This is a genomic window from Micromonospora sp. NPDC048947, from assembly GCF_040649495.1.
Taxonomy (GTDB): domain Bacteria; phylum Actinomycetota; class Actinomycetes; order Mycobacteriales; family Micromonosporaceae; genus Micromonospora; species Micromonospora alfalfae.
The window spans coordinates 1-113,089 of record NZ_JBEZFO010000017.1; the positions used below are offsets into that span (position 1 = coordinate 1).

Below are 113,089 nucleotides of genomic sequence, written 5' to 3' on the forward strand. Positions count from 1 at the left end.
TCAACCCCATCCGGCGGGCTGGGGCCCGGGCCGCAGCGCCGGCCCCACCCGCTTTTCCACCGGGCCGGCGCCCCCCCCCGCCGGGGGGGCGCCCCCGGACGGGGATCAACTGGTCGTCGTACAGGAGACCAGCGGAACCGGGTTGCTGCCGTTCCACGAGCCGAGGAAACCGAACGTGGTGCTCGCTCCGGCGGCAAGGGTGCCGTTGTGGTTCGCGTTACGTGCGGTGACCAGCGTGCCGTTGGCGCCGACCGTCGCGTTCCACGACGAGGTGACCTGCTGGCCGTTGTTGTAGTTCCAGCTCACCGACCAGCCCCGGGTCGGTGAACCGCCGGCGGTCACCTTCACCTCGGCCTGGAAGCCACCGGACCACTGACCGGTCACCTGGTACGTCGCGGTGCAGGCACCGGCCGGCGGCGGGGTGCTCGGCGGGGGCGTGGTCGGCGGCGGGGTGGTGGGCGGCGGGGTCGTCGGCGGGGGAGTGGTGGGCGGCGGCGTCGTCGATCCGCCACCGAAGTCGACGTCGCTGCACAGGTAGTACGACTGGTCGAAGTGGCTGGCCTGCCAGACGGTGTAGACGATGTGCCGTCCGGTGCGTCCCGGCGCGCTGACCGGGATCTGGATCGAGACACCACCGGTGTCCTGGTCCCACTGCGAGGCCGGGGTGTTGCCGATCTGGCCCGCCAGCTCCAGGTTCCCCCAGCCGAGCGGTTGGGTGGCGGAGTTGAAGCCCTGCTTGGTCACGTACACCCGGATGTAGTCGGCGCCGTGACTGGCCTGGTCGAAGAAGCGCAGCCGGAAGTTGTTCGACACCGCTGTGGTCTTCCAGGCGCCGACGGTGTCCAGTGCGTTGTAACGAGGGCTCTGGGTGCGTCCGCCGCTGCACAGTTGGCCGTCGGGGACGGCGGCCTGGTGGTTGCCCCCGACACCCTCGCGGAACAGGCCGTTCCAGTTCCACATGGCGGCCGGGTCGGCCTGCCAGGCCTGCCAGCACATCGGGTCCTCGGTGGCCATCCGAGGGTTCTGGAAGTCACCGCCCCAGCGTTGCCAGCAGCTGTAGTTGCGTGAGGCCGGATCGACGACCGAACCATGCGCGGAGGCGGGCTTGGCCAGGATGGTGGTCAGTGCGGTCGCCGACAGGAGCGTGGCGGTCGCCGCGATGGCGAACAGCCAGAGCGCACGTCGTGATCGGGTGAGAGTGAACATGGAGCCCCCGGGGGGATGAGGTCGGACGTCGACACCCGGATCGTCGGGAGTTGCCCACTCCCGTGCCTGATCGCTGGCTCCCGCGACGGCGCTACCCGGCACCATGCCAGTTCGATCGTCAGCCGTCAATGGCCTCGCGTCGCATGGGCGTGTGCGGGATGCCGTCCTCGACGTACTCGGGGCCGCTGACCGCGAAGCCGTGCCGGGAGTAGAACGCGACCAGGTGCGACTGGGCCTCCAGCACGCACTGCCGGTTGCCCACCACCTCCAGCGCCGCCGTCATCAGCCGGCCGGCGTGTCCGCCGCCGCGCGCCGCCGGGGCCACCACGACCCGGCCGATCCGGGCGACACCGTCCGGGTCGGCCAGAATCCGCAGGTACGCCAGCGGCGCGCCGCCGTCGGTGAGCCAGATGTGCCGGGTGCCCGGCTCGACGTCCCGCCCGTCCAGCTCCGGGTACGGGCAGTTCTGCTCCACCACGAACACGTCGATGCGCAGTTTGAGCAGGTCGTGGAGGGTGCGGGCGGTCAGGTCGGCGAAGGAGGCCGTCCGGAGTTCGGTGGTCTGCTGGGGCACCCACCGATGGTAGGTCGGGCGTGTTCGCCTGGGTCCGCCCGGTCGGGGTACGAGGTAGGTGGCCGCGCGGGCGCGGTCAGGCCGGGCGGGCGCCGACGGCGTCGCGGATCTCGGCGCCCACCGCGCCCTCGACGGCGCGGGCGCAGTGCGCGCAGCAGAAGAAGCGGCCGTTGACCTCGACGCCGTGCCCGACGATCTTGACCTGGCAGTGCTCGCAGATCGGTGCCATGCGCTGGATCGCGCACTCGAACGAGTCGAAGGTGTGCACGTCGCCGCTGACCGTGTGCACCTCGAACGCCATCCAGTAGTCGTTGCCGCAGACCTCGCAGGTTGCCACCGAAAACCTCCGTTAAGTGGACAAGTGCCTACATAATCCCCCAGGCGGCTCCGCCCTGAGGGTGGAACGTCGATGCCTGGCCACTGCGGCGGCGTGTCGGCGTCGGCGTGTTGCCCGTTGTGCCAGGTGAACCGCCGCAACCCCCCGGGAGGATCACCGTGATCAAGCGCAACAGGCTCTTCGGCAACCAGACCCGGGTCACCTTCTGTCTGCCCCGCGATGTCCCGCCCGGCCCGGTGAGCGTCGTCGGCTCCTTCAACGGCTGGCAGCCTGGTCGACACGAGCTGGTGGCCCGCCGCGACGGCACCAGGACGGTGACGGTGAAGCTGCCGCCGGGGGAGCACCGATTCCGCTACCTCGGCACCGGCGGCGTCTGGTTGGACGACGAGTCGGCCGACCAGGTCGACGACCGGGGCAGCCTGCTCCGGCTCGGTTAGAAAAACTGCCGCCATCGATGTATTTATCGATGAGAGTCTTTACTGTTAACAATGTTTAAATTACTTTGAGGGGCACCTCACCGCACCTGGAGAAGGAGCTGCCCCGATGCGTCGAAGAATCACCATCCCGCTGGTGGCGGCGGGCGCCGTCGCTGCCACCCTCACCGTCGCCGCCCCCGCGCAGGCGCACGGCTACGTCTCCGCCCCACCGAGCCGGCAGGCGCTCTGCGCGCAGGGCCGGGTGCCCGACTGCGGGCAGATCAAGTACGAGCCGCAGAGCGTCGAAGGGCCCAAGGGCCTGCGCAGCTGCAACGCCGGAATCGCCCAGTTCGCCGTCCTCAACGACGACAGTCGGGGCTGGCCGGCCACCTCGGTGGGCAGCTCACTGACCTTCACCTGGGTGAACACCGCCCGGCACGCCACCAGCAACTGGGAGTACTGGATCGGCAACACCCGGGTCGGCGTGGTGAATGGCAACGGCCAGCAGCCGGGCGCCACTGTGTCGCACAACGTCAATCTCGGCGGCTTCTCCGGCCGGCAGAAGATCCTCGCGGTGTGGAACATCTCCGACACGGCGAACGCCTTCTACTCCTGCATCGACGTGCAGATCGGCGGCGGAGGGTCGAACCCGACACCCACCCCCACCACCTCACCCACCCCACGGCCCACCCCGACCGCGACGCCGACCACTCCGCCAGCGCCGGGCGGCAGTTGGACGACGGGCCGGGCCTACCAGGTCGGTGACCAGGTCACCTACGGCGGAGCGACGTACCGCTGCCGGCAGGCGCACACCGCGATCCCGGGCTGGGAGCCGCCGAACGTACCGGCGCTCTGGCTCCAGGTCTGACCGCACGGGTGCGGCCCCTGGTCGCACCCGTGTCGCCGCTCTCGCGTGAACGGAGCAACCGGCATGCCCCGCCGTACCCCGCTGGTGTCCCTCGTCGCGGCTCTGCTGCTCACCGGAGCCTGCGCCGGACCGCCCACGTCGAGCCCGCCGGCCCCGCCGCAGCCGGCCCCCGCGTCCCCGGCCGGATCGACCGCGGCCGGGGACGCGGGCGTCGGGTCCCCGGGTGCCGGGGCCTCGATCGAGGCGGACGCGATGAGCGGGATCGACGTGGTGTTCCTGAGCACCATGGTCGGGCACAGCGAACGCACCCTCCAGATCGTCCGGCTGGCCCGGGACCGGGTGCGCGACGACGCGCTGCGCACCCTGGCCGCCGCCGTCGAGGCGACCGAGGCCGACGAACTGGCCGCCATGCGCGGCTGGTTGCCCACGAGCGGGCCGGGCGCCAGCGCGGCAGCACACCACCACGACGGGCACGGCGACGACGCCGCGCTCGACCGGCTGCGGACCGCGCCGGACGCCGACGTCGACCGCGTGCTGCGCGACGTGCTCGCCGACCACCAGCGATCGGCCGCCGACCTGGCCCGATCCCACGTCGGCGTCGGCCGCAACGAGCGGGTCCGCGACCTGGCCCGGCGGATCGAGCAGTCCCGGACCGCCGAGGTCGAACTGCTCAGGGGTACGCAGTGAGCGCAGTCACGCCCTGACCAGCGCTTTGGTCAGCGGGGTTCCAGCTTGATGGAGACCGAGTTGACGCAGTGCCGGGTGTCCTTCGGGGTGAAGCCCTCGCCGTGGAAGACGTGCCCGAGGTGACTGTCGCAGCGGGCGCAGCGGATCTCCGTACGGGCCATGCCGAGGCTGCGGTCCTCGATCTCCTTGACCCGGCCCGGGATGGCGTCGTCGAAGCTCGGCCAGCCGCAGTGCGAGTCGAACTTCGTGTCGCTGGAGAACAGCTCCAACCCGCAGGCGCGACAGTGGTAGACCCCCTGGGTCTTCGTGTCCACGTACTCGCCCGTCCACGGGCGTTCGGTGCCGGCCTCCCGTAGAACGTGGAACTCCTCGGGGGTCAGTCGGACCCGCCACTCTTCGTCGGTACGGGGCAGCTCGTTGTCGTCAAGACTCACCACTCAACGGTACGTCGAACGTCGGGGGCGTGGCATATGGTCGCGAGATGGCGGGCACCAAGGCAGCGGTCACCGAGGTCGAGGTGGCCGGGCACAGCGTACGGCTGAGCAGTCCGGATCGGGTGATCTTCCCGCAGCGGGGGTTCACCAAGGCGGACGTCTTCCACTACTACCTCGCGGTCGGCGACGGGATCATGCGCGCCCTGCGGGACCGGCCGACCACCCTCCAACGCTTCCCCGAGGGCGTCGAAGGCGAGGCGTTCTTCCAGAAGCGGGTGCCCACCCGGGGGGTGCCACAGTGGGTGACGACCGCGCAGATCACCTTCCCGAGCGGGCGGACCGCGGCGGAGCTCTGCCCGGCCGATCTGGCGCACGTGGCCTGGGCGGCGCAGATGGGCACCATCGTCTTCCACCCGTGGCCCGTGCGGGCCGCCGACGTCGACCGCCCCGACGAGCTGCGAATCGACCTGGACCCGCAACCCGGCACCGACTTCGCCGACGCCGCGCGGGCCGCCGGCGAGGTCCGCGCGCTCCTCGACGAGCTGGGCGCGACCGGCTGGCCGAAAACCTCCGGCGGCCGGGGCGTGCACGTCTACCTGCGCATCCAACCCCGCTGGACGTTCACCGAGGTGCGCCGGGCCACCATCGCGTTGGCCCGGGAGGTGGAGCGCCGCAACCCCGACCTGGTCACCACAGCCTGGTGGAAGGAGGAGCGCGGCACCCGGGTCTTCGTCGACTTCAACCAGATGGCGCGCGACCGCACCATCGCCTGCGCGTACTCGCTGCGGGCCAACGCGCGGGCCACCGTCTCGACCCCGGTCACCTGGGACGAGCTACCCGACGTCGACCCGGACGACTTCGACCTGCGCACCGTGCCGGCCCGGCTCGCCGAACGAGGTGATCCGCACGCCGGCATCGACGACGCGCCGTGGGACATCACCCCGCTGCTGGAGTGGGCCGAGCGGGACGCCGCGGCCGGCCAGGGCGACCTGCCGTACCCGCCGGACCACCCGAAGATGCCCGGCGAACCCAAGCGCGTGCAGCCGAGCCGTGCCAAACGCACCCCGGACGACGACAGCGCCTGACTGACCGACCGCTGCCTCACAGGCGCTGCCGACCCGTCCACGCCAGGAACCTGTCGAACAGCTCCCGTGGGTCGGGTCCCGGGTCGGGGTTGAGCTTGAGCAGGTCGGCTGTCACGTCGAACAGTTGGCTGGCCATGTAGATCGACAGCGCCACCCGGTCCCGCCGGTACTCCATGGTGAGCAGCAGCCGGGCCGGTGGGCACGGCTAGGCAGCCGCACAGACGCGGCACAACCACAGTGGGCGCATCGGAGTATGGGGGCGGATCGCCCTCCGCTGGCGGTGATGGGCCAGCGACTCGTTCGGCGAAGGCATCCCTCGATGGTGCGCCGCCTTGTTGCTGCTGTCAATAGACTCCGTAGTTGTCGGAGTCGGAGGACAGTGCCGCTGTCATTGTCAACGTGTGGACTTGGTTGGCGTGGCGGAGATCCGGGCGATGCTCGGGAACGTGTCGCGGCAGCGCGCCTCGGTGATCGCCAATCAGCGCAACTTCCCGGAGCCTGTAGCCGTGTTGGCGATGGGCAAGGTCTGGCGGAAGTCGGACGTCGAGGCGTGGCTGGAGAAGCACCGGCCGGAGACCTCGACCAGCTGATTGATCAGCGGTTCGTGTGACCCGTGCGTGGTTGCGCGGCGGGCGGAAGTTGTCGTACACCTGTTCTAGAATCTGTCTGTGATCGATGAGTTGGCGCGGGCGGAGAGTGCGGTGGCGGCCTGCGTCGACGCCCCGGCCTGGGCCCTCTCCGAGCGCGATCTGATCGCGGCGCTCGACACCACCCACCGGCTACAGCAACGGCTGGCGGCAGCGCAGTTGGCGGTGGTCCGTGAACTGGACGGTCGAGGCACCGCGCTCGCGCAGGGTGCCTCCTCGACGACGGTGTGGTTGCGTCACCGCCTGCGACTCGACGTCTCCGCCGCCCGTCGGCTGGTCGGTCTCGCCGCCTCGCTCGACGTGGCCCCGCCCGGCTTACGCGACGCCCTGGCGGGCGGGGTGGTCAGCCTGGAGCAGGCCCGGGTCGTCGCCGACACAGCCGCCACGGTGTCGGCCTCGGCGGGCGCCGAGGCGGCCGACAAAGCCGTCGGTGTGCTGGTCGAGTGGGCCGGGCAGTTCGACCCCACCCTGCTGCGCAAACTCGGCACCCGCATCCTCGACCACGTCGCTCCCGACCTTGCTGACGCCGCTGCTGCGGCGGCCCTGGCTGCGGAGGCCGCCCGGGCTGCCCGCGACCGGCACGTCACCATCTCCGAGCAGGCCGGCGGACGGCTCCGGCTCAGCGGCACCCTCGACGCGGAGGCCGCAGCACTGTTGCGTGCCGTCATCGACCCGCTGAGCGCACTCTCCGGGCCGGACGACACCCGCTGCGCCGGGCAGCGCCGCCACGATGCCCTCGCGGACGTGTGTCGGCTTGCGCTGCGCACCGGCGAGCTGCCCGAGAACGGCGGCGATCCCGCCCAACTCGTCGTCACCATTGACTACGACGGGCTGGCGCGGCAGTTGGGTGGCGGCACCCTTGATGTCGGCCTGCGGCTCACCCCCGACGCGGTGCGCCGGCTGGCCTGCGATGCCGCCGTCCTGCCGGCCGTGCTCGGCGGCGCGGGCCAGGTCCTCGACGTGGGCCGGCAACGCCGCTTGATCACCGGGCCGCTGCGACGAGCCCTGGTGCTTCGCGACGGCGGCTGCGCCTTCCCCGGCTGCGACCGGCCGCCGCGCTGGTGCGCCGCCCACCACATCCGGCACTGGGCCGACGGCGGCCCGACCAGCCTCGACAACGCGGTGCTGCTCTGCGGCCACCACCACCGGCACATCCACCAGGCCGAGTGGGTGGTCCGGCTCGGCGACGACGACCATCCAGAGTTCGTTCCGCCGGCCTGGCTCGACCCCGAGCAGATTCCGCGCCGCAACCACTACCACCGACGAACGTAGGGCGCGTTTCACCGCCGCCGCTGCAGCCGCAGCCGTCGATCAGTCGATCAGTCGATCAGGTGGATCTTGTCGTGCCGGTCTCTGCCGCATGGCGGTGCGACCAGACGAGTTCTACGACCGCGCGGTCGCTGCCGCCGACGGCGTTGATCGAGTCCCACGGTGGTCACCGGCTGTCGGACCCGGCGGATAGCTTGCGTGCATGACGAGCGCCGAGCTGGATGAGTTGGTCGTCGCGGACGCCGACGCCCTACGCGCGTGGTTGTCGGCAAACCACGCCACGTCGCCCGGCGTGTGGCTCGCCCTGACCAGGAAGGGCGGCACCGTCACCACGGTGACCTGGCAACAGGCGGTCGACGAGGCCCTGTGCGTCGGGTGGATCGACGGGCAGGCCCGGAAGCGGGATGAGGAGTCCTCCTGGATCCGGTTCACCCCACGCCGGTCCCGCAGTTCGTGGTCCCAACGCAACGTCGCCAACGTGGCTCGGCTGGAGGAGCAGGGGCGCATGCTCCCGGCGGGCCGCGCCGCTGTGGATGCCGCGAAGGCGGACGGGCGGTGGGCGGCCGCCTACGCCCCGCCGTCGGAGGCGGAGGTGCCGGCCGACCTGCTCGCCGCCATCGCCGCCGAGCCCGCCGCCCAGGCCATGCTCGACGTGCTCACCAAGGCCAACCGGTTCGCTCTCATCCATCGCCTCAACGCCGTCAAGCGGGCGGAGACCCGCGAGCGCAAGATCGGCGAATTCGTCGCCATGCTGGCCCGGCACGAGACGTTCTATCCCCAGAAGGCGAAGCCGACGTCGTCGTGAGAGGCGGGCGTCGACCCTGAAGCAGCCGATTGACTTTCGATAGGTAACGAGCGAAACTCGATGCATGGTTACAGAGCATCGAGCGGTTGCCGCTCTCAGAGTTTTCCTCGTGGTGCTGTTCGGGGTCCTGGTCCTGTTTCAGACCTTCTCCCTGCCCGGGCAGTTCGCCCACATGGCCCAGGAATCGCCGCAGGACGCCTACCTCAGGTGGCCGGCAACGGTCGTGGCGGTGTTCTGGGTGCTGTGCGTCCAGATCGTCATCGTCGCGACCTGGAAGTTGCTCAGCCTGGTCAAGAGCGACCGCATCTTCACCGAAGCGTCCCTGAAGTGGGTGGACGCGATCGTCTGGGCCATCGCCGCCGCGTGGTTGGTGCTCGTGGGTGTCTTCCTCTACGTGGGGTTCAACGCCGACGACCCGGGGCTGCCGCTGCTGCTGTTCCTGCTGACGGTGGGTGTCAGCGTGCTGGGGCTTCTCATGGTGGTGATGCGGGCGCTGTTGCGGCAGGCCACCACCCTGCGGACCGACATGGAAGCGGTGATCTGATGCCCATCGTCGTCCGCATCGACGTGGAGTTGGCCAAGCGCAAGATGAGCGTCGGCGAGTTCGCCGAGCGCGTCGGGCTCACCCCCGCCAACGTGGCGGTGCTGAAGAACGGCCGCGCCAAGGCGGTCCGCTTCAGCACCCTCGAAGCGATGTGCCGAGTGCTCGACTGCCAACCCGGAGACCTGCTGGAGTGGGTCGAGGAGGAAACCGGATGAAGTACGTCCTGACCGTCGCCGCCGTTCTCGTGGTCGCCCTCGGCGTCGCCGGAATCGTGCACGGCGAGGCCGACGACTCGCCGGGTCTCCAACTCCTCGGCGTCGTGCTCGTACTCGGCGCGGTGGTGTTCGGCATCCGCAACATCCGAGGCGGCAGTTAGCCGCTCAGGCGCGCTGGCCGGCCTGAGCTGACCCCTCCCGCAATAACGATCATGTAACGGGCGCGAACCTTTCCCGGTAGGTGGCCTGTCTTGATGGTCGTCGGCCCGCCAGGGCCAGGGGAGGCGTCGGATGAAGCTGGTGTGGAGGCGGGCCCGCGAGGCGCGAGGGTTGCTGGTCGCAGCGGTGATCGCTGCCCTCGTCGCCGTCGCGTTGGTCACTGGGCTGTCCGACTACAACCGTCGGGCGGTGGACGCCGGGCAGCGGGCACTGGTCGCGGCCTCGCCCGCCGAGGAGCGCGGCCTTCTGGTCACCGGCTCGGGCGGGCGGGACGCGGCCGAGTTCGCCACCCGGGACAAGGCGGTCCGGGCCGAGTACGCCACCGGGCTCGGCGGCGTCCCGGTCAGTGTCACCGCCGCCCGTTACGGCACCGGCCGGGAACTGACCGGCGACCTCGGGCAGATCCCGCGTACGGCCGACGAACCGGTCTTCGCGAACCTGGCCACCCTCGCCGACCTCGCCAGCCACGCGGAGCTGACCAGCGGAGCCTGGCCCAGCCCCGGAGCGAATCCCGTCCAGGTGAGCCTGCCCGAGCGGGTCGCCGGCGCCCTCGGCCTGACCGTCGGCGAACGCGTCCCGGTGCGTGACCGGGCCACCGAACGACGCGGGGAACTGGTGCTCGCCGGCACCTGGCGGCCCCGCGACCCGGCGGACGCGTACTGGCTGCTGGCCCCCGGCGTGGGGGCGGGCAGCGTCGGTTCCGGCACCTCGTACGGGCCGTTCACGCTCGACCCGGCCGACTTCGCGGCCACCTTCCCGGGCTCGGTGTCGGCGTCCTGGCTGGCCCAACCGGACCTCGGTGGCGTCGACACCGCCGACCTGCCCGCCGTTCGGAAAGCCCTCACCGAGGCGGTCTCGGCCGTGCCCGAGGCCGCCCAACTGGGCAGCTCCGGGCAGACGGTGACCAAGATGCCGCAGTTGCTGGACCGGATCGGCCGCGCCGACCTGGTGGGTCGCTCGTCGCTGGCCACCCCGCTGCTGCTCATCCTGGTGCTCGCCGGTTACGCGCTGGTGCTGGTCGCCGCGCTGCTGCACGAGGACCGCCGCCCACAGACCGCGCTGCTGCGCGCCCGCGGGGCCGCCCGTCGGCAGTTGGCCGGCCTGGCCGCCCGTGAGGCGACCCTGGTGGTCGCCCCCGCCGCCGTGCTCGGTCCGCTGATCGCCGGTGAGGCGTTGCGGTACATCCGACCCGGCGGGTCGGGTGACGTCTACACCGCCGGCGGCAACACCACACTGGTCTGGGCGGCGGCAGCGGCCACCGCGGCCGGTTGCCTCGTCGCCATGGTCCTTCCGACGCTGCGTGGCGCCGGTACGTACGTCGCCGACATGGCGGCCCGATCCCGGCCGAACCGGTCCGCGAGCGTCCAACGCGCCAGCGTCGACCTGGTGCTCGTTGCGCTCGCCGTGCTCGCCTGGGTGCAGCTGCGCCGGTACGCCTCCCCGCTGGCCGGCTCGGGTGGACAGCTCGGGCTCGACCCGCTGCTGGTCGCAGCCCCGACGCTCGGCGTGCTGGCCGGTGCCGTACTGGCGTTGCGGGTGCTCCCGCCGCTCACCCGGTTCGCGGAGCGGTTCGTCGACCGACGTCCCTGGACCGCCACCATGTTCGGCATGTGGCAGGCCGGCCGGCGTCCCCACGCCGGCCCGGTGCTGCTGCTCGCCCTCGCCGTCGGCGGCAGCACACTGGCCTGGTCGCTGATCAGCACCGGCGAGCGGTCCCAGGTCGAGCAGGCCGGCCACACGGTCGGCGCGGACCTGCGGGTGACCGAACGGACCGGGGGCGCACCACCGAACCGGGCCGCTGAACTTGCCGCGCTACCGGGCGTAAACCGGGTGCTGCCGGCGTGGCGCGACGAGATCCGGGTCGGGCGGGAGAACCTGCCGGCGACGGTGATCGGTGTCGACCCGGCCAGCGCCCCGGGCGTCGTCCGGCTCGCCGACCGGCTCGGCGACGGGTCGGCGTCGGAGCAGTACCAGCGCATGATCGATGAGCGCGGAGCCCGCGCCGGTGTCGAACTGCCCGCCGGGGCGCGGGCGATCACCGGCACGGTCCGTACCCCGGTGAGCAGCGCCGCCCGGTCGCTGAAGGTCGCGGTGACGCTGCTGGTCACCAGCTCCGACGGGCTCGCCCTGCGGCTGCCGGCGGCCGACGCCGACGGTGACGACCGGGCCACCCGGTTCTCCGTACAACTGCCCGACGTGGGCGGGGCGCGGCTGCGGCTGGCCGGGTTCGAAGCCGACGGCGGACTGGCGGCCGGCAACGCCTACCGACTCCAGGTGGACGGGTTGGCGGTGGTCAACGCCGACGGCACGACCCGACCCGCCGAGCTGAGCGGCGACTGGGTGCTGGCGGCCCCCGGCGTGGCGTCCACGCCGGTGCAGACCGCCGGGGCCGGTTTCGCGGCGGTCCACGCCGTTGAAGTGATTCCCGGCGGGCAGTTCGCGTACCAACCGCCCACCCGGTTCTCCGTCGTGGCGGGCGGGGTGAGCAAGCCCGCACCGGTGCTGATGACCCCCCAGGTACGCGAGGCACTCAGCCTGAACGTCGGCGACACCGTCGACCTCACGCTCTCCGGGGTGACGGTGCCGGTGCACCTGGTCGGCGAGTTGAGCGCCGTGCCGACGACCACCACCGCGGCCGGTGTGCTGCTGGACCTGCCGGCCGCTGTCGACGCGATGATCCGGAGCAGCGGCGCGGTGCGACAGGTACCCGAATGGTGGGTCGGCGCCGCCGACGCGAACGCCGCCGCCCAAGCGGTCAGCGCACTCCCGGGCGTCACGGTGCTCAACCGGGAGGCGGCCATCGAGGCGGCCGCCGACGACCCGTACTGGCGCGGCTCGCGTACCGGGATGCTCGCCGCCGCGCTCGGCGCGGTGCTGCTCGCCCTCGTCGGCCTGATGGTGGACGTGTGGGCCACCGCCCGGCGTCGGCTCGGCGAGTTCGCGGTCCTGCACACCCTCGGCGCCACGCCCCGGCTGATGGCCCGGGCGCTGCTCGCCGAACAGACGTTCCTCGCCGGCATCGGCGTGGGCGTCGGGCTGTTACTCGGCACCGCGGTCGGCGCGACGATGGCCCCACTGGTCATCCTCACCCCGGCCGCCGGCCGGCCGATCCCCCCGGCGGCGTTCGTGCTGCCCTGGGTGCCGATCGGCCTGACCGCTGCCGGTCTGCTGCTGGCGGCCCTCGCCTTCAGCGCGTTCATCGCCACCGGCATCCGTCAGCGGGTGGCGGCGGTGCAGCTGCGAATCGGGGGAGAACGATGAGCGTCGGGGCGGCCGTCCGGCGGGTCCGGGCGTACGGGGGTCAGTTCCTGCTGCTGGCGGTGCTGACACTGGTGGTCACGCTGCTGATCAGTGGAGTGCCCCGGCTGGTCAACCGGCTCGCCGAACAGGGGCTGCGAGCGCAGCTCAACAGCGAGCCGGCCGCCCGCCGGGACCTTTCGTACACCACCAGCATTGAGCCCGCGACCTCGCGGCGGACGGCGATGGGCGACGCCGCCGAACGGTTCGACGCCCTGGCCGCCGAGATGCCGCCGCCGGTGCGTTCGGCAGTGACCGAGCGGTGGTACAGCGTCGAGACCGCCGCGGCCCGGGTGGCCGGACCGGACCTGGCGGCCCGCAACCTGCTGGTCGACATGAGCCTGCGGGCCATGCCCGACATTCAGGACGCGAGCACCCTGGTCGAGGGGGCGTGGCCGAGCGAGACGTACGTTCCCGACCGGCCGATCGAGGTGGCGCTCGACGTCGACGTGGCCCGCAAGCTCAACCTGCGCGCCGGCAGCCAACTGCGCATCGGCAACGCCGACGACAAGGGCAGACTCATCAGCGGTGCCCCGCTGGCGGTGACCGGGCTGTTCCGCCCGGTCGATCGCGCCAACGGCATCTGGGACGGGCTCCCGCAGCTGCTGCGGATCATCGAACCGCAGGGTGATGGCCAGCCGTTCGTCATCGTCGGCGTCGTCGCGCAGTCGCCCCTCAACAAGCGTGCCGCCGAGGGCTGGCCGATCCAGTCCAACTGGCGGTACCGACTGGGCGTCGACCGGATCGACGCCCGCGAGCTGGACCAGATAATCGACGGCCTTCAGGTGATGCAGCGCAACCGGCCGGCGGGGATCACCCTGACCCAGGGCGCCGACGTTCCGTTGCGCGCGTTCGCCGCCCAGATCGACGCCGTCCGGACCCTGCTCGCGGTGATCGCGGCCGGCGTCCTGGCCACCCTGGCGGGGCTCATAGTGCTCGCGGCCAGTCTCGCCACCAGGCGGCGTCGCTCGGAGTTCGCGCTGCTGCGTGCCCGTGGGGGCGGGGTCACCGCCGGCGCCCGGCGCAGCCTCGCCGAGTCGGTGCTGGTGGTGCCGATCGCCGCCGTGCTGGGCTGGTGGCTGGGCACGCTGTTCCCCGGTGCCCCGGATCCCACCACGCCGTACGTCATCGGCGTGGCAGTGCTCGTCACGCTGGCACTGCCGTTGGCGACGCTGGCCGTACCGGCCGGGGGAGCGGGGCGCCGGGACCTGATCCGGGTGCGCCCGTCGGCACGTCGGCTCACCGTCGAGGTCTCCCTGTTGCTCCTGGCCGGGCTCGCGGCGGTGCTGCTGCGTCGGCGGGGCCTGACCCTCGGCGAGGTGGACCCGCTACTCGTGTCGGTGCCGGTGCTCCTCGCGGTCGCGGCGGCGGTGCTGGCGCTGCGCGCGTACCCGTGGCCGTTGTTGCTGGTCAGCCGGCTGGCCGCGCGGACCCGGGGTAGCGTGGCGTTCCTCGGCACGGCCCGCGCCGGCCGCGCGGCGGTCGCCGCCCCGCTGGTGGTGGTGGTGCTGGCGATCGGCACCGCGGCGTTCTGCGCGGTAGTGGCCGCCGGCGTCGACGCGAGCAGGGAACGGGCCGCCGCGCAGATCGTGCCCGCCGACGCGGTGATCCGTGGCGAACGCTTCGCACCCGACACCATCGACGAACTGGGCCGCCTGCCCGGGGTCCGGGCCGTCACCCGGGTGCTGTTCGAGGACGACGAGCGGTTCGCCTCCGACGAGGCCGGCACCGACGCCTTCATCGAGCAGACGGACGTGCTGCTTGTCGACGGCTCGGGGTTGGACACCGTCGCCCGCCAGTCCCAGGTGGACGTGTCGGTTCCGGCCGCGCTGCGCACCGCCGGACCCGGCCCGGGTCCGCTGCCGGCGATCGTCTCACCGGCGGTCGCCGCCGACCTGGCGAAGGCCGGTCTGGACGACTCCGCCTTCATCGTGGTGCAGGGCCAGCGGTACGAGTTCCGGGTGGCCGGCACCGCTGACGGGTTCCCGATGTTGGCGACGAACACCAGCCGGTTCGTGATCCTGCCCTGGCAGGCCCTGCCGACGCGTACCACCACACCCGTGCCGACCAGCCTGCTGATCGCCGGGGACTCGCTGGACGCCGAGGCGCTGCGCGTCGCCGGCGACCAGGGGCAGGAGCGCTACCAGCGGGACGGCACGGTCACCGGTCGGGAACGGCCGATCGGCGTCACCGTCGACACCAGGGCGGACGTCCGCCGGGACCTTGGCCAGGGCGGGGCGAACGGAGTGCTGGCCTTCGGGTTCGTGGCCGGCGCCGCTGGCGGCACGGTGCTCGGGCTGTTGGCCATCGCGTTCACGGTGTTGGCCGGCGCGCGCGCCCGGGGCCAGGTGCTGTCCCGGCTGCGTACCCTCGGCCTGTCCCGCCGGCAGTGGCGCGGGCTGCTGCTGGTCGAGTTGACCCCGCTGGTAGCGGTGTCGGTGCTGACCGGCGCGCTCGTCGGCGCGGTGCTGCCCCTGCTACTCAACCCGGTGCTCGGCCTGTCCGCGTTCACCAGTGGTGTGCCGGTTCGGGTGGCCTTCGAGCCCAGCCTGGTCGCCGCGGTGCTCGCGCTCGGGGCCGTCGCCCTCGGCTTCGCGGTCGCCGTCGAGGCCCTGAACAACCGCCGGTTGCGCCTCGGAGAGGTGCTTCGGCTCGGAGAGGAGAGCTGAGATGACCGCTACCGCCCAGACTCCACTGGTGCCTGACCTGGCCGCCCTGCAACAGCGGGCCGCACAACGCGCCGCCGAGCGGGCCGGCGGGCAGGACCGCCTACGCGGGCACATCGTCTGCGACGGCCTGGTGCGCATCTTCAAGACCGAGGGGGTGGAGGTGGTCGCCCTGCAGGGGCTCGACCTGGTCATCGACCGGGGTGAGCTGGTGGCGATCGTCGGTGCCTCCGGTTCGGGCAAGTCGACACTGCTCAACATCCTCTCCGGCCTGGACACCCCGACCGCCGGTATCGCCCGGGTGGCCGACTACGACCTGCTCTCGCTCTCCGCGAAGCGGCGGCTGAGCTACCGCCGGCAGTTGGTCGGGTTCGTCTGGCAGCAGACCGGCCGCAACCTGCTGCCGTACCTCAACGCGCTGGAGAACGTCGAGCTGCCGATGCAGTTGGCCGGCAAGCGCAGCGCCAAGGCCCGCCGGGCGCGGGCCCGGGAACTGCTCGACCTGGTCGGCGTGGGCTACTGCGCCGACCGGCGGCCGGGCCAGCTCAGCGGTGGCGAACAGCAGCGGGTCGCGGTGGCGGTGGCGGTGGCCAACGACCCGGAGGTCCTCTTCGCCGACGAGCCGACCGGTGAGCTGGACGAGGCGACCGGCGCGGACGTCTTCGCGGCGCTGCGCACCATCAACGCGGAACTGGGCGTCACCATCGTGGTCGTCACCCACGACCACGCCGTGGCCACGCAGGTCCGCCGGACCGTCGCGATCCGCGACGGCCGGACCGCCTCCGAGGTACGCCGGACCGCGCGGATCGACGCCGACGGCAACACCGAGCTGGTCAGCGAGGAGTACGCGGTGCTGGACCGCAACGGTCGGATGCAGCTACCCGCCGCGTTCGTCGACGCGCTCTCGCTGAAGGAGCGGGTCCGGCTCGACCTGGAGCCGGACCACGTGCAGGTACGGCCCGGCAACCGGGCCTCGGACGATCGGGGGGCGCGGGCATGAGTCAGCAGGACATGGTGGTGACCGGAGCGGCAGGTTTCGGCGGTGCGCCAGCGGCGCACCCCGACGAGGTGGTCCGGGTCAGTGGGGTCAGCCGGACCTTCGGTCGTGGTGAGCACGCCGTGCACGCGGTGCGGGACGTGTCGTTCACCGCCAACCGGGGCGAGTTGGTCGCCATCCGGGGTCGGTCCGGGGCCGGCAAGACCACGCTGCTGAACCTGATCGGCGGGCTGGACCGGCCGGACAGCGGCCAGGTGGTGGTGGCCGGGCACGAGGTCACCTCGGCCGGGGAGGCGGAGCTGCTGCGGCTGCGCCGGGGCACCGTCGGGTTCGTGTTCCAGACCTTCGGGCTGGTGCCGATCCTCTCCGCCGCCGAGAACGTGGGCGTGCCGTTGCGGCTGGCGCAGGTGCCGGCCGCGGAGCGGGAGGAGCGCGTCGCTGTGCTGCTGGAACTGGTCGGCCTGGGCGGGCACGCCGCGCAGCGCCCGTACGAACTCTCCGGTGGCCAGCAGCAGCGGGTCGCGGTGGCGCGTGCGTTGGCCAACGAGCCGGACCTGCTCATCGCCGACGAGCCCACCGGTCAGCTCGACTCGGAGACCGGCCGGTCCATCATGGACCTGCTGCGCGCGGTGGTGCACGCCCGCGGCATGACGGCGCTGGTGGCCACCCACGACCCGGCCCTCATCGATCTCGCCGACCGGGTGCTCGTCCTGCGCGACGGCCGCCTGGTCGACGGCTGACCGCCATCGAACTGCTGCCCGACGCTGTCCCACGCCCGCCGTGTGCGGCGGTTGGGCGGCGGGTGGTGGTCGGCGGGTGGCTGGGCGGCGGGTGGTGGTCCGCGCTCGCTGTGGAGCTGATGTCGTCAACGAATCGCCGGACGGTGACTCGTCTACGACATCAGCTCCACAGCCTACGTACGGCGGTAGGGCGAGGGAGTTCCCCTACTGCGTCTGATCGGGCCGGTCGTGTCCGGGCCGGTCGATCCTGGGTTGGTCGGTGCGCTTCTGGCCGTCGGGAAGAGACCCGGCGAGCGGGATCAGCAGGCAGCCCAGCAGGGCGAGGAGAAGACCGGCACCCGGCCCCGTCGAGATCAACTCGTGTGCGACGTAGGGGTCCTCGGCCTCGAAATACCAGTACGCCCCGGTGAGGCTGCCGCAGGCGAGCACGTTGGAGATGAGCATTCCCAGGCTGGCCTGCCGCCAGACCCAGCGGGCCGGGCCGGTGTTGGCGAGCGACAGCACCGCGAACACGGCGGCGGTCACCGCGAACGGCAGCGCCCAGCCGAGCACTCTCGAACCCGGAGTGGTTTCCGTCCGGTCCAGGTAGACACCGCGCCAGGCGGGCAGCCAGAACGCGACGATGACCAGGAGGACGCCGACCGCCAGGAGCGCCGAGCCGGTCTGCCGCCATGGCGAGCGCGAGGCTGCGGCGCCGGGCATCGTCCGCCTGTTCATGGCAGCGAACGTAACCCGGTCCGGGTGACTCCCGCCGCCCCGCCGGGTGGACGTGACGGCGGGTCAGAGCGCGAGTTTCATGCCCTCGTGGCTGGCCACGAAGCCGAGGCCCAGGTAGAAGCGGTGCGCGTCCGCGCGGGTCTTGTCGGTGGTGAGCTGCACCAGTGCGCAGCCACGCTCACGGGCCTGGTCGACGGCCCAGGTCATCAGCTGTCGGCCCAGCCCCTGACCACGCCGGTCGGAGCGGACCCGCACCGACTCGATCAGGGACCGTTCGCTGCCGTGCCGACCCAGACCCGGGATGTAGGTGATCTGCAGGCAGCCGACCGTCTCGCCATTCTGCTCGGCCACGATGAGCTGGTTGCGCGGATCGGCGCTGATGTCCGCGAACGCCTTCTCGTACGCCTCGTCGACCTCGGTGAAGTCGCGGGCCTTGCCCAGGACGTCGTCGGCGAGAAGGGCGATGACGGCGGGCAGGTCGGCCCGGACCGCCTCCCGGTAGGTCACGTCGCTCATGCTGGTGATCCTGGCACAGCGAAACCCAACCCAACCAGTCAGCGGGCCGGGCAGCGCTGCCCTTCCGGCGGCACGGTCAGGTCGATCAGGTAGGCGTCGACAGCGTTGGTGATGCAGGAGGTCTGCGGATACGCGGTGTGCCCCTCGCCCTCCCAGGTGAGCACCCGGCCGACGCCCAGCATCGAGGCGAGCCGTGGGGTCTGCTCGTACGGGGTCGCCGGGTCGCCGGTGGTGCCGACCACCACGATCGGCGGCGCGCCGTTCGCCTTGCCCGTCGGGTACGGGTCGCGCCCGCCCGGCCACTCCACGCAGCTCAGCATGCCGACCGCCAACGCCGGCCCGAACAGCGGGTATTTCCCGCGCCACTCGGACTGCAACCGGCGGATCTGCTCCCGGCTCGGCTTCTCCGTCTCGTCGGCGCAGTTGATGGCCAGGTTGGCGTCGAACAGGTTCGAGTAGTGCCCGTCGTTCTCCCGGCCGGCGTACGCGTCGGCGAGCCGGAACACGTCCTTCGGGTCGCCCTCGGCGAGCTTGTCGATCGCCTGGGCCAGCTCCTGCCAGCCGGATTCGGTGTAGAGCGAGGAGATGACGGCGTAGAAGACCCAGCCGCTGGTGGCCTCCCGCCCGTCGGCGCCGCGTACCGGGGAGACCTTGGCCTTGTCGATGGCCGAGGTGACAGCGGCGCGGGCGTCCGGTGCGATCGGGCAGCGGCCGGCGTTCGCCGCGCACCAGCGGGTGAAGTTGGTGAAGGCCCGTTCGAAGCCGCGGGCCTGGCTCTCCGAGCCCTCGACCAGTCGCTGCTGCGGGTCGACAGCGCCGTCGAGCACCAGCGCCCGCACCCGTTGCGGGTAGAGCTGGGCGTACGTGGCACCGAGCAGGGTGCCGTACGAGTAGCCCAGGTAGGTGAGCTTGTCGTCGCCCACTGCGGCGCGTACCGCGTCCATGTCGCGGGCGGCCTGCTCGGTGCCGTACAGCGGCAACTGGTCGCCGTAGCGGTCGCCGCAGCCGCGCCCGATCCGCTGGCTCAGGCCGACGAAGCCGTCGAATGCCGACTGGCTCGTCGGATCCGGATCGAAACCGAAGCTGGCGTCCAGGTCGGCGTCGGAGATGCACTTCACCGGGCTGGACCGGGCGACCCCGCGCGGGTCGAAGCCGACGATGTCGAAGCGCTCGGTGATCGAGGCGGGCAGCCCGCCGAACTGGGGGCCGAAGGAGAGGTAGACGGCAGTGTCGACACCGGAACCACCCGGACCACCCGGGTTGATCACCAACGAGCCCACCCGGTCGCGCTGCTTGGTGGAGCGGGCGCGCAGCAGGGCGATCTCGAAGGTCTGCCCGGCGCCTGGGCCGGCGCTCGCCCCGCCGCCGGTGCCCCAGTCACGGGGCACCGCGATCCGGGTGCACTCGTAGCGCATGTTCGGTGCGCTCCGCCCGACCAGTTCGTCGGGCACCTCCGGGCAGGGCCGCCAGTTCGGCGCGCTGCCGGTCGGGGCGGCCGCGCCCTCCACCTCGGTGCGCGGCGCGAACGCCGGCAGCGTGCAACCCGCTGTGAGCAGCGCGGCGACGACGAAGGCGGCCAGAGTGCGACGGACCCGGCGGCGGGACGCCATCCGAGGCTGGTCGGCGGTGCGGGTCACGTGGTCCTCCGGAATCGGGTCGACGGCCAGGCTACGCCGAGCCGGTGGCGGCTCGGTCCACGGTGGCCGTCGGGTCGCCGCGCAGCACCTGATCCACGTCGAAGCGGATCGGCCGGTCGAGCTGGTCGTAGCGGCAGGACCGGGGGTCGCGGTCCGGGCGCCACCGGACGAACTGCGCGGTGTGCCGGAACCGTTCACCCTCCATGGCGTCGTAGCCCACCTCGACCACCAGCTCGGGGCGCACCGGCTCCCACTCCAGGTTCTTCGTGCCGGTCCACCGGCTGACCCCACCCGGGATGCGTTGGCCACGCTCGTGGTCGCCGTGCACCCAGGGGTGCACACCGCCGGTGTCCCGATAGGGCGCCAGCTCGTCGAGCAGCTCGGCGCGGCGGGCCATGCTGAACGACGCGCTCACGCCCACGTGGTGCAGCACCCCGGCGTCGTCGTACAGGCCGAGCAGCAGCGAGCCCACCACCGGGCCGGACTTGTGCCAGCGGAAGCCGGCCACCACAGCGTCAGCGGTGCGGGCGTGCTTGACCTTGAACATCAGTCGCTTGCCCGGCTCGTACGGCAGATCGGCGGGCTTGACGATCAGACCGTCCAGCCCGGCGCCCTCGAAGACGTCGAACCAGCGCCGCGCCGTGTCCGGGTCGGTGGTGACCTGGGTGACGTGCACCGGCGGGCGCACCCCGGCCAGCGCTTCGACCAGCCGCTCCCGGCGGCGCGGGTAGGGCTGGTCGAGCAGTGCCTCGTCACCGATCGCCAGCAGGTCGAACGCGACAAAGTCGGCCGGGGTGGTCTCGGCCAGCATCTTCACCCGGGACGCGGCCGGGTGGACGCGCTGGGCCAGCAGCTCGAAGTCGAGCCGGGGCTGGCCGCTCGGCCCGTCGCGCCGAATCACGATCAGCTCCCCGTCGACAGCGCACCGCTCCGGAAGCTGCCGGCGGGCCTGCTCGACCACCTCGGGGAAGTAGCGGGTCATCGACTTGCCGCCCCGGCTGGCCAACTCGACCTCGTCGCCGTCGCGGAACACGATGCACCGGAACCCGTCCCACTTGGGCTCGTAGGTCACCCCGGGCGTGGTGGGCAGCTTGGGAACGCTCTTGGCCAGCATCGGCTCGACCGGCGGGTTGATCGGCAGGTCCACGCCGACCAGTCAATCAGACGGTGCCGACAGTCGTGAGGCAGATCACCGTGGACGACGGGGCGGCGTGTCCGCCTACGCGTCGCTCGTCCCCACCGGGCGAATCGAATAACCCCAGCTCAGAGCTACTTTCGCGAGGTGTCCGAGTGGGTCTGTGACTGCTGCGGGCGGTGGCGGGTGAGCGTCGAGCTGATCCGGGGCCGCTACCGCTTCCGGCTGACCCGCCGCTACCCGCAACGGTTCGGCGGCGGCCGGAACGTGCTCGGCGAGGTCGGTTCGGTGCCCGAGTTGGAGGAGCTGTTGCGTCGGCGTACCCCGCTCACACTGGCCGACCTGCGCGAGGCCGCCTGACCCGGGCGGCGGCGTGTGGCCGGGAACCACCGGGTGCCGGGCCCGGGTGCCTCCACTGAGGAGGGACGGACGGCGTTGAACGTCGGTGTCACACTGCTCCCGGCGGCCTCGTCTGCACCCGTGGTGGTGCCGAGCGGCGCCGCCGGGGAGGGGACGCCATGCGGTTCGAGGCCGATACCGAAATCGCCGCGGAGGCCGAGCAGATCTGGGCGGTGCTGGTCGACGTGCCCCGCTGGCCCGAATGGACGGACTCGGTGACCCGGGCCGAGCGGGGGGAGCCGGGTCCGCTGACCGTTGGCGCGACAGCACGACTGACCCAGCCGAAGCTGCGGCCGGCGCTCTGGCGGGTCACCGAGCTGACCGAGGAGCGGGAGTTCGTCTGGGTCTCCGCCGCGCCGGGTGTGCGGACCACTGGGGAGCACCGGCTGCTGCCGCTGCCCGACGGTCGTACCCGCGTCGAGCTGGTCATCGACCAGTCCGGCCCGCTGGCCGGCCTGATCGGCTGGCTCTACGGCGGGCTGTTCCGCCGCTACGTGCGGATGGAGGCCGCCGGGCTCAGGCGTCGCTGCGAGCGGAGCTGACGGCCGGCTTCTCCAGCACTGCCAACGAGATGCCGTTCGGGTCCGGGCGGTGCGCCACGATCCGGTAGCCGTGCCGCTGGTACAACCGCAGGTTGCGCCCGCTGTCCGCCCCGGTGAACAGGGTGAAGCGGGCCGCCCGGCCGGCGCAGACCCGCTCGATGGCGGTGAGCAGTTGCGCCCCGACACCCCGCCCCTGCTGGTCCGGGGCGACCGACAGACGGCCGACGTGCGCGGTGTCCCCGTCCAGGTGGGCCCGCACCGAGCCGACCAGCCGGTGACCCAACCGGGCGGCGAGCACGATGCCAGGACCGGTCAGCACCGTCACGACCTCGTCCAACGTCTCGGTCAGCGGAGGCAGGAACGGATCGTTGTAGTGCTGCGCCTCGCTCAGGTACGCGGCACGCTGCACCGTGAGGATCTCGCCGGCGTCCACGACACCGGCCGCAACGATGCTCGCCTCGGCGTTCATCCGGGCAGCACACCACAGCGGCCGTTGTCATCGACGGGCGGCCCGACCGCGCCGGCCGTACCCTGACCCGTGTCCGGTCGAGGTCGAGGGGGCAACGGTGGCCGAGCTGACGTACCCGGAGGTGGGGTCGACCCGGCACGGGCCGCTGCCCGGCGGGTACCACCACCTGCGCCACCGGTATCCGTTGCCCGGCGGCTGCTTCGAGACCGCCGCCGACGCGGTGCTGAGCTGGCGGCTGCACCGCGCCGCTGGCGTCCAGATTCGCACCGACGCGCCGCGGGCCACCACCGGTGTGCTGGTGACCTCCGGCCTCGGCGTCGGCCCGGCCCGCCTCTGGGGGCCCTGCCAGGTGGTCTGGAGCGCGGACTCGCCCACGCTCGCCGGTTTCGGCTACGGCACCCTGCCCGGGCACCCGGAACGGGGCGAGGAGGCGTTCGAGGTCGTCCGCGACGACAGCGGCGCGGTCTGGTTCGAGGTCCGCGCGTTCAGCCTGCCGGACCGCTGGTTCACCCGCGCCGGAGGCCCGGCGGTTCGGGCCGTGCAGCACGCGTACGCCTGGTGGCTCGGCCGTACCCTGCGTCGGCTCTGCGCGGGTCGCTGAAACACCTGGCGCTGGAGCGACTCAGAACCTGGCGAACGAGCGGATCGGGGCGCGCGGGCCGTACTTCGGCGCCCGGATGCCGGCCGCCTCCAGTAGCAGACAGACCCGGCCCCGGTGACCTCGGAACGGCTCCAGCAGGGCCATCATCCGGGCATCGTCGCCCCTCGGTTCGCCAGCGAGCGCCCAGGCCACCGTGTTCGGGATGTGGTAGTCGCCGACGCTGACCGCGTCCGGGTCGCCGTACGCGATCCGGACCACCTCGGCGGCCGTCCACGGCCCGATGCCGGGGATCGCGGTCAGCCGGCGGGTGGCGTCGGTGGCGTCGGTGCTGCGCTCCAGGCGGTCGGCGAGCGCGGCGGCGCGGCGGAGCGTGTCGGCGCGCCGCTGCTCCACCCCGAACGGGTGGAACACCCAGTACGGGGCCGCGGCCACGGTGGCTGCCTCGGGCGGCAGGAGCAGAGGCTGCAACGGGCCGGGAGCCGGCTCCCGGAAGTGCCGCACCATCGCCGCGTACGCCCGGTAGGCCTCCTTGCCGGTGACCTTCTGCTCGAAGACCGCGCGTAGCAGTCGGGGGAAGACCTCCCCGGTCGCGGGCATCCGCAGGCCCCGGTGCTCCCGGGCCAGCCTGGCGACCAGGGGGTGCGCCGCTGCCAGTTCGGTGAAGCCGGTCAGGTCGTCGCGCAGCCCCGCGATCGCGTCGGCGCGGGCGAGGACGTGCTCGGCGCCCGGCCCGTACCCCTCCGCGAGCAACTCTCCGCCAGCCGGTCGCAGCGCGAGCGTGGCCGGACCGTCCGGGGTGCGGGTGGCCCACCAGAAGGTGCCGGCCGCCACCCGGGCGCACGGATCGTACGGGCTGAAGGTGAGCGCGCGGACCGAGGCGGCCAGCCGGTAGCCGACCGGTGGGCGCAGCACCCTGGTCGCGGCGGGTTCGGTCTCGGTCACCCCGCTACTCTGCCAGGTCACGGTGGGGGTTGACGACCGCCGTACCGGTCCGGCCCGGGAATCGCCCCGGACACGACGGTGGCCGGCCGCGCCCTCCCCGGCGACGACCGACCACCGTGCCCTCGTGGGCGACCAGGCTCAGTACGAGTAGCCCGCGCCGCCGGCGTCGTTCGAGCCGCTGTCCGCCGGCGGTGCGACCGCCTTGGGCGTGCCCTTGGGCAGGCAGCTCAGGTTCTTCTTGCCGTCCGGCTGGACTACGAACCAGGTGCCACCGACAGCCTGGCCCTTCCACTGGCCGGGCTTCTTGTCACCGATGTAGCGGTAGACCGGCCAGCCGCCGACGGTGAGCTGCCGGGTGCCGTCCTGCCGGGTCACGCTGCTGACCTTGTCGTCCGAGACGCCGGTGAGCTCCGGGTTGCCGTCGGTCAGTGCCGGGGGCCACACCTCGGCGCACTTGTCGACGCAGTTCGACGACGGCGGGTCGGCGGTGTCCTTGTCGAAGCGGTACAGGATCCAGCCGTCCTGGTCGGTGACCACCTTGCCCATCCGGGCGACACTCTTACCGACCAACTTCTCGGTCAGGTCGACGTCCGCGGGCGGGGCGTCGGCGGCGGGCGCCTCCGCGGAAGCCGAGGCCTCAGGTTCAACCGTCGCGGTGGGCTCGGCCGCGGCGACGGCGACCGGCTCGGCCGCGCTCGAGTTCGCCCCGTCGTAACCCGCGGGAGCGCAGGCCGTTAGTGCGACCATCGCGCTCGCGACGATGACGGTCCGCTTCATCTGTGCCACGTGCCCTCCTCATTCTTGACAGTTCACCCATAGGTACGGCGGGCAGGCTGTCAAGGTTGAAGTAGTAACAGTGGTCAATTTCACGTAAACCGATTGAACCGTTTCCGGCCACCATACGTACGCCCCCGCGAGGGACCCTTCGCGCAACGACAGATCGGCGCCGGTCATTGTGACAATGACCGGCGCCGATGCGGTAGGCACGCTTACATGGGTACGGTGACCAGCGGACTCGCCACGCCGTTGGCATCCACCGACTGCACCTGGAGCTGCTTGATGTCAGGCGGCAGAGCCGACGTCGTGGCGCTCAGTTCGAGACCCTGCGGCCGGGTGTTGGTGCCATACCCGCCCTCCGGCACCGACCAGGTCGAGATGACCTCGGTGGTGGCGTTCTTGCGTACCACCACCAGTCGGCAGATACGTGGGCCGGGCAGCTTCCGCAGGCTGAAATTGATCCGGGTGCCGTAGTCCTTGGTCACCAGGAACATCGTGGTCTGCACACCGGTGGTCGGGTCGGTCGCCTCGACCTGATCGCCCTCCACCTCGGTGCCGCCCACACCCGGGCCGCTCGGCGCGGCCGTCGGCACGCTCGTCGTCGGGTCGTTCGGCGCGCTCGGCGTCGACTCGGCGAGCACCCCCGGCGGTTGCTCGTTGCCGGTCACGCTGACGAAGCCGTACCCGGTCAGACCGCCGAAGACCACGATCGCGGCGGCCGTAGCGAGCATGTGACGAAACCGGGTACGCCGCCGGTCGGCCCGGACCGCGCCGAGCGTCCGGTCCAGCAGAGCCGGGTCGGTCGCCGTCTGCTCCAGCGCCATCATCGTCTCGCCGTCGATGTCGGAGAGCAGCCCGACCACCGGCACCATCGTCTCCAACTCGGCCGCGCACGCCCAGCAGGTGGCGAGATGCTCCTCGAACCGCTCAGTGTCCTGCTCGTCGAGCACACCGAGCGCGTACGCCGCGACGTCCATATGCTCCGGCCGGCTCATTCTGTCACCCCCCGCTCCTGCAGAGCCGTGCGCAGCGCGCGCAGCGCGTAGTAGACCCTCGACTTGGCGGTGCCGAGCGGCAGACCCAACTCCTCGGCGGCCTCCGGCACCGTCCGCCCCCGGAAGTACGTCGAGATCAGGATCTCCCGGTGCGACTGACTGAGCGTACGCAGCGCGTCCGCCACAGTCATGGTCCGCAGCACCCGGTCGGTGCTGTCCGCCTCGGCGAACGCGGTGAGGTCCCGGTCGTACGTCTCCGGCGGCCGGGCCTCCTGGCTGCGGTGCTCGTCGATGGCGATGCGGCGGGCCACAGTGACCAACCACGGCCGAAGCGAACCCTGCCCCTGGGTGCCCAGGCGGTGCGCGTTGCGCCAGGCCCGCAGCAGCGTCTCCTGGACGATGTCCTCCGCGCGCTGCCGGTCCCCCCCGGTCAGGCGCATGACGAACATCAGCAACGGGCCGGCATGCTCGGCATAGAGCTGACGGATCAACTGGTCGGAGTGGCTGGCCTCGGTTGTCGTCGCCTGATGGCGTCCGGGCGCCGGTCGCGGCGTCACCGGACCATTCTGGCGAGGCGTCGCCCGCGCGTCGACCCCCCGGGCAGACGAGGTTGACCGTGACGAGGGTCGCGCCGACAACCAGTCAGCGCGTACCGCGTCGCCATGCCAACCGGCCGCCACCGCGTGCATGCAGACCTCCGGGATGTCCGTGACCAACGCCGGCCCACGAGGTGGGCCGCCCGGTGGTACGCAGCGCCGGCCCCAGCGGATCAACAAACGACGGAAAAACTTCCCCACCGATATGGAGTGGACGGTCAGCGGCGCACCGAGAACAGCCCCGGCGGTGGCGGATCGGAGCCGGTCCCGTCGGCGTCCCGCACCACCTGCGCGCCACCGACGAAGCGGTCCAGGTCGTCGCCGGCCACCACCCGACCGGGGAACCAGTCACCGGCGGCGCGTCTGGTCAGCTCCGGCACCGGCGGTGCGGACCGCCCGGCGGCCAGCACCAGATTGCCGTACCGGCGCCCCCGCAGCACCGCCGCGTCCCCGACCAGACAGGCCTGCGGCAGCACCGAACGGACCGTGGCGACCTGCCCACGGGCGTGCCGCAGCGGCGGACCGTCGGCCAGGTTCGCCAGGTACCAACCGGCGGGGCGAAGCACCCGGGCCACCTCGGCCGCGTACTCCACAGACGTGAGGTGGGCCGGCGTACGCGCACCGGCGAACACGTCGGCGACCACCACGTCGTAGCTGGCCTCCCGGGTGGACGCCAGCACCGCGCGGGCATCCTCCACCCGGACCCGCAAGCGGGCGTCGGACGGCCACGGCAACGCCCGACGGACCAGCTCCACCAGCGCACCATCCACCTCGGACACCCGCTGGGTCGATCCGGGTCGGGTGGCGGAGACGTACCGGGGCAGGGTCAACGCACCACCACCCAGATGCAACACCCGCAGCGGCGCACCGGCAGGTGCGATCAGATCCACTGCCGCGGCCAACCGCCGCACGTACTCGAACTCCAGGTGGGTGGGATCGGTCAGGTCGACGTGCGACTGCGGCGCGCCGTCGAGCAGCAGCGTCCACGAGCCGGCCCGGTCCGGATCCGGCACCAACTCCGCCAGCCCGGTGTCCACCTGCTCGACCACCCGGTCACCAGCCCGTTTACGCCCCACCGTAACCAGTCTCCGCGCTCATCGGGCGGCGCGGGCCGCGGCGGTCAACGCGCGGTGCAGCAGCCGGGAATCGCCGAGCAGGGCCCGCAGTCGACGCTCCAGACCGGCGATCGGAATCAGGTTCTGCGGGGCCCGCGGATCCTTGTACGGGGTGGAAGCGAAGCGCGGCAGGGTCGCCAGCGACAGGTCGGCCAGCTCGATCGCCGCCTCGACGGGCAGGTCGGCGGAGCACTCCACCCGGACGATGCCCGCCCACGGCGCACCGATCGCCACCGGCAGCCGCAAATACCACGACCAACCGCCCCAGGCGGTGCCGAGCCGGAACACCGGGGAGCGCTCACCCGACGCCATGCCCGTCACCACCGCGGTCAGCCGGGCATCCAGGTACTGACTGTGCTGCGTCTTGATGTAGCCCAGGGTGCGCGGCAACTGCCGGCGACTACGCAACGGGCCGTCCACCACCAACAGGTCACCGTCGACCCGGGCGGCGTCGGACACCGCCACCTCCAACGCGGTCAGCGGGCCCTGCACGGCCGCCGGCAGCTTCGCCAGCTCACCGGCGCCACCCACCCGGTGCACCGGGTAACGGATCGCACCCGCCACCACGTCCTGCGCCGAAGGGCTCGCGGTGAACAGGCCCCGACCAACCCGGGTGCCCGCCAACTGCGCCGCACCCCGACCCAGGTCGCACCGGACCACCCCGGCCGCGTACGAGGCGGCCAACCCGGGGAACGACACGCCGTCGGTCTCCGCCGTCCAGATGCTCGCGTCGATGCGGCGAACCCCGTCGACGAGCAACACCACGTCGGGCGCCCGCACCCCGGGGCGTACCCCGATCGCCCGCCAGTCCACGGCGGGCAGCTCCACGTCCGCGTCGACCTGGGCGCTGCTCGGCGCGGCCGGCCCGGCGGCGGACGCCTCGAACGACGCCCCGTACGCCGGATCCCACGAATCGACGAAGAACGCGGCGTCGCTCACCGGCCCGTCCGCTCCACGCGCGCTGACCGGGCATCCTTGCGCACCTCGAAGCGGACCGGGATCCGCTCGGCCAACGCCGGCACGTGGGTGACCACCCCGACCATCCGATCGCCCCGGGCCGCCAGGTTCTCCAGGGTCGCCGCCACCGTGTCCAGGGTGGCGGCGTCGAGCGTGCCGAAACCCTCGTCCAGGACGATCGACTCCAGGCTGGCCGCAGTGGTGGACATCCCGGCCAACTGCTCGGAGAGCGCCAACGCCAGCGCCAGCGACGCCTGGAACGTCTCACCCCCGGAGAGGGTGCGCACGCCGCGACGCAGCCCCGCGTCATGGTGGTCCACCACCACGAACTCACCCTTGTCGTGCACCAGCTCGTACTGCCCGGAGGACAGCTCGCGCAGGATCCCCGACGCGCCGTCGACCAGCAGGTCCAACGCCTCCGCCAGCAACCACCGCTCGAAGTTGTTGGCCCGCAGGTGCCCGGCGAGCGCGCGCGCCACCTGCGCCTCCCGCTCGTGCCCCGCCCGCTGCTCGCGCAACGTCCCGGCCTGCTCGCGACGCTCGTGCAGCCGCCGTCGGTCGGCGTCGGCCCGCTCCACCGCCACCGTCGCCGCGTGCACCGGGTCGTCCCCGACCGGCACGTCGGCGGCGGCGAAGATGCCAGCGATGGCCCGCTGCACCCCGTCGGCCACCGACTCGGCCTCCGCCACCGCGGCGGCCCGACCGGCCCGCTCGACGCGGCGGCGGTCCGCCTCGGTGGTCGCCCACTCGGTCAGCGTCGCCCACGCGGCAGCCACGTCGTCCCGATCGGTCGCCCGTGGGCCGAACCGGGCCAACCCGTCACGGGCGGTGTCAAAGGCCCGCCACGCCGAGCGCAGCCGCTCCTCGGCGGCGTCCACAGCGGCCCGGGCCTGCCGAGCGGTCTCGCGACCGGCCCGAACCGCGGTCGCCGCCTCCTCCAGCGCGCGCCGCAACCGGGCGTGCTCGGCCAACTCCCGGCGCAGCACGGCCGGCTCAGCCGCACCGGAGAGCTGCCCGTCCAGCTCGGCCAGCCGGGCCTCCGTCTGCTCCTGCCGGGCTCGCGCCTGCACCAGCAGCCGCTCCAGCTCCCGCGCCGCCGTGTCCCGCTCCTGCACCGTCGCCTGCGCGGCCTTGGTAGCGGCCCGCGCGGCCTTGCCCGCCGCCGTCGCGGCCGCCACCGCCGAATCGGCCGGCACCGCCGGCACCTCGGCCACCGGCTGCTCGCACACCGGGCACGCCGCGCCGGCATGCAGGTGGACCCGCAGGCTCACCGCCAGGTCGGTGGCCTTCGCCTCCTCGTGCGCCCGGAAGGCCGCCTCCAGCTCGGCGTCGGCCCGCTCGGCGACCACCCGTGCGGCGGCCAGCGCCGCCACCGAGGCGGCGTGCTCGTCATTCGCCGCGCGCACCGTCGCCCGGACCGTGTCCGCCTCGCCGGACAGCCGATCCCGATCGTCGTACGCCCGCAGTTGCAGTCGCAGCGCGCTCTCGTCACCGGCGGCGGCCAGCTCGCCGCGCAGCTTGTCCTCCCGCTCCTCGGCCAGCGACACCCCGGTCGCCGCCGCCTCGGCGTCGGCCCGTGCCGCGGCGACCGCGCGAGCGACGGCGGCCACCCCGGCCGGCGCGCGCACCCCGGTCAGCACTGTCAACTCGTCGTCCAGCGCGGTCAGCGCCGCCGCGGCCTCCCGGGCGGTGACCCGGGCCGCCGCCAGCTCCGGCACCGCCTCGGCCACCGCGGCCGCCAGCTCGGCCATCCGCTCCACCCGGGCGTCGGCCTCGGCCAACGCCTCGTCGTCCACGCCGGTCAACCCGGCGAGCACCTGGTCGACCGCCTCCAGCCGGGCCTCCGCCTGCGCGGCGCGCGCCGTCGCCTTCTTCTGCACGTCCTCGTAGACGCCCAGGCCCAGCAGGTTGACCAGGATCTGTTGCCGGGTCGCCGGCTTGGCGTGCAGGAAGTCGGCGAACTGCCCCTGCGGCAGCACCACACAGCTGGTGAACTGCTCGTACGGCAGCCCGACCGCCTCCAGCACCGCCTGCTCCATCTCGGCGGGGGTGCCGGCCACCACCTCACCGAGGTCGTCCGGACTCAACCCGGTGTCGAGTTTGGTCACGTCGAAGCCGGCCGGCATCAGCTGCAACCCGGCGTTGGCGGTCTTCACGTTGCCCCGGCCGTCCCGGCGGACCACCCGGGTCGCCACGTACCGGGCGCCGCCGGACTCGAAGACCAGGCGGACCCGCGCCTCGGTCGCCGACGGCGCGAGCGCGTTCGCCAACCCTCGGGCACCACCCCAGCGGGGCACCATGCCGTAGAGGGCGAAGCAGATCGCGTCCAGCACTGTCGACTTGCCCGAACCGGTAGGGCCGATCAGCGCGAAGAAGTCGGCGTCGGTGAAGTCGACTGTGGTCTCGTCCCGGAAGACAGTGAACCCGGCCATGTCCAACCGCATCGGACGCATCAGTGCTCGACCTCCTCGAAAAGCTCGTCGAAGAGCTCCCGGACACCCTCGTCGGCGTGGCCCCGGCTGTCCAGGTAGTCGGCGAACAACTCCCGGGGCGAACGCCCCGACCGCTGGGCGATGCGCGCGCCGCTGCCCGGCGCGGCCAACAGCTCCGGGTCGATCCGGATCTCCAGGGCCCGGGGGAGCAGCTCCTGGACCTCCTCGCGCAGACCGGCGCGGGGCTGCTCCCGCACGTACACCCGCAGCCACGCGTCCGGTGCCTCGATCTCGGCGAGCTGGGCCAGGGTGCCCCGCACCGTCCGCAGCGCGCTCGCCGCCGTCACCGGCACCTCCCGCACCCGGGCTGCGGTGCTGGCCGTCACCTCGACAATCGTCACCGAGGGGATGTTCTCCTGCTCACCGAAGTCCACAGCGAGCGGACTACCGCTGTACCGCACCGGGCAGGGGCCCGCGACCCGCTGCGCCCGGTGCAGGTGACCCAGCGCCACGTAGTGCGCGGTGGCCGGAAAGACGGTGGCCGGAACGGCGTAGCCCAACACCGTATGCGCGTCGCGCTCACCACCACCGGTGGCCGCGCCGGTCACCGTCAGATGCGCGGTGACCAGGTGCACCCGGTCCGGTTCGGTGAAACCCTCGGTCAGTCGCCCCAGCACCCGGCCCAGGTGGTCGGCGTACGTCTGATTGGTCTCCGCGGCGGTCAGCTCGTACATCTCCAACGCGCGCACCGCGTACCGCTGGGACAGGAACGGCAACGCGGCCAGCCGCCACCGCTCGCCACCTGCTGTGGTGCCGTCGATGACGTGCTCGTCCGGGTTTTCCCGCACCCCGCCGCGCAGCGTGATGCCGGCGGCATCGGCCCAGGGGCGTAGCGCGTCCAGCGCCGGGCCGTTGTCGTGGTTGCCGCCGATCGCCACCACGTCCGCGCCGGTCCGCCGCAACGCCGTCAACGCCCTGGTGACCAGGCGGGTCGCCTCCGAGCTGGGCGCTGCGGTGTCGTAGAGGTCACCGGCGACGATCACCAGATCCGGCTGTTCGGCACGGGCGATCTCGATCACCCCGGCCAGCACGGCCTTGTGCTCGTCGGCCCGGGACTGCCCCTTGAGCACCTTTCCCACGTGCCAGTCGGAGGTGTGCAGGATCTTCATGGCTGTGCCGGCCCCTAGCTAGAACGGGATGTCGTCGTCGGTGCCGCCGCCGGAGCCCACCACGGCGAACGGGTCGGCGGACTGGGTGATCGAGCGCAGCGTCTCCGATGGTGCCCGGCCCGCCTCGGAGACCCGGGTGGCCCAGGCCGGGAACGGGAACTCCAGGCAGAGCGGCACCGGGATGTCCGGCTGGTTGACGAACATGGTCCCCGGCTTGGCCAGCAACGCCCGCTGGCGCTGCGCGGGCGGCAGGAAGCCGTACTCCGGGCGGGACGCCTCCGCCGGGTCGAGCCGGCCGACCACCCGGATCGCCGAGTTGGTGACGATCCGCCGCTCCACCTCACTCGCCGTCTGCTGCGCGCCGATCAGGATCACCCCGAGCGAGCGGCCCCGCTCGGCGATGTCCAGCAGGACCTCCTTGATCGGCGAGGAGCCCTCCCGGGGGGCGTACTTGTTGAGCTCGTCGAGCACGACGAAGAGCAACGGCTTGGCGGTGCCGGACTTCTCCTTGCGCTCGAACTCGCTCTTCAGCGTCACACCCACCACGAACCGCTGGGCGCGGTCCGGAAGGTTGTGCAGGTCGACGACGGTGACCTGCGCGGACTCGCTGGTGTTGATCGAGTGCGGGCGACGGGTGGCGAGGTCGCCACGGATCAGCCGGGCCAGGTCCTTCTTGCTGCCGATCAACCGTCGGGCGAACGCGTTGACGGTGCCCAGACCGACCGCGCTGCCCGCCCAGTCCGAGCGGGTCTCGTCGTCGTTGAGCTGGTCGACGATGTGGTCGACCAGGTCGCCGTAGGAGCCGAGCCGGACCCCGTCGATGCTCACCCCGCCGTCGGCCGGCTGGGCGTAGCGGGCCAGGTGCGCGGCCACCGAGTGGACCACCATCGTGTACTGCTGGCGCTCGTCGTCGGCGTCGGCGAAGACGTACGGCAGGAGACGGTCGGCGCAGAACTCGTCCAGCGTCCAGTAGAACGAGTCCACCCCGGTGAGCCGGCTGCTCACATCCGGCGTGCCGGCCGGGTCACCGACCCGGGGCGGGGCGTAGACCCGCACGTCGGGGAAGGCGCCGGCACTCAGCCCGAGCTTCGCGTACGCCGCGCGGGTGGGCTCGTCGAGGCGGGTGTTGGGGTGGTCCAGGAAGAGCAGGTCCTCACCCTTGACGTTGAAGATCAGCGCCTTGGCGTTGACCGCGTCGCCGCCCAGCACCCCGGAGCGGAACACCGAGTAGAGCAGGAAGGTGGCGAAGCTGGTCTTGGTGGCCACCCCGGAGATGCCGGAGATCGAGACGTGTGCGCCCCGGCTGCCGTCGAGGAAGTCGGCGTTGAGATAGACCGGGACGCCGTCCCGACCCATTCCCATCGGGATGCGCCGCTCCATCCGGTCGAAGTGCAGCGCGCGCGCCCGGGCGTCGCCCTCGGCCCGGTGCACCACCGCGCCCGGGGTCGGCGGCACGTACAGCTCCGGATCGACCCGGGTGGTGGTGACCTCGGCGGCCTCCTGCACCTGCGCGGGCAGCGTGCCGTCGGCGATGGCGAACACGTCGGACTCGAACTGGGCGCCCTCGTGCCGAGCGCGGACCTGGGTGACCACCCCGGCGATCGTCACCGGCTCCCGGTCCGGCAGCTCCCGCCGGGTGACCACCACGTCGTCGAGCTGGAGGTAGCTGCCGGGCGCGACCGCCGTCCAGAACTGCAACGGGGTGGCGTCGGCGGTGCCCAGCACCCGCCCGACGACTTCGCCCGGGCTGTCGAGCTCGGCGTCGGTCATCGGGCGGCTCGGGTCGCTCGGGCATCACTGTCGGCGCGCATGCAGTGCATCCTGCCCGAGGAGTACGACAGGTCGCCACGCGACGCGGCGGACGACACCATGCGCCGTCACACTCATGACGCTGGGTGCTCGACCGAGCGCACCAGGTGGGCGGGAGTCGTGTACGTGTACACCGCGCGAGGTCCGGACTCAACTCGCGGAGCGCCGGTCGCGTTACCTAGGCATGGAGCACGCATGAATGACGACTTCGGCGCTTTCGTCGCGACGAGCGGCCCGCGACTGCTCCGCTTCGCCGTACTGATCACCGGGCAGCGGGCGGACGCCGAGGACCTGCTGCAGGAGGTGCTGGAGCAGGCGTACCCGCGCTGGCACGTGGTCCGGCAACGGCAGCCGGAGGCCTACCTGCGTCGCGCGATGACCAACCGGCTGGTCAGCCGGTGGCGCTCGCCGTGGAACCGACGTCGGGTCGCCGGTCTTCCGGACGCGACGCCGCAGCAGGATGAGATGACCCGTGTCGACGACCGGGAGCTGCTGCTGGAGGCACTGCGGGAGCTTCCACCGCGGATGCGGGCGGTGGTGGTGCTCCGGTACTGGCTTGGCTTCTCCGAGGCGGAGGCAGCCGCCGAACTGGACTGTTCGGTGGGCTCGGTGAAGAGCCAGGCTTCCCGTGGTCTGCACCGTCTGCGGACCCGACTGGAAGCCGCCGGTGTCTCTCCACTCGATCTCGACCTCGCGGAGGAGAACCATGCGTGACCACGAGGTGGCCGGCCTGCTCGACCATGCTGTCGCAACCGTGGAACTGCCGCCCGACTTCGCCCGCCGGGTCATCACGGGTGGCCGGGCGCGGCGTCGCCGACGTCTGCTGCTGTCGGGCGGCACGGCCGCGGTAGCGGTCGCCGTGGGGGTGCTGCTGGGTTCGCAGCTGGGGCCGGTCGGTCGCGGTGACGGCGAGGCCGGCGGCATCGGGCCGAGCGCGGTTGTCGACGTCCCGGCCGGGATCGTCGATCCTGACGGTCGGCCCGTGACGCAGGCGCAGGTGGTCGCCGTCGGCCGTGCCGGGACGGAGACGCTCGTGCTTGTCGGACGGGAGCCACACGGCGCGGAGCGGGCCGCCGGGGGTCGGGCGGCGGAGGTCTGGACCGCCCCGGACGGGGGAGATCCGCGGCGGCTGAGTGACTACCTCTCGTACGACCTGGCCTGCGTCGACGGTGACGCGGCCTGTACGGCGGTCCGAGCCACCGGCAGCGGGCTGGGTGTGGCAGTGGCGCGGCGCTCCGGTGGTCGGCTCTACGTGCTGGTCCAGGCGCCGCCGGGCCGTACCGTCGAGGTCGTCGCCGCAGGCGTGTCGCACCCGGTCGGCCCGGCGCCGCGCGGCGCGGTGGCGGAGGTGGTCGCCGCCGAGCCGTACGACGAGGTGCAGGTCTGGGCGAGTACCGCGGACGGCCAGCGCTACCGGATCCCGTGGGCTCCGGGGGCGGTGCTCACGGACTGATCTCATCCGCGCCTCGCTGCGCGCCAACCGACCTACCGACGGGCGTGGCGGAGCAGGAGGACGCCGTCCTCGGCGGCGAGCACGTGCCGCAACGGCAGATGCCGGGGTGGCGCGGTGTCGCCGGCGGTGATCCGGCCGGGGCCGGGCCCGGCCAGCAGCGGCGAGACGGTGAGGCACAGCTCGTCCACCAGGTCGGCGGCGGTCAACGCGCCGAACAGGTGCGGGCCGCCCTCACAGAGCAGTTGGGTCAGCCCGCGTCCGTGCAGCTCGGCGAGGCCGGCGGCCAGGTCGACCCGCCCGGTGCCGCAGCGCAGCACGTCGGCGACGTCGGTGAGCCCGGGCGGTGGGTCGGTGTCGGTGTGGGTGAGCACGATCGGGCGGGTCGGCGCGTCGGCGAAGGCGGCCTGCGCCGGGTCCAGGTCGAGGGAGCCGGAGACGACCACCAGCGTCGGGTACTCGGCGAGCCCGTTGGCCCGACGCCAGGCGCGGCGGGTCTCGTTCAGGCGGACCGCCCGGTACCCCTCGTGGCGGAACGTGCCGGCGGCCACCACCAGGGCGTCGCAGGTCATCCGCAGCAGGCCGAACACCCGTTTGTCAGGCTCGCCGGAGAGCCCCGCGGAGTAGCCGTCCACGCTGACCGCGCCGTCCACGCTGGTCACGAAGTTCACCCGAAGCCGGGGTTGGTCGGCGCGACCGTAGAGGGCGGTCAGTTCGGTGTCGTCGAGGGGCTGCGTCGACGGCTCGGGCCAGAGCCGTCGGATCGGAATTCCGACGGTCATTCGCCGGCCGGACCGGTGACCGGAGGGGTGGGTTCGGCGGTACGGTGCTGGCAGTCGCACCAGTTCCGGCCCGGGCAGTCGTCGTGTCGCCGGGCCCGGCACGCTCGGCAGATCATGCTCGCAGCCTAAGCCGCGGGAGGACAGGACAGCATGTCGCGTCAGATCTTCCAGCTGAAGATGTCCCTCGGCGGGACCCGGCCGCCGGTGTGGCGCCGTGTGCTCGTGCCGGCCGGCTACACGCTGGACCGGCTGCACCGGGTGGTGCAGCACGCGATGGGTTGGCGGGACTGCCACCTGCACTCGTTCGAGATCGATGCCGTGCAGTACGGCGAGCCAGACCCGGACGGGGAGTTGGCGTCGCACGACGAGCTGGACGTGCGGCTCGACGCGGTGCTCGGCAAGGGCAGCCGGTTCTCCTACACGTACGACTTCGGTGACTGGTGGGAGCACGACCTGGTCGTGGAGGACGCGTTGACAGCCGACCCCGACGAGCGGTACCCGGTCTGCCTGGCCGGTGAGCGGGCCTGCCCGCCGGAGGGTGTCGGCGGGCCGTTGGGCTACCAGGCGCTCCTGGAAGCCCTGGACGACCAGAGTCCCACTGCCGACCTCGTCAGCTCCCGCCACGCGGTGCTGCGCGACTGGGCGGGTCCGGCCTTCGACCCGTCCGGCTTCGACCCGGAACGGGCGACCACCCTCCTGCGCCGCTTCTGCTGAACCGATCCAGCTTCTGCTGAGACCCGCTCCGGGTGGTGCCGCTGGGGTGGCTGTTGCGGGAGTGATCAGCGGTAACGATCTGGGAACGCTCCCATCGCCCTATTGACACTCCCGTTACCCGCCGGCAATCTCATGGGAGCGCTCCCGGAGGTGGCATGGGTCACTCACGCATCCCCGGCCTGGCGCGATGAGACACCCCCCACCACACACATCAGCCTCACCACCGGAAAGAGGGGTCAGCGCATGAGTGTCACCACGCGGCGTACCCGCCTGGCGGTCGCTGCCCTGGCTGCGGTCACCGCAATCAGCGGTCTCGCGGCCTGCGGCAAGGACGACGACAAGCCGGCGGCCGGCGAGAAGCCGGCCAAGCTGGTCGTCGACACGTTCGGCGAGATGGGCTACGACGAGCTCGTCAAGCAGTACGAGAAGGACACCGGCATCAAGGTCGAGCTGCGCAAGACCGCACAGCTCGGTGAGTACCGGCCGAAGCTGGTCCGCTACCTGGCCACCGGCAAGGGCGCGGCGGACGTCACCGCGCTGGAAGAGGGCATCCTCAACGAGTTCAAGCCCAACGCGCGCAACTGGGCCGACCTCAGCCCGCTGGTCCCCGACCACTCGAAGGAGTACCTGCCCTGGAAGTGGGAGCTGGGCAAGGCGCCGGACGGTCGGCTGATCGGCCTGCCGACCGACGTCGGCAGCCTCGCCGTCTGCTACCGCAAGGACCTGTTCCAGGCTGCCGGTCTGCCCGCCGAGCGCGACCAGGTGTCGGCGCTCTGGCCGGACTGGAAGGGCTTCCACGACGCCGGCCTGAAGTACAAGCAGGGCAGCGGCGGCAAGGCGTTCATCGACTCGATCACCGCCGTCTCCAACGGCGTGCTCTTCCAGGGCAACGGTGACCTGTTCTACGACAAGGAAGACAACGTCATCGCGGACACCAGCCCCGCGGTGAAGAACGCCTGGGACACCGCCACCTCGATGGCGGACATCTCCGCCAAGGCGTCCACCTGGTCGCCGGAGTGGTCGGGTGGCTTCAAGCAGGGCACGTTCGCGGCCACCTTCTGCCCGTCCTGGATGCTCGGCATCGTGTCGGACAACTCCGGTCCGGCCAACAAGGGCAAGTGGGACGTCGCGTCCGTGCCTGGTGGCGGCGGTAACTGGGGCGGCTCGTGGCTCGCCGTTCCGGCGCAGAGCAAGTACCCGAAGGAGGCGGCGAAGCTCGCCGAGTACCTGACCAACGCCAAGAGCCAGGTGGAGGCCTTCAAGCTCAAGGGCCCGCTGCCCACCAACCTGGAGGCGCTGAAGAACGAGGCGTTCCTCAGCTACACCAACGAGTACTTCAGCAACGCGCCGACCGGCAAGATCTTCGGGGAGAGCGTCGCCAAGATCCAGCCGATCCACCTGGGCCCGAAGCACCAGGCGGTGAAGGAGAACGCGCTCGAGCCTGCCCTGCGGGCGTTCGAGAACGGGCAGGCCGACAAGGCCAAGGCCTGGGAGCAGTTCACGAAGGACGCAAAGACTCAGGGTGCCTTCTGAGTGATTCCCTGCCGGTGGCGTTCGGGGCTTCCCGGACGCCACCGGCCGGTCCCCTCCGCGTAGCGCCCTGCGCGAGGGCCCCCGGGCCTCGCCGGAAAAGGAAATTCGCATGAGCCTGTCGGCCACGACGGCACGGCCGTCGCCAGCAGCACCGCCTTCTCCCGACGTCTCTCGCCGACGTCGACGGGGAAGGTTACTCAACCGCCTCGATGTCAAGTACTCGCCGTACCTCTACATCGCCCCGTTCTTCGTGCTCTTCGGTGTATTCGGGCTGTACCCGATGCTGCGCACCGCTTGGATGTCGCTGCACGACTGGGACATGATCGGCGAGCACACGTTCATCGGCTTCGACAACTACACCCGGCTGGTGTCCGACGAGTACTTCTGGAACGCGCTGGTCAACACGTTCGGCATCTTCGCCCTGTCGACCATCCCCCAGTTGTTGCTCGCCCTCTTCCTGGCGAACCTGCTCAACCGGTCCCTACTGCGCGCCAAGACGTTCTTCCGGATGGCCATCTTCATGCCGAACGTGGTGTCGGTGGCCGCTGTCGCGATCGTCTTCGGAATGTTGTTCCAGCGGGAGTTCGGCCTGTTCAACTGGCTGCTCAGCTTCGTCGGTGTCGACCCTGTCGACTGGGACGGGCACCGGTGGAGTTCCTGGACGGCCATCTCCTCCATGGTCAACTGGCGGTGGACCGGGTACAACACCCTGATCCTGCTCGCCGGCATGCAGGCGATCCCGAAGGACCTCTACGAGGCTGCGGAGATCGACGGCGCCGGTCCGTGGCGGCAGTTCTGGCAGATCACCCTGCCCATGCTCAAGCCCACCTTCATCTTCGTGGTCATCCTGTCCACGATCGGCGGCATGCAGCTCTTCACCGAGCCCCTGCTGTTCGGCAACGGCAACATCATCGGCGGCAACCAGCGGGAGTTCCAGACGCTGGCCATGTACATGTACGAGATGGGCATCGTGAACCTGAACACCGCCGGCTACGGAGCCGCGGTCGCCTGGGCGATCTTCATGATCATCATCGTGGTGTCGCTGTTCAACTTCCTACTCGTCCGCCGCTCGGCGAAGTGAGGAGAGATCGATGATCTCGGCTTCCCAGCGCCTGTGGCGCACCAGCCCGTTGACCTACCTGGCGCTCGTCCTGGCGGCGCTGCTGTCGATCTACCCGTTCTACTACATGCTGGTGATCGGCACCCGCAGCCTGGACAACATCAACGACGTGCCGCCGCCGCTGACCCCCGGTGGCGCGTTCGGTGACAACTTCGGGCGGGTGCTCGACAACGACGCCGCCAACTTCCTCACCGGCATGATGAACTCGATCATCGTCTCCTCGGTGGTCACCGTCTCGGTGGTGCTCACCGGTTCGCTGGCCGGGTTCGCCTTCGCCAAGCTGAAGTTCCGCGGCAGCAACGCCCTCCTGCTGGCGATCATCGTCACCATGATGATCCCGACCCAGATGGGGCTCATCCCGCTCTGGGGCATGATGCAGGACCTGGGGTGGTACGACACCCTCTACGCGGTCACCGTGCCGTTCCTCGTCACCGCCTTCGGCGTGTTCATGATGCGGCAGTACGCCAGCCAGGCGATCTCCGACGAGCTGATCGAGGCCGGCCGCGTCGACGGCGCGAGCACGTTCCGGATCTACTGGAGCATCGTGCTGCCCGCGCTGCGCCCGGCCGCCGGCGTCCTCGGTCTGCTGACCTTCATGGAAACCTGGAACTCGTTCCTCTGGCCGTACGCCATCCTCACCCCGGAGAACCCGACCCTCCAGGTCTCGCTCTCCTTCCTCTCGTACGCCTACTACACCGACTACTCCCAGGTGTTCGCCGCCACGGCGATCGGCACCATCCCCCTGGTAATCGTCTTTCTCGTGTTTGGCCGCCAGATCATCGGCGGGATCATGGAAGGTGCCGTCAAGTCGTGAGCAACCCCGCCAGCCCACCCGCCGTCGACGTCCTCGACGAGCGTCCCGGGCTGACCTTTCCACCCGGATTCCTCTGGGGGGCCGCGACGGCGGCGTACCAGATCGAGGGAGCGGCGGCCGTGGACGGCCGTGCCCCGTCGATCTGGGACACCTTCAGCCACACCGAGGGTCGTGTCGTCTCCGGGCACACCGGGGACGTGGCGTGCGACCACTACCACCGCCTCGGCGACGACGTCGCGCTGATGGCCGAGCTGGGCCTGAAGTCGTACCGTTTCTCGGTCTCCTGGTCCCGGGTGCAGCCCACCGGCACCGGTGCGGCCAACCCGGCCGGCCTGGACTTCTACCGGCGACTGGTGGACGAGCTGTTGGCCAACGGCATCGAGCCGTGGCTCACCCTCTACCACTGGGACCTGCCGCAGCCGTTGGAAGACGCCGGCGGCTGGCCGGCGCGGGACACCGCGGCCCGCTTCGCCGACTACACCACACTGATGGCCGACGCGCTCGGTGACCGGGTGCGCTACTGGACCACGCTGAACGAGCCGTGGTGCTCAGCGTTCCTCGGCTACGGCTCCGGCGTGCACGCCCCCGGCCGCACCAACGGAGCGGACGCGGTGCGTGCCGGTCACCACCTGATGCTCGGTCACGGCCTGGCCGTGCAGGCAATGCGGGCCGCCCGGCCGGCCGCCGAGGTGGGCGTGACAGTCAACCTCTACCCGGTCGACCCGGCCACTGACAGTCCCGCCGACGCCGACGCCGCCCGGCGTATCGACGGCTTGGCCAACCGGTTCTTCCTGGATCCGCTGTTGCGCGGGTCGTACCCGGAGGACCTGGTGGCCGACCTCAGCACTGTGACCGACTTCGAGCACGTGCGCGACGGCGACCTGGCGACCATCTCCACTCCACTGGACCTGGTCGGGGTCAACTACTACAGCAGGCACGTGGTCGCCGCGCCGGTCGAGGGCGAGGCGGCCGACCCGGCCCCCTCGTGCTGGCCGGGCAGCGAGGACGTCCGGTTCGTCACCCGTGGCGTTCCGGTCACCGACATGGGCTGGGAGATCGACGCCCCGGGTCTCACCGAGACGCTGCGCCGGGTGCACGGTTACACCGACCTGCCCCTGTACGTCACCGAAAACGGCTCCGCGTTCGTCGACTCGGTGGTCGACGGGCAGGTCGACGACGTCGATCGGCTGGCCTACTTCGACGCCCACCTGCGTGCCGCCCACGAGGCGATCGACGCCGGAGTGCCTCTGCGGGGATACTTTGCCTGGTCGCTGATGGATAATTTCGAATGGGCCTGGGGTTACACCAAGCGGTTCGGCATGATCCACGTCGACTATGACAGCCAGGTCCGCACCCCCAAGTCCAGCGCCAAGTGGTACGCCTCGGTGATCCGGCGCAACGGTCTGGCCGCACAATAGGCTCGGGCCAGCCATCAGGACGGCCCCGGCGTCCACCTCTCGCAGGTGGCGCCGGGTCCGCCCGCCGTCGGAGGAGCAGACGATGACAACGCAGCGCACCCGGTCGCTCGGGCGCCCGACCCTCGATGCGGTCGCGGCGCGTGCCGGCGTCGGTCGGGGCACGGTCTCCCGCGTGGTCAACGGCTCGCCCCAGGTCAGCCCGGAGGCCCGGGCCGCGGTCCAACAGGCCATCGCCGAGCTGGGGTACGTGCCGAACCGGGCCGCCCGTGCGCTCGTCACCCAGCGGACCGACTCCGTCGCGCTGGTGGTGTCCGAATCCGGCGAGCGGGTCTTCACCGAGCCGTTCTTCGCCGCGATCGTGCGGGGGATCAGCTCCGGGCTGCTGGAGACACCGATGCAGCTCTGGCTGGCCATGGCCCAGTCGCCGGTGGAACGGGAACGGGTCGAGCACCACCTCACCAACCAGCACGTCGACGGCGTACTGCTGTTGTCGTTGCACGACTCCGACCCGCTGCCGACGCTGCTGGAGGAGCGCGGCCTGCCCGCCGTGCTCGGCGGTCGGCCCGCCCGGATGCTGCAACCCGGCGCCCAACCGGCCTGGTTTGTCGACGTGGACAACGTTGGCGGGGCCCGGCAGGCGGTGGAGTACCTGGCGCGGCAGGGGCGGCGACGCATCGCCACCATCGCCGGCACGCAGGACATGGGCGTCGGCCTGGCCCGGTTGACCGGCTACACCGAGGCGGTCAAGGCCACCGGGGCCGGCGTCAACCCCGACCTGATCGCGTACGGCGACTTCAGTGAAGGCAGCGGCGCGGCCGCCATGCGTCGCCTGCTGGACGCCTGCCCGGACCTGGACGCGGTCTTCGTCGCCTCCGACCTCATGGCGTTCGGTGCGCTGCGTACCCTGCGCGAGGCCGGTCGCCGCGTGCCGCAGGACGTCGCGGTGATCGGCTTCGACGACGCGACGATCGCCCTACGGGCGGAGCCGCCGTTGACCACTGTCTTCCAGCCGGTGGAGGAGATGGGCCGGCAGATGGCCCGCCTGCTGGTGGCCCGGATCCGTGGCGAGGAGCTACCCGCCTCCCACATCCTGCTGGACACCCAACTGGTCCACCGAGCCTCCGCCTGACCCACACCCACCCCGCTCCGGCGCGCGTCCGCGTCACCCCGCGTCCGCTCGCGCCCGCGTCACCCCGCGCCCGCTCGCGCCCGCGTCACCCCGTGTCCGCGCCCGCTCGCGCCCGCGCCCGCGCCACCCCGTGTCCGCGCCCACCGCGCGCCCGCGCATCGCGCAAGATCGCGCTCGATCCTTGATGTAGTGGTCATCGTGCGTGAGGAAGCCACTACATCCAGGAAGCTGCGCGATCTTGTGCGGCCTGCGGCCTGCGGCCTGCGGCCTGCGGCCTGCGGCGTGCGGCGTGCGGCCTGGGGCGTGCGGCCTGGGGCGTGCGGCCTGGGACGTGCGGCCTGGGACGTGCGGCCTGGGACGTGCGGCCTGGGACGTGCGGCCTGGGGCGTGCGACGTGCGGCGTGCGGGGTGGGCGCGGGCGGCGGGGAAGTGGGGCGGCCAGGTGGGGTTACTGGGCCCAGCGGCGGAGTTCGCGCTTGGCCAGGGAGTTGCGGTGCACCTCGTCGGGACCGTCGGCCAGGCGCAGGGTGCGGGTTTGTGCCCAGAGGGCGGCCAGTGGGGTGTCCTGGCTGACACCGGCGCCGCCGTAGGCCTGGATGGCCTTGTCGATCACCCATTCCGCCATCGCCGGCGTGCCGATCTTGATGGCCTGGATTTCGGTGTGCGCGCCCTTGTTGCCGACGGTGTCCATCAGCCAGGCCGTCTTGAGTACCAGCAGCCGGGCCTGCTCGATGCGGACCCGGGACTCGGCGATCCACTCCCGGACGACGCCCTGTTCGGCCAGCGGTCGGCCGAACGCGATCCGCCCGAGCGCCCGCTTGCAGAGCAGCTCCAATGCCCGCTCGGCCATTCCGATCAATCGCATGCAGTGGTGGATCCGGCCCGGGCCCAGCCGGGCCTGGGCGATGGCGAAGCCGGTGCCCTCGGCGCCGATCAGGTTCTCCGCGGGCACCCGGACGTCTGTGAAGTCGATCTCGGCGTGCCCGCCGTGCGAACCGTCGGTGTAGCCGAAGACGGTCATGCCCCGGCGCACGTTCACCCCGGGGGTGTCCCGGGGGACCAGCACCATGCTCTGCTGGCGGTGCCGGTCGGCGGTGGGGTCGGTCTTGCCCATCACGATGAAGATCTCGCAGCGAGGATCCATGGCCCCGGACGACCACCACTTCCGTCCGTTGATCACGTACTCGTCGCCGTCGCGGGTGATCCGGGTGGCGATGTTCGTGGCGTCGGAGGACGCGACATCCGGCTCGGTCATGCAGAACGCCGAGCGGATCTCACCCTCCAGCAGCGGCATCAGCCAGCGCTTCTGCTGCGCCTCCGAACCGAACTCGGCCAGCAGCTCCATGTTGCCGGTGTCCGGTGCCGCGCAGTTGACCGCCTCCGGAGCGAGGTGCGGGCTGCGCCCGGTCAGCTCGGCCAGGGGGGCGTACTGGAGGTTGGTCAGGCCGGCGCCGTAACGCGGGTCGGGCAGGAAGAGGTTCCACAGGCCGCGCTTGCGGGCCTCCGCCTTCAGCTCGGCCAACACCGGGGTACGCGACCACGGGTCCCCGGTGGCCACCTGCTCGGCGTGCACGGCCTCGGCCGGATAGACGTGCTCGGTCAGGAACCGGGTCAGCTCGGCGCGCAGCTCCTCGGTCCGGCTGTCGTATGAGAAGTCCATCACCGCTCCCTGGCGGCGGTCAGCCCGTGCGCGACCAGCGGTGCCACCATCTCGCCGATCCGGTCGAAGCCCTCGCCGAGCGTCTGCCCGAGCGTGTGGCGGTAGTGGATGCCCTCGCAGATGACAGCGAGCTTGAAACAGCCCAGCGCCACGTGCCAGTGCAGCGGCCCGACGTCGACATCGCTGCGGCCGGCGTACCTGTCGATCAGCTCGCTGCCGGTGGGGAAGCCGGCGCGCGGGCCGAGCCCGTCGGCGACGGGGTTGCCGGCGGCGGTGTCGCTGCCGCCGAGCACGTCCCAGTAGGTGAGCAGCAGCCCCAGGTCGGCGAGGGGGTCGCCGAGGGTGGCCATCTCCCAGTCGAGCACCGCGTGCACGGCGACCGGGTCGGCCGAGGCGAGGAGGTTGTCCAGCCGGTAGTCGCCGTGCACGATCCGGCCGGCGTTCGCGCCCTCCGGGGCGGTCGCGGCGAGCAGGTCACGCAGTTCGTCGATGCCGGGCAGTGGGCGGCTGCGGGAGCGGTCGAGCTGCCCGGCCCAGCGGCGGACCTGCCGGGCGAGGTAGCCCTCGGGACGGCCGAAGTCAGCCAACCCGACGCTGGACGGGTCGACGCTGTGCAACGCGGCGAGCGTGTCCATCATTGCCATGGCCAGGGCCCGGCGGCGCTCGTCGCCCAGCGGGTCGGTCTGCGCGCGGGTGCGGAACACCTCGCCGGGCATCCGCTCCATCAGGTAGAAGGGCGCGCCGATCACCTCGGGGTCGGTGCAGAGCAGCAGCGCGCCCGGGACCGGCACCTCGGTCGGCGCCAGCGCCGAGATGACCCGGAACTCGCGCGCCATGTCGTGAGCGGTCGCCAGCACGTGCCCCAGCGGGGGACGGCGCAGCACCACCTCGCGGTCGCCGAGGCGCAGCAGGTAGGTGAGGTTGGACTTGCCGCCCGCTATCAGCTGGGCACGCAGCGGTCCGACGGCCAGCTCGGGTCGGTGCGTTGCCAGATGGTCGGCGAGTCGGTCCAGGTCCAGCCCTGCTGGGGAGGTCGGGACGGCAGCCGGCCGTGACGCATCGACGGCCGGATCACTCATCCGACTAGTTGATGGCAGCCCGTTCACGTTGTCAAGGTCAGATTCGTCGGATGCGTCGTCGGGAGGGCTTCGGCCGCTCGGACGTGGCGCCGCCGCCGGTTGAGCCGGCATGACGGACAATCTCCACTTTTCCGACAACTGCCTGGATATCGTCTTGAGGGCGGATCGCGGCGGCGGTCTTCGGAGCGACGGGGGTCAATCGTGGTGAAGGCGAGCAAGGGTACGACAACGGTCGGCGAGCTGTTGCTCAGCCGGCTCCACGACCTCGGAGTGCGCCATGTCTTCGGGTTGCCGGGGGACTACAACATGGATTTCCTCGATCAGATCGAGGCGTTCGACGGGATCGAGTGGGTCGGTAGCTGCAACGAGCTCAACGCCGGCTACAGCGCCGACGGATACGCCCGCCTCGCGGGTGTGGCCGCGATCCTCACCACGTTCGGTCCCGGCGAGCTGTCGGCGGTCAACGCGCTGGCCGGGGCCATGGCGGAGTCGGTACCCATCGTCTCGATCGTCGGCGGTCCGACCGAAGAGATCATGCGGCAGCACACCTCCATGCACCACTCGCTCGCCGACGGCGACTTCGACCACTGGATACGGGTGGCGCGCGAGGTGACAGTCGCCCAGACCTCGCTGACCGCGCAGAACGCTGCGGGGGAGGTCGACCGGGTGCTCACCGAGTGCTGGTCGCAGCAGCGCCCGGTCTACATCCGGATTCCCGGCGACGTGGCCCACGCCGAGGTCGCCGACCCCGGGAAACGGTTCACCAGGCCCGAGCCGGTGGTGGCGCCCGGGCAGCTCGACGCCTTCGCCGCGGCCGCCCGGCGACTGCTCGCCGGTGCCAAGCGGCCGGCCATGCTGGTGGGAAACCTGCCGATCCGCTTCAACCTCGGCGCTGCCGTCACCGCCATGGCCGCCGACCGAAACTGGCCGGTCGCCGCGCAGTCGCTGGGACGGGGACTACTCGACGAGTCCGACCCCCACTACGTGGGCATCTACAACGGCGGCGACAGCCCCGATGAGGTTGCGGAGGTGGTGGAGGGCGCGGACGCCCTGGTCTGCGTGGGCACCACGTTCTTCGACTGGGACGGCCTGTTCACCGCCGACCTGAAGGTGGACCGGGTGATCAGTCTGCACCGGGACGCCGCCGTCGTCGCCGGCACCCGCTTCGCCCCGGTCGCGTTGCCGGCGGCGCTGCGGTGCCTGCACGAGATCGCCCCGAACCGTACGACGGAATGGTCACGCGCGCCGCTGCTGGCGGGCGACCCGCCCGTACTCGACCCGTCGAACAACGAACCGATCCGGCAGGCACGGCTCTGGCCGGCGATCCAGAGCATGCTGCGCGAGGGAGACATCTTCGTCCCGGAAACCGGCACCCCGTCCTTCGGTGCGGCGACGATGCGGCTGCCCGCCGGGGTAACCGTTGTGGAACCGCCCATCTGGGGCTCGATCGGCTACGCCACACCGGCCGCCTTCGGCGCCGCGGTGGCGGCACCGGATCGACGGACGGTGCTGATCACCGGCGACGGATCACTGCAACTGACAGTGCAGGAGATCAGCCGGATGCTCGCCACGAACCAACGCCCGATCATCGTCGTCGTCAACAACGGCGGCTACACCGTCGAACGGGCAGTCGACGGACGGCACCAGCCGTACAACGACATCGACAACTGGCGGTACACGGAACTCCCCGCAGTGTTCGCCCGGGACAGGACCTTCACCGCCCACGTCGCCCGCACCGAAGGCGAGCTGGCCGCCATCCTGGCCGGCATCGACGGACCACCGGCCCAGCTGACCCTCATCGAGGTGGAGACCGACCGGCTGGACCTGCCCGCCGGAATGCCCCAGTGGGGTCGGGAGACGTCCGCGGCGGACTACCACGCTCAGCTCGCCACCAAACCGGTCCTGCCCCTGGGCGGGCTGCCCTGAGCGTCGGCGTCCGCTTCATCACCTGCCGAAACCGCTCGGTCACCGACCGGTAAGTTTCCGCTCGGGACATGCCCCTGCAACAGGGACGAAATGGTCAACGACCAGGCTGGGGTCAGCCTGCCGGCCGCTCCTTCGCCGGCCCGCCGAGCGGAGGGACAGACATGTTGCTGCGAGTTCGGGTCACCCTGCCGGACCGTCCGGGCACCCTGGGTCAGGTTGCCCGTACCTTGGGCGTCTCCGGGGCGGACATCGTCCAGGTGGTGGTCCTCGAACGGCTCGGCGGGCGCGCGGTGGACGACTTCACTGTCGTCTGGCCGGGCGCGGCGCGGGTGGAGCGGCTGCTGGCCGGCCTCGCGGCGATACCGGGGGTGCGGGTGGACGGTGTGTGGCGGGCGATCGGCGCGCCCACCACCACCGGCCAGGACGCGGAGCTGTTGGCCCAGGTCGCGGCCAACCCGGCGGACGGGTTGGCCACCCTTGTCGACGCGGTGCCGGGGCTACTGGCCGCCGATTGGGCCGTGGGCGCTGTGGTGCCTGTCGACTGGGCCTCGCGGAGCGGGGGCGGCGGGGCGACGGTGGGGCACGCGAGCTGGCGTGCTCCCGTACCCCCGCGGTTGCCGGAGGTGACCCCGCTGCGCGGGCGGTCGATGACCACGCCCGACGGCACCCACCACGCGATCGCGCCGTTCGGCCGGGCGGGCCTGGTGCTGGTGGTGGCCCGTGAGCGTAGCGAGACCCTCTCCGCCGCGGCGTTCCACAGCACCGAGGTTGATCGGCTCACCCAGCTCGTCCGGGCCTGCGCGGTGATCCTCGGCGACCGACTCGATCTCGTCGGCGCGCCGCCGGTGGTCGCCGGCCCCTGATCGGTCCGAGGAGTTCCCTTGCCGACACCGCCGGGCAACCGGGCGGCAACAGGCGGGGGTGAGGCTCTTATCGGGGAAGGGAGCCAACCATGACGTTGTGGCGGATCCGAGCGACGGTGGACGACCGGCCGGGTTACCTGTCGGTGCTCACGGCGAGTCTCGCGCTGCGCGGGGTCAACATCCTCACCGTGCAGGTGCAGCCCACCGAGCAGGGCGCGGTGGACGATTTCCTGGTCGACGCGCCGGACGCGCTCGACGAGGCCGAGCTGATCGCCGCGGTCGAGCGTGGTCGGGGCCGGGACTGCTGGGTGGCGCGCAGCGAGGCGCGTGGTCTGGTCGACCAGCCCACCCGGGTGCTCGGGCTGGCCAACCGGCTGGTGCGTGACCCGGACGCGACGGGTGAGGCGTTACGGACCCTGCTCGCCGCCGACGTCGTGAGCTGGCGACCGGCGTCGGTCGGCGTCGAACGGGGGATCACCGGGGCCGGCATGCTGTTGGCGGACCCGGCGGGCGGTTCGTTCGCGCTGCGCCGGGCCGCGCCCGACTTCACCCCGGCGGAGTACGCGCGGGCGCAGGCCCTGGTCGAGCTGGCCGCCACAGTGGCGCGTCGGGCCGCCGAACAGGTCACGCTGGTGCTGCCAGACGGCGCGGAGGTGGCCGTCCGGCCGGCCGGCGCCCAGGATCTGTCCGGCGTGGTGGAGCTGCACGAGGCGTGCTCCCCGGGTAGCCGGCAGCGGCGTTACCTGGGCGGCGCGCCGCTGCCGCAGACGGCCCGCCTGCGTCGACTGCTGGAGCCGAGCCGAGGGTTGACGCTGATCGCCAGCACCAGCGGCCCCGACGGCGGTGCCGAGTCGGTGGTCGCCATGGCGAACCTGCTCGGTGAGGGCGACGAGGCCGAGGTGGCGCTGCTGGTGCGCGACGACTGGCAGCGGCGGGGGCTCGGCTCGGCGTTGCTGCGCCGGGTGGTCCAGCACGCCGACCGGTCCGGGTACGCGGCGCTGGTGCTGCACGTGCAGGCCACCAACGACCCGATGCTGCGTACGCTGCACCGACTGGGTCGGCCGACGGTGGTGGAACGCGACGGCGCTCTGCTCACCCTCACCGTCCCGCTCGCCGTCGCCTCCTCGGCGGAGCGCACTGGCGCGTTCGCCTAGGGCCCTGGTTGCGGTGCTCAGGTGGTGGGGTAGCTGGTGTAGTCGGGGAAGTTGCCGTAGAGCCGGCTGTCTCCGCCGACGGTGACGGCCTGCACCAGCAGGTCGCCGCCGACGAACGCGCCCTTCCAGGAGGCGCCCCGGCCGCCGAACGGTTCGTCCCGGTCACCGCGTGAGCGCGGTTTGTTGATGCCCACCTTGAACGCCTGAAGGTCGACGGCGAGCTTGCCGGCCTCGTCGGTGTCGTCGCAGGCCAGCGAGGCCACCAGCGCGCCGTTGGAGGCGTTCATGGCGGCCAGCAGCTCGTCGGTGGTGTCCACCACGACGATCGTGTCGACGGGACCGAACGGCTCGGCGTGCATCAGTCGGGACCGTCCGGGCGGGGCGAGCAGCACCGACGGCGCCACGTACGCCGAGGTGTCCTGCCCGGAGAGGAACGGCGCGCCGGTGAGCTTGCCGCGGTGCAGCGGGATCGCGCCGCCGCGGACCGCCTCGTCGACGGTGCGGCGTAGCTCGTCGGCCTTGGCGGCGCTGATCAGCGGCCCGAAGTCCAGCTCGGGCAGCGGGTCACCGGCGGCCCAGTCGTCGCCGACGGCGAGCGGGTGACCGAAGCGGACCGAGCGGACGACCGGCAGGTACATGTCGAGGAACTCGTCGACCAGGTCTCGCTGCACCACGAAGCGGGGGTACGCGGTGCAGCGTTGCTTGCCGTACTCGAAACCCTTTCTGAGGTGAGTGGCGAGCAGGTCCCACTGGGTGAAGTTCCAGATGCCCCAGGCGTTGAGACCCTCCTGTTCGATGAAGTGCCGCTTGTCGCTGTCGAGCAGCGCGGCGGCCACCTTGCCGCCGTTGGACCGGCCGCCGACGAAAGCCACAGCGCCGATCTCGGGTGCCCGGACCAGCACCTCGGACAGTTCCCCGCCGCTGCCGGAGACGAGCGTGGCGGGCAGCCCGGCCCGGCGCATCAGCGCGTGCGCGACGGTCAGGCACACCGCGCCGCCCTGGGACGGGGTCTTGGCGATGACCGCGTTGCCGGCCAGGAGCTGCACCAGTTCGGCGTGCACCAGCACGCTCATCGGGTAGTTCCAGGACGCGATGTTGCTGACCGGGCCGGGCAGCGGCTCGCGGCCGTCGGCGAGCATCCGGTCGATCTCGTCGGCGTACCAGCGGACGCCGTCGAGCGCCCGGTCGACGTCGGCGCAGGCCAGCCGCCACGGCTTGCCGATCTCCCAGACCAGCAGCAGGGCGAGCAGGTCGCGGTGGGCGGTGAGCGAGTCCAGGGCTTCGGCGACCCGGGCCTTGCGGTCGGCCAGCGGGGTCCGGGCCCAGGCCCGGTGCGCGGCGGCGGCGTGGGTCACCGCGGCACGTGCGGTGGTCGCGTCGACCCGGGGCAGGTTGATGAGGACTGTGTTGTCCACCGGGGTGCGGACCGGTGCGGGTTGGCCGACCGCGCGCCATTCGCCCTCGATCAGGTTGTGCAGTGTGGTGACGCCGTCGACCTCGGTGCCGAACGCCTCCGGGGCGGCGGCCACCGCGCGGGCCAGGATATCGGTCCAGGCGGTGCCGTCGGCGAGTCGTAGTGCCATCGCTTCTCCTCACTGTTGACCAGGGAGCGGCGGCGTCGACGGCACCGCTGGTGAGCGGTACTGTCTCGCGCTTGGTAGTGGGTCAGCAACAGTACGTTTGTCTGGCTGGCCGACGAAGCGCTCGAACGGCGCGAAAACCGTCGCGGAAGCTCCCGTCGTGAGCTGCGCAAACTCGATTCATAGATCGAAGAATGTCGATGGTGTGAGATGGTCCGCAATGGTTACTCGCGAGTACGGAGGCGGTGCCGCGCACATAGGTCCTGGTTGGCAGGCTTCCCAACCAGCGACCCGCCCATTACATTGTCGGTTATCCATGGGAGCGCTTCCATGGCCCATGGTCACACCGCCACCCCGCTGTCGCCGGTGGCCGTGCCGCCCGTACGCCGTCCCGCGTCGGTGCGACCGCCGGCGGCGCCTCCGACAGGAGTCCGCCATGCGCCACCTGACCCGGCCGTTCAGCGGCCAGCCCGGCCGGTCGCCGGCCGCCGACCAGCCCTGGCCGCGGCGGCTGCTGACCCTCGGCGTCGCGCTGCTCACCGGCGCGTCCCTCGCGGTGACCGCCCCACCGTCCGAGCCCGCCTCCGCCGCGCCGGCCGCGACCTACAACTACGCCGAGGCGTTGCAGAAGTCGCTGCTCTTCTACGAGGCGCAGCAGTCCGGTCGACTGCCCGACTGGAACCGGGTCTCCTGGCGCGGAGACAGCGCGCTCACCGACGGCGCCAGCGCGGGCGTGGACCTCACCGGCGGCTGGTACGACGCCGGCGACCACGTCAAGTTCGGTTTCCCGATGGCGTTCAGCGCCACCATGCTCGCCTGGGGCGCTGTCGAATACCGCAGCGGCTACACCGCCTCCGGGCAACTGCCGCACCTGCTCAACAACCTGCGCTTCGTCAACGACTACTTCATCAAGGCGCACCCGTCGGCAAACGTCCTCTACGGACAGGTCGGCAAGGGCGACGACGACCACAAGTGGTGGGGTCCGGCCGAGGTGATGCAGATGGCGCGGCCCGCGTACAAGATCGATGCCAGCTGTGGCGGCGCGGACCTGGCGGGGGAGACGGCGGCAGCGATGGCCGCCTCCTCGATGGTGTTCCGGCCCACCGACGCGGCCTACGCGGACAAGCTGCTCGGGCACGCCCGGCAGCTCTACACCTTCGCCGACACGGTGCGGAAGGCCTACCACGAGTGCATCACCGACGCCACCAGCTTCTACCGCTCGTGGAGCGGCTGGCAGGACGAACTCGTCTGGGCCGCGATCTGGCTGCACCGCGCCACCGGCGAGGCCAGCTACCTGACAAAGGCCGAGAGTGAGTACGACAAGCTCGGCACCGAGAACCAGTCCACCACCCGCTCCTACAAGTGGACCATCGCCTGGGACAACAAGCAGTTCGGCGCGTACGTGCTGCTGGCCAACCTGACCGGCAAGCAGAAGTACGTCGACGACGCCAACAGGTGGCTGGACTACTGGACCGTCGGGGTGAACGGGCAGCGGGTGCCGTACTCGCCGGGCGGGATGGCGGTGCTCGACTCCTGGGGCGCGCTGCGCTACGCCGCGAACACCTCCTTCGCCGCGCTGGTCTACAGCGACAAGACCACCGACACCACCCGCAAGGCGCGCTACCACGACTTCGCCGTCCGGCAGATCAACTACGCGCTCGGCGACAACCCCCGTAACTCCAGCTACGTCATCGGCTTCGGCGCCAACTCGCCGAAGAACCCGCACCACCGCACCGCGCACGGCTCCTGGTGGGACAGCCAGACCGTGCCGGTGGAGACCCGGCACACCCTCTACGGCGCGCTGGTCGGCGGCCCGTCCTCGGCCAACGACGCGTACAGCGACAGCCGCTCGGACTACGTGATGAACGAGGTGGCCACCGACTACAACGCCGGCTTCACGTCCGCGCTGGTCCGGCTGACCTCCGAGTACGGCGGCACGCCGCTGGCGAACTTCCCGGTCGCCGAGACGCCGGACATCGACGAGCTGACAGTGGAGACCACTGTGACGCAGGCCGAACCTCGGGCCACCGGGCTCAAGGTGATGGTCTACAACAAGTCCGCGTTCCCGGCCCGCGCGCTGACCGACGGCCGGTTCCGGTACTACTTCCGGCCCGACGGCACCGGCCCGGTGCAGGTCACCGCCGGCTACACCCAGGGCTGCCCGTCCCCGACCACAGCCAAGCAGTACAGCGGTGACATCTGGTACGTCGAGGTGGACTGCGCCGGGTACACCATCGCCCCGGCGGGTCAGTCACAGCACCGGATGGAGGTCCAGTTCAAGGTCGGAGTGCCGGAGGGCGGCACCTGGGACCCGACGAACGACCCGTCGTACCAGGCCACCGCCGGGCCCAACCGGAAGGTGCCGCTCTACTCCGGCGCCACCCGGGTCTGGGGCGAGGAGCCGGGCCCGGTCGTGCCGGACACCACCAAACCGACAGTCCCCGGCACCCCGGTGGCGTCCAACCTCGGCCCCCGCACCGTCACCCTGACCTGGGCGCCGTCCACCGACAGCGGCGGCAGCGGACTCGCCGGGTACGACGTCCGCGAGTTCATGGTCGGTAACGACGTGGTGGCGACCCGACGGGTCACCGAGAACTCGATCACCATCACCACGCTGCTGCCGGAGCGGACGTTCGAGTACACCATCGTGGCGCGCGACGGCGCTGGCAACGAGTCGGCCGCCTCGGCGAAGCTCAGCGTGACAACGCCACCGGCCGGCACCGTCGACACCACAGCGCCGAGCACCCCCGGCACGCCGGTCGCCTCGGCCGTCACCGCCACCGGGCTCACACTGGCCTGGACCCCGTCGACCGACAACGTGGGCGTCACCGGCTACCGGGTCTATCGCGAGGCCGGCGCCACCGACGTGCTTGTCGGCTCGCCGACCGGCACCACCCAGGCGGTGTCCGGGCTGACCGCCTCGACGGCGTACCAGTTCTACGTGGTGGCAGTGGACGCGGCGGGCAACACCTCCGCGGCGTCCACGCCGGTCGCGGTGACCACCGCGGCGCCGCCGGTCGGTGGCACCTGCACTGTGGGGTACGCCACCACCGACTGGGGCGGCGGCTTCACCGCCAACGTGTCGATCACCAACACCGGCACCACAGCGATCAACGGTTGGACGGTGCGGTTCAGCTTCCCCGGTGGGCAGAGCGTCAGCCAGGGCTGGTCGGCGACGATCAGCCAGAGCGGCGCGGCGGTCACCGCAACGAACCTGTCCTACAACGGCACGATCGCGGCGGGCGCGTCGGTGAGCTTCGGCTTCAACGGCACGTACAGCGGCGCCAACCCGAAACCGACGGCCTTCACCGTCAACAACACACCCTGCACCATCGCCTGACCGGCACCGCGACGAGATCTTGGACAGTTACCGTTCCGCGCGGACGGTAACTGTCCAAGATCTGCACTGCCCGGCCCTCGCGGGCGGACTCGGGGGATAGGTCGGCGGGATTTCGGGCAAGACACGATCGTGCGGGAGTTGCTGACCGTCGGACACGGCGCTGCCGATCGGGGCCGGCTGGGAGAGTTGCTGACCGGGGCCGGGATCGCCCAGGTGGTGGACGTGCGGCGATACCCGGCCAGCCGCACCAACCCGGACGTCCGCCGCGAGGAGCTCGAACGGTGGCTGCCCGAGTGGGGCGTCGACTACCGCTGGGAGCCGCGACTGGGCGGACGACGGCACGTCCCCGCCGGGGAACCCGAGCCGGACACCTGGTGGACGGTCGCGGCGTTCCGGGCGTACGCCGCCCACACGCGGACGGCCGAGTTCGACGACGCGCTCGCCGAGGTGCTCGCCGGGGCGGATCGTCGGACCACCGCGGTCATGTGCAGCGAGAGCGTGTGGTGGCGCTGCCACCGCCGGTTGATCGCCGACGTCGCGGCGCTGGGCAGCGGAGTCCCAGTGGCGCACCTGATGCCGGACGGCCGCCTCAGCCCGCACCGGCCGGCCGAGGGCGCCCGCCGACTGCCCGACGGCCACCTGCTGTGGGACGGCTGAGTCACTCCACCAGGTCGTCGGCGAGCAGATCCATCAACAGGCCGTCGTGCCAGCGGCCGTCCGCGCCGCGCTCATAGCGGCGCAGCACCCCCACCGGGCGAAAACCAACCTTCGCGTACGCCCGGATGGCGGCGCTGTTCGCCGCGGCCGGGTCGATGGTGAAGCGGTGGTGGCCGTACTCGTCGATCAGGTGGCGGGCCAGGGTGCGGATGGCGTCACCGCCGAGGCCGGCGCCCCGCTCCGCCGGGTCGAGGAAGACGTCCAGGCTGGCGTGCCGGTAGTCCGGGTCCGCCTCGGCGTACCACTGGATCGCGCCGATCACCCGGCCGTCGTGCTCGATCGCGTACACGTGCAGGTCGTCGTCCGCGAGGTCGGCGCGCACGGAGTCGGCCAGGTCGTCGCCGCCCCGCCACCACCGGCGTACCTCCGGGTCGGCCCGGATCGCGGCGAGGGCCGGCACGTCCGCGACCGTCGCCGGTCGTAGTGTCACCACCCGCCCCCGCAGCACCGGCTCAGCCCCGGATCTCGCCGTGCTCGACGCAGACCGCCGACCAGCCCACCGGCAGCACCTGCACCTTCATCCGGCGACGGCAGCGGGGGCAGAACCGGGGTGGCTCCAACTGGCGGGCCGACGCGCAGGCGGGGTGGGCGGTGGCCGTCGTCGACTCACCGCACCTGTCGCACCACGCTTGCGTAGTCGTCATTGTCGTCACAGCGTGGCGGAGAGCGCCTTGACCGGCATCTTCAACTCGTCCAGCAGCTCCAGGTCGGCCGTTGCCGGTCGACCCAGCGTGGTCAGGTAGTTGCCGACGATCACCGCGTTGATGCCGCCGAGCAGACCGTCACGGGTGCCGAGGTCGCCGAGGGTGATCTCGCGACCACCGGCGTACCGCAGGATGGTGCGCGGCATGGCCAGCCGGAACGCGGCGATGGCCCGCAGCGCGTCCTTGCCCTCCACGACCGGACGGTCACCGAGCGGGGTGCCGGGGCGCGGGTTGAGGAAGTTGAGCGGCACCTCGTGCGGGTTCAACTCGGCGAGCTGCGCGGCGAACTCGGCCCGCTGCTCGACGGTCTCACCGAGGCCGAGGATGCCACCGCAGCACACCTCCATGCCGGAGTCGCGCACCATCCGCAGGGTCTCCCAGCGCTCCTCCCACGAGTGCGTGGTGACCACGTTGGGGAAGTACGACTTGCAGGTTTCCAGATTGTGGTTGTAGCGGTGCACGCCCATGTCGACCAGGTCGTCGACCTGCTCCTTGGTGAGCATGCCCAGCGACGCGGCGACCTGGATGTCGACGGCCGCCTTGATGGCGGCGACGCCCTCGCGCATCTGCTTCATCAGCCGGGCGTCCGGACCGCGGACCGCAGCGACGATGCAGAACTCGGTCGCCCCGGTCGCGGCGGTCTGCTTCGCCGCCTCGACCAGCGACGGGATGTCCAGCCAGACCGAGCGCACCGGCGAGGTGAACAGGCCCGACTGCGAGCAGAAGTGGCAGTCTTCCGGGCAGCCGCCGGTCTTGAGCGAGACGATTCCCTCGACCTCGACCTCCGGGCCGCACCAGCGCATCCGCACGTCGTGAGCGAGCTGGAGGGCGGCGGGCAGGTGCTCGTCGGGCAGGTTCAGCACGGCGAGGATGCCGGCCTGATCGAGGCCGACACCGTCACCCAGGACCTGGGTCCGGGCCTGGTCGAGGATCTCTGGCATGGCTCGTACCCTACAAGGCTCCCCGATCAGCCGGAATGACCTGGCGGCCCGGTCGGTGCCTCGCACCGAGTGGAATCGTCGGGCCGGTGGCGGCGGGTGGTAATTTCGGCCGGCGGGTGTCGGGCTGACCGGCACGCACAGCGGGGGAGGGTGACGGTGGCGGACTGGCTGGCGGCGCTCGACCGCCGCGCGGAGCTGCGGGCGAAGGCCGGGCTCACCAGGCGACTGCATCCGCGTCCGGCCGACGATCAGATGACCGATCTGGCCGGCAACGACTACCTCGGCCTGGCCACCCACCCGGACGTCATCGCCGCGGCCACTGCGGCTTTGTCGGCGTACGGGCTGGGGGCTACCGGGTCGCGACTGGTCCGGGGTTCCACCGACGCGCACCGGGCGCTGGAGGAGGACCTGGCCCGCTGGCTGGGCACCGACGGCGCCCTGGTCTTCTCCTCCGGCTACCTGGCCAACCTCGGCGCGCTGCGGGCGCTCGTCCAACCTCGGACGCTGCTCGTCTCCGACGCGCACAACCACGCGTCGCTGATCGACGGCTGCCGCATCTCCGGTGCGGAGACGGTGGTCACCCCGCACGCCGATGTCGATGCGGTAGCCGCCGCGCTCGGTGCCGCTCCCGGCCGCCCGGCGGTGGTGGTGACGGAGTCGGTCTTCTCGGTCGACGGTGATCTCGCCCCGCTGGCTCGGCTGCACGCCGTGGCCCGCCGTCACGGCGCGCTGCTGCTGGTCGACGACGCGCACGCGCTGGGACTGACCGGCCCGGCCGGCGCGGGCGCGGTGGCGGCCACCGGGCTGGCCGGCGAGCCGGACGTGGTGGTCACCGCCACCCTGTCCAAGGCGCTCGGTGGCGCGGGTGGCGTTGTCGCCGGCCCGGCCGAGTTCGTCAGGCACCTGGTCGAGACCGGGCGCACGTTCATCTTCGACACGGCACTGCCGCCGGCGGTCGCCGCCGGTGTGCACGCCGCGCTGCGGCTCGCCCAGGCCGGCGACGACCTGCGCGCCGAACTCTCCGACCGGGTGGGACTGGCGGTGGGTCGACTGCGGTCGGCCGGGCTGACCGTCTCCGCCCCGGACGCGGCGGTGGTCTCGGTGACGGCCCCGGGGCCGGAGGCGGCGACCGCGTGGGCGGCGGACTGCCGGGACCGGGGCGTCGCGGTGGGCTGTTTCCGGCCACCATCCACCCCGGACAGCCGCTCCCGCCTGCGCCTGACGGTGAGCGCGGGGGTGCCCCGGAGGGCGTTCGAGCGGGCGCTGGACGTCATAGTGGACACCGCGCCGTGAGCGCGCGGAGCGAGCCGGCTCGGCGAGCCCCGCAGTCGCGAACCCAGGGGGCGTCATGACCGGGTGGGCGGGGTCGGTGCTGGTTACCGGAACGGACACCGAGGTCGGCAAGACGGTGGTGACAGCGGCGATCGCGGCCGCCGCGCAGGCCGCCGGGCTGCGGGTGGCGGTGGTCAAACCGGGTCAGACCGGTACGGCCGGCGGTGAGCCCGGCGACGTGGACGCGGTGAACCGGCTGGCTGCGCCGCTGACCGGTCGGACCCTTGCCAGCTACCCGGATCCGCTCGCCCCGTTGGCCGCAGCGCGGGTGGCCGACCTGCCGCCGCTGGAGTTGTACACGGCGGTGGACGCCGTCCGCGCGGAGGCCGACAAGCACGACCTCGTGCTGATCGAGGGCGCGGGCGGGTTGCTGGTTCCGATGGGGCTGCGGCCGTCGGGGGAGCCGTGGACGATGGCCGACCTGGCGGTGTCGCTCGGCGCGCCCGCTGTGGTGGTCGCCCGCGCCGGGTTGGGCACGCTCAACCACACCGCGTTGACCCTGGAGGCACTGGACCGTAGGGCGGTGCCGGCCGGTGTGGTGATCGGCGCCTGGCCGGCCCGGCCGGAGTTGGTGCACTGGACGAACCTCACCGATCTGGTGCCGAACCTTCTCGGCGCGCTGCCCGACGGCGCGGGCGCGATGGACCCGGGTGTGTTCCGGCGGTCCGCGCCGGGTTGGCTCACCCCGGCCCTGCACGGCGTGCTCGACGACTGGCGGGTCTGGGCCGAGGAGAGCGGCTGAACACCTGACTTTCGTCGGTGTTCGCGCAGGTCGGGCGTGGGTAGCCTGACCGCCGTGCGGATCCTCGACTCCCCGCCGCCGGGTTGGCTGACCCGGCGGCGTCGCCTGCTGCTGGACGTGCTGCTCTGGGCGGTGGTGGCCGCCCCGGTCGGCTACGCCGAGGCCAGCCCGCCCTATACGCGGTACACGTTGCCGCTGCTGGTCGGCAAGCTGCTGCTGCTCGGTGTGGCGGTGGTGGCGAGTCGGCGTCAGCCGTTGGTCGCCCCGGTGCTGGCGGTGCTCGGGTCGTTGGTCGATGGCAACTTCGTGTTCGCCATTCCGGTCTTCAGCTATCTCGCCGGGCGGCGCAGCGTCACAGTGGGCCCGGCGATCATGGTCTTCGTGCTGATCACGGCCGGTGGCACGGCGCTCAACCTGGGGCTGCTCGGCGCCGGCGCTGCCACCTGGTTCCTGCTCGCCTCGGTGCTGCTCTTCGCCGCCGTGTTCCCCTGGTTGGTCGGCCGCTACCGCCGCCAGCAGCAGGAGTTGACCGACGCCGGTCGCCGGCACGTCGACGCGCTGACCCGCGAGCAACGGGGTGCCGCCGAGCGGATCCGGCTGCGTGAGCGGGCCCGGATCGCCGGGGAGATGCACGACTCGCTCGGTCACGACCTGAGCCTGATCGCGTTGCGCGCCGCCGCCCTGGAGGTCGCCGCCGACCTGGACGACCGGCACCGGGCCGCGGCGGGGGAGTTGCGGGCCAGCGTCTCCGCCGCCACCGAGCGACTGCACGAGATCATCGGGGTGCTCCGCGAGGAGGCTGGCGCGTCGCTGCGTCCGAGCGGGGAGACAGTGGCCGACCTGGTCGACGGTGCCCGGGAGGCCGGAATGGCGGTACGGCTGGACGCCGCACCGGCGGTCGCGGACCTACCGGCGATGACCGGTCACGCGGCGCACCGGATCGTCCGGGAGGCGCTGACCAACGCGGCCCGGTACGCGCCCGGCGCCCCGGTCGACGTGCGCCTCACCCGCGACGGTGACCGGGTCGAGGTGACGGTCGTCAACGACGCTCCGCCGGCCGGGCCGCTGCCCGCCCCACCGTCGCAGGGCAGTGGGCTGCTCGCTCTCGCCGAGCGGGTCCGCCTCGCCGGCGGGACGCTCGACGCCGGCCACCGGGCCGACGGCGGGTTCGCGCTACGGGCGGTGTTGCCGGCCACCGCGGCGCCACCGGAGACGATCGGGTCGGTGGCCGAAGGCGGGCCCGCGTCACGGTCCGACGAGCGACACGGGCCGGCGGAGCGGCCGGTGGACGCCGAGCGGCGGCTGCACGACGCCCGCCGACGGGTTCGGCGCAGCCTGCTGGTGGCGCTCGCCGCCCCGGTCGGGTTCGCCCTGGTGCTCTCGTTCGTCTACTACCCGGTGGCGACCGCCGGGACGGTGCTGGACCGGGCCACCTTCGACCAGTTGCGTGTCGGCGCGGCCCGGTCGGAGCTGATCGGGCTGCCCCGGCGGCAGTTGGAACGCACAGCGGCGGTCGACCTGGCCGGCTGCGAGTACTACACCGACGGTAACTTTCCCCTTGCCGCGCCGACCTGGCGGCTCTGTTTCACCGATGGCCGGCTGGTCAGCAAGGAGCGGATCGCCTAGTGGACACCGACACGACGGGGACACCGCCGATCCGGGTGGTGCTGGCCGACGACGAGGCGATGATCCGGGCCGGCGTCCGGGCCATCCTCGCCAGCGACCCCGGTATCGAGGTGGTCGCCGAGGCCGGCGACGGGCACGCGGCGGTGGAACTGGTCCGGGCTCACCGACCCCGGGTGGCGCTGCTGGACATCCGGATGCCGCGGCTGGACGGGTTGGCCGCCGCCGCCGAGATCCGCCGGGTCGTGCCGGAGACCGCGACCATCATGCTGACCACGTTCGGCGAGGACGACCACGTGGCCCGGGCGCTCGGGCACGGTGCCAGCGGGTTTTTGCTCAAGGCCGGCGACCCGCGTGAGCTGATCGCCGGTGTGCACGCCGTCGCCGACGGTGGGGCGTACCTGTCGCCGAGGGTGGCCCGCCGGGTGATCGAGCTGGGCGCCGACCGGTTGGCCCGTCGACCCGCCGCCCGGGAGCGTGCGGCCGGGCTGACCGAGCGGGAACGGGAGGTGCTGGCCCTGGTCGGGGCGGGTCTTTCCAACGCGGAGATCGCTCGCCGGCTGCACCTCGTGGAGGGCACCGTGAAGAGCTACCTGACCAGCATCTTCACCCGGCTGGACGTACGCAACCGGGTGCAGGCGGCGATCCTCGCGTACGAGGCGGGTCTGGTCGACGGCTGAGCGGGGGCCGGGGAGCCCCCGCTCAGCCAACATCCCCTACGCGTCGCGGCGGCGCAGTGCCGCCCGGCCCAGCAGCAGCGCGGCGGCGGCCCACCCGGCAAGCAGCAGCAGCCCGACCACTGGCGGGTACGGCTCGGTGTCGCCGGCCAGGAAGTGCCCGCCGGCCACGCCGGGGAACACGTCCGCGATCCGGTTCAGCACGTCGATGTCCGGCTCCTGGAGCGACAGCGGCACGATCATCAGGGTGGCGAGGAGGACGGTGAGTGTGAGCACCGCACTGCGGAGCGCGGCGCCGAGGCCCAGGGCGAGCACGCCGATCAGCGCCAGGTAGGTCGCCACCGCCACGATGTCGCCGATCGTGTCGGCGGCCGGTGCGCTGCCCCACTCGCCGAGCACCGGCCGGGCCACCAGGGCGCCGACGCCGCCGAGCAGCAGACCGAGCGCGAAGGTGACCGCACCGGCGACCGCGGCCTTGGCCAGCAGTACGCGACCGCGGGACGGGGTGCACTGCAGCGTCGTGCGGATGGTGCCGCTGGTGAACTCGGCGGTGATCGCGAGCAGGCCCAGCGCCAGCACCACGTACTGGGTCATCTCGACCGAGTCGATCAGCACGCTGCCGACGGTGACGATCCCCCTGTCGTCGGTCGGGTCGTCGTTGGTGTTGTCGTTGGCGGCGTAGATGGCCAGTTGACCGGCGCTGGCGGCCATCACGAGCAGCCCGGCCAGCGCCGTCCACCAGGTGCTCCGCACCGAGGAGAGCTTGGTCCACTCGGCGGCCACGGCGCCGTGACGGGTGCTGGTGCTCATCGCGCCCCACCTCCGGTCGGGCCGCCGGCGTACTCGACGCTGTCGGCGGTCAGCTCCATGAACGCCTGCTCCAGCGACGCGGCGTGCGCGCTCAGCTCGTGCAGTCGTACCCCCAGTTCGTGGGCCAGGTCGCCGACCTGGTCGGCGGTGGCGCCGGTGACGGTCAGCTCGTTGCGGTCGGCGGCCTCGACGCTCGCCCCGGCGGCCGTGAGGCGCGCGGCGAGCGCGGCCAGCCCGTCCGGGTGCGGGCTGCGGACCCGGACCGCGACAGTGCTGCGGGCGATCACCTCGCCGATCGGCTCGTCGGCGAGCAGCCGCCCCCGGCCGATCACCACGAGCTGGTCGGCGGTGAGCTGCATCTCGCTCATCAGGTGACTGGAGACGAAGATCGTCCGCCCCTCGTCGGCGAGCGAGCGCATCAGCTGCCGCACCCAGCGCACCCCGTCCGGGTCGAGTCCGTTCACCGGCTCGTCGAACATCAGCACCGGTGGGTCGCCGAGCAGCGCGCCGGCGATGCCGAGCCGTTGGCCCATGCCGAGTGAGAGCGTCCGCCCCGGCTTGCCGGCGGCCCGCCCGTCCAGCCCGACGGTGTCCAGCACCTCGTCGACCCGGCGGGTCGGGATGCCGTTGCTGTGCGCCATGGCCCGCAGGTGCGCCCGCCCGGACCGGGCCGGGTGGATGGCCCGGGCGTCGAGCAGCGCGCCCACCTCGTGCAGCGGCCGGCGCAATTCCCGGTACGCGCGCCCGCCCACCAGGGCCTGCCCGGCGGTGGGACGGTCCAGCCCGAGGATCATCCGCATGGTGGTGGACTTGCCGGCGCCGTTGGGGCCGAGAAAGCCGGTGACCCGGCCGGGCGCGATGTCGACAGTCAACGCGTCGACGGCGACTGTCGACCCGAACCGTTTCGTCAACCCACGTAATGTGATCATGCGCTGACGCTAGGCGAGCGGTCTGCCGCCCCGCCGCGCCCGAACGGCACCACCGACCCCTGACTTTCGTCAGGTCGGTGGCGGGCTGATCACCGTACGTACTGCTCCAGCAGCGCCGGGGTGAGCCCGGCCCGGTGGATCGCCTTCAACGCCGCGAGCAGGTCGTCCATCAGCGCCGGTCGGAAGTGCATCAGCAGCACGTCGCCGGGTTGGACCACCTTCTCCGGTGTCTGGTAGCGCACCTTCCCCTCGTGGACGGTCTCGGTCCAGTGGAAGACGGCCTTCGCGCCGCAGTCGTGCGCGGCCTTCAGCGTGGTGCTGTCATGCTCGCCGAACGGTGGCCGGAACAGTGTGGGCCGCTTGCCGAACAGCCCTTCCAGCTTGTCGGCGGCGCCGCAGATCTCCTGCTTCTGATAGTCGTACGACCGGCCGGCCAGCGAGTTGTGCCTGATGGTGTGGTTCTCCACGACCCCACCCACCGCCTCGATCTGCCGGAAGTAGTCGGTGTGCTCCGCCGCCGCCGGCGAGTTGAGGAACATCGTCACCGGGATACGCGCCTCCCAGATGAAGTCGATCACTTCCGACGGGCGGGCCAGCCCACCGTCGTCGATGGTGATGAAGGCGACCTTCTGGTCGGTCGGCAGGCGGTGCCAGAACGCTGCCGAACCGGTGGTGGGCAGCGGTACCGGTTGCGGCAGTGGCGCCTCGGGGAACGTCGGCACCTGGGACACGTACCAGGCCAGGCTCTTGAACGCGGGTTTCGCGGTCGGGGACGGCGAGACCGAGGGGGTCGGCACCGGCGCGGACGGAGTCGGCTGGACCGCTGCGGCCTGCCGCGCGTGCGCCGAGTGGCTGGGACCGACTGTGCAGGCAGTCAACGCCAGCACTGCCAGAAGCGTTACGACGGCAGGGATCCGACGGGTGGGGATGGCTGACACGCCCGGAAACATACCGAGCGGATGTCAGGATCCGGTCAGCCCGGTGGCCTCGGGGAGGCGGCGGACCACGAACGCGTCCGGCATCCGGAAGGTGAGATTGTCCGGGCACCAGGGCGGACGGAGCACCGTCACCCCGTCCAGCAGCGGCGCGGCCTCGGCCACCACCACTGCCGCCTCCATCCGGGCCAGCACGTCGCCGACGCAGCGGTGCGCGCCCGCCCCGAACGCCAGGTGTCGGCGTGATCCACGCTGGCCCGGACGGAACTCGTCGGGCGACTCCACCACCGCCGGGTCCCGACCGGCGCGGCCCAGCCACAGCACGAGGCTGCTGCCCGCCGGCACCTGCGTGCCGCCCAGCGTGCTCTCCGTCGTCGCCACCCGCCGCCAGGTGACGATCGGTGGTTCCAGCCGCAACCCCTCCTCCACCACGTCGGCCACCGCGACCTCGCCGCTGCGCAGGCCGGCCCGGACGACGGGCTCGTTGGCCAACCGGTGCAGTAGCAGTGTGAGGAACTGCGAGGTGGTCTCCTGCCCGGCCACCAACAGGAAGAAGAGGGCGCCGACCACCACGTCCGGCGGGTGCCCGGCCGCGCGTAGCTCCCCGGCCAGACCGCCCCCGACGGCCGCGAAGTCACGCAGTACGCGGTGGAACCGGCCTACCTCGGTGGCGAGCGCCACCTGCCGGTCGGAGTCCAGTGGTGCCCAGAACAGCTCCAGCGCGGCGCGGGCGAACTCCTTGACCGCGCCGACCGGAGCGTCCGGCAGCTCGACCAGCCGGGCCAGCACCAGCAGCGGCAGGTCGGCGGCGAGGTCCGCGTACAGGTCGACCGGTTCGCCGGCGTCGAGCGCGGCGTCGATCCGGGCGACCCGCTCCCGGACCAGCGCGGTGAGCCATGGCCGTTGCGCGGCCACCCGGGCGGGGTGCAACGCCTCCGCGACGATGGCCCGGATCTGCGGATGGCTGGCGCCCGAGTTGTTCGCCAGGGTCGGCGGCAGCCGGAACCGGTGCCCGGCGAGCACCCGCAGCGCGGTCACCGGCATCGGAGTCACCGCGTCCAGCGCGTTGTCCGGCCGGTAGGTGACCGGGTCGGCGAGGACCTGGCGGACCAGCGCGTGCCGGGTCACGACCAGGTGGGTGCCGCCGACGTGGTCCGGCACCCGGGCCACGTCCGGCCATGCGGGGTCGGCCACCTGCGCCCAGCTGCGGAACAGCACCCGGACACGCTAGCTGGAGGCCCCCGGCAGCCCGGCCCGCAGCCGCCAGACGGTGGTGCGCTTCACCCGCACACTCTCCAGCGCCTCCGGCACCGGCACGTCGTATTCGGCCACCTCGTCGAAGCGGTCCCGGGGCAGGAACGCCCGGCCGGGGTCACCGACCAGCGCCGGCGCGCCGGCCCGGGCGGCGCGCAGCAGGAACCGCAGGACCCGGCGGGCCATCGCCTCGCTGTAGAAGACGTCTCCGGCGAGCACCACCTCGGCATCCCCGGCGTCGCCGTCGAGGATGTCGCCGAACTCGGCGTCGACGCGTACCCCGTTGGCCTCGGCGTTGAGCGCGACCGCCGCCACCGCCAACTCGTCCACCTCGACGGCCCGCACGGACGCCGCGCCGGCGCGGGCGGCGGCGATGGCCACCAGGCCGGAGCCGGAGGCGAGGTCGAGCACCCGCCGGCCGGCGACCAGCTCCGGGTGGTCGGTCACGTAGCGGGCGAGGGCCTGCCCGCCGGCCCAGGCGAACGCCCAGAACGGCGGCGGCCGGTCGGTGGAGAACTCGCCCTCGGTCAGCTCCCACAGGCCGATCGGCTCGTCAGCCTGGTGCAGCCGCACCTCGGGAACGAAGGCGACCGGGGCCAGCCGGGCGTGCAGCCGGACGAACGTGCTGGAGAGCTCGGACACGGCGTGATTCTCCCAGCGGCCCGACTCCCGGCGTGTCGCGGGGGAGTGGTGACCGGTTCACCACGGTCGGTGAAAACCCACCCTGTCCTTGCCGTCCGGTGCGAACACACCCGTCTGGTCGGTGCGGTCCCCCGCTTCTAGCGTTGCGGGGTGGAGGCGACCGAACGGAGGACGGCGGTGGTGACGGTGTGGCGGTATGCGCTGAGGGCAGGGGTGGTGCTGGCCTGTCTGAGTGGGGTGGAGCTGGCGGTGGCCGCCCCGGCACAGGCGGCCTTCACCACCGAGATGAGCGGCCTGCCGGGACGGTTCACCGCCGGTGAGCAGGTGCGGACGATCTCCGCTGTGGTCTCCCAGACGGACCGGCGAGCCAGGTGCGCGAAGGTGCGCTGGTCGATGGTGCTCAGCGTGCAGGGGGGCCTCCGGCTCGACCAGGTGAAGATGGACCGGGTGGAGGAGACCGGCGACTTTCCGCTGGAGATCCGCACCGAGGGTGACGTGGCCCGGTTGACCGACCGGCAGCTCGACCCGGGCACGCTCTGCCCGGGCCGCACCGTCACGGCCCGCTACCGGGTGGCCTTCGACGAGGACGTCACCCAGGGGCGGGTCACCCTCGCGGCCGAGGCGTACGACGCCAACCTGCGCCTGCTGGCCCGGCAGACCGCCACCCGCTCGGTGGTGGGGGTGGGCGGCGTCCCGACCAGCAAGCCGAAGCCGACGAAGAGCCCGCCGGAGCCCACCGAATCCGCGAGCGCGCCGACCGACGACGAGAGTGCGGCGACCGAGGAGCCGGCCGCCGACTACCCGGCCGACGCCGTACCACCGTCGGCCGACCGCCCGGTGTCGCAGTCCAGCGCGTTCGGCGTGGTGCAGGTCGCGTTCCTGCTCGGCGGGCTGCTGCTCTTCCTCGGGGTGGGGCTGCTGCTGCGGCTGCGGCACCTGACCCGGGCCACGGCCGGGGAGGCCGACGAGGGCGACGACCCCCCGGTGGACCGACGTTGGGAACGCCCGGCCGTCGCGGATCCCTGGCGTCGAGCGCACCGCTGATCGAGGGCAGTGGGGCCGGCGGGTTACCGCCGGCCCCACTGCGTCACTTCGAGAACGCCTGGAACTCGGCGATCCTGACCTGGCTCCGGGCCGGGCTGGCGGTCGCGCAGTCCGTGGTGGTGGCCGGATCGTCGTCCTGCTCGCCCGCGTAGTTCGGGCCGCCGGTGCACTGGCTCGCCAGCACCTCGAGTCGCAGGTGGGTGGCGAGGGTGGTGGGTACCGCGAACGTCCGGAGGTTGATGTCGCGGCTGTACGCCCGATACGCCCCACCGGGGAACGCGTCCGCCGCACTGGTGTAGATGCGCTGCCAGCGCGCCGGATCGGCGCAGTCGGTGGTCGTCGCGTTGCAGGCGGACACCGCGAACGAACGCAGCGCGGTGAGCGCGTTCTGCGCGCCGGTGTCGGCGTCGCCGGTGATCGCCGGGCGCAGCATCGCGCTGACGTTCACCCGCTTGACCGTCTGCGGGGCGTCGCCCGGCAGCGCCACGGTGATCTGCCGGCCGGCGACCCCGTCCACCGACGCCCAGTTCGTCGCCTCGGTGTCGTCGACGACCCGGTCCAGGTTGACCCCGTCGCCGGTGACTGTGGCGCCGGACGCGGCGGAGGCGAGGTTGCGGCTCATCCGCAGGTCGACGTACCCGTCCTGGCCGGCCTTGGCCACCACGCTGAGCCGCTGGTGCCCGAAGCCGGGGGCCACGGCGAGCAGGTCGTACGTGCCGGCCACCATCTCCACGGTGTCCGGGATCGGCGTCGCCGGGTCGGTGTCGGCCACCGGCACGGCCCGCGCCTCGTACGCCCCCACGTACACCCGGATCGGCGCGTCGGCGCTGTCTCCCCGTGGGCGCAGGGTGAGCGTCGCGTTGCCGCCGCGCGGCGAGGCGAAACTCGGCGTCGGGTCGGTGTCGCCGGCACCGTTGGTGGCCGCGTCCCGGCCCATCCCGGAGCGGGCGAACTCGGCCCAGATCAGGTCCTGGTTCGCGCCGCCGAAGCGGAGCAGGTCGGCGGTGAGCATGTTGTCCCGCATGTCGAGCATGCTGACCTGGCTGGCGGCCTGGAGCAGGAACGAGTCGAAGACGAGCTGCGACCAGCGTCGGTTGCCCGGGCACTGATCCGCCGCGACCTTCCCCAGTGCGCAGTCGAGCTGCCGTTGCGGGGTGCCGAGGCCGTACCGCTTCAGCAGGGCGGAGCGGACCCGGAAGTTGGTGGCGCCCCAGATCTCCCCGTCGGCGTGCACCGCCGGGCCGGCCGTGTTGTAGCCGATGTCGGAGTAGTTGAGCGGGCTGCGGCTCAGGTCGTAGTTGCGGATGCCGCTGACCAGGTTGCCGGTGACGTAGCCGCCGGTGATGAAGGGCGTCTCGCCGGGCGCGCGCAGCCCGTGCTGGAAGAGGTACTCGGCGGCGAGCAGGTCGCCCCAGGACTCACCCATCGACCCGCCCTGGTGGCCGCTGATTCCGCTGTCCGGGCCGGCGATCATCCGGTTGGTGATCGCGTGGGTGTACTCGTGACCGATCACCGTCATGTCGTAGTCGCCGTCCACGCACGGCGGGTACGGCCCGCCGGCCTGCGGCTGCCAGAGGTACATGTTGGTGGTCGGCGGCAACCCGTCGCGCGGGGTGCCCTGGTTGGCGTTGTTCCGGTTGCCTGACAACGCGCCCTGCTGGGCACGCCCCTGCTCGGCGTCACCGCCCAGGCCGGACGGGGTGAGGTTGACCGCCTGGAGGTTCCACGCCGACTCGGTGAAGCCCAGCTGGTACGACCAGTCGTGCATCCGGTTGTGCATGGCGAAGAGGTTGGCGATCGACGCGTCCGCGTCGTTGCGCTGTGCGGAGGTGAACACCGCCGGGTTGCACCGGGCCTGGTGCCACTGGTCGGTGAAGGGGTACTCGTAGCGGCGTTCCGGGCTGGTGGGGGCCGGCACGACCGGGGTGTTCGCACCCCAGGACAACACGGTGTTGGCCGAGTTGCCGCGCGAGGTGAAGGTCGGTGTGCCGGTGGCCGAGTCGACGTCCCACTGTTGGCCGGTGGCCGGGTCGCGGAAGGCCGCCTGGCAGCCGGGGGCCGGGTCGCCGCACCAGCGCACCCGGGGGTCCTGCCCGGGGCCGAGGTCGCGGGGCGGGGTGGCCGGGAAGACCGCCCAGCTCGGGTTGTCGGAGTCGAAGTCGACGAGGTCCTCGCGGACCAGCACCTGCCCGGTGCTGCCGTCCACGTAGCTGGTGAACGCGGCAGGGTGCTCGGTGTCCGCGCCGATCATGGTCACCTCGTAGGCGGCCCGTGCCCCGTCCAGCGGGGTGGGCACCGCCACCGACCGGATGGTGTGGCTGGCCACCGCGTCGGCGGTCAGTTTGGCGTCGGCGAGCGCGGCGGCGTACGCCTGCTCGGCGGTGCGGGTGGCCGGCGCTGGCGTGCCGGTGTTGCGGGCCAGCGAGGAGCTGACCGAGAGCACCGCGCCGTCGGCGACCGCGAGGGTGACGAGGCCGTCCGGCCCGGCGGGGAGGTCGCCGAAGCGTTGCCGGAGGGTGACCACTGTGCCGCTGCCGATCGGTCGGACCAGCACCCGTTCCATGCTGGCCACCGTGGCGGCGTCCATGCCGAACAGGTCGTGGTTGGCGGTCAGGTAGGCGCGGGCGGCAGCCTCCGGGTCGGCGGGCAGCCCGCTGGCCAGCGGGCCGCGGCCGGGGCCGAGCGCCTGCGGGGTGCCGAGCCGGTTCCACCGGACGTCGGGGTCGACGGCGCGGGCGAGGCCGCGTTGGCGGGCGTCGGGTGCCGCCGTACCGGTGCGGTTGTCGGCATCGGCGGGCGTGTGTCCCTCGGCGAACGGCCCGGACCGGCGCTCGGCGGACGTCGCGCCGCCGGTGGGGGCCGCGGTGCTCGCGCCGGTGGGGAGCAGCGCGGCGACCGTCGCCGTCGTCGCCAGGATGGCGATGAGCCGGCGTCGACGCCGGCTCATCGGGGGTGACCACTCCGGTTGTGGCACGGGACCTCCTCGTGGGAGCGGGATGGCCGGCGTGTCGCCGGCCACAGATGCGCGGTGACGCATGCGCATCTGTGGATATCAGTCTCCCGAGGTCACGGCAAGGTCCCGAGCCGCTGTCGCACCAACAGATCGAGATCTGGTCAGGCGCCCGGCGCCCAGTCGGGGTCGCGGCCGAACGCGGCCAGCAGGTGGTCCTGCTCGTCGGCGTCGTCGGGCACCTGTACGCCGGTGTGGACCAGATTGTTGCGCCGGTAGGCGTCGATCTGGCCGGCGAACCAGTGGGCGGCGGCGTGCACCGCGTCCGGGTCGAGCCGTGGCTGTGCGCCGATCGCCACCGCCACGTCCCAGCCGTGCACGAGGTGCTCGGCGAGGAGTTGCTGGAGGTACTCGGTGGCCGGGGTGTCGCCGCTGGAGAGGTGCACTGTGCGATCGATGGTGCCGGGGTGGGTGGCGGCGACCTCGGCCTGCGCGGCGGCCTCCCGGGCCGTCGCGATCGGGTCGGCGCCGAGTTGGTCACCGTCGAGCCGGTCGCCGACCTCGTCGATGGTCCGGCCGGCGAGCAGCGGAACGCTCCACCGGTCCTCGCTCACCACGTGGTTGACGAGCGTGCGGACGTCCCAGTCCGAGCAGGGTGTCGGGTCGGACCACTGGCCGGGCTCGATCTGATCCACCCGGTCAATGAACTCGGCCAGGCTTCGGCGGTACGCCTCCAGGAGGTCCATGCTGCCGATTGTTCCGGTCGACGGGGCGGGCTGTGTCCGTTTTGCCCGGCCTGGTGCGGGGGATCGGTGCTGGCCCCGCTCAGTCCAGGTCGGTCGGGTCCAGGCCGAGCTCTCGGGAGGTGACCAGCCGGACCCACTCGCCGAACTGGCGGCGGGAGATCACCCGGTCGTGCACGGCGAGTTGGACGGCGAGGCCGTCCATCACCGCGCTGATCCGCCAGGCGGCCCCGTCGGCGTCGGCGCACTGGAAGGTGCCGTCGGCCACCCCGGCGGTGATCACCGCGGCCAGGTCCTGTCGCCAGCGCAGGTCGAGCCGCCGGGAGACCTTCTCCAGTTCGGGGGTACGCAGCGATTCGGACCAGCCGTCGATCCACATGGACCAGGAGGTCGCCCGCCCGGCCGGGGTGTAGAGCTTGAGGATCCGGCGGAGCTTGGTCAGCGGTGCGGCCGAGGAGCGGGTCACGGCGTCCAGGCGGGCCAGATCCTGCTCGACCGCGTACGCGAATGCCTGTGCGAGCAGCCGCTCCTTGGTGGCGAAGTGGTAGAACACCAACGCCTGACTCACGCCCGCGGCATTCGCCACGTCCGCCGTCCGGGTGTTGGCCAGACCGCGCTCCACGATCACGTCGCAGGCGGTGCGCAGCAGGGCATCCAGGCGGATCTCGGCCGCACGTCTCGTCACGACCGTTACCGTAGCCCATCCGACTGAACACGAACAGTTACCACCGCGCGCCGATCCGCGCGGTGACAGTCGGAAGCCGGACACTTCTTCCGGGTGTCGTCGATCGTTCCATGGAGGGCGTTCGTCGAGGTCCGCTGCGCGCTGTCGGGGCGTGCGGACGTCGATGGTCGGGCCTGCGACGCGATGATGACGATCATTGCGTAGTGATGTCGGAGGGTGACGGGCGGTGCGCGAATGAGGCACCAGATCAGCCACCTAGGAAGCCTGTCGATTGTGGCTCCGGTCCAGCCCCGGCAACCCCTGACGCGCCGAGTCGACCCCGAGTTGGCAGTCAAACACCTACTCGGCTAAAGTTCTCATCCGTCACCCGGGAACGTCCGGGGGCGTGCGGACGTAGCGCAGCTGGTAGCGCATCACCTTGCCAAGGTGAGGGTCGCGGGTTCGAATCCCGTCGTCCGCTCGGAGCTGCCGCCACGCATGACGGGGGCAACCTCGGTGGGGTGGCCGAGAGGCGAGGCAACGGCCTGCAAAGCCGTGTACGCGGGTTCAAATCCCGTCCCCACCTCGGCAACAAGCACGGGCGATTGGCGCAGTGGGAGCGCGCTTCCTTGACACGGAAGAGGTCACTGGTTCAAACCCAGTATCGCCCACCACGAGAACGGCTCGTCACCGGAAGACCCGGTGACGGGCCGTTTCGCTTGTGGCGCCACTGTCGTCAGTCGACGCTGAGCCGGTAGCCGATGCCCCGCACCGTGTGCACGCGCAGGGTGTCGTCGACGGCGTCCAGCTTGCGACGTAACCGCTTCACGGCCGAGTGCAGGATCGACGTGTCGCCGAGGAACGCGCAGCCCCAGACCGATTCGAAGAGCCGCTGGTACGTCCAGACTCCGACCGGTGCGGTGGCGAGTTGGGTGAGCAGGTTGCGCTCCAGCCGGGTCAGGGCCAGAGGTTCGCCGCGCCACGTCACCCGATGGTCGAGCGGGTCGATGGTGAGCTCACCGAGGTTGATCTCGCCGGCCGCGCCGACGGCTGGAGCGGGGGCGGACGCGGACGCGGTGGTGGTGGGCAGCCGCGCCGGCCCGCTGATGACCGGCCCGCCGATCATCGCCTGCAATTCCGCGAGGTCGGTGCAGATCACCAGGGTGCCGAGTCCGTCCAGGCGCCGCACCATCCGCTCGCGCACCGACACGTCGGCGGTCACGCAGAACACGAGGGACACATCGTCGATCACTGTCGTACCTCCCCAGGCGCCAGTAAAAGACAACGCTGTCTGAACCCCGTAGTCAATGGTTTCCGCCAGGAGGGCCACCCGTGATCCACTGCGGCTCGCCGGGACGCGCGCCCGCTCTCAGAAGGTCAACAGGCGGAACTCGCCCACCGGCCGGAAGCCGAGGCCGCGGTAGACCGACTCACCGACGGCCGACGAGGTGAGGGCGGCGGTGCGGGCGCCCCGCTCGGCGGCCAGATCCAGCGCCGCCCTGGTCATTGCCGCGCCGATGCCCCTGCGGCGCTGCTCGGGCTGGGTGCCGACGAAGTAGAGGGTGACCAGACCGTGGCTGATCCAGGCGACGGCCGTCGCGACCACCCGGCCGTCAGCGAGGCGGCCGGCCAGCCGGAGCACAGTGCCGTCGCCGCTGAACGCCTTCTCCCGTTCGATCGTCGCCGCCACACCGTCCGCCGGGATTCCGGACACCCGGGCATACGCCGGGACGAACGTGGTGAGGTCGGTGGTCTCGGCGATCCGCACACCGGCCGGACTCGGCACCTCGGCCACCGCCCCGATCCCCACGGTCATGATCGGCATGCGGGCGACCTGTGCCGCTCCGAGGGCGACCAGACCGTCGGCGGTGCCGGCGTCGCTGTCCGGGCCAACCCACCAGATCCGGGGTACGCCGTGCAGGCGCTCGCGGGCCTCGGCGAGCGCGTCCCGCGGTGTGCGCCCGACCACCCGCAGCACGCCGTTGAGGGGTGCGTGCGGCACGTCACTGCGGTAGGTCGGGAGGTCCGGCCCCCCGCCGACACCGATGTTCCAACCGAGCAGATACGCCCGGTGCGCGGCCAGCACCGCGTCGAGAGGCTCCATGATCTGGATCGTAACGCGGAGGGCGCACGCTCTCGGCCAGCGGAAACGGCTCGGATCGGCCGCTGTGACCGGCGGTACTTTGTCGATCGTTCCAGATAGCGGGTAGCGTTCAGCCATGGCCCGCACCCGTGAGTTCGACCTCGACGCCGCTGTCGACGCTGCCATGGACGTGTTCCGGAGAAAGGGCTACGAGGGCACCTCCATGCGGGACCTCTCCGAGGCGACCGGCCTGGGCAGCGGCTCGATCTACGCGGCGTTCGGCAGCAAGGACGGCCTCTACCTGGCGGTGCTCGACCTGTACCGGCAGCGCTACGCCACACCGATGGTCGATCTGCTGCGCTCGGGCAACGATCCGCGGGCGGTCATCCGTGAGGTGTTCATCGGCGCCGTGGACGACATCACCGGCGACGGCCGGCACCTCTCCTGCCTGATCGTCGGGGCGTCGATGGAACGGGCGCACCAGGATGTGCGGGTCGCCGAGCGGCTTCGCTCGACCACCCAGTCCCTGGAGTTGGCGCTCTACGACCTGCTCGCCGAGGCGCAGTTGCGGGGTCAGATCACCACCGACCGCAGCGCCACCGACCTGGCCGGCTTCCTGGTCACCAGCCTTCAGGGCCTGCGGGTGATGGGTGCCATCAACCCGGACCGGGCGGCGCTGACGCGTTACGCAGAGGTCGCGCTCACCTGCCTGAACTGACCACCGGACACGGCCGGGGCGCCGGTGCGGCGAGCCGGCCGCCTTCGCCGAAGGTGGCCGGCCCGCAATCACTGTGGCCTGGCGGCTCCGCCAGCGGTGGAGCTGGCTGGTTCACAGCGGCGGCGCGATGTCCCGCCGCTCCTCGACCTGGCGATACTCCACCGGCTGCTCGGTGGTGGTGACGACCTGGCGGCGGCGACCCCAGATCAGCGTGGTCATGATCAGGCCGAGCACGCCGGCGCCCATCAGGATCCAACCGACCACGTCGAGGTTGATGCCGCCGACGCTCGCGTCCAGTGCGAAGGTGAGGATCGCGCCGAGCGCGATCAGGAAGATGCTGGTGCCGATACCCACGACAGCCTCCTTAAGGGGGTGTGGTGCGCTGTCGAGCCCTTCAGTACCCCGGGCAGGACCAGCGCAACCGCGACCGGCCAGGGTGCCGTGCCAAGCGATCTTGGCATCGGGTAGAGTTCACCTGTCGCCGGCGCTTGCCGGGGACGTGCGGACGTAGCGCAGCTGGTAGCGCATCACCTTGCCAAGGTGAGGGTCGCGGGTTCGAATCCCGTCGTCCGCTCGCGATGCGCCCCACGGGGCCGCCACGGGCGATTGGCGCAGTGGGAGCGCGCTTCCTTGACACGGAAGAGGTCACTGGTTCAAACCCAGTATCGCCCACCATCTGTACAGCGGATCAGACGACCCGTTACCGGATATCCGGTAACGGGTCTCGGCGTTTCCGCTTCCCGCGCCCGCACACCAACTGTCACTCGCCGGCGCGGAGCACCTCGCTCAGCCGGTCGCGTCGCCGCAGCGCCGACTCCACAGGTACGACAGCGGCGACCGTCGCCAGCAGCGCCACGCTCACCAGGCCCAGCAGCCACCACGGCAGGACCGCCGTCGGGTCGGCGGCCTGACCGGTGAGCAGCCACAGGTCGAGCGGGCCGAGCATCAGGCGCGCGAGCAGGGCCCCGAGTAGCGGGCCGCACACCGCGGTGACGACCACCGGCGGCAGCAGCTCTCCGGCGGCGACCCAGCGGGCGTCGCGTGGCCGCAGGCCGAGGGTCCGCAGTCGGGTCAGGGTCTGCCACCGCTGTGAGGCGCCGGCGGCGGCGGCGAGCATGAGGCCGAGCAACCCCAGCGCCAGAAGCACCGCGGCGGCCGTCCACGCCAGCCGTACCAGCCCTGCCGTGAGCGGAGCCACCCGCTGCGCCCGCAGGACGTCCGCCCGCAGCACGACGTCGGAGGCGACTCCGGTGTTCGACACGGCCCGGCCCGCGCCGGGGCCGGTGACCCAGACGGTGTTCGGAACGGCGGGCAGCCCGGCGTCGGCGAGGGCCGCGGCGTCCACGATGACGACGTCGGTGGCGCCGCCGACCGAGGGAGCGGCACCGACGGCGGCGAGCCGGATCGCCGGGGCCCCGTCCCGGGGTAGCTGCAGCCGCGTGCCGGTCCGCAGATCGCCGTCACTCGAACGGACCAGCGCTGGGACCTCCCCGGGGCCAGGACCGGGTGCCCTGAGCCGGGCCAACGCCGGCGCGTCGGGCAGCGGAGTGGTGGCCAGCAGGCGCTGGAACGCCGCAGTGTCCACGACGATCAGGCGTGGGGTGAGCAGCGTCGATTCGCTGAAGACGCGTGCCGAGTCGGTCACCTGCGCGACGACGACCTGCCCCACCCCCGGTGCGGCGGCGATGCGCTCGGCGAGTGCGGGCGTGGCGGCCTCGGCGTCGGCGCCGACGTCGAGGCGGGCGTCGGCGCCGACGGTGCTCCACGCGCCGTCGGTCAGGCCCCGGGTGACGGTGGCGCCGAGGATGAGCGCGAACGACGCGAGCGCCGTGGTGCTGACCAGAACCAGCAGCGGCAGCGCACGCCCGGCCGTTGTGGCCGCCTGGGCGGCACTGAACACGGCCAGCGGGCGGCGCGAGCGCAGGGCCTGTCGGAGCGCGAACCGCGCCCCGAGGGGCAGTAGCCGGAGCAGGACGAGCGCGCCGACGAGCGCGCCCAGAGCGAGGGCGCTGATCGGCAGGATGAGGTCGCCGGTCAGCTCACCGTTGTCACCGTCGGAGACGACGGGCAGGAGCCCGCGCTGGTGCAGTGTGATGAAGGCGGCCACCGCGGCGATCAGGACAGCCGCCTCCACTGCGGTGCGGCGCAACTGACCGGTGGCCCGGTTCCAGCGCCGAGCGGCCCGGTTGGCGGGTTGGCGTCGGTCTCGGCTGGCGCGGGCGGCGGCGAGGGTGCCGAACGCCGGGCCGGCGAGGGCCCCGGCCAGGACCACGGGAACGGCCCAGGTCCAGGAGACGCCCGGAGCGGCCGCGCGCGCGAGCGCGAGCCCGACGGCGGCGGCCGACACCGACACCACAGTGGACTCGATGATCAGTTCCGCGCCGAGGTCGGGTAGCGCCGCCCCACGCTGCCGGGCGACACTCAGCACCGGGGTACGGCGGCGGGCCAGCAGGTTGGCGGCGAGCAGCAGGACCAGCACCGTGGCGGTCAGGACCCCGGCGAGCAGGACGGCGGCCTGTGTGGAAGCGGCGCTGTTCCGGGTACGGGCGTCGTGCAGGGCGGTGTCGAGCTGCGATTCCCACTTCAGGGACTGGTCGCGGTCGCTCGATGAACCCGAGGTCGCCTTGAGCTTGACCACCTGGGCGGCGAGCGTCGCTGCGGCGTCCCAGGTGAGCGCGTCGGGAACGGGTGCGAAGTGGACGGTGCGTCGCAGTTGGTCCTCGTCGACGGCGAGCCGGGCGTCCGGTAACGACTCGCGCGACAGCAGGCCGGCGAACCGGGTGGTCCCCGGGCCGTCGGCGCCGGGCACGGGGCGCAGTAGCGCCGCGGCGAGCCGCCAGGCCGGGTCGGCGCTGTCAGTGGGTCGGTAGATCCCGCTGATCCGGACGTCCTTGTCGCGACCCTGGCCGTCCTTCACCGGGATTCGATCGCCGGGGCCGAGGTCGAGTGCGGCGGCGTCCGCCTCGGAGAGGCCGACCTGCACCGGCCAGGGCGGTCCGCCGTAGGGGACCTCGACGTACTCGTCGGAGACGGTGGGACCGGGCGGGCTGCCGGCGATCCAGGTCACGTCCGGACCGTCGAGGTCACCGGCGAGGTAGGTGAACTGGAAGGTACGCGGCGCGTTGCCGTCGGTGATGGTGAGGATCGGGCCGTTGACAGCGGTGACTGGCGGGAGCAGCGCGGCGTCCAGGTCGGGCCCGAGGGCCGATGTCGCCCGGTCGCGGAAATCGCCGAGGTCATCGGCGAGGTGGGGCATGCGGACCCGCCCGCCGGTCGGTCCGTCGTCGCGTTCCCAGTTGGCGTGGACGAGGACGTTCGAGTCCTGGCCGGCGCGGCGGACCGTGTCCCGCACGGCGTCGTCGGCGGCGGCGCGGAGCAGCGCCGGCGCTGCTCCGGCGAGCAGCGCGACGGCCGCGATGACGGCGGCGGTGAGCAGCAGCGGTCCGACGTCGGCACGGCCACGGCCGCGGATACTGGGCCAGTGCGGCGTCGGCCACCGACGGGTCAGCCACCGCTTCACGGCGCCACCCGCAGGTGCGTGGCGTCGGCCCGACGGACCTGGACGGTGACCACGACGGCGACCGCCAGCATGCATCCGGCCACCAGTACGGCGAGCAGTGCGGCCTCGGCTGGCCACGGCCAGTGTGCCTGGGTGGCCGGGACGGGCGCGGCGCCGGTTTCGGAGCGCACGAGCAGGGGAGCGACGACGCGGGTGGCGAGCGCGCCGACGGCCGCGCCCGCCGCGAGCACCGGCAGCAGGACCCCGGCGTGCTGGCCGAGCAGCACGGCCCGGATGCCGCGTCGGGACATCCCCAGGCCGCGCAGCCGCGTCACCTCGACGGCGCGGGCCTGGAGATCACAGGTGACGTGCAGGACGACGCCGGCCAGCAGCAGCAGGGCTGCGGCCGGGACGATGAGGCGCAGCGCGGCTGGCAGCCCGGCGAGCAACGGGCCGCCGATGAGGCGGGCGGTCTCCGCCTCGCGGGTCGCGACGGCGCCCAGGTGCAGGGCGGTGGCCCGCTCGGCGGCACCGGGGCCGGCCGGGTGGCCGACCCACCAGGCGTCGACCGGGAACGTCAGGTCGCCGGTGACGGCACGTGCGCGGGACAGCGTGTCCAGGTCGGCCAGGACGGCGACGGCGCCGGGGGCGGACGGGACGGCCGGCACTACCTCGGTGACGACGACCGGGACGGGCGTGATGCCGACAGTGATGCTGAGCTGGCTGCCGCTCTCGACACCGACCTCGCTGGCGAAGCGGGCGGACACGGCGACGGGCACCGGGCCGGGGTCCGGGAAGGCGGTGGCGACGAGGGTCCGGGCGGCGTCCTCGACGCCGCCGAGGTCGACGGTCGCGGCCATCCGCAACGTGGTTCCCGTCGGGGTGGCGGACACCAGGACGGTCGGGTCCCTCAGCCTGCTCGGGATCGGCGGCGCGGAGGTGGCTGTCCAATCCGATCCGTCGGTGGGATCCTCCGCCGGCCCGGCGGGCGGCACTGTGAGTGTGACGGCTACGGCGACAGGTCCGCCGCCCGCGTCGGCGGTGACCGGCAGGGCGACAGCGACGAGGCGCAGCCCGTCAGCCGTCGCGCAGGCGGGCAGCCGAAACTCCCTGCCGTCGAGCGGTACGGCGGGACCGGTGCAGGCCGTGCGTAGGCCGGTGGCGTCCTGCAGCATCAGCCGGGGCGTCACGACGGGCGGGGTGTCACCGGCGGCGGTCCCGCTCAGTACGAGCGGGGCGCCAGCCGGAACGGCGAGGCTGTTGACCCGGGTGGGTGGTGCCAGCGTGGCACCCACGTCAGCCCATCCGCGGTCGTTGTCCAGCCGCCCCCGCAGCAGCGCGTCGGCGCGGGTGGTGTCGACGGCGACCAGGCGCGGCGCGTCGCCGGCGCTGCCGAGCCACTGACCGACGGCGGTGCCACGGTCGAGGGCCGGACTCACCGCACCCGCGGTGGCCGCGCTGAGGATCGCGCCGTCGCCGGCCACCGGCGCCGTGCTGAGGGTGAGTGCCAGGTCGGTGCCGACGGCGAGCGCGGCCTGGTCGCGCTGCGACTGGTGCCACGTGTCGTCGAAGGCGAGGCCGAAGGTCCCGGCCGCGCAGGCCAGCCCGACGAGCAGCCCGGCGGCGACCGCCTGTGGCCGGCGGGCGGCCTCGGCGACCGCCAGCGGAAACGCCAGCCCGCGGGCGCGGTACGCCAACCGGTCGGCGCCGCGCAGGGCGGGTAGTACCACCCGGAGTGCCAGGGCGGCACCCGCGGTGAGCAGCAGCGCCGGCGCGAGCATCCGGACCGCGTCGGCGCGTGGGCTGGCGTCGGTGGGCTGCGCGTACAGCTGCCACCATCCGGCGGCGGCGAAGACCGCGAGCATCAGGTCGGCACCGGATCGGGCCAGCAGTTCGCGGCGGGTGCGCTGGTCGCCGGCTGCCGGGACGGGCCGGATCGCCAGGACGATGAGGACAGCGGCGAGCACCAGCGCACCGCCGACCACAGCGAGGACCTGGGCGCCGACGACGGCCGGCCGGACGGTCAGGCCGGCGCCGTCCAACGGCGGCAGGTGGGTCAGGCCGGAGTGCAGAGCCGACGAGGCCGGTATCGCGAGCGCGGCGGCGACGGCGGCGACGAACCCGGCCTCGACCGTCGCGGTGGCGGCGAGTTGGCGACGGCTGGTGCCCAGGGCCGACCGCAGGGCGGTCTCGTCCGCGCGTATGCCAGTGGTCAGCCGGCCGGCGAGGACGAACGCCGTCGCGGCCAGGACACCGCCGAGGACGGCGATGGCGAGCACGGCGGCGGCGGTGACGTGCCGTTGGTCGTCGGCGGACCGCAGGGTCGCCGGCAGTTCGGAGGCGACACGGGCGAGTTGAACGCGGTCGCCGAGGGTGCCGGCCAGCCGGCGGTCGACACCGTCGACGGCCTCAACCAATGTCTCCAGGTCCTGGCGGTTGCTGTGGGACAGGTCCGGATGGGCGGTGACCTCCATCCGGTCGACGGTGGCACCGGTGGTGACCAGGTCGGCCAGGTCGACGAGGAACGGGCCGTAGGCGTTGACCGGCTGCATGAAACGGCCGTCCCGGTAGCCGGCGGCGGAGCCGGCCGTGGCCAGCGGGTCGCGGTCCCAGCCACGCGCCGGCAGCGGGCGTACGACACCGACGACGAGCACGTCGATGGGTGGGACGGGCGCGTGAGCCAGTTCGGCGCCGAGGCGCACCCGGCGACCGGGGGTGAGGCCGAGCAGTTGTGCCGTGGACTCCAGCAGCACCGCGTCGCCGGGGTGCTGTGGCCAGCGTCCGGTGACCAGCTCGCTGCGGGCCGGCAGGTCGTCCAGTCCCGACAGGTACGCCTGGGCCGGGACTGTGGTGCCGGTGGCGAGCCCGGGCGGCAGCGCCCGCAGCACCGTCGACGCCCGCGCGGTTGTTGTCACCGGGAACGGTGCGAGGGTGGAGGCCACCACCGTGCGGGTGTCGGCGGCGACGGACGGCGTGTCCCGACCCTCGACGGTGCCGGTGTAGACGGTCACGTCGACGGCGGACGGGGCGGCGCGGGCCACGGCGACCTCCAGCGCGCGCTCGGCGGTGCGGGTGACCAACAGGGTGCAGGTACCCAGCACCGTCGCGCCGATCGTGACGACCCCGAGAAGGGCCGCCAGCAACGGCCACTGCGCGCGGGCGCGCCGGCTGACCAGCCTCATCGTCGCGTCACCGGGCGTCCGGCGCGGGCGCGTACGGTTGCCCGGCAGCCTGTTCGTCGAGGTGTCCGTCGTGGATGCGGATCACCCGGTCGGCCAGGGCCATCATCACCGCGTCGTGCGTCGACACCAGTACGGTGACGCCCTCGGATTCCACTATCCCGCGCAGCAGGGCCATCACCGACAGGCCGGTCTCGGCGTCCAGTTGCCCGGTGGGCTCGTCGGCGAGCAGAAGCTGGGGCGAGGCGGCCAACGCGCGGGCGATCGCCACCCGCTGCTGCTGGCCGCCGGACAACTCGGCCGGGCGCTGCCGGGCGTGGTCGGCCAGACCGATCAGCTCCAGCAGCAACTCGACCCGCCGCTCGCGCTCGATCGGGGCGACGCGGGCCATCCGCAGCGGGGCGGCGACGTTCTCCGCGGCCGACAGCACCGGGATCAACCCGAAGCTCTGGAAGACGTACGACACCTTCTCGCGGCGCAGCCGGGACAGGCCGTCCTCGTCGAGGGCGGTGACGTCGGTGCCGTCGACGTGCACGGTGCCGGCGTCCGGGCGGTCCAGGCCGCCGATGACGTTGAGCAGGGTGGTCTTGCCCGAGCCGGACCGGCCGACGAGCGCCACCATCGATCCGGCGGCCACGTCGAACGACACGCCGTTCAGTGCGTGTACGACTGTCGGCCCGGTGCGGAAGCGCCGGTGTACGCCGCGCACGCTCAGCATCGGTTCGCTGCTCATTCGCCGCTTCCCGAGTCGGGGTGGATCGTGATGTGGTCGGGTTCCAGGGCCAGCCGGACCCGTCGGGTCAGCGCCAGCGCCTGGCGGAACTCGCGGGGCACCTGGACCCGCCCGGCCCGGTCCATCACCGCGTACTCCTCGGCGATCATGTGCGTGTCGCCCTCCGCGTCGGTGGTGCTGCGGCGTAGCACCTCGCTGCTGGTACGCCCATCCCGGATCGCGATGGTCCGTTCGACCTGGCCGCTGACCTCCGGATCGTGGGTCACCACCACCACCGTCACGCCGTAGCGCCGGTTGACGTCCCGCAGCACGCCGAAGACCTCAGCGGACGTGGCGGCGTCCAACTCGCCGGTCGGCTCGTCGGCGAGCAGGACCTGCGGCTGGTTGGCCAGCGCAACAGCGATCGCGACCCGCATCTGCTGCCCGCCGGAGAGCTGCCCGGGGCGGCGGTCGGCGCAGTCGGCGACACCGAGGCTGTCCAGCAGTTCGGCGGCGCGCTCCCGGCGTTCCTGCTTCGCGGTACGGGCAGCCGTCATCGGCAGGTCCACCATCTCCCGCGCGGTCAGGTAGGGGATCAGGTTGCTCGCGGTCTGCTGCCGTACGAACCCGACGGTGTGCCGCCGGTAGGCCACCCGGTCCGCGCGGGACATCGTCAGCAGATTCCACCTGTCGACCCGGACCCGCCCGGCGGTGGGGGCGTCGATGCCGGCCAGGATGGAGAGCAGTGTCGACTTGCCCGACCCGGAGGCACCGACGACGGCGACCAGCTCACCGCTCTCCACGGCCAGGTCCAGGCCCTGCAGTGCCTGCACCTCGATCGAACCGGTCTGGTAGATCCGCACCAGGTTCTCGCAGACGATGAGCGCGTCCCGGCCGAACTCGGGTGCCCGCGCGGATGGCTGCGGCAGCGACAGCGGTGTGCTGGACATGCCTTCTCCGTCCGGGTCGCGTTACCAAATGCGTCAAGCGCCTCGATTGCGCGCGCTGACGCAGATTGAAGCAGTTTCGCAATCGGCGGCTCTGTTGACCATGCCCCGGGCGACTTTTCTGCATTCTGGGCGAGGGTCCGCAGCGGGTCGTGAACCTACCGGGCTCCCACACCGACTGAACAGGCGAAGGAGGGCCGATGAGCGATGAGTTGCTGGTGGTCCGCTGCCAGTTGGGTGAGCGGGAGGCGTTCGCCGAGCTGGTGCAGGGCTGGCATCCGGCGGTCGAGCGGTACGTCGGGCGGATGCTCGGCGGGTCCGACGACGATGTGGTGCAGGAGGTCTGGCTGGCGGTCGTCAAAGGGTTGCCGAGGCTGCGGCAGCCGGACCGGTTCGCCCCGTGGCTGTTCGCCATTGCCCGCCGGGCCGTGATGAACCGGCTGCGGGACGCGTACGCCCGCCCGGAGCCCGAACCGTTCGACGACCTGCCCGGTGACGACGAGGCGGAGGGTGTCGTCAACCGGGAAACGCTCGCCGGCGCGCTGGCGGCGCTTCCGGCCCGGGAACGGGAGGTGCTCCTGCTGTTCTACCTGGAGGATCTGCCGCTGGACGCCTGCGCGCAGATCTGCGCCGTGCCCGTCGGCACCATCAAGTCGCGGCTCAACCGGGCCCGCAGGTTGTTACGCCACGAGCTGGTACGGAAGGGGTACGAAGCATGACTCCGGAAGAGGTGTTGGCGCGACTGGACGCGCCGTTGTCGCTGCGCAAGCGGGTCGGCTACCTGGCCGTGGCCTTCGCCGGTCTCACCGGGAGCGCCCTGATCGGCCTGCTCTGGGCCACCGAGCCCGGGTTGCCGACGCGTACGAACGTGGCCTTCGCCGTCCTGGTGGCGATCGGTCTGTGTTGGGCGGCGTTCGGTGGCTGGGCGGTGACCCGACGGACTCCGCTGTTCGCCCGGGAACGGGTGGTCGCCGGCTGGCTCGGCGTCGGCGCGTGGCTGGTATTCAGCGTCGGCGCGCTGATCATCAGCCTGGTGCGGCAGGAGTTCGAGCCGCTGCTGCTGGGGGTGGTGCTCGTGCTCGGCGTGGTGGCGGCCGTGCACCTGCGGGCGGCCCGCCAGGCGAGGGCGGCGCTGCTGCGCCGCCGGAACGCGCTGGCCGGGACGGCGACGGGCGGCGAATGACCGTTCTGCCACGGGCAGATCCGCTACCGGTGAACACCGGCGCCCTCCGCCGGTCGGTGCCGGCACAGTGGAGCGCATGAGACTGCTGGTGTTGGGCGGTACGGGCTTCGTGGGCGGGGCCACTGTCACCGAGGCGGTGCGCCGCGGCTGGTCGGTGACGGTGTTCAACAGGGGGCTGCACGGCAGCGTGCCGCCCGGCGTACACCGGTTGCGGGGTGACCGCACCGCGCCGGACGGCCTGGGCGCGCTGGCCGGCGGTGAGTGGGACGTCGCGGTGGACACCTGGGACGGCGCGCCGCGGGCCGCCGGGGACGCCGCCCGCGCCCTGGTCGACGCGGTCGGTCACTACGTGTACGTGTCCAGCGGCTCGGTCTACACCGACCATGCCGTGGCGGGGTTGCAGGAGGACTCCCCGGTGGTGGACGCCGACGCGGGTTCCGTCGACGGCGACTACCCGCAGCTCAAGGCAGGTGCCGAGCGCGCCCTGCGGGAGGTCTTCGGTCAGCGTGCGTTGGTCGCCCGGGCCGGCCTGATCCTGGGTCCGGCCGAGGACATCGGCCGGCTGCCCTGGTGGCTACGGCGCATCGAGCGGGGTGGGGACGTGCTCGCCCCCGCGCCGGCCGACCTGCCCGTGCAGTACGTCGACGTCCGCGACCTGGCGGGGTGGATGCTGGACGCGGGCGCCCGGAAGGTGGGCGGCACGTTCAACGCGGTCGGTCCTCCGGCACAGACCACGATGGGCGAGCTGCTCGACGCGTGCGTGGCCGCCGTCGGCGCGGACGCCAGGCTGCGCTGGACCGATCCGGCGTCGATCCTCGCCGCCGGGGTGCAGCCGTGGAGCGACCTGCCGATCTGGCTGCCGCGCGGGCACCCGTACCGGGGGTTGCTGGAGCAGGACGTGACCCGGGCCCTGGCGGCCGGGTTGACCTGCCGGCCGGTGGCCGAGACAGTCGGCGACACCTGGCGCTGGCTGCGGGAGGTCGGTGCGGTTCCGCCGCGCGCCGGGCGACAGCGACGCAGCTCGATCGGGCTGGACCCGGCAGTGGAGGCCGCCGTGCTCGCCGCCTGACAGTGCCCCGGCGGGTCAGGCGGGCACCACCGGCAGGTCCAGCACCTCGTCGACGCCACGTCGGGGGGTCGGTCGACCCGGCTGACCGTACCCGATCCGCAGCACCATCTGCGGCGTGCCGAACCGGCCCAGGGACAGCCGCAGTTGCTCCCGCGCCGTGGGCACCTCGATCGGCTGGGAGAGCATCGACACGCTGAGTCCGGCGTCGGTGGCGGTGAGCAGCAGGCGTTGCAGGGCCTGCCCGGCGATCACCTGGTCCACTGCGGTGTTGCCCGCCGAGCCCAGCACCCCCACCAGGGGTTCCGGTTCGAAGTCCCGCCCGGGGGCGCGGTCGCGCCCACCGTAGCCGCGCGCCGGGAGGACGTCCTGCGGTTCGCCCCGCGGACCTCCGGCCGAGGCGGGCACGCCGTCCGGGGTGGCCCCCCGGCGCAGCCACCGTTCCCGTTCGGCCCGGTACGCGGGGTCGCGCTCCAGCACCCGGTGCGCGCTGCGCGCGATCTCCCCGAACGCGGAGACGGCGCTCACCCCGATCAACAGCTCCAACCAGCACTGCTCGGCACGGGCGGCCTCGCCGAGGCGCCACCGGGCGTCGGCCGGCACCGGGTCCGGCCAGAACGGCAGGCGGTTGCTGAACCGGCGCGGGATGGCCGCGTACAGGCACTGCTCGGCGGGGGCGGGCCGGCGTGGAAGGTCCGGCACCAGCCGGGCCAGCAGGTCCGGCTCGGCCGGGTCGGGGCGCAGCCGCACCCGGGCCGGGACACCGGCCACGGCCAGGGCGATCCGCAGGTTGAACAACGCGGCCCCGCAGGCGATCCGCAGACCCCACCCGCTCGGGTCGGTCGCCGGCAGCCGGCGGGTGGGGTCGGCCAGCACCTCGATGCCGCCGTCGCGCAGCCGGAGCCGCCACGGCTGGGTGTTGTGCAACGACGGTGCCCGGACCGCGTCCACGGCGGCGGTCCGCAACTGGGCTGCGGTGTAGCCGATGTCCATGTCGGTGCTCCTCTCCCGCTGGGCCGGCGGCGGGTGGTGCCGCGCTGGCTGGCATACCTTCACGGTCCATCGTTGCGTCGTCGTCGAGCAGGGCCGGACGTCCCGACCGGTCGGGTCCGAGCGCCCGCTCGCCGCGTGCCGATCGGGACCTTCGGCCCGTGCGGTGGGCCAGGGGCAGCGGGTAGAAACGAGAGATGATCCGTGTGTTCCTCCTCGACGACCATGAGGTCGTCCGCCGTGGCCTGGCCGACCTGTTGCAGAGCAGCGGCGACATCGAGGTGGTCGGCGAGTCCGGCTCGGCGCAGGAGGCGGCCCGCCGCATCCCGGCGTTGCGGCCCGACGTGGCGATCCTCGACGCACGGCTGCCCGACGGCAACGGCATCGACGTGTGCCGTGACGTACGCGCCGTCGACTCGTCCATCAAGGGACTGATCCTCACCTCCTACGAGGACGACGAGGCGTTGTTCGCAGCGATCATGGCGGGTGCCGCCGGGTACGTGCTCAAGCAGATCCGTGGCACCGACCTGGTCGACGCGGTGCGCCGCGTCGCGGCCGGGCAGTCGCTGCTCGACCCGGCGATCACCGCCCGGGTGCTGGAGCGCGTCCGCAACGGCGTCGAGCAGCCGCGCGAGCTGAGGTCACTCACCGAGCAGGAGCGGCGGATCCTGGAGTACGTGGCCGAGGGGCTGACCAACCGGGAGATCGCCGGGCGGATGTTCCTGGCCGAGAAGACGGTGAAGAACTACGTCTCCAGCGTGCTGGCCAAGCTGGGCCTGGAGCGCCGCACGCAGGCCGCCGTTCTGGCCACGCGTCTGCTCGGCAAGACGCCCTGACCCAGGGTCGCGGGGGTCAGTCGCGCAGCGGCACGGCCCAGCGCACCTCGGTGCCCTGCGGCTCGGCCGGGGCGATCGTGAAGGTGCCGTCGAGGCGGCTGGCGCGTTCGCGCAGGTTGACAAGGCCACCCCGGGCGGCGGCCGGGTCGCAGCCCACCCCGTTGTCGGTGACCATCACGGTGACCTGGCCGGCGTCGACGCGTACGACGACGTCGACGCGGGTGCACCGCGCGTGGCGGACCACGTTCGACAGGGCCTCGCGCAGCACGGCGGTGAGGTCCGGGCGGACGGCGTCCGGCACAGCGCTGTCCACCGGCCCGGTCAGGTCCAGGTGCGGCTTGAAGCCCAGCGCTTCGGCGGCCACCTCGATCTCCGCACGGATCTCGGTCCGCAGCTCCGAAGTCATCGGCGTACGCAGCTCGAAGATCGTCCGGCGGATGTCCCGGATGGTGGCGTCCAGGTCGTCGACGGCCGCGTTGATCCGCTTGGCCAGCTCGGGGCGGGCCATCGGCGCGGCGCTCTGGAGTTGCAGGCCGGTGGCGAAGAGCCGTTGGATCACCACGTCGTGCAGGTCGCGCGCGATCCGCTCGCGGTCCTCGAGAACCACCAGCAGTTCCCGTTCCTCCTGGCCGCGCGCCCGTTCCATCGCCAGCGCGGCCTGCCCGGCGAAGCTGCCCAGCAGCGTCAGATCCTCCTCACTGGCGCCACCGCCGCGCTCTGGCCGGTGCGCCACGATCAGCACACCGTGCAGGGTCTCCGCGGTGGCGAGTGGTGAGATCATCGCCTGGCCGGTGTGCAGCAGCGCCGGCCACGGCGCGGCGTGCGCCAGGTCGTCCACCTGGTCGTGCCGGCCCTGGGCGACCGCCGCGCCGAAGCTGGTGTCGACGGCGGGAAGGACCGCGCCGACGAGCGCGAGGGCCTGCCCGTCGTTGCCGTCGACAACCTCCACGGAGAACTGCTCGGTGTCGCTGTCGTAGAGCAGCACCAGCGCCAGCTCGGCCTCGGCGACCTCGCGGGCGCGGCGGGCGACCAACGCCAACGCGTCGGTACGGCGTACCTCGCCCAGCAGCACCGTGGTGATCTCGGCGGTGGCGGCGAGCCAGCGTTCCCGCCGGTGCGCCAGGGCGTACAGGCGGGCGTTCTCGATGGCCACACCGGCGGCGGCGGCGAGCGCGACGACGATCTCCTCGTCGTCCTCTGTGAACTCCGCGCCGCCCTGCTTCTCCGCCAGGTAGAGGTTGCCGAAGATCTGGTCGCGGATGAGGACCGGCACGCCCAGGAAGCTGTGCATGGGCGGGTGGTTGGCCGGGAACCCGAAGGAGCGGGGGTGCTGGGTGATGTCGGGCATCCGCAGCGGCCGGGGATCGTCGATGAGCAGGCCGAGCACGCCGCGCCCGTGCGGCAGGTCGCCGATCTGCTCATGCTGCTCGGGCGTGACGCCGTGGACGATGAAGTCGTGCAGCAACCGGTCCGGGCCGACCACGCCGAGCGCGCCGTACCGGGCGCCGACCAACTCGCAGGCCGCCTGCACGATGCGTTGCAGTGTGGTGCGCAGATCCAGGTTGGTGCCGATACCGACCACCGCGTCGAGCAGGGCCCGCAGGCGCTCCCGGCTGGTCACCACCTCGCCGACCCGGACCAGCATCTCCTGCAACAGCTCGTCGAGACGGACCCGGGACAGCGGGCTCAGCCCGAGCGAGGGTGCCGGGGACGGTTCCTGACGGGGCGACGGCGCGCTGCTGGTCACCGGGGGATGGTAGCGCCGGTGCCGCTCGTCGCCAGACCCGTCAACTGACGGCGGAGGTGTCGACCACCTGCGCGGTGGTCAACCGCGGCGTGTGCGGCGGGCCGGAGTGTGCCGGGTCCGCGATGCCCAAGCGCAGCACGAGGTACGGGAAGCCGATCCCGGAGAGCAGCTGCCGCAGGGTCTGCCGGGTGCCCGGCACCTCCACCACCGCGCTGAGCGGCACCACCGACACGCCGAGTCGGGTGGCCGTCAGCCAACCGGCGGAGAGCGCCTCGCCGGCACGCAACCAGTTGTCCCGTTCGTCCTCGTCGCCGTGCAGCATCGCGTACACCGCCATCCGGTCGTGGCCCGGACCCACCGGCAGGCTGCCGGGACGCCCGAAGTCCCGACCCGGCACTGTCGTCTGCGCGGGCTGCTCGGGCAGCACCTCGGCCGGCAGGCCGGTGCCCGAGCCGGCCCGGCTGGTCCAGTACGCCAGCTCGCTACGTACCTCCGGGTCATCGGCCTCGACCCGGTCGGCGTGCCCGGCGGTGGCGGCCAGCTCCAGCACCTGGTCACGGTCGAGGATCTGCAACCGGCAGCCTTCCGCGCTGACCGCCCGGGTGATCTCCTCGATCGCTGTGGGCGGAACCGGCTCGTCGCTGACCGGCCGCCGGTCGGTGTGCCGCACCTGCATGCACTGCACCATGCGCATGGCGTCCGGGTCGGCCCCGGTGTGGCTGAGGTCGGTCAGCCGGGCCAGCAGCTCGTTGTCGTCCGGGTCGGGCAGCCGCTCCACCACGGCGCGCCAGCCCTCGGCGGCCAGAGCCAGTCGGGCGTGGTGCAGAGCGATGCCGCAACTGATCGCGAGCAGCCGCCCCTCGGGGTCGCTGGCGGCGAGCTGCCGGTCGGCGACCGAGCGCAGTTCCAACGCGTCGGGCAGCACCCGCCAACGCCACGGCTGGGTGTTGTGCACCGAGGGAGCGTGGCCTGCGGTGGCGGCGGCCTCCGCCAGCGCGGTGGTCAGCTGACTTTCCTGACTCATGGTCACGACCTTTCCGTCTCTGCTCATCGTGCCGTATGGCGCGTCACCGCGCCCGGGGTTGCCGCCTCATCCTGTGGCCTTCGGCGGTGTCCCCGCAGGGCCACAGGTCCCGATCTCGCCGGGCCGTTGCGCCCGCCGAGCGAGGTTCGACGCACCGCCACGACGTACGTCCACCGGACGAAACATCCGGGGGAGGGCCGCTCGGAGCCCTCCGGCTGCGACGATGCGCAGGTGGGGGCCGAGCCGACCAGGTGCGTACCGGAGCAGCCGGTCCGCGGCCGTGTTCGGCGGTGGTGGGCCTGGACTCCACTCGTCGGGCTCGGCATCGGGGTGCTGGCCGGCGCGGCGTTGCGTATCGCCGGCCGGCCGGGCGCGGCCAACCTGATCTGGGCGGCCGTCACGGTGGCCGCGCTGCTGCCGGCTGCGTGGTCGATGCTGCGCGCGTTGTGGCACCGGCGCTTCGGGGTGGACGTGATCGCCGTGCTGGCCCTGGCCGGTGCGCTCGGCGTCGGGGAGTACCTGGCCGGGGCGGTCATCGCCGTGATGCTGGCGACCGGGCGGTCGTTGGAGTCGTATGCGCAGCGCCGGGCCACCCGCGACCTGCGGGCGTTGCTGGCGCGCGCTCCGCGTACCGCCCGTCGGCGTGGGCCCGGCGGCGCGATCGAGGTCGTGCCGCTGGACCAGGTGGCGGTGGCGGACAGGTTGCTGGTGGGCCCGGGGGACGTGGTGCCGGTCGACGGAACCGTCGACGAGGCCGCCACGCTGGACGAGTCGGTGGTGACCGGGGAGTCGCGGTTGGTCCAGCGGGCGGCCGGGGAGGTGGTGGCCAGCGGTGTGGTCAACGCCGGCGCGGGGTTCGGCATGCGCGCGACGAAGAACGCGGCGCAGAGCACGTACGCCGGGATCGTCCGGCTGGCCCAGGAGGCGACCGCCCGCCAGGCCCCGATGGTGCGGCTGGCCGACCGGTACGCCGCCGCGTTCGTGCCGTTCACGCTGGTCCTGGCCGGGCTGGGTTGGCTGCTCTCCGGCGACGTGGTGCGGGCGGTGGCGGTGCTGGTGGTGGCCACCCCCTGTCCGCTGTTGCTGGCCACGCCGATCGCGATCGTGTCCGGCCTGTCCCGGGTGGCCAGGCGCGGGGTGCTGGTCCGCGACGGTGGCGCGCTGGAACTGCTCGGCCGGGCGCGGACGCTGTTGGTGGACAAGACCGGCACTCTGACCGCCGGCCGCCCGCGCGCCGCCGAGACCGTCGTCGCCCCAGGTGGTGATCGTGACGAGGTGTTGCGCCTCGCGGCCTCGGTCGAGCAGTTGTCGCCGCACGTGCTGGCCACTGCGCTGGTTCGGCAGGCCCGCGATCGTGGGCTGACACTGACCGAGCCGACTGGCGTCACCGAGGAGCCGGGACGGGGAGTCAGCGGCCGGGTCGACGGGCGCCTGGTCCGGGTTGGTCAGCTCACCGGGGAGCTGCCCGAGTGGGCGGACCGGGCGCGGGCCCGCACCGAGCTGGCCGGTTGGTCAGCGGTGTGGGTCAGCGACGAGGGCGGACCGCTCGGCGCGATCCTGCTGGAGGATCCGGTGCGCCCCGACGCCCGCCGGACCGTGCGTCGGTTGCGTGCGGCGGGGCTGCGGCGGATCGTGCTGGTCACGGGCGACCAACCGACCACCGCCGCGCAGGTCGCGGCGATGGTCGGGGTGGACGACGTGCTGGCCCGCTGCACGCCGCAGGAGAAGGTGGCCCGGGTCCGGGCGGAGGCCGACCGGGCGGTCACCGTGATGGTCGGCGACGGGGTCAACGACGCTCCTGCGCTTGCCGAGGCGCACGTGGGCGTGGCGATGGGTGCGACAGGCGCGAACGCCTCGGCGGACGTGGCGGACGCGGTGCTCACCGTGGACCGGCTGGACCGGCTCGCCGACGTGGTGGAGATCGCCCGGCACGCCCGGCGGATCGCCGTGCAGAGCGCCACCGTTGGGATGGGGTTGGCCGTGCTGGCGATGCTCGTGGCGGCGGCCGGTCGGCTGCCCCCGGTCGCTGGCGCGTTCCTCCAGGAGGGCATCGACGTGCTGGTGATCCTCAACGCGCTGCGGGCACTGCGCGGAGGGCTGCGCCGGCGGGACGTCCCGGCGCGTACCCGGGAGTTGCTCGCCCATTACGCGGCGGAACACCAGGCGGTCCGCGACGTACGGGCCGGGTTGCGGGACAGCGCCGACCTGGTCGCCACCCACCCGGCCTCGCCGAGGTGCCTGCCGGCGGTACGCGAGACGCACCGCCGGCTGACCGAGCGGGTGCTGCCGCACGAGGCTGCCGAGGAGCGACAGCTCTACCCCGCGCTGGCCTCCCCGCTGGGCAGCGGGGAGGCAACCTCGACGATGAGCCGGGCGCACGTGGAGATTCGCCGCCAGGTGGATCTGCTCGGCGCCCAACTCGCCCAGATCGCCGACGGCCGGCTGCGTCCCGATCAGGTTCCCGACCTGCTGGCCACCCTCTACGGGTTGGACGCGCTGCTGCGCCTGCACCTGGCCCAGGAAGAGGAGGAGTTCTTCTCCCTCGACCCGTCGGACCCGACGCCTGCGCGGCGGTGAACCGCCACCCGGGCGCCCGCCGCGGTCAGCGTTCGCGAACCACGGCGACCGGGCAGTTGGCGTGTTGGATGAGCTGTTGACTGACCGAGCCGAGCAGCATGCCGGCCAGCCCGCCCCGGCCCCGGCTGCCGACCACGATCAGCTGCGCGTCCCGACTCGCCTCGATCAGCATCGCCGCCGGGCTCGTCGGCATTAGGTCGACGGTCACCGCCAGCTCGGGGAACGTCCGCCGCCACGGCTCCAGCGCCTGCTCCACGGCGGCCCGTTCGTCGGGCACCCCGGCCGCCCCACCGGGGCCCGGGGTCCAGGCGTGCAGGACGCGCAGCGGCGTCCGCCGTTGCGCCGCCCGTTCGACCGCGAAGCCGAGCGCCACCAGCGAGGGTTCCGAACCGTCCACACCGACCGCCACCGGGCCGGCCGGTGCGGCGACCGATGGCCCGTCGCGGACCACCACGACCGGGCAGTGGGCGTGCGCCGCCACCGAGACCGCCGTCGACCCGGCGAGCAGGCCGCCGAAGCCGCCGTGACCCCGGCTGCCCAGCACCAGCATCCCGGCCTCCGCCGAGCGTTCCTGCAACACCAGCGCGGGCGGCCCGTCGTACACCTCGCCGGTGATCCGCAGCCCGGGGTTTGCCGCGGTGGCGTCCGCCGCGGCCCTGCGGACCAGGTCCTCGACCTGCCGGCGGGCGGTGTCGTCCGGCCACACGCCGGGGGCCACGCCCGGACCGACCCAACTGGCCACTGTCAGCCACTCGAAGACGTACGCCAGCCGCACCGGCTGGCCGCTGTGCCGCGCCTCCTCCACGGCCCAGTTCAGGGCTACCGAGGCGTCGGTGGAGCCGTCGTAGCCGACCAGGATCTCCGCGTCGCGCACGTCGTCCTCCTTCAGGGGGTGGTCGGGTCGGTTTCGCGGACCCAGCGCCATTCGGCGACCTGGGGGTCGTCCTCGCCGTACTGGCGGGTGTAGTCGCGGGCCGCCTGTCGGGCGTCGACCATCCGTTGGCGCAGGTGCGCGGCGCTGGCGGCCAGCCCGGGCACCCGGTCGATGACGTCGATGACCAGGTGGAAGCGGTCCAGGTCGTTGAGCATCACCATGTCGAACGGGGTGGTGGTGGTGCCCTCCTCCTTGTAACCGCGCACGTGCAGGTTCTCGTGGTTGGTGCGACGGTAGGTGAGACGGTGGATCAGCCACGGATAACCGTGGTACGCGAAGATGATCGGCCGGTCCTCGGTGAAGATGGTGTCGAACTCGTTGTCGGTCAGGCCGTGTGGGTGCTCGGTGTCCGGCTGGAGTCGCATCAGGTCGACCACGTTGACCAGGCGCACCTTCAACGTCGGCAGGTTCTGACGCAGCAGCTCGACGGCGGCCAACGTCTCCAGGGTGGGCACGTCTCCGCAGCAGGCGAGCACCACGTCCGGCTCGGTGCCGCCGTCGTTGCTGGCCCACTCCCAGATGCCCAGGCCACGCCGGGTGTGCTGGATCGCCTCGGTCATCGTCAGCCAGTTCGGGGCGGCCTGCTTACCGGCCACCACCACGTTGATGTAGTGCCGGCTGCGCAGGCAGTGGTCCATTGTGGCGAGCAGCGTGTTGGCGTCCGGCGGCAGATAGACCCGCACCACCTCGGCCTTCTTGTTGACCACGTGGTCGATGAAGCCCGGGTCCTGGTGGGAGAAGCCGTTGTGGTCCTGCCGCCAGACATGGCTGGAGAGCAGGTAGTTCAGCGAGGCGATCGGCTGTCGCCAGGGGATGGCCCGGGTCACCTTCAGCCACTTGGCGTGCTGGTTGAGCATCGAGTCGACGATGTGGATGAACGCCTCGTAGCTGGTGAACACGCCGTGCCGGCCGGTCAGCAGGTAGCCCTCCAGCCAGCCCTGGCACAGGTGCTCGGAGAGCACCTCCATGACCCGCCCGTCGGGGGAGAGGTGGTCGTCGCCGGGCACCGTGGCGGCCACCCAGGCCCGGTCGGTCACCTCGAACGCCGCACCCAGCCGGTTGGACGCGACCTCGTCCGGGCCGAACAGCCGGAACGTCTCCGGGTTGGCGCTGATGACGTCGCGGATCCAGGGGCCGAGCACCCCCGTCGCGCCGGCGATCGGCGTACCCGGTTCGGGTACCTCCACGCCGTAGTCGCGGAAGTCCGGCAGGGTCAGGTCGCGCAGCACCACACCGCCGTTGGTGACCGGGTTGGCGCTCATCCGCCGGTCACCGCGCGGCGGCAGCGTCAGCAGCTCCTCCACCGGCGCGCCTGTCGCGTCGAACAGCTCCTCCGGCCGGTAGCTGCGCAGCCAGCGCTCCAGCTCGGCCCGGTGTGCCGGGTTGTCGCGGACGCCCGACAGCGGCACCTGGTGGGCGCGGTAGGTGCCCTCCACCTGGGTGCCGTCGACCTCACGCGGGCCGGTCCAGCCCTTCGGCGTCCGCAGAATGATCATCGGCCAGCGGGGACGCTCGACGACGCTTCCGGAGCGGGCCCGCCGCTGGATCTCGGCGATCTCGCTCAGCACACGGTCCAGCGTCGCGGCGAGGGTCCGGTGCACCCGGGCGGGCTCGTCACCGGCCACCACGTACGGCTGGTAGCCGGATCCGCGCATGAGGTCGAGCAGGTCGGCCTCGGGGATCCGGGACAGCACGGTCGGGTTGGCGATCTTGTAGCCGTTGAGGTGCAGGATGGGCAGCACCGCGCCGTCGCGCGCCGGGTTGAGGAACACGTCGGAGAGCCAACTGCCGGCCAACGGCCCGGTCTCCGCCTCGCCGTCGCCGATCACGCAGGCCACCAGCAGGTCCGGGTTGTCGAACGCGGCGCCGTAGGCGTGGCTCAACGCGTACCCGAGCTCGCCGCCTTCGTGGATCGAACCCGGCACGTCCGCAGCGACATGGCTGGGGATGCCACCCGGAAAGGAGAACTGGCGGAAGAGCCGGGACATCCCGGCCTCGTCGCGGGCCACGTCGTGGTAGCGCTCCGACCAGGTGCCCTCCAACCAGGTGTTGGCCACGATGGCCGGACCGCCGTGGCCGGGGCCGGTGACCAGCATCGCGTTGAGGTCGCGCGCCACGATCACCCGGTTGAGGTGGGCGTAGATCAGGTTGAGGCCGGGGCTGGTGCCCCAGTGTCCGAGCAGCCGGGGTTTGATGTCGTCGGGGGCCAGCGGCTCGCGTAGCAGCGGATTGTCCAGCAGGTAGATCTGCCCGACGGTGAGGTAGTTCGCGGCGCGCCAGTAGGCGTCCAGCCGGCGCAGCTCGTCGTCGGTGAGGGTGGGGTGCACGTCGAGAGCGGTCTCCATCATGCTGCCTCTCGCGGGTAGGAGTGGGGCGTCCGGCGTCCAGCCTGGCCGCTGCGGACGCCCCGGGTCAGGGCCGTTGGTCCCGCGCCGGTCGGGCCTCGGACCCGGTCAACGGCGCCTCGGCCAGGCCGCGGACGACGACCACCGGGGCCGGGGAGTGGTAGAGCAGGGACTGGGCGACAGCGCCCAGCATGGCCCGGCCCGGTTCGTCGCCGCGGGCGGCGACCAGCGCCACCTGCGCGTTGCGGGAGCTGTCGATCAGCACCTCGGCGGGGTCGCCGCGTACCACGCGACACTCGGTCGGCACTGTGTTGTCGCGGCCGGTGTGCCGGGCCAGTGCCTCGGTGAGCTGCTCGGCTACCGCGTCGGTGTCCTCGTCGTACTCGACCACCCGCAGCGCCAGCAGTCGGGCGCCCCGGCGGGCCGCGCACTGCACGGCCCACCGGAGGGCGAGGTGTGAGCTGGGGGAGCCGTCGACGCCCACCAGCACCGGGCCCTGCGGCGGCGGCTCACGTCGCACCACCAGCAGGGGGCAGCCGGCGCGTGCGGCCAACTGCACGGCAGTCGTCTCGGCGGGAACGCACTGGCCGCTGCCCGCCATGCCGCTGTCGCCGACGGCCAGCAGGAAGGTGCCCTCCGAGCGGCGGATGAGGGTGGGCAGCACGGCGCTCTCGACGATCTCCCCGCGTACGGTCAGCCCTGGCTCGGTCTGGTGGGCGAGCTGGGCGGCGCGGGTGATCAGTTTTTCGGCCTGGTCGCGGGGTGCGGCGACGGTGTCCGCGGCGAAGGCCGCGCGCCAGTCGAAGGTGTGCAGCAGGTGCAGCGGCCGGCCGTGTCCGGCGGCCTCCTGCGCGGCCTCTTCGACCACCGGGAGGTCGAGTTCCGAGCCGAGGCCGACCAGCACCGCTGCGTCGGCGGGTGCGGCCATCCGATATCACCTCCCGGGCGTCGCGCCCGGCACGACCAAGCTGTCCCTGACCGAGGGTAGTCGGATGGGCACGGCGGCGGGCGGGATCGGATGGCTCGGCGCTCAGGTCGGTGCGGACCTGAGTGTGTCCACGACCGGACGCCGGGCGGCAATGATCGCCGGGATGGCGGTGAGGGCGGCGACGGCGAGCAGGACTCCGAGCGCGGTGGCGAGCAGTGAGGAATCGGACGGGTACTGGACCTCGCCGGTGCTGACGAACGTGACAAGCCCGACGCCGGCCGGGATCCCCACGGCGACCCCGGGCATGGCGGGAAGCAGCTGCGCCACCGCCAGGCCCAGGCCGGCCTGGGCGGGCGTCGCACCGAGCGTCCGGGCGACAGCCAGTGGTTGCCGGGCGTCGAGGACAGCGGTCCAGGCGCTCACGACGGCGTTGATGAGCGCAAGAACGCACAGCACGACGGTGAGCACGAGCGTGGCCTGCTCGCCCCGTTCCACCCGGGGATTGGCGAGTTCGGTGTAGCCGAGGTCGAAGTGCACCGCCTGGGTGTTGACCATGAGAATGCCGACGAGAGTGGTCGTGGTGATCAGGGTGTTCACGGTGACCAGCCGGGCGCGGCGCGGTCGGCGCGCGTTGATACGCACCCCGATCAGTAGGGCGGTGGGCAGCCGCCGCGACAGCCAGATGCGCCACCGCCGGCGCCGCGGTGGCGTTGCGGCGTCGGCCAGCGCGTGAGCGGTGCTGGTGGCGGCGGCGCGCAAAACCGGCACCAGAGTCGCCGCCACAGCGATCCCGAGGGCAAGAACCGTGACGGCGGACACCATGCGCAGCGCAGGTGGCTGGGCGTTGACGGAGCCGATGAGTCCGGCGCTGGGGCGGATCAGCGCGGGTGCGGCGAGCCAGCCCGTGACCAGGCCCGTGGCGGCGGCGGCAAGTCCGATCGCGAGGTACTCGGCGAGGTGAACGGCGGCGATCATGGCCGGTCCGGCGCCGACGGCCTTGAGCAGCCCCACCCGGCGACGCTGGCCGATGATCCGACCCGCGACGATGCCGGCGACGCCGGCCAGCGCAAGGCCGTTGAGTAGCCAGCTGCCGACGACCAGGGCGATCTGCGCGTCGCTGTACAGCCGACCGTTGAGGTAGCTGATCGCCTGCCAGGTGGTGAGTTGGTCGCCGATGGGGTACGTGCTGCTGGCCGCGGGGTCGGCGAGTTTGAGGTTGAGGGTGTACGACAGCGGCTGGCTGCCCGCGAGCGTGGCGATGTCGGTGTGGTCGACCCAGACCAGGCCGCCGCGCTCGACTAGGACGCTGCCGGGGTAGTGCCATCCGGCGTAGGGGTACGTCGCTCTCGCGGCGGTGACCGCGGTGCCGATCACGCGCAGTCGGTGGCGGCCGATGTTGACAGTGTCGCCGATGCGGATGCCGAGGGCGTCGGCGAAGGCGCGCTCGACGACCACGCAGCCGGGCCGTACCCAGGAGCCGTCGGTCACGGCGGGCCGGTCGATCGATGCGGGTGTGGTGTCCCGGCCCGCTACGACGGTGTGCGCGGATTTCCCACGGGCCGTCATCGTCAGGTAGGCGATCGGGAAGGGGCCGCTGTGATCGGTGACGCCGGCCCCGGTGGTCAGTGATGCCAGCTCGTCCAGTGCGGCCTGGCCGGTGGCTCGGGGTGTCACGATCACATCCGGGCCCGCGGTGACGGTCCGGGTCTGCTGGTACGGCCGGTCGGCGATTTCGTTGAGGGTGAGGCCGATGGTCAGTGTGGCGGTGGCGGCGGTGATTGCGGTCAGCAGCAGGATGGTTTCGGTTCGGCGGCGGCGCAGGTCTCGCATCAGCAGCCGGCAGACGAGCAGGAGTCGGCCGGCCATGTCAGCGCCGCCCGTCGTAGACGGTGCCGATGGCGGTGGCGGCAAGTTGGTTGTCGTCGACGAACGCGCCGTCACGCATGGCGATCACCCGGTCGGCTACCGCGGCGATGCGGGGGTCATGGGTAACCACCACGAGGGTCTGTCCTGCGGCGCGCAGCTCTTCGAACAGTCGCAGCACGTCGAGGGTGGCGGCGCTGTCCAGGTTGCCGGTGGGTTCGTCAGCCAGCACGACCAGCGGCTCGTTGCTCAACGCCCGGGCGATGGCGACCCGCTGGCGCTGCCCACCGGACAGCGCCGCGGGCAGGTGTGCGGCGCGGTCGGCGAGCCCCACCCGGTCCAGCAGGTACATCGCCCGCTTGCGGGCCCGCCTCGGTGACTGGCCGGCCAGCAGCGCGGCCAGCTCCACATTCTCCACCGCGGTGAGCTCGTCCATGAGATGGAACGACTGAAAGACGAACCCGAGGCTGTCACGCCGCAGCCGGGCCAGGGCCCGTTCGCTCATCGTGTCGATCCGACGGTCGGCCAGCCAGACCTGGCCGCCGGTGGGGCGTTGCAGCCCGCCGAGCAGGTACAGCAGGGTGGACTTGCCGCAGCCGCTGGGCCCCATCACCGCCAGCGACTGCCCGGCCGGCACGTTCAGGTCGACCTCGTCGACCGCGCGGACCAGCGCGTGCTCGTCGCCGTAGAGCATGCTGAGGCCATGCGCCTGCAATACCGTCGACCCGGTCACGCGCCCGCCTTCCGTCCGGTCGGATCAAGCTCAGCCCACAGGCGTTCACACGCCTCCAGCCATTCCAGGTCGGCCCGCAGCCGCAGCACGACCCCCTCCAACAGCAGCCCGGCGACCGGATCCACCGACCGCTCCAACGCGGCCCGTTGGGCGTCGCGCAGCCGGCGCAGCACCTCACGCCGCTGCGCGTCGACCAGGGCTACCGGATCGGCCAGCCGGGCTGTCGCGGCGGCCACCAATTTCAGGTGAAACTCCGCGAGGTCCGGCTTTGGCCAGTTCACTTCGGCCAGCCAGGTGGCGACTCGCTGCTGCCCCTCCGAGGTGAGTGCGTACACCCGGCGTTCGGGCCGGTCCGGCAGGCCCTCAGCCCGCTGTGAGGTCACCAGCCCGGCCTTGCTCAGGCGGGTCAGCGTCACGTAGATCTGCCCGGCGTTCATCGCCTCGCCCAGCGGGCCTAGCGCGGCCCGCAGCCGGCTGCGCAGCTCGTATCCGTGCGCCGGTTCCTTGGCCAGCATGGCCAGCACCACGTCCTGCACCAGATATGTCCTTCGTCTAGATCGTTAATGGATAACGGCTAGCTATAACGCTGTCAAGTTTGGGGGTGGGGAGCGGCGGCTGGAACAGGCAAGCATTCGTCAACCAGGGTTGACAGAGGAGGGCTGTCAACGTATGTTGACGGCATGAGTCAGGCGACAGAACTCGCGGCGGCAGCCGGCAGCACCGACCCCCGGGTCGGGCTGCGCGCGGTCCGCGCGCTACGCCGGCTGCTCGAGCGGCTTGAGGTGGTCCAGGTCGACAACGCCCGACGACAGGGCTGGTCCTGGCAGGAGATCGCCGACGCGCTCGAGGTCAGCCGGCAGGCAGTGCACAAGAAGCACGCCGGGCGACCGGCGGTCAACTCATCCTGGGAGGCGTGATGTTCGAACGATTCACCGACCGGGCGCGCGACGTGGTGCGACGGGCGCTGGAGGAGGCGCGGGTCGAGGGCCAGCGCCCGGTCGGCACCGAGCACCTGCTGCTCGCCCTGCTCGCCGACGACGCCGGGCTGGCCAGCCGGGTGCTCGCCGACGCCGGGGTGGGCGCCGACGACCTGCGCGAACGCGTCCGGCAGCACACCGCCAGCGGCGGCGTGGGCCTGGGCGACGCGGACGCTGCGGCGCTGCGGGAGATCGGCATCGACCTGGCCGCGATCGTGGCCCGCATCGAGCAGTCCTTCGGCCCGGACGCGCTACGCGAGGCGGTCCCGACGCCACGTCGCCGCTGGGGGCGCAAGCGGTACCTCGGTGGCCCGTTCTCGCCCCGCTCGAAGAAGGCGCTGGAGCTGTCCCTGCGGGAGGCCATCCGGCTGCGCCACCGCCACATCGGCACCGAGCACATCCTGCTCGGGGTGCTCCGGGAGGGCAACGGCCTGGGGGCGTTGGTGCTCACCGAGTCCGGGGTCGACCTCGACGATCTGCGCCGGCGGGTGGAGCTCGTACTGCGGGCGGCGGCCTGACGGGCGGGGCCGGGTTGAAACCTGTCTGTGGCACTTCCGACGCGCGCCGCTCGCCGGGTCGCTGAAGCCGTCCGGGTGCTGCACACTGACGCCGTGGATGCTGGACAGGACAGGCGGCCCTCGGGCGGCGACGGCGGGTTGCGCTCCGCGGTGGTGGTCAACCCGGTCAAGGTCGACGATCTCGACGAGTTGCGCCGCACCGTCGACGACGCCCTGACCGCGGCCGGCTGGCCCGCGCCGCAGTGGTACGAGACGACGGTCGACGACCCCGGTCGCGGCCAGACCGAGCAGGCCGTCAAGGACGGCGTCGACCTGGTCTTCGCCTGCGGGGGCGACGGCACCGTGATGTCCTGCGTCAGCGGGTTGGTCGGCACCGACGTGGCCCTCGCCGTGCTGCCGCAGGGCACCGGCAACCTGCTCGCCGCCAACCTGGGCCTCTCCACCGACCTGGCCGCCGGGCTCCAGGTCGCCGTCGAACGCGGCCGGCGACTGCTCGACGTCGGCGCGGTGGAGGACAAGTACTTCACAGTGATGGCCGGCATGGGCTTCGACGCCCAGATGCTCGAAGCCACGAACGAGACCACGAAGGCCCGCATCGGCTGGCCGGCGTACGTGGTGGGTGCCGCCCGGCACCTACGCGACCGGCCGATGCGGGTGCAGATCCGCATCGACGACCGCCCGCCGGTGCGCCGCCGGGCCCGTTCGGTCCTGATCGCCAACGTTGGTCGCCTGCAGGGCGGCGTGACCCTGCTGACCGAGGCCGAGCCGGACGACGGCTGGCTCGACGTCGCCGTGCTCACCCCGCGCAACCTGCGGCACTGGCTCGCGCTCGGCTGGGCGGTGATCCGCCGCAGCGGCCAGGTGCCGCAGCTGGAGGTGTTCCGGGGCCGACGGGTGGTGGTCACCAGCAACCGGGCGCAACCTCGGGAGTTGGACGGCGACCTGATCTCCCCGGGCCGCCAACTGCGGGCGGAGGTCAGACCGCAGGCGCTCTGGCTCTGCGTCCCCCAGCCCGAGGACGCCCCCGACCTGGCCGTCGACGCGCAAGGTGCCGGGGAGCGGGGCGAGCAGCTGATCGAGGAAGCCCGCCGTGAGTAGTACCCGGATCGTGCCGGAGACCCGGCTGATGGCCGACGAGGAGCTGTCCGCCGACGACGCCTGGCACACACTGCGCGGGCAGGGCGGCTGGCACCTGCTGCGGGACGCGTTCATCAGGTTCCGCTACGGCGACGGGTTCAGCCACTCCCGGGCCTTCGCGCTGCAACTCTGCCTCGCCGTGGTGCCGTTCCTGATCGCCCTCACCGGCCTGATCAGCGAGCTGGGCGTCGAGGAGGGCGGCCAGGTGGTCGCCGACACCGTGCTGGCGCTCACCCCCGGGCAGAGCGCGCAGATGGTCGGCGAGTTGCTCGGCGAGGGCGAACGCGTCGAGGACGCCGGGGAGTTGGCGCTCACCCTCGGTCTGCTCACCGGACTGTTCGCGCTCACCACCACGATGGCCCAGATCGAACGGGGCGCCAACCGCATCTACGGCGTCGAGCGGGACCGCCCGGCACTGCGCAAATACCTGCGGGCCGCCGTGCTGGCCGTCACCGCCGGCCTGCCCGCCCTCGCCGGCTTCCTGATCCTGGTCGGCGGCGGTGCGATGGGCGACTCGGTCCGCGAACACTACGAGTGGGGCGAAGTCGCCAACGGCATCTGGGACGTGATCCGCTTCCCGCTGAGCCTCGGACTGACCATCGTCGCCGTCGCCGTGCTGTTCCGACACGCTCCGCGCCGCAACCAGCCCGGCCTGTCCTGGCTGTTCTTCGGCGCCGGCATCGCCACGGCGCTGTGGTGGCTGGCCAGCCTGCTGCTCGCCGCGTACGTGCGGTTCAGTGACGGTTTCGGGCAGACCTACGGTGCCCTGACCGGCATGATGGCGCTGCTGCTCTGGGCCAACCTGACCGGGATGGCGCTCTTCGGTGGGCTGGCCTTCGCCGCCCAACTGGAGGCGCTGCGCATCGGCGCGCGGGAGCCCGCCCAACCGGATCTGTGGGAGCCCGACCCGGACCGCGCCGAGCTGTACGACACCGGGGACATGTCGGCGCTCTGACGGCACCGGCGTGTACGACGGACGCAGATCGGGTAAAGCGCCTCGCCAGACAGATAAGGGAGGTGCGGGGTGACCGCGGTCAAAGAGGTGGCGCGTCGTCCGCTCGGGCATTTCGCCGAGCGGAGCATTGCCGGTCTGGTGGCCGTCACCGGCGCCGGGGTGGCCTTCGGGTTGCTGCTGTTGCTCGTCCGGGTGCAGTGGAGCCCGTTGCAGGACGTCGACCACGGTCTCGCCGAGTGGTTCAACGGCCTCGTCGCCCCGCACCACGCGCTGGTCACAGTGCTCCAAGCGGTGACGGACCTGGGCGGCCGACCGATCCTCATCTGGCTGGTCACCATCGCCGTCGTCGGGCTGCTGATCCGGCGCCAGCCCCGGCTCGCCGTCTACCTGATCATCACGGGAGTCGGTGGCCTGATCCTCGACCCGTCACTGAAGACGCTCGTCGGCCGGCTCCGCCCGGTCGTGGACGTGCCGATCGCCAGTGCGCCCGGCAACAGTTTCCCGAGCGGGCACGCGCTCGGCTCGTTCGTCGCGTATGGAGCGCTGCTGCTGGTGTTCCTGCCGGCCATGGCGCCCCGCTGGCGCAAGCCGGCCATCGTCGGCGTCGGTGTGCTGGTGCTGCTGGTTGGGCTGACCCGGATCGCGCTGGGCGTGCACTTCGTCTCCGACGTACTGGCCGCCTGGCTGCTCGGGGCCGCCTGGTTGGGCGTCACCGCGTACGCCTTCCGGCTGTGGCGGCGGGAGCGGGGGCGGCCGGTGCCGCCGCTGACCGAGGGCCTGGAGCCGGAGGCGGGGCACGACATCGCCCCCGCCCCGGCCGAGGAACACGTGCTGACCCATCCCCGCTCGGCGGTGGCCGAGCTGCTGGTCGGCTGGGTGATCGTGTTCGGGGCGCTGTACGGCTTCGGCACGTACGTCAGCTACCACGCCAAGGGCACCTTCTTCGACACCCTCGACACCAAGGTGCCGCAGTGGTTCGCCGAGCGGCACACCGAGGTGCTGACCGACGTCAGCTGGTGGTGGAGCAAGTTCGGTGACACCCATGCCATCCTGCTGATCTCGCTGGTGTTCTGCCCGCTGGTGCTGGCGGTGTGGCGGCGCTGGCGTCCGGTGCTCTTCGTGGCGCTGGCGATGGTGGGGGAGTTGACGCTCTTCCTCGCGTCGGCCCGCGCGGTCGACCGGCCGCGTCCGCCGGTGGAGAACCTGGACGGGCAGATGCCCACCTCGTCGTTCCCGTCCGGGCACATCGCGGCCACGATCTGCATCTGGCTGGCGATCACCCTCGTCGTCTTCCCGCGTACCGACCGGTGGTGGCGTTGGATCTTCGTGGGGTTGGCAGTGCTCATGCCGGTCGGGGTGGCCACCTCCCGGATGTACCGGGGGATGCACCACCCGACCGACTTCATGGGCGCGATCCTGCTCTCCGCGCTCTGGATCGGCCTGCTCTACCTGGTGATCCGCCCAAACGAGGACCTGAAGGAAGGCAACCAACCGGCCATCGAGTCGGAGGACGTGGACACCCTCGACGACGAGCTGGCGCGGGCCGGCCGAGCCGACTAGGCGCCGCCGTCGTGCTGCGGGTGATGACCTGGAACATTCGCACCGGCGGCCGGGATCGCGGCGGCCCCGGCCGGTTGGATCAGGTGGTCCAGGTCGTCGACGAGCAGGCACCGGACGTGCTGGCCCTGCAGGAGTTGCGCGGCTTCGACCGGGACGGGCTGATGACCACCGTGGCGGACCGGGTGGGGATGACGGCCCACCTGGCCCGGTCCTGCTTCGGACAGCCGGTGGCGGTGCTGTTCCGGTCGCCGTACCGGGTCGTCGACGCCGGGCCGGTGCGTCGTCCGTTCCACCACGCCGCCGCCCGCGTCGTGGTGGCCACGTCCGCCGGCCCGCTCACTGTGCTCGGCACCCACCTCTACCCGTACTCGGGGGGCCGGCGGCGGATGGAGGTCGACTGGTTGGTCGCCGCGATGCGTCGCAACCAGGGTCCGCTGACGCTGGTCGCCGGTGACCTCAACTCACTCGACCCGACCGTCGACCACACCGCCCGGCTGGCCGGCATGCCCACCCTCTACCGGCGGCGGCACCTGCGTCGCTCCGGTGACGCGGTGGACACCCGCGCGATCGCCCGGCTGCTCGCGGCCGGCCTTGTCGACCTCTGGCCGTCGGGCAACGCCGAAGCGCCGGAGGCCGCCGGCCACACAGTGCCCACTGGCCTCGGCGGGGCCGAGTTCGCCGGGATGCGATTGGATTACCTGCTCGGCAGCCCCGCCGTGGCGCAGCGCACGCACGACTGTCGGGTGCTCCGCGACGGCGCGGCAGCCACCGCCTCCGACCACTATCCGCTGCTCGCCACGCTCGAGTTGTCTCCCGGCTGAGGCCGCCGGGCCCTCAGAGCACCAGGTTCAGCAGGACGGTCAGCACCACCGAGGCCACGATCGAGAAGAGGATCATCAGGAGGCAGCCGAGGCCCCCGCCGAGCGGGCGGATCTCCGTGTTGCCGAAGCGCATGATGTTCACCTGTCCGTGAGTGTGGGATGAGGGACGAGCAGGTGCCGGATCGCGTCCGCGACGGCAGTTGGGGCGGTCGTGACCACGTTGTGCGCGGCACCGGGAACGACCACCAGGGCCGCCTCCGGCACCAGCCGCGTCGCCTCGTCCCGCCACCGTTGCGGCACGACCGGGTCGCGTTCGCCGGTCACGACGGCGGTCGGCGCGCTGACCCGGACGAGGTCCGCCTCGATCGCATTCCGCACCGAGTGCGAGAGCGTGGCGAGGACCCGCCAGGGCCGGGCGTTCCAGACGTCCCGTACCAGGATCGGGGCCTGTAGCGGCGCCTCGCGCAGGGTGTCCACCAGCCAACGACCGAACTGGCCCCGTCGGGACCGTGCCGCCGGGTCACTTGTCGGTCCGGCCAGCACCAGCGCGCGTACCGCGTCGGGGTGGGTCGCGGCGACCGCGGCGGCCACCTCCGCGCCGAACGAGTGCCCCAACAGGCAGACCGGCGGCAGTTGGTACGTGGCCAGCCAGGCAGCCAGGTGGTCGGCGTGCCGGCGGACGTCGTACGCGCCCCGGGGGTGTTCGGACAGCCCGAAGCCGGGCAGGTCCGGCACGTACGCCTGATGGGTGTTGGCGAGGGCGACGGCCAGCGGGGTGAGATACCGGTGCGAGACCGCCAAACCGTGCACGAGCACCACGGGTGGCGCCCCGGTTCCCGGGTCGGCGCTGCGGCGGGTGTGGGTGCGCACTCCGTCGACGACCCGCCACTCGCTGGTCAGCCTGCCGGCTGGCCGGGGCGCGGCCATGGCGAGCCGCAGTTCGGCCGGCCCGAACCGGCCGACGGCGCTGCGGCTGGTTGACCCGGGCGGCCGGGGTGTCGCGCCTCGGTTCACAGCTCGCGCAACCGGGGCAGCAGTTGCTCCTGCGCCCAGTCCAGGAACATCGGCTGGGTCTCCCCACCGACCTGGATGATCGCCACGTGGGTGAAGCCGGCGTCGACGAACTTGCGGAACGCCTCGACGTGCGCGTCCACGTCCGGACCGCAGGGAATGCCCTCGGCGACGTCCTCCTCGCGGACGAACTGGGTGGCGGCGGCGAAGGACTCCGGGCCGGGCAGGTCGGCGTTGACCTTCCACCCCATACCGAACCAGCGGAACTGGTCGTGCACGATCTTGCGGCACTCGGCCTCGTCGGGCCCGTAGCAGATGGCCACCTGGCCGTAGCGGGGCTGGCCGGCACCTCCGGCGTCGTCGTACATCTCGATGATGTGCCGATCGGGTTCGGTGGAGATCAGGCCGTTGCCGTACTCGGCGGCCAGCGTCGCGGACTGTCGACCGGACGCGGCGACGGCCATCGGCACCGGCCGTTCCGGGCGGTCCCAGACGTAGGCGTCGGGCACGTCGAAGTGATTGCCGGAGAAGGTCAGCGTTTCCCCGTTGAGCAACGGCCGGATGATCTGCAACGCCTCCTCGAACATTTCGTGCCGCTGCTGGACGTGCGGCCAGCCGCCGACCACGTGCTCGTTCAGGTTCTCCCCGGCGCCCAGGCCGAGGGTGAACCGGCCGTCCGAGAGCGCCCCGATGGTGCTGGCCTTCTGCGCGACCACGGCCGGGTGGTAGCGGCGGATCGGGCAGGTCACGAAGGACATCAGCTCCGCGCGGGAGGTGGCGTGAGCGACAGCGCCGAGCACCGACCAGGCGTACGGGGAGTGGCCCTGGGAGTCCAGCCAGGGGTAGTAGTGGTCGGACATCACCAGTTGGTCGAATCCAGCCGCCTCGGCCCGTACCGCATGGTCCACCAGCTGCTTGGGCCCGGCCTGCTCGCTCATCAAGGTGTAGCCGACGCTGACCATCCTGGTATCCCCTCTCGCTGACGGATCGTTCCCGGGATACCCCGGTGCACGGCGGTCAACCCTCCCGTCCGGTTCGGCTGCCGCAGTGCTTGACGGATCCCGGCCGCCTGCCTACCGTCGCTCTTAACCGGTTAAGAGCCGGGTGTGGCGCACATCCTGTGGTGGGGATGACCGCCCCGTGACGGCCTGCGTCCGCGTGGGCCGTTGCGGCTGTCCGGGCTGTGGGCCCGTCAACTGAACCGGTTGCGAGGACCAATCCATCGTCCTACGCTGATGCCTGCGCCGGGAGCCGGGCGCGGCTGCCGGGCTGCAGCCGCCTTCCCCTGTCACGTCCCCACCCCTGTCGGGCACCGGGGGTCCTCCCTGAGGAAGGCCATGAAGATTCGACTCTCCGCCGCTGGCGCGACAGTGCTCGCGTTGCTCGTCACAGTGCTGGCGTTCGGCCAGCCGGCACACGCCGCGGCTGGTTTCTCCGTCGCTGGCGGCAAGTTGTACGACGCCAACGGCGCCGAATTCGTCATGCGCGGCGTCAACCACGCGCACACCTGGTACCCGCAGCAGACCAGCTCGTTCGCCGACGTCAAGGCCCTCGGCGCGAACACCGTGCGGGTGGTGCTCTCCAGCGGCGACCGGTGGACCCGCAACACCAACGCCGACGTCGCCAACGTCATCTCGCTCTGCAAGGCCAACCGGTTGATCTGCGTGCTGGAGGTGCACGACACCACAGGGTACGGCGAGCAGAGCGGCGCGATCACCCTCGACCGCGCCGTCGACTACTGGCTCAGCCTCGCCGACGTCCTCGCCGGCCAGGAGAGGTACGTCATCGTCAACATCGGCAACGAGCCGTACGGCAACCAGAACTACGCCTCGTGGGCCGCCGACAACGCCAGTGCGATCAAGCGCCTGCGGGCCGGCGGGTTGACCCACACGATCATGGTGGACGCGCCGAACTGGGGGCAGGACTGGTCGTTCACCATGCGCGACAATGCCGCCTCGGTCTTCGCCGCCGACCCGGCCCGCAACATCGTGTTCTCCATCCACATGTACGGGGTGTTCGACACTGCCGCGGAGATCAGCGACTACCTGGGCCGGTTCCGCACCGCCGGGCTGCCCATCGTGGTCGGTGAGTTCGGCTTCAACCACTCCGACGGCAACCCGGACGAGGACGCCATCCTCGCGTACAGCCAGGCCAACGGGATCGGCTGGCTGGGCTGGTCGTGGAGCGGCAACGGCGGCGGCGTCGAGTATCTCGACCTGGCCACCAACTTCAATCCGACGAGCCTGACCGACTGGGGTCAGCGCCTCTTCAACGGCGTCAACGGCATCCGGCAGACCGCCCGCGAGGCAAGCGTCTTCGGTGGCACCCCACCGCCGACGACGCCTCCGCCCACCACGCCCCCGCCCACCACGCCGCCGCCCACGACGCCCCCGCCCGCCGGTGCTTGCACTGCGACGTACACGGTGACCAACCAGTGGCAGGGCGGCTTCCAGGGTGAGGTACGGGTGACCGCTGGCGCTCGGGCGATCACCGGTTGGAGCGCCAGGTGGACCTTCGCCAACGGCCAGAGCGTCAGCCAGTCCTGGAATGTGGCCCTCACCAGCAGCGGAAACACGGTGACCGCCCGTAACACCGACTACAACGGACGGCTGGCCGCCGGGGCCAGTGCCAGCTTCGGCTTCCTCGGCAGTTGGACCGGCACCAACAGCCCGCCGGTGGTGAGCTGCACGGCGAGCTGACCGTCGGACCGGTGGCCGGGTCCCCGTCGGACCCGGCCACCGGAGACCGCGGTGGTCAGTGCTCCCCGGCCAGGTTCACGATGACCACCCCGGCGATGATCAGCGCGATGCCGGTGAGCTTGGCGAGCCCCACCGACTCACCCAGGAACACCGCCCCGATCGCCACGATGGCCGCGGTGCCCAGACCCGACCAGAGGGCGTACGCCACACCAATGGGGATCTCCTTGACGGCCTGGGCCAGCAGGAGGAACGCCAGCGCGTAGCCGCCGAGGCACGCTACCGTCGGCCAGAGCCGACTGAATCCGGCGGTGCTCTTGATCAGGCTGGTCGCCACCACCTCGGCGAGGATGGCGATCCCCAGCAGCACGTACGCCATGCGTCCCCTTGGTCCTTCGTGGTCGATGAATGCGTCGCCGCCCCAGGCTAGTGCCGGCGATGTCCTCACCCTTCCGACCCGTCGGCGTGCCGTCGGTGCGGGCCCAGCATCTGTCACCGAACGCCTTTGGAGCTGATGTCGCAAACGAATCGGGCGTCGCAGAGGACCGGGCGTTGCACCGTCACATCCAAGTCGGCCGCGCGGGCCCGGCACCCGTCCCGATGGGTGAATCGTTTACGGCATCAGCTCCAAAGGAAGCTCACCCACCCATCGTTCGCCGCCGCCTGCGGCCCGCCACCGCTCGCCGCTGCCGCCCACCGCCCGCCGCTGCCCGCTGCCGCTCGCCACCGCTCGCCGCTGCCGCCCGCCTGCCGCCGCCGCCTGCCGCCTGCCGCCGCCGCCTGACGCCGCCCGCCGCCGCCCGCCGCCGCCCGTCGCCGCCCGCCGCCGCCCGCCGCCCGTCGCCGCCCGCCGCCGCCCGCCGCCTGCCGCCGTCGCCGCTCGCCGTCGCGTCTGTAGGGCGTGGGAGAGGGCTGGCAGGGTAGATCTTGGACACTTTCCGTTCAGCCTGAACGGAAAGTGTCCAAGATTGCCAGCTGTGGCGGTGAAGCGGCCGGGGTCGCACCGGGCGGGACCAGTTGATCCCTGTCGTCATTCGTGATCAACGGACTGGGTGGCCAGTCGGGCTGCCCGCATGGTCAGGTAGAGCTGTTCGGGGCGGCTGCTCGTGCGGGCGGCGGCGATCCGGTAGTCGGCGATCGCCTGGGCCTGGTCACCGGCCATCTCGTGCAGGTGCGCGCGGGCGGCGGCCAGCCGGTGGTGTCCGGTCAACTGCGGGTCGTCGGTCAGCGCGTCGAGGGCGGCCAGGCCAGCGGCCGGTCCGTGCACCATTGCCGTCGCCACGGCCCGGTTGAGGGCCACCACGGGGCTGCCGGCCAAGCGTTCCAGCACCTCGTACAGCGCCAGGATCTGGGGCCAGTCGGTCTGCTCGGTGCTTGGCGCCTCGTCGTGCACTGCGGCGATGGCGGCCTGTACCTGGTACGGGCCGACCGGCCCGCGCGGCAGGGCCCGCGTGACAAGTGCGACGCCCTCGGCGATCGCCGCCGCGTCCCAGCGGCTGCGGTCCTGATCGGCCAGTGAGATCAGCTCGCCGGACGGTCCGGTCCGCGCCGGGCCGCGTGCCTCAGTGAGCAGCATCAACGCCAGCAGGCCGGCCGATTCGCTGTCGTTCGGCAGCAGCGTGTGCAGCGCGCGGGTCAGCCGGATCGCCTCCGCCGCGAGGTCGACGCGGCGCAGGTCCGGGCCGGTGGTGCTGACGTGTCCCTCGGTGAAGACCAGGTAGAGCACCTGTCGGACGGCGACCAACCGGTCGGCTCGCTCCGCCAGCTCGGGCATCCGGAACGGCAGCCCGGATGCCCGGATGCGCTGCTTGGCCCGGCTGATCCGCTGCGCCATCGTCGCCTCGGGCACCAGGAACGCGCGGGCGATCTCGGCGGTGCTCAACCCACCGACGGCGCGCAGGGTCAGCGCCACCGCCGACGTCGGTGCGAGCGCCGGGTGGCAGCAGAGGAAGAGCAGGACCAGCGTGTCGTCCCGCTCGGCGGTCAACTCCTCGTCCGGGGTTGGCGCGTACCGTTGGTCGTCCGGATCGCGGCGGGCGACCAGGTCCTCCCGGCGGCGTCTGGCCTGCTCACCGCGGACCAGCTCGATCATCCGCCGGTAGCCGACCTGGATCAGCCAGCCACGGGGGTTCGCCGGTAGCCCCTCGGTCGGCCACTGGGTGGCGGCGTCCAGCAGTGCCTCCTGCACCGCGTCCTCCGCCGTGGCGAAGTCACCGAAGCGGCGGCTGAGCACGCCGAGGACCTGCGGCGCCAACTCGCGCAGCAGGTCCTCGATGCGGGGATCGGTGTTCAGCCGCTCACAGCTCCTGCGAAGGGGCGGACATCACCGGGTGCACCTCGATCGGCATGTTCAGCGGCCGGCCACCGGGGCCGGGCGCCGTGGAGATGTGCGCGGCCAGCTCCACGGCCCGCTGCGGGCTCTCACAGTCGACGATCCAGAAGCCCGCCAGGAACTCCTTCGTCTCGGCGAACGGCCCCTCGGTGACCACCGGCGCCCCGCCCTCACCGGCGCGGACGATCCGCGCCTGCTGCGGGCCGCCGAGGCCCTGCGCGTCGACCCATTCGCCGGCGGCCGTGAGCTTGGCGTTGACCTCGCCCATGAAGGCGATGTGCGCCCGGACCTCGTCCTGGGTCCAGGTGTCGATGCTCGGGAAGTCGGTCCCGGCGGCGCTGAACTGCATCAGCAGCATGTACTTCATTGTGTGCTCCTCACGCCTGCGCACCCTCGTCGGTGCTCTCACAGTGAGGTAGAAGCAGGCCCCGCCGTTCTCGACACCCCGACCGAAGATTCTCCAGAATTCTGTCAGTCGACCGCGTCGACCTCCAGCACCAGGCTCTGCTCCGGGTGCAGGGCGGGTAGCTGCACACCCACCCGGGCCAGCGCCGCCCCGCTGAGGGTGAGACCACCCGCCAGCCAGGTGGGCGGGGACAGGTCGATGTTCGCCGGGGCCGCTACGCCCGACACCTGTCGCACCCGGTACCGCCGGCCCGGGTCGAGGCCGGGCAGCCGCACCGCGCCGGGCACCCGCGTCACAGAGGTGGTCAGCCGGGCCACCGCGTACACCGCTCGGGTGTTGTCGTGATCGACAACGCCGTGCGCCCAGACGGCCGGGTCCGGGTGATCGACCCGGACCACCCGACCAGCGTGCAGCAGCGGGCGCAGCCGCTTGTGCAGCGCCACCCAGGCGGCCAGCTCGGTCTGCTCGGCGGCGCTGATCGAGGTGATGTCCCACTCGATGCCGTGGTGGCCGAAGAGCGCTGTCGCCGCCCGGAAACCCAGGTCGTGGACGCGGTTCGTGGTGTGCGAGCGTTCCGGGCCGACGTGGGTGCCGATCAGCTCCGGTGGCAGCAGCAGCCCCGTCCAGCGTTGGATGCTGAGCCGTTCCAGGGCGTCGTTGCAGTCGCTGGCCCAGACCCGGTCGGTGCGCGCCAGGATGGCCAGGTCCACCCGGGCTCCGCCGGACGAGCAGCTCTCGATCTCCACACCCGGGTGCCGACTGCGCAACTCGTCGAAGAGCCGGTAGACCGCCAGGGTCTGCCCGTGCACCCCAGGGCGGCCATGATGCCCGGCCTCGGTGAGGTCCCGGTTCTGGTCCCACTTGAGGTACCGGATTCCGGGGTGGTCGGTGAGCAGCGTGTCGAGACGTTCCAGCACATGGTCGTACGCCTCGGGGCGGCCCAGGTCGAGCACCTGCTGGTGACGCCAGGCCGGCGGTAGCCGCCCCGGCACTGCGAGCACCCAGTCGGGGTGCGCGCGGAACAGGTCCGAGTCGGGGTTGACCATCTCTGGCTCGACCCAGAGGCCGAACTGGAGGCCCTGGCCGGTGACGTGCTCGATCAGCGGTTGCAGGCCGTCCGGCCAGACGCCCTCGTCGACGTACCAGTCGCCGAGCCCGGCGGTGTCGTCGCGCCGGCCGCGGAACCAGCCGTCGTCGAGCACGAACCGCTCCACGCCGATCTGCGCGGCCCGGTCGGCGAGCGTCCGTAGCCGGTCCAGGTCGTGGTCGAAGTAGACCGCCTCCCAGACGTTGAGGGTCACCGGGCGGGGGGAGCGCGGGTGCCCGGGGCGGGCCCGGAGGTGGGTGTGCAGCACGTCGCTGAGCCCGTCCAGCCCGGCGTCGGACCAGACCGCGTAGAGCAGTGGAGTGTCGTACGACTCGCCGGGGCCGAGCCGGACCTCGCCGGGGGCCAGCAGCTCGCCGCCGCCGAGTGTGGACTCGCCGGTCGGTAGACGTTCGGCGAACGTGACGTGGTCGCCGCTCCAGGCGGTGTGCACCGCCCAGACCTCGCCGTGGCCGAAGCCGAACCCGGTGGTGCCCGCCACCAGCAGCAGGGTGGCGTCGTGCCCGGTACGGCCGTGTCGGCCCTCCCGGACCCAGGTGCCGTGCTGCCACGGGTGCCGCTGCGGGGACCGTTCCCGGCACCACCGGCCGGTCAGGTCGAGCAGCTCGGTGGCGACCGCCGGCACCGGCAGCACCGGTGTCAACTCCCGCAGCTCGTACGCGCTGTCGCCGTCGTTGCGCAGCCGGTGCCGCGTGGTCAGCAGGCCGTGCGGGTCGAGCGTGATCTCGATGGTCAGAGTCAGCCCGGCGGCCGGGTCCGACGCCCGCACTGTCACCAGCGCCGCGCCGGGCCCGGTGTCGCGCATGTCCACCCCGTCGAGGCGGAAGGAGGTGGACCAGTCCCGTCCGTCGCGGTGCCCGGCCAGACCCGGTCGGCCGCTCCAGCCGGCGCTCGCCTCGGGCAGCACTGACAGCATTGTCGGCTCGTCGAAGCTGCTCGGCACCACCGGCGGTACTGTCGCGTCGCTGAGCTGACGCAGGCCGTCGTCGTCGAGGTCGCCGACGTCGCCGCCCCAGTGCACGATCCGGGGCAGCCCCGGGCCGCGCGCGTCGAGCACCAGACTGGTCCGCGCGCGGCGCAGGTGCAGGATCGTCATCCTTTGGAGGCTCCCAAGGTCAGGCCCC

Annotated in this window: 104 protein-coding genes, 5 tRNA genes and 2 pseudogenes (1 of these 111 cut by a window edge); 53 read left to right on the top strand and 58 right to left on the bottom strand. The window is 72.4% G+C overall.

From position 1 onward, the window contains the following. Window positions 1-105: 105 nt before the first annotated feature. The 3 genes from AB0B98_RS23090 to AB0B98_RS23100 all read right to left on the bottom strand — a co-directional run bounded on the left by AB0B98_RS23090 (window position 106) and on the right by AB0B98_RS23100 (window position 2,117). On the bottom strand, window positions 106-1,206 hold the full coding sequence (locus AB0B98_RS23090; protein ID WP_357365206.1) for a lytic polysaccharide monooxygenase: 1,101 nt from the start codon (window positions 1,204-1,206) through the stop codon (window positions 106-108). A gap of 118 nt (window positions 1,207-1,324) precedes the next feature. Beyond that, a complete protein-coding gene (locus AB0B98_RS23095) occupies window positions 1,325-1,780 on the bottom strand; it encodes a GNAT family N-acetyltransferase (protein ID WP_238671879.1) in 456 nt (151 codons plus the stop codon). Between the two features lie 76 nt (window positions 1,781-1,856). Beyond that, window positions 1,857-2,117 (bottom strand): Prokaryotic metallothionein, encoded by a 261-nt coding sequence (locus AB0B98_RS23100; RefSeq protein WP_091400670.1) that lies wholly within the window; start codon window positions 2,115-2,117, stop codon window positions 1,857-1,859. A 158-nt stretch (window positions 2,118-2,275) separates the two neighbouring features. Between AB0B98_RS23100 and AB0B98_RS23105 the strand changes: the two genes are divergently transcribed. The 3 genes from AB0B98_RS23105 to AB0B98_RS23115 all read left to right on the top strand — a co-directional run bounded on the left by AB0B98_RS23105 (window position 2,276) and on the right by AB0B98_RS23115 (window position 4,088). After that, window positions 2,276-2,554 carry an isoamylase early set domain-containing protein gene (locus tag AB0B98_RS23105; protein WP_238671880.1) on the top strand — a complete coding sequence of 93 codons (279 nt, stop codon included), beginning with the start codon at window positions 2,276-2,278 and terminating at the stop codon, window positions 2,552-2,554. A 106-nt stretch (window positions 2,555-2,660) separates the two neighbouring features. Then, entirely contained in the window at window positions 2,661-3,401 is a 741-nt protein-coding gene (locus AB0B98_RS23110; RefSeq protein WP_238671881.1) for a lytic polysaccharide monooxygenase, read from the top strand. A gap of 63 nt (window positions 3,402-3,464) precedes the next feature. After that, window positions 3,465-4,088 carry a DUF305 domain-containing protein gene (locus AB0B98_RS23115; protein WP_357365208.1) on the top strand — a complete coding sequence of 208 codons (624 nt, stop codon included), beginning with the start codon at window positions 3,465-3,467 and terminating at the stop codon, window positions 4,086-4,088. Between the two features lie 29 nt (window positions 4,089-4,117). Here AB0B98_RS23115 and msrB read toward each other — a convergent pair whose 3' ends face one another. Beyond that, the gene (gene msrB / locus AB0B98_RS23120) at window positions 4,118-4,522 is read right to left on the bottom strand and encodes a peptide-methionine (R)-S-oxide reductase MsrB (protein WP_030336225.1); all 405 of its coding nucleotides are present in this window, start codon (window positions 4,520-4,522) and stop codon (window positions 4,118-4,120) included. Window positions 4,523-4,569: 47 nt separating this feature from the next. Here msrB and ligD point away from each other — a divergent pair, with 47 nt between their 5' ends. Beyond that, entirely contained in the window at window positions 4,570-5,607 is a 1,038-nt protein-coding gene (gene ligD / locus AB0B98_RS23125; RefSeq protein ID WP_357365210.1) for a non-homologous end-joining DNA ligase, read from the top strand. Between the two features lie 16 nt (window positions 5,608-5,623). Here the strand turns inward: ligD and AB0B98_RS23130 are convergent. Next, window positions 5,624-5,920, bottom strand: a pseudogene (locus AB0B98_RS23130) (hypothetical protein). An 88-nt stretch (window positions 5,921-6,008) separates the two neighbouring features. Here AB0B98_RS23130 and AB0B98_RS23135 point away from each other — a divergent pair. The 10 genes from AB0B98_RS23135 (at window position 6,009) to AB0B98_RS23180 (ending at window position 17,006) form a co-directional block, all read left to right on the top strand. Further along, on the top strand, window positions 6,009-6,197 hold the full coding sequence (locus AB0B98_RS23135; RefSeq protein ID WP_357365212.1) for a hypothetical protein: 189 nt from the start codon (window positions 6,009-6,011) through the stop codon (window positions 6,195-6,197). 78 nt (window positions 6,198-6,275) lie between these two features. After that, window positions 6,276-7,526 (top strand): DUF222 domain-containing protein, encoded by a 1,251-nt coding sequence (locus AB0B98_RS23140; protein WP_357365214.1) that lies wholly within the window; start codon window positions 6,276-6,278, stop codon window positions 7,524-7,526. A gap of 199 nt (window positions 7,527-7,725) precedes the next feature. Further along, complete coding sequence (locus tag AB0B98_RS23145; protein ID WP_357365215.1) at window positions 7,726-8,328, top strand: YdeI/OmpD-associated family protein; 603 nt, start codon at window positions 7,726-7,728, stop codon at window positions 8,326-8,328. 109 nt (window positions 8,329-8,437) lie between these two features. Further along, the gene (locus tag AB0B98_RS23150) at window positions 8,438-8,872 is read left to right on the top strand and encodes a DUF2975 domain-containing protein (RefSeq protein WP_238671886.1); all 435 of its coding nucleotides are present in this window, start codon (window positions 8,438-8,440) and stop codon (window positions 8,870-8,872) included. Then, the gene (locus AB0B98_RS23155; RefSeq protein ID WP_238671887.1) at window positions 8,872-9,087 is read left to right on the top strand and encodes a helix-turn-helix transcriptional regulator; all 216 of its coding nucleotides are present in this window, start codon (window positions 8,872-8,874) and stop codon (window positions 9,085-9,087) included. Before AB0B98_RS23150 ends, AB0B98_RS23155 begins: the two co-directional genes overlap by 1 nt. Further along, window positions 9,084-9,248, top strand: a complete 165-nt coding sequence (locus AB0B98_RS23160) for a hypothetical protein (protein ID WP_238671888.1) — start codon at window positions 9,084-9,086, stop codon at window positions 9,246-9,248. Before AB0B98_RS23155 ends, AB0B98_RS23160 begins: the two co-directional genes overlap by 4 nt. 130 nt (window positions 9,249-9,378) lie before the next feature. After that, the gene (locus AB0B98_RS23165; protein ID WP_357365218.1) at window positions 9,379-12,567 is read left to right on the top strand and encodes an ABC transporter permease; all 3,189 of its coding nucleotides are present in this window, start codon (window positions 9,379-9,381) and stop codon (window positions 12,565-12,567) included. Continuing rightward, window positions 12,564-15,272: an FtsX-like permease family protein gene (locus tag AB0B98_RS23170; RefSeq protein ID WP_357365220.1), complete on the top strand. Its 2,709-nt coding sequence runs from the start codon at window positions 12,564-12,566 to the stop codon at window positions 15,270-15,272. Before AB0B98_RS23165 ends, AB0B98_RS23170 begins: the two co-directional genes overlap by 4 nt. A 1-nt stretch (window position 15,273) precedes the next feature. Next, complete coding sequence (locus AB0B98_RS23175; protein WP_238671891.1) at window positions 15,274-16,269, top strand: ABC transporter ATP-binding protein; 996 nt, start codon at window positions 15,274-15,276, stop codon at window positions 16,267-16,269. Window positions 16,270-16,280: 11 nt separating this feature from the next. After that, entirely contained in the window at window positions 16,281-17,006 is a 726-nt protein-coding gene (locus tag AB0B98_RS23180; RefSeq protein WP_357365429.1) for an ABC transporter ATP-binding protein, read from the top strand. A gap of 204 nt (window positions 17,007-17,210) precedes the next feature. Here the strand turns inward: AB0B98_RS23180 and AB0B98_RS23185 are convergent, their stop codons facing one another. From AB0B98_RS23185 to AB0B98_RS23200, 4 genes are all read right to left on the bottom strand, one after another. Next, window positions 17,211-17,723, bottom strand: a complete 513-nt coding sequence (locus tag AB0B98_RS23185) for a hypothetical protein (protein WP_357365221.1) — start codon at window positions 17,721-17,723, stop codon at window positions 17,211-17,213. A 63-nt stretch (window positions 17,724-17,786) separates the two neighbouring features. Next, the gene (locus AB0B98_RS23190; protein ID WP_238671893.1) at window positions 17,787-18,239 is read right to left on the bottom strand and encodes a GNAT family N-acetyltransferase; all 453 of its coding nucleotides are present in this window, start codon (window positions 18,237-18,239) and stop codon (window positions 17,787-17,789) included. A 38-nt stretch (window positions 18,240-18,277) separates the two neighbouring features. Continuing rightward, window positions 18,278-19,849: an alpha/beta hydrolase gene (locus tag AB0B98_RS23195; RefSeq protein ID WP_357365431.1), complete on the bottom strand. Its 1,572-nt coding sequence runs from the start codon at window positions 19,847-19,849 to the stop codon at window positions 18,278-18,280. Between the two features lie 58 nt (window positions 19,850-19,907). Continuing rightward, window positions 19,908-21,023, bottom strand: coding sequence for an ATP-dependent DNA ligase (locus AB0B98_RS23200; protein ID WP_357365224.1), 1,116 nt, complete (start codon window positions 21,021-21,023; stop codon window positions 19,908-19,910). 135 nt (window positions 21,024-21,158) lie between these two features. Here AB0B98_RS23200 and AB0B98_RS23205 point away from each other — a divergent pair, with 135 nt between their 5' ends. Both AB0B98_RS23205 and AB0B98_RS23210 read left to right on the top strand, forming a co-directional pair. Then, window positions 21,159-21,371 carry a hypothetical protein gene (locus AB0B98_RS23205; RefSeq protein ID WP_357283877.1) on the top strand — a complete coding sequence of 71 codons (213 nt, stop codon included), beginning with the start codon at window positions 21,159-21,161 and terminating at the stop codon, window positions 21,369-21,371. A 158-nt stretch (window positions 21,372-21,529) separates the two neighbouring features. After that, window positions 21,530-21,952 (top strand): SRPBCC family protein, encoded by a 423-nt coding sequence (locus tag AB0B98_RS23210; protein WP_357365226.1) that lies wholly within the window; start codon window positions 21,530-21,532, stop codon window positions 21,950-21,952. On the opposite strand, the gene AB0B98_RS23215 is transcribed toward AB0B98_RS23210, so the two are convergent. Beyond that, a complete protein-coding gene (locus tag AB0B98_RS23215) occupies window positions 21,927-22,421 on the bottom strand; it encodes a GNAT family N-acetyltransferase (protein ID WP_357365228.1) in 495 nt (164 codons plus the stop codon). The genes AB0B98_RS23210 and AB0B98_RS23215 overlap by 26 nt on opposite strands. Before the next feature lie 97 nt (window positions 22,422-22,518). On the opposite strand from AB0B98_RS23215, the gene AB0B98_RS23220 reads away from it, so the two are divergent. Then, window positions 22,519-23,022: a DUF1990 domain-containing protein gene (locus tag AB0B98_RS23220; RefSeq protein ID WP_357365230.1), complete on the top strand. Its 504-nt coding sequence runs from the start codon at window positions 22,519-22,521 to the stop codon at window positions 23,020-23,022. 21 nt (window positions 23,023-23,043) lie between these two features. Here AB0B98_RS23220 and AB0B98_RS23225 read toward each other — a convergent pair whose 3' ends face one another. The 9 genes from AB0B98_RS23225 to AB0B98_RS23265 form a co-directional block, all read right to left on the bottom strand. After that, on the bottom strand, window positions 23,044-23,964 hold the full coding sequence (locus AB0B98_RS23225) for a DNA-3-methyladenine glycosylase 2 family protein (protein ID WP_357365232.1): 921 nt from the start codon (window positions 23,962-23,964) through the stop codon (window positions 23,044-23,046). 138 nt (window positions 23,965-24,102) lie between these two features. Continuing rightward, window positions 24,103-24,750: a hypothetical protein gene (locus AB0B98_RS23230; RefSeq protein WP_238671899.1), complete on the bottom strand. Its 648-nt coding sequence runs from the start codon at window positions 24,748-24,750 to the stop codon at window positions 24,103-24,105. Between the two features lie 203 nt (window positions 24,751-24,953). Beyond that, complete coding sequence (locus tag AB0B98_RS23235) at window positions 24,954-25,736, bottom strand: zf-HC2 domain-containing protein (RefSeq protein ID WP_357365235.1); 783 nt, start codon at window positions 25,734-25,736, stop codon at window positions 24,954-24,956. Continuing rightward, on the bottom strand, window positions 25,733-26,425 hold the full coding sequence (locus AB0B98_RS23240; RefSeq protein ID WP_091400696.1) for a sigma-70 family RNA polymerase sigma factor: 693 nt from the start codon (window positions 26,423-26,425) through the stop codon (window positions 25,733-25,735). The genes AB0B98_RS23235 and AB0B98_RS23240 overlap by 4 nt, the downstream gene beginning before the upstream one ends. A gap of 125 nt (window positions 26,426-26,550) precedes the next feature. Continuing rightward, window positions 26,551-27,408: a fused MFS/spermidine synthase gene (locus AB0B98_RS23245; protein WP_357365237.1), complete on the bottom strand. Its 858-nt coding sequence runs from the start codon at window positions 27,406-27,408 to the stop codon at window positions 26,551-26,553. Between the two features lie 18 nt (window positions 27,409-27,426). Next, window positions 27,427-28,386: a hypothetical protein gene (locus AB0B98_RS23250; RefSeq protein WP_357365239.1), complete on the bottom strand. Its 960-nt coding sequence runs from the start codon at window positions 28,384-28,386 to the stop codon at window positions 27,427-27,429. Beyond that, on the bottom strand, window positions 28,383-30,857 hold the full coding sequence (locus AB0B98_RS23255; protein ID WP_357365241.1) for an SMC family ATPase: 2,475 nt from the start codon (window positions 30,855-30,857) through the stop codon (window positions 28,383-28,385). The genes AB0B98_RS23250 and AB0B98_RS23255 overlap by 4 nt, the downstream gene beginning before the upstream one ends. Then, window positions 30,857-32,005 carry an exonuclease SbcCD subunit D gene (locus tag AB0B98_RS23260; protein ID WP_350859440.1) on the bottom strand — a complete coding sequence of 383 codons (1,149 nt, stop codon included), beginning with the start codon at window positions 32,003-32,005 and terminating at the stop codon, window positions 30,857-30,859. The genes AB0B98_RS23255 and AB0B98_RS23260 overlap by 1 nt, the downstream gene beginning before the upstream one ends. Window positions 32,006-32,023: 18 nt before the next feature. Beyond that, window positions 32,024-33,775 (bottom strand): ATP-binding protein, encoded by a 1,752-nt coding sequence (locus AB0B98_RS23265; protein ID WP_357365244.1) that lies wholly within the window; start codon window positions 33,773-33,775, stop codon window positions 32,024-32,026. Between the two features lie 234 nt (window positions 33,776-34,009). On the opposite strand from AB0B98_RS23265, the gene AB0B98_RS23270 reads away from it, so the two are divergent. Together AB0B98_RS23270 and AB0B98_RS23275 are read left to right on the top strand one after the other, a co-directional pair. Further along, window positions 34,010-34,528 carry a SigE family RNA polymerase sigma factor gene (locus AB0B98_RS23270; RefSeq protein ID WP_357365246.1) on the top strand — a complete coding sequence of 173 codons (519 nt, stop codon included), beginning with the start codon at window positions 34,010-34,012 and terminating at the stop codon, window positions 34,526-34,528. Next, complete coding sequence (locus AB0B98_RS23275; RefSeq protein WP_357365247.1) at window positions 34,521-35,267, top strand: hypothetical protein; 747 nt, start codon at window positions 34,521-34,523, stop codon at window positions 35,265-35,267. The genes AB0B98_RS23270 and AB0B98_RS23275 overlap by 8 nt, the downstream gene beginning before the upstream one ends. Before the next feature lie 32 nt (window positions 35,268-35,299). Here AB0B98_RS23275 and AB0B98_RS23280 read toward each other — a convergent pair whose 3' ends face one another. Further along, entirely contained in the window at window positions 35,300-36,046 is a 747-nt protein-coding gene (locus AB0B98_RS23280) for a pyrimidine reductase family protein (protein WP_357365249.1), read from the bottom strand. Window positions 36,047-36,196: 150 nt separating this feature from the next. Between AB0B98_RS23280 and AB0B98_RS23285 the strand changes: the two genes are divergently transcribed. The 6 genes from AB0B98_RS23285 to AB0B98_RS23310 all read left to right on the top strand — a co-directional run bounded on the left by AB0B98_RS23285 (window position 36,197) and on the right by AB0B98_RS23310 (window position 42,774). Then, entirely contained in the window at window positions 36,197-36,760 is a 564-nt protein-coding gene (locus AB0B98_RS23285) for a plasmid pRiA4b ORF-3 family protein (protein ID WP_357365251.1), read from the top strand. Window positions 36,761-37,003: 243 nt separating this feature from the next. Next, complete coding sequence (locus tag AB0B98_RS23290) at window positions 37,004-38,293, top strand: extracellular solute-binding protein (protein ID WP_238671910.1); 1,290 nt, start codon at window positions 37,004-37,006, stop codon at window positions 38,291-38,293. A gap of 109 nt (window positions 38,294-38,402) precedes the next feature. Beyond that, entirely contained in the window at window positions 38,403-39,374 is a 972-nt protein-coding gene (locus AB0B98_RS23295; protein ID WP_238671911.1) for a sugar ABC transporter permease, read from the top strand. 10 nt (window positions 39,375-39,384) lie between these two features. Continuing rightward, window positions 39,385-40,227 (top strand): carbohydrate ABC transporter permease, encoded by an 843-nt coding sequence (locus tag AB0B98_RS23300; RefSeq protein WP_124853396.1) that lies wholly within the window; start codon window positions 39,385-39,387, stop codon window positions 40,225-40,227. Continuing rightward, window positions 40,224-41,645 (top strand): GH1 family beta-glucosidase, encoded by a 1,422-nt coding sequence (locus AB0B98_RS23305; protein ID WP_357365254.1) that lies wholly within the window; start codon window positions 40,224-40,226, stop codon window positions 41,643-41,645. Before AB0B98_RS23300 ends, AB0B98_RS23305 begins: the two co-directional genes overlap by 4 nt. 82 nt (window positions 41,646-41,727) lie before the next feature. Beyond that, entirely contained in the window at window positions 41,728-42,774 is a 1,047-nt protein-coding gene (locus AB0B98_RS23310; protein ID WP_238671913.1) for a LacI family DNA-binding transcriptional regulator, read from the top strand. Window positions 42,775-43,222: 448 nt separating this feature from the next. Here the strand turns inward: AB0B98_RS23310 and AB0B98_RS23315 are convergent, their stop codons facing one another. Together AB0B98_RS23315 and AB0B98_RS23320 are read right to left on the bottom strand one after the other, a co-directional pair. Beyond that, the gene (locus tag AB0B98_RS23315; protein ID WP_357365256.1) at window positions 43,223-44,434 is read right to left on the bottom strand and encodes an acyl-CoA dehydrogenase family protein; all 1,212 of its coding nucleotides are present in this window, start codon (window positions 44,432-44,434) and stop codon (window positions 43,223-43,225) included. Next, window positions 44,434-45,513: a phosphotransferase family protein gene (locus tag AB0B98_RS23320; RefSeq protein WP_357365257.1), complete on the bottom strand. Its 1,080-nt coding sequence runs from the start codon at window positions 45,511-45,513 to the stop codon at window positions 44,434-44,436. Before AB0B98_RS23320 ends, AB0B98_RS23315 begins: the two co-directional genes overlap by 1 nt. A gap of 204 nt (window positions 45,514-45,717) precedes the next feature. Here AB0B98_RS23320 and AB0B98_RS23325 point away from each other — a divergent pair, with 204 nt between their 5' ends. From AB0B98_RS23325 to AB0B98_RS23335, 3 genes are all read left to right on the top strand, one after another. Next, window positions 45,718-47,439, top strand: coding sequence for a thiamine pyrophosphate-binding protein (locus AB0B98_RS23325; RefSeq protein WP_357365259.1), 1,722 nt, complete (start codon window positions 45,718-45,720; stop codon window positions 47,437-47,439). A 161-nt stretch (window positions 47,440-47,600) separates the two neighbouring features. After that, a complete protein-coding gene (locus tag AB0B98_RS23330) occupies window positions 47,601-48,302 on the top strand; it encodes an amino acid-binding protein (RefSeq protein ID WP_357365260.1) in 702 nt (233 codons plus the stop codon). An 89-nt stretch (window positions 48,303-48,391) separates the two neighbouring features. Further along, window positions 48,392-49,456: a GNAT family N-acetyltransferase gene (locus AB0B98_RS23335; protein WP_357365261.1), complete on the top strand. Its 1,065-nt coding sequence runs from the start codon at window positions 48,392-48,394 to the stop codon at window positions 49,454-49,456. Between the two features lie 17 nt (window positions 49,457-49,473). On the opposite strand, the gene AB0B98_RS23340 is transcribed toward AB0B98_RS23335, so the two are convergent. Beyond that, window positions 49,474-51,039, bottom strand: coding sequence for an aldehyde dehydrogenase family protein (locus AB0B98_RS23340; protein WP_357365263.1), 1,566 nt, complete (start codon window positions 51,037-51,039; stop codon window positions 49,474-49,476). Window positions 51,040-51,472: 433 nt separating this feature from the next. On the opposite strand from AB0B98_RS23340, the gene AB0B98_RS23345 reads away from it, so the two are divergent. Then, on the top strand, window positions 51,473-54,376 hold the full coding sequence (locus tag AB0B98_RS23345; RefSeq protein WP_357365265.1) for a glycoside hydrolase family 9 protein: 2,904 nt from the start codon (window positions 51,473-51,475) through the stop codon (window positions 54,374-54,376). A 129-nt stretch (window positions 54,377-54,505) separates the two neighbouring features. Beyond that, complete coding sequence (locus tag AB0B98_RS23350; protein WP_357365267.1) at window positions 54,506-55,033, top strand: DUF488 domain-containing protein; 528 nt, start codon at window positions 54,506-54,508, stop codon at window positions 55,031-55,033. Window position 55,034: 1 nt separating this feature from the next. Here the strand turns inward: AB0B98_RS23350 and AB0B98_RS23355 are convergent, their stop codons facing one another. The 3 genes from AB0B98_RS23355 to bioB are packed head-to-tail and all read right to left on the bottom strand — an operon-like array spanning window position 55,035 to window position 56,738. Next, the gene (locus AB0B98_RS23355; RefSeq protein ID WP_238671923.1) at window positions 55,035-55,541 is read right to left on the bottom strand and encodes a GNAT family protein; all 507 of its coding nucleotides are present in this window, start codon (window positions 55,539-55,541) and stop codon (window positions 55,035-55,037) included. 4 nt (window positions 55,542-55,545) lie between these two features. Beyond that, the gene (locus tag AB0B98_RS23360) at window positions 55,546-55,737 is read right to left on the bottom strand and encodes a hypothetical protein (protein ID WP_357365269.1); all 192 of its coding nucleotides are present in this window, start codon (window positions 55,735-55,737) and stop codon (window positions 55,546-55,548) included. A 5-nt stretch (window positions 55,738-55,742) separates the two neighbouring features. Then, window positions 55,743-56,738: a biotin synthase BioB gene (bioB, locus tag AB0B98_RS23365; RefSeq protein ID WP_124819840.1), complete on the bottom strand. Its 996-nt coding sequence runs from the start codon at window positions 56,736-56,738 to the stop codon at window positions 55,743-55,745. 156 nt (window positions 56,739-56,894) lie between these two features. Between bioB and AB0B98_RS23370 the strand changes: the two genes are divergently transcribed. From AB0B98_RS23370 to AB0B98_RS23385, 4 genes are read left to right on the top strand one after another with little or no spacing between them, the layout of a single operon-like run. After that, a complete protein-coding gene (locus AB0B98_RS23370; RefSeq protein WP_357365271.1) occupies window positions 56,895-58,031 on the top strand; it encodes an 8-amino-7-oxononanoate synthase in 1,137 nt (378 codons plus the stop codon). A gap of 55 nt (window positions 58,032-58,086) precedes the next feature. Next, on the top strand, window positions 58,087-58,812 hold the full coding sequence (gene bioD / locus AB0B98_RS23375; protein WP_238671926.1) for a dethiobiotin synthase: 726 nt from the start codon (window positions 58,087-58,089) through the stop codon (window positions 58,810-58,812). 54 nt (window positions 58,813-58,866) lie between these two features. Continuing rightward, on the top strand, window positions 58,867-60,438 hold the full coding sequence (locus AB0B98_RS23380) for a histidine kinase (RefSeq protein WP_357365273.1): 1,572 nt from the start codon (window positions 58,867-58,869) through the stop codon (window positions 60,436-60,438). After that, entirely contained in the window at window positions 60,438-61,115 is a 678-nt protein-coding gene (locus AB0B98_RS23385) for a response regulator transcription factor (RefSeq protein WP_357365274.1), read from the top strand. Before AB0B98_RS23380 ends, AB0B98_RS23385 begins: the two co-directional genes overlap by 1 nt. A 36-nt stretch (window positions 61,116-61,151) precedes the next feature. On the opposite strand, the gene AB0B98_RS23390 is transcribed toward AB0B98_RS23385, so the two are convergent. The 5 genes from AB0B98_RS23390 to AB0B98_RS23410 form a co-directional block, all read right to left on the bottom strand. Continuing rightward, window positions 61,152-61,922: an ABC transporter permease gene (locus AB0B98_RS23390; RefSeq protein WP_357365277.1), complete on the bottom strand. Its 771-nt coding sequence runs from the start codon at window positions 61,920-61,922 to the stop codon at window positions 61,152-61,154. Continuing rightward, entirely contained in the window at window positions 61,919-62,851 is a 933-nt protein-coding gene (locus tag AB0B98_RS23395) for an ATP-binding cassette domain-containing protein (RefSeq protein WP_357365279.1), read from the bottom strand. The genes AB0B98_RS23390 and AB0B98_RS23395 overlap by 4 nt, the downstream gene beginning before the upstream one ends. A gap of 89 nt (window positions 62,852-62,940) precedes the next feature. Beyond that, window positions 62,941-63,789, bottom strand: coding sequence for a polysaccharide deacetylase family protein (locus AB0B98_RS23400; protein WP_357365281.1), 849 nt, complete (start codon window positions 63,787-63,789; stop codon window positions 62,941-62,943). Between the two features lie 24 nt (window positions 63,790-63,813). Continuing rightward, window positions 63,814-65,004, bottom strand: coding sequence for a cytochrome P450 (locus AB0B98_RS23405; RefSeq protein WP_357365283.1), 1,191 nt, complete (start codon window positions 65,002-65,004; stop codon window positions 63,814-63,816). 9 nt (window positions 65,005-65,013) lie between these two features. Then, window positions 65,014-65,682, bottom strand: a complete 669-nt coding sequence (locus AB0B98_RS23410; RefSeq protein ID WP_357365285.1) for a 50S ribosomal protein L11 methyltransferase — start codon at window positions 65,680-65,682, stop codon at window positions 65,014-65,016. A gap of 150 nt (window positions 65,683-65,832) precedes the next feature. On the opposite strand from AB0B98_RS23410, the gene AB0B98_RS23415 reads away from it, so the two are divergent. After that, complete coding sequence (locus tag AB0B98_RS23415) at window positions 65,833-66,726, top strand: hypothetical protein (RefSeq protein WP_357365287.1); 894 nt, start codon at window positions 65,833-65,835, stop codon at window positions 66,724-66,726. Between the two features lie 43 nt (window positions 66,727-66,769). On the opposite strand, the gene AB0B98_RS23420 is transcribed toward AB0B98_RS23415, so the two are convergent. The 3 genes from AB0B98_RS23420 to AB0B98_RS23430 all read right to left on the bottom strand — a co-directional run bounded on the left by AB0B98_RS23420 (window position 66,770) and on the right by AB0B98_RS23430 (window position 71,104). Continuing rightward, complete coding sequence (locus AB0B98_RS23420) at window positions 66,770-69,700, bottom strand: M36 family metallopeptidase (protein WP_357365289.1); 2,931 nt, start codon at window positions 69,698-69,700, stop codon at window positions 66,770-66,772. 140 nt (window positions 69,701-69,840) lie between these two features. Continuing rightward, window positions 69,841-70,422 carry a TIGR03086 family metal-binding protein gene (locus AB0B98_RS23425; RefSeq protein ID WP_238671935.1) on the bottom strand — a complete coding sequence of 194 codons (582 nt, stop codon included), beginning with the start codon at window positions 70,420-70,422 and terminating at the stop codon, window positions 69,841-69,843. Window positions 70,423-70,501: 79 nt separating this feature from the next. Continuing rightward, window positions 70,502-71,104 (bottom strand): TetR/AcrR family transcriptional regulator, encoded by a 603-nt coding sequence (locus AB0B98_RS23430; RefSeq protein WP_238671936.1) that lies wholly within the window; start codon window positions 71,102-71,104, stop codon window positions 70,502-70,504. Window positions 71,105-71,491: 387 nt separating this feature from the next. On the opposite strand from AB0B98_RS23430, the gene AB0B98_RS23435 reads away from it, so the two are divergent. The 3 genes from AB0B98_RS23435 to AB0B98_RS23445 all read left to right on the top strand — a co-directional run bounded on the left by AB0B98_RS23435 (window position 71,492) and on the right by AB0B98_RS23445 (window position 71,757). Continuing rightward, window positions 71,492-71,564 (top strand) — tRNA-Gly (locus AB0B98_RS23435). Between the two features lie 34 nt (window positions 71,565-71,598). Then, window positions 71,599-71,669: transfer RNA gene (locus tag AB0B98_RS23440), tRNA-Cys, on the top strand. 13 nt (window positions 71,670-71,682) lie between these two features. Then, window positions 71,683-71,757: transfer RNA gene (locus tag AB0B98_RS23445), tRNA-Val, on the top strand. A gap of 13 nt (window positions 71,758-71,770) precedes the next feature. On the opposite strand, the pseudogene AB0B98_RS23450 reads toward AB0B98_RS23445, so the two are convergent. Together AB0B98_RS23450 and AB0B98_RS23455 are read right to left on the bottom strand one after the other, a co-directional pair. Next, window positions 71,771-72,293: pseudogene (locus tag AB0B98_RS23450) on the bottom strand (winged helix-turn-helix domain-containing protein). 159 nt (window positions 72,294-72,452) lie between these two features. Further along, window positions 72,453-73,187, bottom strand: coding sequence for a GNAT family N-acetyltransferase (locus AB0B98_RS23455; RefSeq protein WP_357365291.1), 735 nt, complete (start codon window positions 73,185-73,187; stop codon window positions 72,453-72,455). 115 nt (window positions 73,188-73,302) lie between these two features. Here AB0B98_RS23455 and AB0B98_RS23460 point away from each other — a divergent pair, with 115 nt between their 5' ends. Then, the gene (locus AB0B98_RS23460) at window positions 73,303-73,884 is read left to right on the top strand and encodes a helix-turn-helix domain-containing protein (RefSeq protein WP_357365293.1); all 582 of its coding nucleotides are present in this window, start codon (window positions 73,303-73,305) and stop codon (window positions 73,882-73,884) included. A 111-nt stretch (window positions 73,885-73,995) separates the two neighbouring features. On the opposite strand, the gene AB0B98_RS23465 is transcribed toward AB0B98_RS23460, so the two are convergent. Further along, a complete protein-coding gene (locus tag AB0B98_RS23465; RefSeq protein ID WP_091400768.1) occupies window positions 73,996-74,238 on the bottom strand; it encodes a DUF6458 family protein in 243 nt (80 codons plus the stop codon). A gap of 147 nt (window positions 74,239-74,385) precedes the next feature. On the opposite strand from AB0B98_RS23465, the gene AB0B98_RS23470 reads away from it, so the two are divergent. Both AB0B98_RS23470 and AB0B98_RS23475 read left to right on the top strand, forming a co-directional pair. Next, a tRNA-Gly gene (locus AB0B98_RS23470) sits at window positions 74,386-74,458 on the top strand. A gap of 26 nt (window positions 74,459-74,484) precedes the next feature. Further along, window positions 74,485-74,559: transfer RNA gene (locus AB0B98_RS23475), tRNA-Val, on the top strand. Window positions 74,560-74,644: 85 nt separating this feature from the next. Here the strand turns inward: AB0B98_RS23475 and AB0B98_RS23480 are convergent. Genes AB0B98_RS23480 through AB0B98_RS23495 form a run of 4 tightly spaced genes read right to left on the bottom strand, consistent with a single transcriptional unit; the run spans window position 74,645 to window position 82,224 of the window. Further along, complete coding sequence (locus tag AB0B98_RS23480) at window positions 74,645-77,404, bottom strand: ABC transporter permease (RefSeq protein ID WP_357365295.1); 2,760 nt, start codon at window positions 77,402-77,404, stop codon at window positions 74,645-74,647. Continuing rightward, window positions 77,401-80,565 carry a permease gene (locus AB0B98_RS23485; protein WP_357365297.1) on the bottom strand — a complete coding sequence of 1,055 codons (3,165 nt, stop codon included), beginning with the start codon at window positions 80,563-80,565 and terminating at the stop codon, window positions 77,401-77,403. Before AB0B98_RS23485 ends, AB0B98_RS23480 begins: the two co-directional genes overlap by 4 nt. 7 nt (window positions 80,566-80,572) lie before the next feature. After that, window positions 80,573-81,295 carry an ABC transporter ATP-binding protein gene (locus tag AB0B98_RS23490; protein WP_357365299.1) on the bottom strand — a complete coding sequence of 241 codons (723 nt, stop codon included), beginning with the start codon at window positions 81,293-81,295 and terminating at the stop codon, window positions 80,573-80,575. Next, window positions 81,292-82,224: an ABC transporter ATP-binding protein gene (locus AB0B98_RS23495; protein WP_357365301.1), complete on the bottom strand. Its 933-nt coding sequence runs from the start codon at window positions 82,222-82,224 to the stop codon at window positions 81,292-81,294. Before AB0B98_RS23495 ends, AB0B98_RS23490 begins: the two co-directional genes overlap by 4 nt. 197 nt (window positions 82,225-82,421) lie before the next feature. On the opposite strand from AB0B98_RS23495, the gene AB0B98_RS23500 reads away from it, so the two are divergent. The 3 genes from AB0B98_RS23500 (at window position 82,422) to AB0B98_RS23510 (ending at window position 84,473) form a co-directional block, all read left to right on the top strand. Next, entirely contained in the window at window positions 82,422-82,940 is a 519-nt protein-coding gene (locus AB0B98_RS23500; RefSeq protein WP_357365303.1) for a sigma-70 family RNA polymerase sigma factor, read from the top strand. After that, window positions 82,937-83,404 (top strand): hypothetical protein, encoded by a 468-nt coding sequence (locus tag AB0B98_RS23505; RefSeq protein ID WP_357365304.1) that lies wholly within the window; start codon window positions 82,937-82,939, stop codon window positions 83,402-83,404. Before AB0B98_RS23500 ends, AB0B98_RS23505 begins: the two co-directional genes overlap by 4 nt. Window positions 83,405-83,480: 76 nt before the next feature. After that, entirely contained in the window at window positions 83,481-84,473 is a 993-nt protein-coding gene (locus AB0B98_RS23510; RefSeq protein ID WP_357365306.1) for a reductase, read from the top strand. Window positions 84,474-84,488: 15 nt separating this feature from the next. Here AB0B98_RS23510 and AB0B98_RS23515 read toward each other — a convergent pair whose 3' ends face one another. Then, complete coding sequence (locus AB0B98_RS23515) at window positions 84,489-85,463, bottom strand: nitroreductase (RefSeq protein WP_357365307.1); 975 nt, start codon at window positions 85,461-85,463, stop codon at window positions 84,489-84,491. A 194-nt stretch (window positions 85,464-85,657) separates the two neighbouring features. Between AB0B98_RS23515 and AB0B98_RS23520 the strand changes: the two genes are divergently transcribed. After that, complete coding sequence (locus AB0B98_RS23520) at window positions 85,658-86,296, top strand: response regulator transcription factor (RefSeq protein WP_238671947.1); 639 nt, start codon at window positions 85,658-85,660, stop codon at window positions 86,294-86,296. A 16-nt stretch (window positions 86,297-86,312) separates the two neighbouring features. Here the strand turns inward: AB0B98_RS23520 and AB0B98_RS23525 are convergent, their stop codons facing one another. Continuing rightward, entirely contained in the window at window positions 86,313-87,941 is a 1,629-nt protein-coding gene (locus AB0B98_RS23525; RefSeq protein WP_357365433.1) for a GAF domain-containing protein, read from the bottom strand. A 142-nt stretch (window positions 87,942-88,083) separates the two neighbouring features. Further along, on the bottom strand, window positions 88,084-89,094 hold the full coding sequence (locus AB0B98_RS23530) for a nitroreductase (protein ID WP_357365310.1): 1,011 nt from the start codon (window positions 89,092-89,094) through the stop codon (window positions 88,084-88,086). Between the two features lie 204 nt (window positions 89,095-89,298). Between AB0B98_RS23530 and AB0B98_RS23535 the strand changes: the two genes are divergently transcribed. Beyond that, window positions 89,299-91,644, top strand: coding sequence for a heavy metal translocating P-type ATPase (locus AB0B98_RS23535; protein ID WP_357365312.1), 2,346 nt, complete (start codon window positions 89,299-89,301; stop codon window positions 91,642-91,644). 25 nt (window positions 91,645-91,669) lie between these two features. On the opposite strand, the gene AB0B98_RS23540 is transcribed toward AB0B98_RS23535, so the two are convergent. The 6 genes from AB0B98_RS23540 to AB0B98_RS23565 form a co-directional block, all read right to left on the bottom strand. Continuing rightward, window positions 91,670-92,518, bottom strand: a complete 849-nt coding sequence (locus AB0B98_RS23540; RefSeq protein WP_357365314.1) for a universal stress protein — start codon at window positions 92,516-92,518, stop codon at window positions 91,670-91,672. Window positions 92,519-92,529: 11 nt separating this feature from the next. Beyond that, on the bottom strand, window positions 92,530-94,923 hold the full coding sequence (locus AB0B98_RS23545; protein WP_357365435.1) for a phosphoketolase family protein: 2,394 nt from the start codon (window positions 94,921-94,923) through the stop codon (window positions 92,530-92,532). Between the two features lie 67 nt (window positions 94,924-94,990). Next, window positions 94,991-95,851, bottom strand: coding sequence for a universal stress protein (locus tag AB0B98_RS23550; protein WP_357365316.1), 861 nt, complete (start codon window positions 95,849-95,851; stop codon window positions 94,991-94,993). Window positions 95,852-95,953: 102 nt separating this feature from the next. Next, window positions 95,954-97,717 (bottom strand): FtsX-like permease family protein, encoded by a 1,764-nt coding sequence (locus tag AB0B98_RS23555; protein ID WP_357365318.1) that lies wholly within the window; start codon window positions 97,715-97,717, stop codon window positions 95,954-95,956. 1 nt (window position 97,718) lies between these two features. Then, complete coding sequence (locus AB0B98_RS23560; RefSeq protein WP_357365319.1) at window positions 97,719-98,447, bottom strand: ABC transporter ATP-binding protein; 729 nt, start codon at window positions 98,445-98,447, stop codon at window positions 97,719-97,721. Next, a complete protein-coding gene (locus tag AB0B98_RS23565) occupies window positions 98,444-98,983 on the bottom strand; it encodes a PadR family transcriptional regulator (protein ID WP_357286973.1) in 540 nt (179 codons plus the stop codon). Before AB0B98_RS23565 ends, AB0B98_RS23560 begins: the two co-directional genes overlap by 4 nt. 144 nt (window positions 98,984-99,127) lie before the next feature. Here AB0B98_RS23565 and AB0B98_RS23570 point away from each other — a divergent pair, with 144 nt between their 5' ends. The 6 genes from AB0B98_RS23570 (at window position 99,128) to AB0B98_RS23595 (ending at window position 104,415) form a co-directional block, all read left to right on the top strand. Beyond that, window positions 99,128-99,364: an HTH domain-containing protein gene (locus tag AB0B98_RS23570; RefSeq protein WP_007457155.1), complete on the top strand. Its 237-nt coding sequence runs from the start codon at window positions 99,128-99,130 to the stop codon at window positions 99,362-99,364. After that, on the top strand, window positions 99,364-99,942 hold the full coding sequence (locus AB0B98_RS23575) for a Clp protease N-terminal domain-containing protein (RefSeq protein WP_357365437.1): 579 nt from the start codon (window positions 99,364-99,366) through the stop codon (window positions 99,940-99,942). The genes AB0B98_RS23570 and AB0B98_RS23575 overlap by 1 nt, the downstream gene beginning before the upstream one ends. A 93-nt stretch (window positions 99,943-100,035) precedes the next feature. Next, window positions 100,036-101,040 carry a diacylglycerol kinase family protein gene (locus AB0B98_RS23580; protein ID WP_357365321.1) on the top strand — a complete coding sequence of 335 codons (1,005 nt, stop codon included), beginning with the start codon at window positions 100,036-100,038 and terminating at the stop codon, window positions 101,038-101,040. Continuing rightward, window positions 101,033-102,034: a YihY/virulence factor BrkB family protein gene (locus AB0B98_RS23585; RefSeq protein WP_357365323.1), complete on the top strand. Its 1,002-nt coding sequence runs from the start codon at window positions 101,033-101,035 to the stop codon at window positions 102,032-102,034. Before AB0B98_RS23580 ends, AB0B98_RS23585 begins: the two co-directional genes overlap by 8 nt. A gap of 69 nt (window positions 102,035-102,103) precedes the next feature. Then, window positions 102,104-103,594, top strand: a complete 1,491-nt coding sequence (locus AB0B98_RS23590; protein WP_357365325.1) for a phosphatase PAP2 family protein — start codon at window positions 102,104-102,106, stop codon at window positions 103,592-103,594. 11 nt (window positions 103,595-103,605) lie between these two features. After that, entirely contained in the window at window positions 103,606-104,415 is an 810-nt protein-coding gene (locus AB0B98_RS23595; protein WP_357365327.1) for an endonuclease/exonuclease/phosphatase family protein, read from the top strand. Between the two features lie 13 nt (window positions 104,416-104,428). Here the strand turns inward: AB0B98_RS23595 and AB0B98_RS23600 are convergent, their stop codons facing one another. Genes AB0B98_RS23600 through AB0B98_RS23610 form a run of 3 tightly spaced genes read right to left on the bottom strand, consistent with a single transcriptional unit; the run spans window position 104,429 to window position 106,388 of the window. Continuing rightward, window positions 104,429-104,557, bottom strand: coding sequence for a hypothetical protein (locus AB0B98_RS23600; RefSeq protein ID WP_279635911.1), 129 nt, complete (start codon window positions 104,555-104,557; stop codon window positions 104,429-104,431). Further along, entirely contained in the window at window positions 104,554-105,429 is an 876-nt protein-coding gene (locus AB0B98_RS23605; RefSeq protein ID WP_357365329.1) for an alpha/beta hydrolase, read from the bottom strand. The genes AB0B98_RS23600 and AB0B98_RS23605 overlap by 4 nt, the downstream gene beginning before the upstream one ends. After that, window positions 105,426-106,388, bottom strand: a complete 963-nt coding sequence (locus AB0B98_RS23610; protein ID WP_238671959.1) for a TIGR03557 family F420-dependent LLM class oxidoreductase — start codon at window positions 106,386-106,388, stop codon at window positions 105,426-105,428. The genes AB0B98_RS23605 and AB0B98_RS23610 overlap by 4 nt, the downstream gene beginning before the upstream one ends. 375 nt (window positions 106,389-106,763) lie before the next feature. Between AB0B98_RS23610 and AB0B98_RS23615 the strand changes: the two genes are divergently transcribed. After that, complete coding sequence (locus AB0B98_RS23615) at window positions 106,764-108,125, top strand: cellulase family glycosylhydrolase (RefSeq protein ID WP_357365330.1); 1,362 nt, start codon at window positions 106,764-106,766, stop codon at window positions 108,123-108,125. Window positions 108,126-108,180: 55 nt separating this feature from the next. Here AB0B98_RS23615 and AB0B98_RS23620 read toward each other — a convergent pair whose 3' ends face one another. The 5 genes from AB0B98_RS23620 to AB0B98_RS23640 form a co-directional block, all read right to left on the bottom strand. After that, complete coding sequence (locus AB0B98_RS23620; protein ID WP_238671961.1) at window positions 108,181-108,501, bottom strand: multidrug efflux SMR transporter; 321 nt, start codon at window positions 108,499-108,501, stop codon at window positions 108,181-108,183. A 651-nt stretch (window positions 108,502-109,152) separates the two neighbouring features. Further along, entirely contained in the window at window positions 109,153-110,415 is a 1,263-nt protein-coding gene (locus tag AB0B98_RS23625; protein ID WP_357365439.1) for a sigma-70 family RNA polymerase sigma factor, read from the bottom strand. 4 nt (window positions 110,416-110,419) lie between these two features. Beyond that, complete coding sequence (locus AB0B98_RS23630) at window positions 110,420-110,821, bottom strand: YciI family protein (RefSeq protein ID WP_357365332.1); 402 nt, start codon at window positions 110,819-110,821, stop codon at window positions 110,420-110,422. A gap of 104 nt (window positions 110,822-110,925) precedes the next feature. Further along, complete coding sequence (locus AB0B98_RS23635) at window positions 110,926-113,061, bottom strand: alpha-galactosidase (RefSeq protein WP_357365334.1); 2,136 nt, start codon at window positions 113,059-113,061, stop codon at window positions 110,926-110,928. Then, window positions 113,058-113,089, bottom strand: partial view of a carbohydrate ABC transporter permease gene (locus AB0B98_RS23640; protein ID WP_357365335.1) — the 3' end only. Its footprint extends 850 nt past the window's final position; 32 of the gene's 882 nt are visible here — the last part of the coding sequence; the start codon falls outside the window, past its right edge; it ends in the stop codon at window positions 113,058-113,060. Before AB0B98_RS23640 ends, AB0B98_RS23635 begins: the two co-directional genes overlap by 4 nt.

Coding starts and splice junctions, on each gene's coding strand:
- AB0B98_RS23090 (WP_357365206.1), bottom strand. CDS start 1,206: ATGTTCACTCTCACCCGATCACGACGTGCGCTCTGGCTGTTCGCCATC.
- AB0B98_RS23110 (WP_238671881.1), top strand. CDS start 2,661: ATGCGTCGAAGAATCACCATCCCGCTGGTGGCGGCGGGCGCCGTCGCT.
- AB0B98_RS23115 (WP_357365208.1), top strand. CDS start 3,465: ATGCCCCGCCGTACCCCGCTGGTGTCCCTCGTCGCGGCTCTGCTGCTC.
- ligD (WP_357365210.1), top strand. CDS start 4,570: ATGGCGGGCACCAAGGCAGCGGTCACCGAGGTCGAGGTGGCCGGGCAC.
- AB0B98_RS23145 (WP_357365215.1), top strand. CDS start 7,726: ATGACGAGCGCCGAGCTGGATGAGTTGGTCGTCGCGGACGCCGACGCC.
- AB0B98_RS23155 (WP_238671887.1), top strand. CDS start 8,872: ATGCCCATCGTCGTCCGCATCGACGTGGAGTTGGCCAAGCGCAAGATG.
- AB0B98_RS23160 (WP_238671888.1), top strand. CDS start 9,084: ATGAAGTACGTCCTGACCGTCGCCGCCGTTCTCGTGGTCGCCCTCGGC.
- AB0B98_RS23165 (WP_357365218.1), top strand. CDS start 9,379: ATGAAGCTGGTGTGGAGGCGGGCCCGCGAGGCGCGAGGGTTGCTGGTC.
- AB0B98_RS23170 (WP_357365220.1), top strand. CDS start 12,564: ATGAGCGTCGGGGCGGCCGTCCGGCGGGTCCGGGCGTACGGGGGTCAG.
- AB0B98_RS23175 (WP_238671891.1), top strand. CDS start 15,274: ATGACCGCTACCGCCCAGACTCCACTGGTGCCTGACCTGGCCGCCCTG.
- AB0B98_RS23180 (WP_357365429.1), top strand. CDS start 16,281: ATGGTGGTGACCGGAGCGGCAGGTTTCGGCGGTGCGCCAGCGGCGCAC.
- AB0B98_RS23185 (WP_357365221.1), bottom strand. CDS start 17,723: ATGAACAGGCGGACGATGCCCGGCGCCGCAGCCTCGCGCTCGCCATGG.
- AB0B98_RS23190 (WP_238671893.1), bottom strand. CDS start 18,239: ATGAGCGACGTGACCTACCGGGAGGCGGTCCGGGCCGACCTGCCCGCC.
- AB0B98_RS23195 (WP_357365431.1), bottom strand. CDS start 19,849: ATGGCGTCCCGCCGCCGGGTCCGTCGCACTCTGGCCGCCTTCGTCGTC.
- AB0B98_RS23210 (WP_357365226.1), top strand. CDS start 21,530: ATGCGGTTCGAGGCCGATACCGAAATCGCCGCGGAGGCCGAGCAGATC.
- AB0B98_RS23215 (WP_357365228.1), bottom strand. CDS start 22,421: ATGAACGCCGAGGCGAGCATCGTTGCGGCCGGTGTCGTGGACGCCGGC.
- AB0B98_RS23235 (WP_357365235.1), bottom strand. CDS start 25,736: ATGAGCCGGCCGGAGCATATGGACGTCGCGGCGTACGCGCTCGGTGTG.
- AB0B98_RS23240 (WP_091400696.1), bottom strand. CDS start 26,425: ATGCACGCGGTGGCGGCCGGTTGGCATGGCGACGCGGTACGCGCTGAC.
- AB0B98_RS23255 (WP_357365241.1), bottom strand. CDS start 30,857: ATGCGTCCGATGCGGTTGGACATGGCCGGGTTCACTGTCTTCCGGGAC.
- AB0B98_RS23260 (WP_350859440.1), bottom strand. CDS start 32,005: ATGAAGATCCTGCACACCTCCGACTGGCACGTGGGAAAGGTGCTCAAG.
- AB0B98_RS23265 (WP_357365244.1), bottom strand. CDS start 33,775: ATGACCGACGCCGAGCTCGACAGCCCGGGCGAAGTCGTCGGGCGGGTG.
- AB0B98_RS23270 (WP_357365246.1), top strand. CDS start 34,010: ATGAATGACGACTTCGGCGCTTTCGTCGCGACGAGCGGCCCGCGACTG.
- AB0B98_RS23275 (WP_357365247.1), top strand. CDS start 34,521: ATGCGTGACCACGAGGTGGCCGGCCTGCTCGACCATGCTGTCGCAACC.
- AB0B98_RS23280 (WP_357365249.1), bottom strand. CDS start 36,046: ATGACCGTCGGAATTCCGATCCGACGGCTCTGGCCCGAGCCGTCGACG.
- AB0B98_RS23285 (WP_357365251.1), top strand. CDS start 36,197: ATGTCGCGTCAGATCTTCCAGCTGAAGATGTCCCTCGGCGGGACCCGG.
- AB0B98_RS23290 (WP_238671910.1), top strand. CDS start 37,004: ATGAGTGTCACCACGCGGCGTACCCGCCTGGCGGTCGCTGCCCTGGCT.
- AB0B98_RS23295 (WP_238671911.1), top strand. CDS start 38,403: ATGAGCCTGTCGGCCACGACGGCACGGCCGTCGCCAGCAGCACCGCCT.
- AB0B98_RS23300 (WP_124853396.1), top strand. CDS start 39,385: ATGATCTCGGCTTCCCAGCGCCTGTGGCGCACCAGCCCGTTGACCTAC.
- AB0B98_RS23310 (WP_238671913.1), top strand. CDS start 41,728: ATGACAACGCAGCGCACCCGGTCGCTCGGGCGCCCGACCCTCGATGCG.
- AB0B98_RS23315 (WP_357365256.1), bottom strand. CDS start 44,434: ATGGACTTCTCATACGACAGCCGGACCGAGGAGCTGCGCGCCGAGCTG.
- AB0B98_RS23320 (WP_357365257.1), bottom strand. CDS start 45,513: ATGAGTGATCCGGCCGTCGATGCGTCACGGCCGGCTGCCGTCCCGACC.
- AB0B98_RS23330 (WP_357365260.1), top strand. CDS start 47,601: ATGTTGCTGCGAGTTCGGGTCACCCTGCCGGACCGTCCGGGCACCCTG.
- AB0B98_RS23335 (WP_357365261.1), top strand. CDS start 48,392: ATGACGTTGTGGCGGATCCGAGCGACGGTGGACGACCGGCCGGGTTAC.
- AB0B98_RS23340 (WP_357365263.1), bottom strand. CDS start 51,039: ATGGCACTACGACTCGCCGACGGCACCGCCTGGACCGATATCCTGGCC.
- AB0B98_RS23345 (WP_357365265.1), top strand. CDS start 51,473: ATGCGCCACCTGACCCGGCCGTTCAGCGGCCAGCCCGGCCGGTCGCCG.
- AB0B98_RS23360 (WP_357365269.1), bottom strand. CDS start 55,737: ATGACGACTACGCAAGCGTGGTGCGACAGGTGCGGTGAGTCGACGACG.
- bioB (WP_124819840.1), bottom strand. CDS start 56,738: ATGCCAGAGATCCTCGACCAGGCCCGGACCCAGGTCCTGGGTGACGGT.
- bioD (WP_238671926.1), top strand. CDS start 58,087: ATGACCGGGTGGGCGGGGTCGGTGCTGGTTACCGGAACGGACACCGAG.
- AB0B98_RS23390 (WP_357365277.1), bottom strand. CDS start 61,922: ATGAGCACCAGCACCCGTCACGGCGCCGTGGCCGCCGAGTGGACCAAG.
- AB0B98_RS23395 (WP_357365279.1), bottom strand. CDS start 62,851: ATGATCACATTACGTGGGTTGACGAAACGGTTCGGGTCGACAGTCGCC.
- AB0B98_RS23425 (WP_238671935.1), bottom strand. CDS start 70,422: ATGGACCTCCTGGAGGCGTACCGCCGAAGCCTGGCCGAGTTCATTGAC.
- AB0B98_RS23455 (WP_357365291.1), bottom strand. CDS start 73,187: ATGGAGCCTCTCGACGCGGTGCTGGCCGCGCACCGGGCGTATCTGCTC.
- AB0B98_RS23460 (WP_357365293.1), top strand. CDS start 73,303: ATGGCCCGCACCCGTGAGTTCGACCTCGACGCCGCTGTCGACGCTGCC.
- AB0B98_RS23485 (WP_357365297.1), bottom strand. CDS start 80,565: ATGAGGCTGGTCAGCCGGCGCGCCCGCGCGCAGTGGCCGTTGCTGGCG.
- AB0B98_RS23490 (WP_357365299.1), bottom strand. CDS start 81,295: ATGAGCAGCGAACCGATGCTGAGCGTGCGCGGCGTACACCGGCGCTTC.
- AB0B98_RS23495 (WP_357365301.1), bottom strand. CDS start 82,224: ATGTCCAGCACACCGCTGTCGCTGCCGCAGCCATCCGCGCGGGCACCC.
- AB0B98_RS23500 (WP_357365303.1), top strand. CDS start 82,422: ATGAGCGATGAGTTGCTGGTGGTCCGCTGCCAGTTGGGTGAGCGGGAG.
- AB0B98_RS23505 (WP_357365304.1), top strand. CDS start 82,937: ATGACTCCGGAAGAGGTGTTGGCGCGACTGGACGCGCCGTTGTCGCTG.
- AB0B98_RS23510 (WP_357365306.1), top strand. CDS start 83,481: ATGAGACTGCTGGTGTTGGGCGGTACGGGCTTCGTGGGCGGGGCCACT.
- AB0B98_RS23515 (WP_357365307.1), bottom strand. CDS start 85,463: ATGGACATCGGCTACACCGCAGCCCAGTTGCGGACCGCCGCCGTGGAC.
- AB0B98_RS23520 (WP_238671947.1), top strand. CDS start 85,658: ATGATCCGTGTGTTCCTCCTCGACGACCATGAGGTCGTCCGCCGTGGC.
- AB0B98_RS23525 (WP_357365433.1), bottom strand. CDS start 87,941: ATGCTGGTCCGGGTCGGCGAGGTGGTGACCAGCCGGGAGCGCCTGCGG.
- AB0B98_RS23530 (WP_357365310.1), bottom strand. CDS start 89,094: ATGAGCAGAGACGGAAAGGTCGTGACCATGAGTCAGGAAAGTCAGCTG.
- AB0B98_RS23545 (WP_357365435.1), bottom strand. CDS start 94,923: ATGGAGACCGCTCTCGACGTGCACCCCACCCTCACCGACGACGAGCTG.
- AB0B98_RS23550 (WP_357365316.1), bottom strand. CDS start 95,851: ATGGCCGCACCCGCCGACGCAGCGGTGCTGGTCGGCCTCGGCTCGGAA.
- AB0B98_RS23555 (WP_357365318.1), bottom strand. CDS start 97,717: ATGGCCGGCCGACTCCTGCTCGTCTGCCGGCTGCTGATGCGAGACCTG.
- AB0B98_RS23570 (WP_007457155.1), top strand. CDS start 99,128: ATGAGTCAGGCGACAGAACTCGCGGCGGCAGCCGGCAGCACCGACCCC.
- AB0B98_RS23575 (WP_357365437.1), top strand. CDS start 99,364: ATGTTCGAACGATTCACCGACCGGGCGCGCGACGTGGTGCGACGGGCG.
- AB0B98_RS23610 (WP_238671959.1), bottom strand. CDS start 106,388: ATGGTCAGCGTCGGCTACACCTTGATGAGCGAGCAGGCCGGGCCCAAG.
- AB0B98_RS23615 (WP_357365330.1), top strand. CDS start 106,764: ATGAAGATTCGACTCTCCGCCGCTGGCGCGACAGTGCTCGCGTTGCTC.
- AB0B98_RS23620 (WP_238671961.1), bottom strand. CDS start 108,501: ATGGCGTACGTGCTGCTGGGGATCGCCATCCTCGCCGAGGTGGTGGCG.
- AB0B98_RS23630 (WP_357365332.1), bottom strand. CDS start 110,821: ATGAAGTACATGCTGCTGATGCAGTTCAGCGCCGCCGGGACCGACTTC.
- AB0B98_RS23635 (WP_357365334.1), bottom strand. CDS start 113,061: ATGACGATCCTGCACCTGCGCCGCGCGCGGACCAGTCTGGTGCTCGAC.